The following is a 94,843-nucleotide window of genomic DNA, read 5'->3' as shown; positions in this document are numbered from 1 at the left end:
CAGGTGCGCCCACATTCCTTGCAGCGATAGCGCTGCAGGCCATTGGCCCGTCCGTGCCGGTACAGCTGCTGGGAGCGGCAGGCCGGGCAAGCCAGCCTGGCCGCGCTGGCCTGCTCGACCAGGTCGGCCACTTTGTCCAGCTTGGCTGCTGGCAGCAGCAAGCCGAGCAATTGCTCGCGCTGGCGCCGCGTCAACGAGGCTATACGGGTGAGCAATTGCTTGAATGGACGTGCTCGCATGGCGCCTCCGGCATCGTGGGTCCCGGTTGGACCTCAGCCGTATGCGAAGATTCCACACTTAACGCGAACAGCGCCAAAATAAAAGGCCCCGCAAGCGGGGCCTTGTTCATTCCATGCCGCGCCGGCAATCAGATCGTCTGCGCCTCGATCTTGTCCGCGCTCTCCGGATCGTCCACGCGCAGCGCGTCGATGAAGGTCTTGAGCGACGAGCCACAGGCGAATACCAGCACGTCGCCGGGCCGGCACAGCGACAGGCCGAGGCGGATCGCCTTGTCGACCTCGATCTCGCGGTGCAGCGTGTCGGACGGCCCGACGACGTTCTCGGCCCCCTGCAGGATCAGGTCGACGGCGCCGCCGACGGGCCGCCCGCGGCTTTGCGATTCGTAGATCACGAGCTCGTCGAAGCGCTCGCCGCAGACTTCGCCGATCTGGATCAGGTCGCTGTCGCGGCGGTCGCCCGGCGCCGTGACGATGCCGATCAGCTGCCCCGGCAGCAGCGCGCGCGCCATCTCCGACAGCGCCGCGTAGGCGGCCGCGTTGTGGGCGTAATCGACGATCACGGTCACGCCGCGCACGTCGAACACGTTGGTGCGCAGCGGGTTGGTCTTGCTGTCGGAGACAAAGGTCGACAGGCCGGCCGCGATCTGCAGGTGCGAGAAGCCGGCTGCCATCAGGGCCGCGCTGGCGGCCAGCGCGTTGGCGATGTTGTAGCGCGCCAGGCCGCCGAACGAAGCCGGCATGCTTTCCACCCGCATCAGCTCCTGCTGGCGCATGCCGTCGGCGATCACGATCGCGTTGTCCTGCACGTAGGTGCCGCGCCCGCCCTCTTCGAGGTGCTTGAGCAGGATCGGGTTTTCCGGATCCATCGAGAAGAAGATCACCTCGGCGCCGGGCTTGGCGCGGCGCACCATCTGGACGCACAGCGCATCCTCGGCGTTGAGCACCACCGCCTTCGAAGCGGACGACGCCACCACGGCCTTCACCTGGGCCAGGTCTTCGAGGCTGTCGACCCCGTCCAGCCCGAGGTGGTCGGGCGCCACGTTGAGCACGACGCCGATGTCGCACTGGTCGAACGCCAGGCCGCGCTTGAGGATGCCGCCGCGCGCCGTCTCCAGCACGGCGAAGTCGACGTCCGGCGCCGACAGGATGGTGCGCGCCGACCAGTAGCCGGTGCAGTCGCCCGCGACCAGGCGCTTGCCGTTGACGAACACGCCCTCGGTGGTGGTCACGCCGGTGCCGAGGCCGGCGACGCGCACCGCGTGGCCGATCATCAGCGTGGTCGTGGTCTTGCCGTTGGTGCCGGTCACGGCCACCACCGGGATGCGCCCGTTCGAGGGGCCCATCAGGCCCTCGACGATGGCGTCGCCGGCGTCGCGCGGCTCGCCCGCGCTCGGGTGCTGGTGCATCCGGATGCCGGGCGCGGCGTTGACTTCGATGACGGCGCCGCCCTGCTCGTCGAGCGGCACGGCGATGTCGCGGCAAACGATGTCGATGCCGGCCACGTCCAGGCCGATCTTGCCGGCGGCGCGCACGCACAGGGCGCGCGTGACTTCAGGCAGCAGGTCGGTCACGTCCTCGGCGGTGCCGCCGGTCGACAGGTTGGCGTTGCTGCGCAACTCGACGCAGACGCCCGGGGCCGGCACGGCGTCCGGCGCATAGCCCTGGCGGCGCAGCATGTCCTCGGCGTGCGCGTCGAGCGAGAGGCGGGTCAGCACGTTGCTGTGGCCGGCGCCGCGCGCCGGGTTGCGGTTTTCCAGCTCGACCAGTTCGGTGATGGTGCTGACGCCGTCGCCGATGACGTGGGCCGGGCGCCGCACGGAAGCGGCGGCCACCCGTCCGCCCGCCACCAGCACGCGGTAGTCGCGTCCCTCGACGAAGCGCTCGACGACGATCCTGCGCCCGTATTCGCGCGCAAAAGCGAAGGCGCGCGCCACTTCCTCGGGCGTGCTGCAGCGGGTAGTGACGCCCTTGCCCTGGTTGCCGTCGAGCGGCTTGAGGGTGACCGGCACGCGCAGGCGGCGCGCGATGCGCTGGGCTTCCTCGACGGTGGTGACGGTGCCGCCCTCGGGCACCGGCACGCCCGCTTCCTGCAGCAAGGCCTTGGTGAGCTGCTTGTCGCTGGCGATCTTGACGGCGACATAGCTGGTATCGCCGGTGGTGGTGGCCTGCAGGCGCTTCTGCTTCGAGCCCCAGCCGAGCTGGAACAGGTTGGCTTCGTCGGTGATGCGCTGGCTCGGGATGCCTCGCTCGTGGGCGGCGGCCAGCACGGCCGCGGTGCTGGTGCCGATCGCGTAGCGCGAGCCGAGCGCGCGCAGTTCTTCCAGGCGCGGCGCGAGGTCGAAGGCTTCGCCGCCCGCCAGCGCCGTGACCAGGTCGGCGGCCAGCTGGAAGGCCGGTTCGGCCAGCTTTTCGATGGCGTACTGGACCACGATGCGGAACTGGCCGGCACGGCCGGTCACCGGGCGGGTGCGGCCATAGCCGACGGCCGGGCCGGCCATCGACTGCAGGGTCAGCGTCACCTGTTCGATGACGCGCGCCAGGTAGGTGCCGGCGCGCAGGCGCTGGGCGAAACCACCGGGCTGCCCCAGCGGCACGAGCTGGCCGTTCAGGTCCGGCAACATGGCCAGCAATGCGTCGTTAAAGCCGGGAATGTCTTTCGAGGAAACGCCGTAAAGGTCTTCCAGGTCGAGCACGCTCAGCAGGCAGGGCGTGTCGGCGTGGATGTTCGGGCCGCGCAGGAAACGTTGTTCGAGGATGTACACAGAATTGCCCCTATGAATGTAATTGTTTTTTTAAATTGTTGCTTTAACCGCGTTCGCGCGCCGCACCGGTCCCCGGCCCAGCGCGGGACGCAGGACCGGCTTCGGCAGTCGTGATGCTGCGGTCGTGATGCTGTGGATGCGCCGGCGTCAGATGTCCAGCAGTTGCGTGTACATGCGCGTGGCCATCAGGCCGGCCGCGCTGTGGTGGTGGGCCGGCGACATCAGCTCGGTGAGGAGGGTCATCGCCTCGGCCTTGCCGGCCGCTGCCGCCACCCGCTGCTCGAGCAGGCCGAGCTCGTTGTCCGCCTCGGCATCGCGCGCCGCGCGGCGGCGGATCAGCCCGCGCTCCGGGTGGCTGCTGCCGCGGTCCTGGTGTTCGCCCAGGTTGTCGAGGGTGCGCTGGCGCGCGCGGTGGGTCAGTACCCGCGCTTCCTTCACGTTGGAGGTGCCCGATGCCGGCGTGATGATCCAGTCGCGCAGCACCTGCTGCTCGTAGGCGGAAAAGACGCCGAACATTTCGGCCCGTTCGCCGTGCACCAGGCGCCAGAAGCGGCTGTGCTCGACGTCCTCGCCGCGCTTGATCCAGCCCGCGCTCTCGAGGGCGCCCAGGAAGCCCGGGATCTGGGCCGGGTCGCCCAGCCAGTCGTTGACCGAGCGGCCCGCGACGCGGCAATAGTCCGAGTGCATGTTCTTGCCGACGCTGCTCTTCTGGGCCAGGATGCGCACCAGTTCTTCCTGCAGGTCGAATTCGGCGATGACGCAATTCGTGCCGGCGCCCAGTTCGTTGAGGCGGTAGCCGTCGAGCACGCGGCGGTAGAAGGCGGCGCGGTCACCGACGCGCGGCATCAGTTCGACCAGCGCCTGCACGGCTTTCTGTGCGTGGCCGCTGGCGGCATTGTCGACCGTGACGTGCAGCGTAAAGTAATACGGGTCGATCCCGAACTCGTTGAGCTCGTAGGAAGTGATCAACAGGTGGAGCGGCAGCTGCTCGTAGCCGAGGTTGTAGCCGATGATCTCGGGCAGCATGCGCTCGGCATTGTGGCCGAGCGCGAGCTGGATCGCGCCCTGCACGAAATGCCGTTCGTCGAGCTGTTCCCATCCCTCGCAGCCATGGGTGGCGAGCAGCTTGCGGTAGATGGTGACATGGTTCTTGCTGGGGGCGCCCTCGCCGAGTTCTTCCAGGTAGGTCTTGATCAGCGGGTGGAAGTCCGGATTGTCCCAGTGCCTGAGCATGCCGTAGAGCCAGGCGCCGTCGACCAGCTTGGTCGGTGCGACCGACTTGATGAAGTTCAGGGCATGGCTGCGGTTGCCGAAATAGCGGCGCGGCGCGCCGGCCTTGCGCCCTGCGAGGTAGTCGCGGTATTCCAGCCCGACGGCCTCGGTGCGGGCCGCCATCCAGCCCGGCAGCTGGGCCAGGGTCGGCGGCAGGTCGGCAGGGATGTCCTGCACGGCGGCAATCTGTTGGCGCAGGAAGGCTTCGCCCTCGCGGGCGTGGCCCAGCGGGTCGGCATACAGCTTGAAATACAGGTCTTTCGCGCCCTGGAGTGCAGCGGCCCTGGCGGGCAGGCTGCGGGCAGCTTGGACGATTTCCGGGAGATCGGTAACGAGGGGTGGCGTCATGGACAGGCAATCGAATCTTGTTGAATAATTATTATGATTATCGTTCCCTGGCCATGCATTGCGAATCGGCACGCAGGCCAAGAAGATGTAAGACGGAGCTTACAAAAGTTACAAATTACTAAGAATAAGGCAGGCGCGACTCAGGCGTCCACGGCCCGGTCGCCCAGGCAGATGCCCAGCTCGCGTGCGGTGGCGACGGTATCGCCCTCGACCGGCACCTCCTTGGTGCGCCCCGCTACCTGGTCCAGCGGCACCAGTTCGATCGCCTGCCAGCCCAGCGCGACCATGACGCCCGTGTGGCCGGCCGCCAGCGCGCGCACGGCGGCGGCGCCGAAGCGCGAGGCGCAGACGCGGTCGAAGGCCGAGGGGCTGCCGCCGCGCAGCAGGTGGCCCAGCACGACGGTGCGGCATTCCTTGCCGGTCAGGGCCGCGAGTTCGCCTTCCAGGCGCGCGCCGATGCCGCCCAGGCGCTCGGCGCGGCCGGCCTCGGCGGCAGAGCGCACCTCGCGCGCGCCGCCGCGCGGATGCGCCCCTTCGGCCGCCACCACCACCGAATGGCGGTGGCCGGCGGCGTCGCGCACGGCGATCGCCTGCGCGACCAGCGCCACGTCGTAGGGGATTTCCGGGATCAGGATCGCATGGGCGCCGCCGGCGATCCCCGCATGCAGGGCGATCCAGCCGGCGTAGCGCCCCATCACCTCGACCACCATCACCCGGTGCTGGCTGTGCGCCGTGGTGTGCAGGCGGTCGATGCATTCGCTGGCAAATCCGACCGCGGTATCGAAGCCGAAGGTGGAAAAGGTGTGGGACAGGTCGTTGTCGATGGTTTTCGGGACGCCCACCACGCGCAGCCCGCGCGCGTGCAAGGCCTGGGCGATCGCCATCGAGCCGTCACCGCCGACGATGACGAGCGCGTCGAGCCCGCGCGCGCGGCAGCGTTCGACGACTTCGAGCGTGCGGTCGGTCTCGGCCAGCACGCCGTCCCGCCCCGGGGTCGGGTAGCGCAGCGGATTGCCGCGGTTGGTGCTGCCGAGGATGGTGCCGCCCAGGTGGCCGATCGCGTGCACGTCGGCCGGGCCCAGGCGCCAGACCGGTTCGCCGGCGCAGTCGCCGGGGGCGAGCAGCCCGTTGAAGCCGTCGCGGATGCCGTAGCACTCCCAGCCCAGCCGCTCGCTGGCCAGCACCACCGAGCGGATCACGGCATTCAGTCCGGGCGCGTCGCCGCCGCCGGTCAGCAGGCCAATGCGGCCGATGCGGCCGATGCGGCCGCCTCGGCCGATATCGGCGCCGCGGTGTCCCTGCTTGCCTGGATGGACTGCCATGTCTGCCCTCCGCGTGTGCTAGCCCGGCCGGCCCTGCGTGTGCCCCGGGATTGCGTTCCACATTAGCACGGCCGCGCGCGCCGCCGCGCCCGGATCGGCGGTGCCATCCAATCGTGCGCACTGGCGCGCCGGCGCCAGCGGCGTAGCATGCAAGGTGCATACCGGGAGAGCGCGATGGCGCAGACGCAGACCGAGGTATTGATCGTCGGGGCCGGCCCGAGTGGGCTGGTGCTGGCCCTGTGGCTGAGCGCGCTCGGCGTCGCGGTGCGCATCGTCGATACGGCAAGCAGCCCGGGCACGACCTCGCGCGCACTGGCGGTCCAGGCGCGCACCCTCGAACTCTACCGCCAGCTCGACCTGGCCGGCGCCGTCATCGAGGACGGCTACCCGGTGGCCGCCGCCAACCTCTGGGCCGAGGGCGAGCACCGGGCGCGGATCGAACTGGGCGCGATCGGCGCCGGACTCACGCCCTACCCCTTCCTGCAGATCTACCCGCAAGACCGCCACGAACGCCTGCTGCAGGCACGCCTGGCGCAGGCCGGCGTGCGGGTCGAGCGCAATTGCACGCTCACCGGTTTCGAGGAGACCGGGGGCGCCGTCCTGGCGCGGCTGGAAACGGCCGACGGCAGCGAGCAGCACTGCGAGGCCAGCTATATTGCCGGCTGCGACGGCGCGCACTCGGCAGTACGCAATATCGTCGGTGCGGGCTTTCCCGGCGGCACCTACCGGCAGGTCTTCTATGTCGCCGACATCGAGGGCGAGGGCCCGGCGCTCAACGGCGAACTGCACGTCGATCTCGACGAGTCCGACCTCCTGGCCGTGTTCGCGATGGGGCCGCGCGGGCGGGCGCGGCTGGTCGGCACCGTCCGCGACGAGCGCGCCGGGCATCCCGAACACCTGGATTTTAGCGACGTCAGCGCGCGTGCCATCGAGAACCTGATGATCACGGTGAGCAAGGTCAACTGGTTCTCGACCTACCGCGTGCACCACCGCGTGGCCGAGCGTTTCCGGCGCCGGCGCGCCTTCCTGGTCGGCGACGCCTGCCACATCCATAGCCCGGCCGGCGGCCAGGGCATGAACACGGGCATCGGCGACGCCATCAACCTGGCCTGGAAGCTCGCCGCCGTGCTGCACGAGGGCGCGCCCGACAGCCTGCTCGACAGCTACGAGGCCGAGCGGCGGCCGTTCGCGCAGCGCCTGGTACATACCACCGACCGGGTGTTCAGCTTCGCCACCGCCGACGGCCCGGTCGCGGAGGTGGTGCGCACCGGCGTGGTGCCGCGCGTCATGCCGCTGGTAGCGCGCCTGCCGGCGGCGCGCCAATACCTGTTCCGCACGATTTCCCAGACCCTGGTGCACTACCGGCACGCCCCGCTGAACGAGGGCAGCGCCGGTAAGGTCCATGGCGGCGACCGCCTGCCCTGGGTGAGGATCGACGGCGGCGACAATTTCGCGCCCCTGCCGCGGCCTGGCTGGCAGGCGCATGTGTACGGCGCCGCCCAGCCAGGGGCGGCCCACTGGTGCGCGCAGCACCGGGTCCACCTGCGCCAGTATCCGTGGCGCGAGCAGTTCCGCGCCGCCGGGCTGGCGCGCGACGCCTTCTACCTGCTGCGCCCGGACACCTATGTCGCGCTGGCCGCCGGGACGCCCGACCCGCGCCTGTTCGACGGCTACCTGCGTGCCAACGGCTTGTTGCAGCGGGGTGCCTGATACATCGTCAGCTACAACGCCGGGCCCGGCCGGCTTGCCAGGCGCTGCCTGCGATCAGTGCTTCTTGCCGCCGCCGGACACCTTGTTTTCCGTGGCCCAGGCGCGGCGCTTGGCTTCGGCCGGGGGCGTGCCGCGCTTTTCGTAGCTTTCCTCGATGTGCTTGGCCTGGCGCTTCTGCTTGTCGGTGTACGAGGATTTATCTCCCTGTGGCATGGCGTTTCCTCCTGTGCTGGGGTGGATGGCGGGACCGCCGCGCAAGGGCGGGCACCCGCTGCCGACCTTAGCACTGCCGCGGCGTGCCGTGCGCACGTTTGGCCCTGGCGGGATCGAATTTACGACAGGCAAAGCTGCGCCGCCTCAGCCGGATTGGGGGGATGATCGGGTCACCAGGCCCGCGCCCGCGGCAACCCCCTCTCTCTGGAGCACCATGGAACTCACAGTCAACAACAGCGCACCGCCCGCCACCCGTGTCACCGTCTTCGCCGAACTGCAGGACGGCAGTTTCGCCGGCAAGGTCATGGCCGAAACCGACGTCCCCTACACGCCTTATTTCGAGAACGAAGTCGACCAGGTGATCGTCTACATCGCGCCCGACGAGGAGCAGCTGCGCGCCATCCTGGCGGCGCTCAACGAGCGGCGCCTGCCGTTCGGGGACTTGCAGAACTACGGGTCGGCGGCCGGCGGGAGCTCGACGATTCCGGTGTAGCCGAAAGACGCATGCGGCGGCGCGGCCGGTCGGCCTGCGCCTGGACGCGTGGACGGCGGAGCCGTCCACCCTGCGGCTGCATTTCGCCGCTCAGGCCGAGCGCGCCCGCCTGCCGTTGCCCTTCTGGTCGCCCGTGCTGCGCAGCGGCGGCGCCTGGCGCGTCACCAGCACGGTGGCGATGCGCCGCTCGACCACTTCCACCACCTCGAAGCGCAGCTGCTCCAGTTCGACCGCCTGGCCGGGGGCCGGCAGCGCGCCGAAATGCTCGAGCATGAAGCCGGCCAGCGAGCTGTAGTCGTCGGTCGGGCTGACCAGGGACTCGGTGCCGAGCACCTGCTGCAGGTGGTGCAGGTCGGCCGCGCCGTCGACGCGCCAGCGGTCCGGGGCTTCCTGGACCACGGCCGGCTGTTCGTCCTCGTCCGGAAAATCGCCGGCGATCGCCTCTAACAGGTCGATCGGCGTCACCAGGCCCTGCAGCGTGCCGTATTCGTCGGCGATCAGCACCAGCTGGCCGTGCGAGCGCTTGAGCGTCTCCATCACCTTCAGCACGTCGCCCGATTCGGGCAGGATGATCGGCGCGCGCAGGTGGGCCGGATCGATGCGCCCGCCCAGCGCCAGGTCGGCCATCAGGTCGCGCGCGCGCACCACGCCGAGGATGTCGTCGAGTTGCCCCTTGCACACCGGGAAGAAGCTGTGCGGCGTTTCCATGATCTGGTCGCGGATGGCCTGGGCGCCGGCGTCGATGTCGATCCAGGTGATGTCCGAGCGGTTGGTCATGATCGAGCGGATCGAGCGCTGCGACAGGCTCAGCACGCCGCTGACCATGTTGCGCTCGGCAGGCTCGAAGGCGGCCGGGGGCGCGTCGGCGTCCTGCGCGGCGGCGCCCGCGCCCGGGGCCGCCGTCCCTTTTGCGCCGAGCATGCGCAGGATGGCGTCGGCGGTGCGCTCGCGCAGCGGCATGCGCGCTTCCTCCTTGGCGACGTTGCGCCGCGCCAGCTGGTTCAGCGCCTCGATCAGCACCGAGAAACCGATCGCGGCGTACAGGTAGCCCTTCGGGATGTGGAAGCCGAAGCCCTCGGCGATCAGGGACAGGCCGATCATCAGCAGGAAACTCAGGCACAGCACGACCACGGTCGGATGGGCATTGACGAAACGGGTCAGCGGCTTGGACGCGAACAGCATCACGCCCATCGACACGATCACCGCCGCCATCATGACGCCGAGCTCGTCGACCATGCCGACCGCGGTGATCACGGAATCGAGGGAAAACACGGCGTCGAGCGCGATGATCTGGGCCACGACAACGCCGAAACCCGCGTACTCGGCCGGCCCGGCATGGGTGACGGCCACGCCCTCGACTCGCTCGTGCAGCTCCATCGTCGCCTTGAACAGCAGGAACAGGCCGCCGAGCAGCAGGATCAGGTCGCGCCCCGACATCGACACGCTGCCGATGGTGAACAAGGGCGCGGTCAGTGTGACGATCCAGGAGATCATGGTCAGCAGGCCGATGCGCATCAGCATCGCCAGCGACAGGCCGAGCACGCGCGCCCGGTCGCGCTGTTCGGGCGGCAGCTTGTCGGCCAGGATCGCGATGAAGATCAGGTTATCGATGCCGAGGACGATCTCGAGGACAACCAGGGTGAAGAAACCTATCCAGATGTTCGGATCGGATAACCATTCCATGTCGTGTCCCGCCGCGCGTCGTGATGTTAGCCGTAACATAGCCGGGCCGTGCAATCCGGGGCGCACGGGTGCGGCTGCGCATCGGCCCCGAACGCATTCACGCGCGTTCAGCCGGGTCGATCCTGAAATGGAGCCGGGGCGACGGCCTTCCTGGCACGTTGCAGGAGCGCGCTACGTTTTTCGAGACCGATCAGCCCTCCGGACACCTGTCGGGTGAAGCTCGCCAGATCGTCGTTCTCCGCCGCCAGCGCCAGTTTCTGGCTGCTCCACAGGTTCAGGGCGACGGCAATCCCGGTTTCAGGATCGTTGACAAGGTCGGGAGCCGCGGCCAGGTCGACACCGATCATGCGGCCTATCCTCTCGTACATGCCCCTGCCGGTGATCCCCACATAACCGCGTCCGCGGTAGCGCCAACCGTCCCCGCTACTTTCGTCGCCGTTGCCCATCCGGTTCGCGTACAGGCGATTGGCGATGAGCTCGGGCCGGCCCGCATAGCGCGCGGCGATATCGTCAGTCGGATAACGGGACGGAAACAGGGTGCGCAGCCGCGATGCCGAAAAACGCAGGTTCTCCGTCTCGGCCCGGAAGTTCGACGATTCGAACGAGAGCCACGCGAGGAAATACGCGAGCTGCGCAGGGGTTACGATGCCGGCCTGCGCAAGCAGGTCGCGCCGTGCGAGCAGCGCATCGACGAAGCTCGTGCGGCCGCCGGTAAATGCCATCAGCCGGCCCCGGTCCAGCGCCTGTAGCAAAGCCGGCAACACCGTGTCGGCACGGGGCGGAACGAGCCGGATCGCCGGGACGCCGGTGAAGGCGGCAAGGCCGATGCTCCAGCGCGGCGCCCGCGCCAGGCCATTGATGTATTCCGGTGCCTGGCCGCCGTCCGTATCGACATAGACCTTGCCCTGTACGTCATCGAAAAGCTCGGCGACGGAACGCTGTACGTCCTGCCTCAAGCCTTCGAGCAGTCGCTTGCTGAACGGGCTGCCGTCCTGCCCGGCGTCCTCCGCGGTCATGTTCGGGCTCGTCGCCATGGCCAGCAGCATATTGCCCTGCCGCCCGATGTCGTGCAGGCCGCGCGGAACGTCGACCGACTGGTCTCGGGAGAACCAGTCGCGGCACGCATCCAGGACCACGATGTTGACGGGGTTGTTGGCGCGCACCATATCGGCCAGCACGCGCTGCAGAGGAACGGCCTGGGTGCGCAGTTGCGCCGGAGTCGACGCATTCGCGTCCGTGGGAATCAGGTAGTTGATCTGCGCAACGTCCTGGGCTGCGTGTCCGGAATAGTAGAAGAAGGCCACCGGCCCCTGTGCCTCCCTGCGTATCCGCGCGCCGAACTGCGACAGCGCCGTCTCGAGCGCGTTTCGGTCCAGGTCGACGCGGTAGGAGACCTCGAAGCCAAGTTCTCCCATCCGGGCAGCGATCTTTTGGGCGTCGGGCGCGGCGTTCGCCAGAGGTGTCTTCCATGCGTACTTCGAGTTCCCGATCACCAGCGCGATTCGTTTGACCGGCTCCTGCGGCGGCGCGCCAGTGGCCGGGTTTGCCAGCAGCAGGATCACGATGGCCGGCGCGCAGGACAGCCGTGTAAAGCGGCATCGCATCGGTCACCCAAGACCCATCTCGAACAGTCGCGCCTCGAGCTCGCGGCGAATCACCAGTCCCCTCGAGTCCGGGCTCGTCCACAAGCGCTTCATGCTGCGGATCTGCGCGGGCACCCGGTCGAACTGGCGGTCCTCCATGAGATCATGGATGCGGACCATCTCCGCCCGCGAAGCCTTGTTGCGCGGTATCGCCGAACCGCGGTTGTACACGAGCGATACCAGCGCGCCGAAACTGTCGTCGCTGAGGGCCGAACAATTCGAAAATACGTTTTCGGTCTCGGCGGTCGGATAAGGGAGAAACTCCAGGAACTGGGTCTGCGCCGCGGACCAGGGCACATCTACCCCGTTCAGCCTGGACAGCATCTCGCGCGCAGCCGGACCGCCCAGTCCCAATGCGGGCTCCAGGCGGCTGGCGGCGGTTGCGCCGATCAAGCCATCCCAGTCGCGATGAAGGATCTCGCGGCTGGCAAACCGCAAATCGTAGCCGATGCCGATCGTCACGCCCGATTCCCCCCTGGGCCAGATGGCCCCCCGATACAGGCGCTCGTAGCGTCGGGGACTGCCGACCTCCAGGTCGACGATCATCTGGATGGCACGGCGGGAAATCTTGCGCGGCGACTTCGCTCCCCTGCCGACACCGCGCGGAACCGACAGGTCGCGATACTGCCATGCGTCTTCGACCAGGGTCGGATCGCTGTCGAACAGCGCCAGCAGGGCATCGAATGTCCCGGCATTGGTGTTGGCCTGCGCAGCCACCACCCCTGTCGGCAGAGCCAGGATGCCCAGCACAAAGCCGCGCCTATTCATAGGAAACTCCCCGTGGGGTCGAACTGCAGCCAGCTTACACCGGTGGCACGCCTCTGCGCGGGGCGCCTTCACCTTTGTCGCACAGGTCCAACAGCCTGGCGCCGCGCCTGTCCGCGCATCAGCCAGACGCGGCTACCCTCGTCCGGCCGCAGGCTGCTGTTGACGATGGCAACCCGCCCGCCCGGTCCCGCCGCCAGCTTCTTCCCCAGCAAGCCCTGCTGGCTGCCGTTCGCGGCGCCAGGCGCAGCTTCACTGCCCGGCACCAGGCCGGGCGTGGAAAAGCTGCGGCCGCCGTCGCGCGACAGCGTCATTCCGAGCGCGTGCGGCCGTCCCGCCCCGGGGCCCAGCACTTCCCAGATCAGGTACAGCCCGCCTTCGGCGTCGGTGGCGACGCCGGGATAGGCGGCGCTCTCCCGGCCGGCCGCGTCGGAGACCGTGCGCGGCGGCCCGAAGCGGTCGATGCCACCCGGGGAGCGCGTGTAGCGGATCCGGTAGCGCCCCCCGGGTCCGTCGGCCGCCTCCGCATACGCCAGGTGCAGGGCGCCGTCACGGTCCACCGCCAGGCGCGGCGCGTCGGCATGGCCGGCACCGGGCGCCACGCGCAGCGGCGGGCCGAAGCTGGCGCCGCCATCGGTCGATTGCGCGACGTGGATGTCGGCCGCCGGGTCCTCGCCCACGGTCCAGGCCAGGTAAACCCGGCCGCCGGGCGCCGTGGCCAGCGCAGGCGCCCGGGCCGGACGCGCCGCGCTGCCGGCGACCTGGCGCGGCGCCGTGAAGCTGGCGCCGGCGTCGCGCGAGCGGGCCAGCCACAGCGCGCCGTCGTACTCGGTCCAGGCTGCCACGATGCTGCCGTCCGCGGCCACCGCCAGGTCGTGGCTGCCGTTCGACCAGATCGTCCGGTTCAGGCGGCCCTTGCCGTCGCCGCCGCGCGAGCGCGACAGGTTGAGCGGCGCGGCGAACCGGCGCCCGCCGTCGTCCGAACACGCGAACAGGATCTCGCCGCCATGCGAGCCGCCGGAAAAAACGATTTCCTGCCACAGCAGGCAGACCTTGTCCGGCTGTCCTGGCGCCGCCCCGATGCGCGGCTGCCAGGAAAAGGTGGCCGGACTGCGCGAGACATCGACCGGCTTGCCGTCGGGCCTGCCGTCGGCTGCGGAGAAGCGCTGGAACAGGACCTCCTTGCGTGCCTGGTCGACCCAGGCCAGGGCCAGCCCGCCGTGTGCGTCGAACGCGACGGTCGCGTCGTCGACGTAGTCGTAGCGCGAATCGTTCTGGCGCCACGGGCCCTTTTCGCCGCCGCCCGTGGCCAGCACGGCGGCCGGTGCCCAGGCGAGCTGCGCCGGCGCGCCGGCCAGGGCGCCGGAAAGGACGAAGGCGATGGCGAAACTGGGACGCATGACGGTCTCCCCGGCAGCGGGTGGGCGCACGGCGAGCTTACCGCTTCCGGCGCGTGCGGCGCGGACGCCAGCGGAAGACCCGTCCTTGGCGGCTGCCGATGCACACAAAAAAATTCGAGGGATATTTGATCTGAATCAGCCGTGCGGCTGACGCGGCGCAGCACCCGGCGTAAAGTCGCCCCTGCCCGGACGAGCAAGGAAAGGAGCAGCCATGTTCAAGACGATCATCGTGCAGGTCGACGACAGCCCGGCCATGGAGGCGCGGATCCAGGCCGCGGCTTGGCTCGCCAATGCCCACGGCGCGCACCTGGTGGGCTGCGCCGCCACCGGACTGTCCTGGCCGGCCTATGCGATGCTGACCGGGTCGATGGCCGTCACGCCGATCGACGAATTCGACAGCCTGCGCGGCGCAGCGCGCAGCGCCCTGGACCGGTTCGCCGAACGCGCGAACCAGCTCGGCGTGACATCGACCGAACTGCGCCTGGTCGAGGACGAACAGCGCGATGCGCTGCTGTTGCTGTCGCGCTATGCCGACCTGGTCGTGACCGACCTCGATGGCCGCGGCCCGGCGGCCGTGCGCGGCCTGCCGCACTACCTGGCGCTGCACGGCGCGCGGCCGGTGCTGGCGGTCCCCGCCGCCTACGCCGGCGCACCGTTCGGGGAGCACATCGTCGCCGCCTGGAACGGCAGCGTGCCCGCGCTGCGCGCCATCGCCGCCGCCCTGCCGCTGCTCGAGCGCGCGCGCAAGGTGGCGCTGGCACTGGTCAATCCCGAACGCGAGGGCGACCTGCACGGCGAAGAACCGGGCGCCGACATGGCGCTCTACCTGGCGCGGCACGGGGTGCGGGTCGAGGTCGCGGCCGTGCACACCGCCCTGCCCGTCGGGGCCGCCCTGCTCGAGATCGTCCGCGCCGGCGGCGCCGACCTGCTCGTCGCCGGCGCCTTTGGCCACAGCCGCTACCGCGAGATCGTGCTCGGCGGCGTCACCCGCTACCTGCTCGAGCACGCGGCGGTGCCGGTGCTGTTCGCGCACTGAGGCCGGCGCCGGCCGGCATCACGCAGCCTGCTTTCGGCGGCGCCATCCTGCCAGGCCCGCGGCCCCGAGCGCGAACAAGGCCATGCTGCCGGGCTCGGGCACCTGTGCCGGCTGCTCGGCCAGGAAGCCACGGATCTCGCCGGTGGGGAACGAGGTGCTGTGGATGTTCAGGTAGCTGCGCCCGGCCAGCATGCCGGCCAACAGAGCATCGCGCGCGGCCGTGGTGCTGCCGCCGTTGGCGGCCAGGAAGCCTGGGTTATAGAAGCCGGCGTCGAGCAGGCTGAAGCTCTGGCTGTAGGCGCCGGCCTGGACCCCGGTCGTGAAGCCCGGGAAGCTCGGGACCGCCGTGGCGGGCGGCACGGCGCCGGTCAGCGGGACCGGCGTGCAGCAGTGAATATGGGCCGCGGTGCTGGTCCCGAGCAGGCCGGCGTAGCTGAAATCGACGAGGATCGTGTTGCCGACGTCGTCGACGGTGACCGTGGCCTGCCCCGTCGCCGGCGACGCATTCGGATCGGCTTCGTTCGCGCCGCTCATGGTGGTCGTGAACGTGACCAGGGCCGCGTGCGCCGGCAGGGCGCCGAGTAACAACGCACATGTTGACAAGCTGATAGCAAGACGTTTCATGACGAGTCCTCCGGGAATGGGTGTGCCGAAGTCCAAGCATGGAGCGTGCCGAGGTCTCGCCACGGGGCGTCGCGCTGTCCGATGGTCGACTCCGGTTTATGCACTGTAAATACTTTCGACATCGGTGGCCCGGCTTTCCCGTGCCGCCAGGCAAACCTGCCGCACAGCTTGCAGAGGCCATTCCGGCCGGGCATGCGTTAGACTCGACACTGGGCAGCACCAGTATGAGCGTCTAACAAAAGCTCCATGGCAAAGCGCGGCGTCGACGACAGCACGCCTGTACGGCGAGACGCCGTAACGCAGCCATGGAGGTGTTATCCGGCGCATCAAGCCGCACCGGCATTGGCCACATCGATATGGAGACAGCATGCAACACAGCCTCAGTTACGTCCACGGCGCGAGCGACGTGCCCCTCATCGGCCAGACCATCGGCCCCTTCCTGGCCGATATTGCCGCGCGCCACGGCGCCAACGACGCCCTGGTCGTGCCGCACCAGGGCGTGCGCTGGACGTATGCCGAACTCGACGCGCGGGTGACGCGCCTGGCCGCGGGCCTGCTGCGCCTCGGGCTGCATCCCGGCGACCGGGTCGGCATCTGGTCGCAGAACTGTGCCGAATGGGTGCTGGTGCAGTTCGCCACGGCGCGCGCCGGGCTGGTCATGGTCAACATCAACCCGGCCTACCGGCGCTCGGAACTGGAATACGTGCTGGGCAAGGTGCAATGCGCGGCCCTGATCCTGTCGCCCGCCTTCAAGTCGAGCGACTACCTTGCCATGGTCCGGGACGTGGTGCCCGAGCTGGGCGCCGGCGCCGGCGCGCTCCATTCGAGCAAGCTGCCCCACTTGCGCCACGTGATCCGGCTCGGCAGCGAGGCCACGCCCGGCATGCTGAACTTCGACACGCTGCTGGCCGAACCCGCCGCGGCCGAAGTCGATGCGCTGGCCGCCGTCGAAGCGGCGCTGCAGTTCGACGAGCCGGTCAACATCCAGTTTACCTCCGGCACCACCGGCGCGCCGAAAGGGGCGACGCTGACCCACCACAACATCCTGAACAACGGCTTCTTTGTCGGCGAGGCGATGCGCCTCGGCAGCCGCGACCGGCTCTGCATCCCGGTGCCGCTCTACCACTGCTTCGGCATGGTGCTCGGCAACCTGGCTTGCGTGACCCATGGCGCGACCATGGTCTTCCCGGGCGAAGGCTTCGAACCGCAGGCCGTGCTCGAGACCGTGCAGGCCGAGCGCTGCACCGGCCTGCACGGGGTGCCGACCATGTTCATCGCCCTGCTCGACCATCCGGACTTCGGCCGCTACGACCTGTCGACCCTGCGCACCGGCATCATGGCCGGCTCGCCCTGCCCGGCCGAAGTGATGAGCCGCGTGATCGACAAGATGCACCTGGCGGAAATCACCATCGCCTACGGCATGACGGAAACCTCGCCGGTCAGCTTCCAGAGCGCGACCGACGATCCGGTGCCGCTGCGGGTCTCGACCATTGGCCGCGTCCATCCGCACCTGGAAGTCAAGATCGTCGATGGCGACGGGCGCATCGTCCCGCGCGGCGTCAAGGGCGAACTGCTCACCCGCGGCTATTCCGTCATGCTCGGCTACTGGGGCGACCAGGAGAAGACCCGCGAGACCATCGACGCCGCCGGCTGGATGCATACGGGCGACCTGGCGGTGATCGACGAGCAGGGATTTGCCGCGATCGTCGGGCGCGCCAAGGACATGGTCATCCGCGGCGGCGAAAACATCTATCCGCGCGAAATCGAGGAATTCCTGTACCGCCACCCGAAGGTGCTCGACGTCCAGTGCGTCGGCGTGCCCGACCCGAAATACGGCGAGGAACTGTGTGCCTGCATCGTGCTGCGCCCGGGGATGGCGGCGGACGAGGAGGAGATCCGCGACTTCTGCCGGGGACAGATTGCGCACTACAAGATACCCCGCTATATTCGGTTCGTACCGGGTTTTCCGATGACGGTCACGGGCAAGATCCAGAAATACCTGCTGCGCCAGCAAGTCTCGACCGAGCTCGGCCTGGCCGAGTAAGCGCGCGGGGCGGTTCGCCCGGACCGGTGTGACCACGCCTGCCTTGCCTGGAGGGGATCGTGTTTGCGCATAGAGGATCTTCGCGCCATGCGCGCGCCGGGCTGCCGCCGGCACTGGCAGCTGCCCTGCTGCTCTGCCTGCTGCTCGGGCTGCTGGCCGCCTCCCCGGCGCGCCCGGCCCAGGCTGCGGCCGCCGTCGGCCTGCTGACGGTCGACGGCGCGATCGGGCCGGCCAGCGCCGACTACATCGTGCGCGGCATCGCCCGCTCGGCCCAGCAGGGCCATCAGCTGGTCATCCTCCAGCTCGACACGCCAGGGGGGCTCGACACCTCGATGCGCAGCGTGATCAAGGCGATCCTGCACGCGCCGCTGCCGGTGGTCACCTACGTGGCGCCGGGCGGCGCCCGCGCGGCCAGCGCCGGCACCTATATCCTGTACGCCAGCCATATCGCGGCGATGGCCCCCGGCACCAACCTGGGCGCGGCCACGCCGGTCGAGATCGGCATCGGCGGACAGCAGCCCGAGCCGCGCCCGGAAGGCAAGCCCGGCGAGGCGCCCGGCCCGAAGGACGGTTCGGCGATGGCGCGCAAGCAGGTCAACGACGCCGCCGCCTACCTGCGCAGCCTGGCGCAGCTGCGCGGGCGCAATGCCGACTGGGCCGAGCGCGCGGTGCGCGAGGCCGTCAGCCTGAGCGCCGGCGAAGCCTTGCAGCAGCACGTCATCGACGTGGTCGCCGCCGACGTGCCCGACCTGCTGGCCCGGCTCGACGGCCGCAAGCTCGGCGTGCTGGGGCAGGAACGGCAGCTCGCCACGCGCGGCGCGGCCGCGATCCCCTTCGCGCCCGACTGGCGCACCAACATGCTGGGCGCGATCACCCATCCCGGCGTTGCCCTGCTCCTGATGACCATCGGCTTCTACGGCCTCCTGTTCGAATTCATGAGCCCCGGCTTCGTCGCGCCCGGGGTCATTGGCGCCATCTGCCTGCTGATGGGCCTGTACGCCTTGCAGCTGCTGCCGGTGAACTACGCAGGCCTGGCCCTGGTCGCGCTCGGCCTGATGTTCATGATCGGCGAAGCCTTCCTGCCCAGCTTCGGCGTGCTCGGCCTGGGCGGGATCGTCGCCTTCGTCGCCGGCGCCCTGATGCTGGTCGATACCGACCTGCCGGGCTACGGCATCCCGCCCGGGCTGGTGGCCGGGCTCGGCGTGGCGAGCGCCCTGCTCCTGGTCGGCACGGTGCGGCTGGCCGTGAAAACGCGCAAGCTTCCGGTGACGAGCGGGGCGGCCGCCCTGATCGGGGCCGTGGTCCGGGTCGAGGACGTCGACGCTCGCGGCGCAGCCTGGGTCCGGCTGGAAGGCGAATTATGGCAGGTCAGCGCGCCCGTTTCGCTGCGCCCGGCGCAGGCCGTGCGCGTGGTCAGCCGCCAGGGCCTGCTGCTGCATGTGGTTCCACACGACAACCCATACGACACGCACGGCAAACTACCAGGAGCGACAACATGATCCCCGACATCGGCTTCGGCTTCGGCGCCCTCTTCATCCTCCTCATTCCCCTGCTGGTCGCGGCGATCCGCGTGCTGCGCGAATACGAGCGCGGCGTGGTATTCCAGCTGGGCCGCTTCTGGGGCGTCAAGGGGCCGGGGCTGGTGATCGTGATTCCGGTGCTGCAGCAGCTGGTGCGGGTCGACCTGCGCACCATCGTGCTCGACGTGCCGAAGCAGGACGTGATCTCGCGCGACAACGTCTCGGTCAAGGTCAACGCCGTCCTGTATTTCCGCGTGGTCGACCCCGAGCGGGCGATCATCCAGGTCGCCAACTTCATGGAAGCGACCAGCCAGCTGGCCCAGACCACGCTGCGCGCCGTGCTCGGCAAGCACGAGCTCGACGAGATGCTGGCCGAGCGCGAACGCCTCAACCTCGACATCCAGCAGGTGCTCGACGCCCAGACCGACGCCTGGGGCATCAAGGTTGCCAACGTCGAGATCAAGCACGTCGACCTCGACGAATCGATGGTGCGCGCGATCGCCCGCCAGGCCGAGGCCGAGCGCGAGCGGCGCGCCAAGGTGATCCACGCCGAGGGCGAACTGCAGGCCTCCGAGAAGCTGCAGCAGGCGGCCCAGGTGCTGGCCCAGCAGACCGGCGCCATGCAGCTACGCTACATGCAGACCCTGGGCGCGATTGCCGGCGACAAGTCGAGCACGATCGTGTTCCCGCTGCCGATCGAGCTGATCAGCGCCGCGCTGGAGGGCGGGCGCGGTGGACGCGCCGAGCGCGCCGAGCGTGGCCAGGGGCAGCCATGAGCGGCCCTGCACCGATTCTCGCCGCCACCGACTTCTCGGCCGCGGCACGCCACGCGGCCGAGCGCGCGGCCCTGGTTGCCCAGGCGACGGCGGCGCCGCTCGAACTGCTGCACGTGGTCGACCTGGCGCCCCTGGAGCGCCTGCGCCAGCTCATCGACGGCGCCCCGCCCGACATCGAGGCGGGCCTGCTGCAGGCCGCGCAGCGCCGGCTCGGGGAACAGGCGGCGGCCTTGCGCCAGCGACACCGGGCCGAGGCCGGCACCGGGGTCGCGGCCGGCGCCTTGCCGTCCGAACTGGCCAGGCAGGCCGCCGCGCTGGACGCCGGGCTGCTGGTCTGCGGCGCCCGCGGCGAAAGCGCCGTGCGTTACTTCGTGCTGGGCAGCACCGCGGCGCGCCTGCTCGACGCGGCCAGCTGCCCGGTGCTGGTGGTCAAGCAACTGCCGCACGAGCACTACCGCCGCGTGCTGGTGGCGGTCGACCTGTCGCCGCTCTCGCTCGCCGCCATCGAGGACGCGCGCCGCTTCGCTCCCGGCGCCGAGCTGGTCCTGCTGCATGCCTTCGACGTTCCGTTCGAGGGCTATATGCGCTATGCCGGCGTCGACCAGGCGACCGTCGAGCGCTACCGCCAGGCGGCCAGCCAGGACGCCCTGGCACGGCTGGGCGCCATGCGCGAACGGGCGGGCCTGGCGCCTGGCCAGGCCGAGCTGATCGTGCTGCACGGCAATCCCATCGTGTCCATCATCGAGCAGGAACAGGAATCGGACTGCGACCTCATCGTGATGGGCAAGCATGGCCAGGGCTTGTTCGAAAAGCTGCTGCTGGGCAGCGTCACCAAGCATGTGCTGGCCGGTTCGCAAGGCGACGTGCTGGTATCGGTCCCGGCCAGGGCGGCGCCGGGTTGACCGGGCCGGCGGCCAGGCGCATAGTCGGGCGCACCGGGATCCGGTTCGAGGGGCACAGCCCCGGCCGGCCGCCCGGCACCGGCAACCAATCCAATAAAGCGGAGGAAGGAACATGAAAAAACTGCTTGTGCCTTGCGACGGTTCGGACAGCGCCCTGCGCGCGGTACGCCATGCGGCGAGCGAGGCGGCGGCCGCCGAGATCCACCTGCTGCACGTGGTCGAGCCGATGACCCCGGTCACGCTGGCCGATTCTTTCTCCGCGCGCCAGCTCGACGACCGCTTTCCGCCGCAGGCCGCCCAGGCCCTCGAGCCGGCGATCGCCGCCCTGGAACAGGCCGGCGCCAGGTACATGCTGCACTGCCGTTTCGGCAGCCCGGCGTCCGAGATTGCCGACTATGCGCGCGCGGCCGGCTGCGATGCGATCGTCATGGGGACAAGGGGCCGCGGCGCCCTCGCCAACCTCGTGATCGGCTCGGTCGCCATGCAGGTGGTCAAGCAGGTCGAGGTCCCGGTGACGCTGGTCAAATAGGGGCGGGCCGACCGCAGTGCCGGTCCGGGCGGGCGCTGATCCGCCCGGGGCGGACTATCCTTCGGCTTTTTCGAACCAGGTCTTCGTAAATTTCGTGTTTCCCTGTAGTTGGCTGATCTATACTGTCCGGATACCGACCCGCGCGCGTGGCGCGCCGCACCAGATCCGACTCGTGAACCAGATAACGCCTGTGCCTTATTTCGACCTGCCCCGCAAGCCTTCCACCCTGCCGTCCGCAGCGGGAGGACCCGTCGCCCGCTGCCGCCGCCTGCCCGGGGCCGCGGCCAACGTTTCCAAGGGATGGCAAGCGCAATGAGCGGCACGCGGTATGCGAACCTGGTCATGCCGGCGCTGTTCGCCCTCGTGCTGGCCTTCCTGCTGCGCCACTTCCTCGGCTCGCTGGCCTGGGCCGGGCTGCTGGCGGTCATCACCTGGCCGCTGCATGTGCAGCTGCTGGCACGCGGCTGGCCGCGCGCCGCCTCGGCGACCGTGCTGCTGACGGTGCTGGTCATCAGTTTTGTCGGCCCGGCCCTGCTGCTGGTCGACACCCTGACCGACGAACTGGCGGGCGTGCACCGCCTGCTCGGCCAGCTCAACGCAACCGGCGTCCCGCTGCCCGACTGGGTTGGCGGCCTGCCGGTGATCGGCGAGTCGGCACGGGAGTGGTGGCAGCAGCACCTCGCCGTCCCGGGCGGCCTGAATCACCTGATCCAGACCACGGTCGGCGACTTCATGCCGCACCTGACCGGCGCCGCGCGCATCTGGGGCTCGACCATCCTGGCCAATGCGCTCTACCTGTTCCTGACCCTGCTGACCCTGTTCGTGCTCTACCTGCACGGCCCGGCCGTGGTGCGCTACGTCGACCGCACCGGCATGCGCCTCGCGCCCGCCCAGTACGGCACGCTGCGCCATGTGCTGCCGCTGTCGGTGCGCGGCACCGCGCTCGGCCTGTGCTCGATCGCGATCCTCGAAGGCGTGGTGCTCGGGATCGCCTACGCCATCGCGGGCGCGCCCGCGCCGGTCTTGCTGGGCGTGATCACCGGCTACCTGGCCCTGATCCCCGGCGGCGCGCCGCTCTCGTTCACGATGGTCTCGCTGCTCCTGCTGGGCCAGGGCCACTCGGCGGCGGCCCTGGGCCTGTTCACCTGGGGTACGGTCGAGCTGTTCCTGGTCGACAAGTTCGTGCGCCCGAAGCTGATCGGCCACCGGGTCAACCTGCCCTTCCTGGCGGTGCTGTTCGGCCTGCTGGGCGGGGTCTCGACGCTGGGCGTGATCGGCCTGTTCGTCGGCCCCTTCATCATGGCGGTGCTGTTTTCCTGGCTGCGCGAAGAGCGCAGCGTGGACGCCGGCGCGGAGCCGGCCGCGGTCAAAACCGACTGAGAGCGGCTGACAACACCGCTCGACCTACCCCAACAGATGAGCGCGCAGGCTAGCGAATGGAAGGCCTGGTGAATGTCGGCTCGACGCTCAAAGCGGATACGTAGCCGGGGAAATCGACGAAGCCAGAGAGAAACTCAACCATAGGCTGTAATCTGGTTTTGTCAGCCAATTTTTCGATGGATTTTTGGGTTCAACTGCACACGGCCTTCGCCTTCATTTCCTCTATGTTTAGTCGCTACTGATCGCGCTTAATTGATGTCCGCTCTTGGCCGAAAACGCTCTCTGCTGAACGACGGCAACCGCCCCATATCGGACGCTCAACACTTAAAACAAACTATAACTGTTCTTCGTGAGCAAGTTTGAGTTCACCGTCGGAGCCAGGCATCCATACCGCGCCAGTGTCGGAACTGACATCGAAAAAGCCGACCTTGTGTTTTGCCGACAAATCATGCAGCTTTGCATAAGCTTCATCAGCTTTATCCCACGAGAATGCGATGTAAATGAAATTCTTGCCAATATTGTAGTCGGCTAAGCTTGCGGTATCCTCAGGCAAATCGCCTACTGCGTACGGTCCGTTCATGGGCGGAAACGTCGAAATCAAATCATTGAAGAGATCCCTCAGCGGCTGTGCTGTAACGCCCGGGTCATTGTATGAATGGTCTTCGCCCCCTTCGGTTTGCGCATCAAACCACTCTAAAAATTCACTTCTTCCAGTCGGAACGTTGTCCAGCGAAAACACCATTAAGTCGTAACTCATGTAAATCTCTCCAATAAAATTAATTATTATTAAAACAACATGCGACGGTCCTCAAATGGCTCGCTTTTAACGACCCAACTCTCCGAGACGTCTCCCCAGTAGTTCCGCTCCTGGCCGTTATCGGACCTTCGGAATGGCTCAGTGTACGGTTTTGCTGTCAGGACAAGCAACAGTTTTGTTAAGCGCGCGAAAGCACAGTACGACCGTACGGCGAGACGCTGCAACGCAGCCCTGCACGTTTTGTCAGGTAGCGCGCAGGCTGCCCGCCACCGCCGCCACGTACATGGCGACCGACACCAGGGCGACGCCGAACAGGGTCGCCAGCAACACGGCCGGCGTGCCGCCGCCCTCCAGTACCCAGGCCGCGACCAGCGGTCCGCTGGCCTTGGCCAGCAGCGAAGGTCCGGCCAGGGCGCCGGAAATCGCGCCGTAGTGGGCGCTGCCGAACAGCGCCTGCGGCAGCGTGCCGCGCACGATGGTGACCACGCCATTGCTCAGGCCATACAGGATGGAAAAGCAGGCGATCGCCCAGGCCTGGCCGCCGAACAGCAGGACCGCCGCCAGCGCCGCGGGCAGCGCGGCAAAGCAGTATTTCCCGATGAGCTGGGGCGCCAGGGCGCGCCCCGCGGTCCGCTCCAGCAGGCGGCCGGCCACCTGCATCGGGCCGATCAGCATGGCGGCGGCCACGGCGGCGCGGGCGCCATGCCCCATCTCGCGCAGCAGCGGGATCAGATGCACCGACAGCGCCGCGAAGACGAAGATGTTGGCCGAGAACGCGAGCGCCAGTTTCCAGAAAGCCGGATGCCTGAGCGCCTCGCCCAGCGTATGGCCGGGTTTGGCGGCCTGCACCGGCGCCGGCGTGGCGCGCTCCCCGCCCAGCAACAGGTGCAGCGGCAGGCACAGCAGCAGCTGGGCCGCCCCGTACCAGAGGCAGGTCGCGCGCCAGCCGACGCCTGCCTCCAGCGCCTGGGTCAGGGGCCAGAAGATGGTGCTGGCAAAGCCCGCGAACAGGGTCAGGTTCGAGATCGCCGGCCTGGCACCGGCCCCGAAGCGGCGGTTCAGCGTCGCGAAAGCCGCTTCGTACAGGCTCAGGCCCATGGCCAGCCCGAGCACCGTCCAGGCCGCGATCCAGGCGGCCGGGCTGCGGCTCGCGCCGAGGGCAAACAGGCCGAGGCCGCAGACCAGCGAGCCGGCGCCCATCACCAGCCGGCCGCCGTGCCGGTCGAGCAGGATCCCGACCGGGGTCGCCACCAGGCCGGCCACCAGCAGGCTCCAGGAAAACGCGCCATACACGAATGTGGTGCTCCAGCCGAGTTCGCGCTGCACGGCCGGCGCGAGGATGCTGAAGGCGTAATACAGCGATCCCCAGGAAATCACCTGGGTACAGGCCAGGATGCCGACGGCGCGCCATTGTGCAGGCATGGTGCTCGCTTTCCTCATGGTTCAGGCGCAGCAGGCGCCGGTCCGCGCCGCAGCCGGCGCGGCCGCGTAGACCCGGCGCGTACTGCAGACGCCCGTCTGCGGCAGTTCGAGTTCGACGGCGTCGGCCGCCGCCAGGTCGCCGGCCAGCGCCGCCACCACCGAGCGCACCTGCTCGTAGCCGGTCGCCATCAGGAAGTTCGGTGCGCGGCCGTAGCTTTTGGCCCCCACCGCATAATAGCCCGCTTCCGGATGGGCCAGCTCCCGATGCCCATGCGGACGCACCGTGCCGCAGCTGTGCTCGTTCGGATCGATCAGCGGCGCCAGCAGGTCGGTACTTTCCAGCCAGGGGTCGTGGCGCACCCGCAGTTCGCGCGTGATCGCCTGGTCGGGACGGGCGCCGGTGGCGGCGATGATGGTATCGATGCCCTCGATGGCGCCGCTGTCTGCGCGCACGGTGATGGCGCCGTCGCGCTCCTCAAGGGCCCGGATCCGGAACTGCTCGTGCAGTTCGAGCCGGCCCGCGTCGCGCAGCGCTTTCAGGCGCGTGCCCAGCAGGCCGCGCGCCTGCAGGCCGTCGGCCTCGCCGCCGCCGAACAGTTTGGCGCTCTGGCGTCCGCGGATGGCCCAGACCAGCCGGGTGCCCGGCACCTGTTCGGCCAGCGTCGCCAGCGCCAGCAGCGAGCCGGCCGCGGAGTGCCCGGCGCCGGCCACCAGCACGCGCCGGCCGGCATAGCGCTCGCGCGCCGTGCCCAGGATGTCGGGCATGCCGTAGGCGATCCGTGCGCGCAGCGCCGCTTCGCCCGCGGCCGGCAGGCCGTCCGCGCCCAGGGGATTGGGCTGCGACCAGGTGCCGGTGGCGTCGATCACGGCGCTGGCCAGGTAGTCGCGCTCGCCCTCTCCACTCGCCGTCCGGATCACGAAAGGCGCGTGCTCGCGGCCGCGCGTGGTGACCTTGTCGAAGCCGGCGCGGGTGATCGCGACCACGCGCTGCCCGAATCTGAGCCCGGCCGCGATCGCGGGCAGCGCCGCCAGCGGCTCCAGGTAGTGGTCGACCAGCTCGCCCGCGGTCGGCAGGGCCTGCGGGTCGGGTGCCTGCCAGCCGGCGTGCGCGAGCAGTGCGCGCGCCGCCTTGTCGACGTTGTACTGCCACGGCGAAAACAGGCGCACGTGGCGGTAGGTCTCCAGGTTGGCGCCCACCTTGCTGCCCGCTTCGAGGATCAGCGGGGTGATGCCGCGTGCCAGCAGGTGGGCCGCGGCGGCAAGGCCGACCGGGCCGGCGCCGAGCACGGCGACGGGAAGCGTGTTGTCGAGAATCTTGTTCATGGGATCTCCCAGGTGGTTGGTGAAGTCTAATCGTCATTCGTCGAATAACGAACAACGGATTAAAAAATTTTTACAGGCTGCCGATCATCTGCTTGAGCAGCGCCAGCCGCTCGGTGTTGACGCAATAGCAGACGCGCTGCTCGTCGGCCGAACCGAGGATCAGGCCGGCCTGCTTGAGTACGCTAACGTGCTGCGAAATGGTCGACGGCGCCAGCGGCAGGACATCGGCCAGGCTGCCGAAATAACAGGCGCCATGGGCGGACAGGGTCTGCAGCAGCTGGACGCGCGCCGGGTGGCCGAGCGCCTTGCACATCATGGCCAGCTGGTCGGCATCGATCGCCGGTACGCCAGCGGATGGTGTCGGTTCGCAGCAGTTCGTCATCGCATTCTTTCGTTATTCGTCAATCAACGAACAAAGCTTAAGGCATCGGATTCCCTCCGTCAAGACATTTCGATAATCTTGGAAATGTGGGAGTGACAGTGTACACTGCGGTTTTTGCCGACACCGGAGCCCGCCATGGACACCAAAGCCACGCTCGCCGCACTCGCCGCCCTGGCCCAGGAAAGCCGGCTGGCCGTATTCCGCCTGCTGGTGCAGGCCGGCCCCGGCGGCCTGGCCGCCAGCCGCATCGCCGAGCAGCTCGGCATTCCCTCGTCCTCGCTTTCCTTCCACCTGAAGGAGCTGTCGCACGCGGGACTGCTCGCCTCGCGCCAGGAGGGCCGCTTCGTGATCTATGCCGCCAACATCGAGACCATGAACGGGCTGATCGGCTTCCTGACCGAGAACTGCTGCGGCGGCCTGCCTTGCGACGCCGCCGGGGCGGCCGGCTGCAAGCCGCAATAAGCCTTCCTTGGCCTTCCTCATCCACCGTTACTCTTCAAGGCCCTGCGTGCTCGTCGCTTCCCTGATCTTCCTCGTCACCCTGATCCTCGTCATCTGGCAGCCGCGCGGCCTCGGCATCGGCTGGAGCGCCGCCGCCGGCGCCCTCGCCGCCCTGCTCGCCGGCAGCATCGGCCTGGCCGACATCCCCGTGGTCTGGAACATCGTCTGGAACGCGACCGGCGCCTTCGTTGCCGTGATCGTCATCAGCCTGCTGCTCGACAAGGCCGGCTTCTTCGAATGGGCGGCGCTGCACGTGGCGCGCTGGGGCGGCGGCCGCGGCCGGCGCCTGTTCGTGCTGCTGGTGCTGCTCGGCGCGGCGGTGGCGGCCCTGTTCGCCAACGACGGCGCGGCGCTGATCCTGACCCCGATCGTGATCGCCATGCTGGGCGCCTTGCGCTTCACGCCGCGCGCCACGCTCGCCTTCGTGATGGCAGCCGGCTTCATCGCCGACACCGCCAGCCTGCCGCTGGTGGTCTCGAACCTGGTCAACATCGTCTCGGCCGACTATTTCGGCATCGGCTTCGGGCGCTACGCCGCCGTCATGCTGCCGGTCAACCTGGTCTCGGTGGCGGCCACGCTCGGCGCCCTGCTCTGGTTCTTCGGCAAGGACATCCCGGCCGATTACGACCTGGCCCAGCTCAAGCGCCCCGAGGAGGCGATCCACGACCGCGCCACCTTCGTCACCGGCTGGTGGGTGCTGGCGATGCTGCTTGTGGGCTTCTTCTGGCTCGACGCAGCCGGAGTTCCGATCAGCGCGGTGGCGGCGGCCGGCGCGGCCCTGCTGCTGGCGGTAGCCGCGCGCGGGCAGCGGATCTCGACCCGCGCGGTGCTGCGCGGCGCGCCCTGGCAGGTGGTCGTGTTCTCGCTCGGCATGTACCTGGTCGTGTACGGCCTGCGCAACGCCGGCCTGACCCGATATCTCACCGAACTGCTGGAATGGTGCGCCGGCTACGGCGTCTGGGGCGCCGCGCTCGGCACCGGTTTCGTCACGGCGATCCTGTCCTCGATCATGAACAACATGCCCACCGTGCTGGTCGGGGCGCTTGCCATCGACGCCACGGCGACCTCCGGCGTGGTGCGCGAGGCGATGGTCTACGCCAACGTCATCGGCGCCGATCTCGGTCCGAAGATCACCCCGATCGGCAGCCTCGCCACCCTGCTCTGGCTGCACGTGCTGGCGGCAAAGGATATCCAGGTCTCCTGGGGCTATTATTTCCGGGTCGGTATCGTGCTGACGCTGCCGATCCTGTTCCTCACCCTGTGCGCGCTGGCCTTGCGCCTAGGCTAGCTTTAATCCAGAAAGGTTCAAAAGAAAGGTTAAAGACATGGACGTCACCATCTATCACAACCCCGGCTGCGGCACTTCGCGCAACACCCTGGGCCTGATCCGCAATGCGGGCATCGAACCGACCGTGGTCGAGTACCTGCAACAGCCGCCCGACCGCGACACGCTGCGCGCCATGATCGCGCAAGCCGGCTTGTCGGTGCGCGACGCGCTGCGCGAGAAAGGCACGCCCTTCGCCGAACTCGGCCTGGACGACCCGGCGCTCGGCGACGAGCAGCTGCTCGACGCCATGCTGGCCCATCCGATCCTGATCAACCGTCCCTTCGTGGTGACGCCGCTCGGGGTGCGCCTGTGCCGCCCCTCGGAAGCGGTGCTGGCCATCCTGCCCGCCCAGCGCGGCGCCTTTGCCAAGGAAGACGGCGAGCGCGTGGTGGACGAACAGGGGAAAACCCTCAAATGAACCCGATTCCCGACCTGCCCAACATCCGCCCCGAGCATTTCGAGGTGCCCAGCGAAGCGAAGCTGGCGCAGCAGGGCGACCTGTCGCACCCGCCGCGCATCCTGATGCTCTACGGCTCCTTGCGCGAGCGCTCGTTCTCGCGCCTGCTCACCTTCGAAGCGGCGCGCGTGCTCGGGCAGCTCGGCGCCGAGGTAAGGATCTTCGACCCGATGACCCTGCCGATGGTGGGCAGCGTGCCTGAATCCCATCCAAAGGTGGTCGAGTTGCGCGAACTGTGCTTGTGGTCGGAAGGCCAGGTCTGGTGCAGCCCGGAGCGCCATGGTGCGATCACCGGGGTGATGAAGAACCAGATCGACTGGATTCCCCTGGAACAAGGCGCGGTGCGTCCGAGCCAGGGCCGCACCCTGGCCGTGATGCAGGTCTGCGGCGGCTCGCAGTCCTTCAACGTGGTCAACACCCTGCGCCTGCTGGGACGCTGGATGCGCATGTTCACGATCCCGAACCAGTCTTCGGTGCCGATGGCCTACAAGGAATTCGACGACGCCGGGCGCATGCGGCCCTCGAGCTATTACGACCGCATGGTCGACGTCATGGAAGAACTGGTGAAATTTACCCTGCTCACGCGCGGGCGCAGCGACTACCTGGTCGACCGCTACAGCGAGCGCAACGAGCGGGCCCTGAAGGCCATCGACCGCCAGATCGCGCGCCTGTAAAGGGTTTTTGAGCGGCTCCTGCAACGCGGAGGGCCTTCGTGACATCCAATGTCATGCAGGACCCCATCCACCAAACAAGCAGGAGCAGGCCATGAACAAGATCACGCACACGCTCGCCGGCGCCGCCATCGCCGGCACGTTCGCCCTCGCCGGCGGCGCCGCCCTGGCGCAATCGAACCCGACCGACGCCCAGATCGCCGGCATCGTGGTGACCGCGAATAACGTGGACATCGATGCCGGCAAGCTGGCGCAGCAGAAGGCGGCGAACGCCGAGGTCAAGGCGTTTGCCAAGCAGATGGTGACCGACCACACCGGGGTCAACCAGCAGGCGAACGCGCTCGTGAAAAAGCTGAAGGTGACGCCCCAGGCCAGCGACCTGGGCAAGACCCTGAAACAGGGCGGCGCCGACAACCTCGCCAAACTCAAGGGGCTCAAGGGCAAGCAGTTCGACCAGGCCTATGTCGACCATGAGGTCGTCTACCACCAGGCCGTCATCGACGCCCTCGACAAGACCCTGATCCCGAGCGTCCGGAATGCCGAGCTGAAGGACACCCTGGTCAAGACCCGGCCCGCCTTCGTCGCCCACCTCGAGCACGCGAAGCAGTTGCAGGCCTCGCTGAAGTAGGGGCTGCCGTGAACCGCTTGGTCCGGGCCCTGCGCCCGGCGGCGCTGCCGCGCGCGGCGCTGCTCTGTGCCGCCCTGCTGCCCGCCGCCAGCCTGCACGGCGCACCGGCCGCCCGCGCCGCGGGCAAGGCCGCCACAGTCCACACCGTCACGATTGATGGGATGCGCTTTATCCCGCAGAATCTGGAAGTCAAGGCCGGCGACAGCGTGGTCTGGTACAACAAGGATCCGTTTCCCCATACGGCGACGGCCGTGACGCCCGGGGCGGCCAAGCCGGGCGGCCCGGATTCTCCCGCCATCGCCGCCGGCGCCAGCTGGACCTTCAAGGCCGGGCAGCCGGGCAGCTATCCCTACCTGTGCACGCTGCACCGGACGATGACGGGCACGCTGGTCGTCAAATAGGAAGGAGAAGGCCATGGAAGCACGCAGCAAGCCGGACCCGCGCCAGGCGAGCGATCCGGAACTGGCCGCCCTGGTGGCCGCCGGCGACCAGCGCGCCTTCGAAACGATGATGCGGCGCTACAACCAAGTGCTCTACCGCACCGCGCGCAGCATCGTGCGCGACGACGCGGAGGCCGAGGACATCGTGCAGGAATCCTGGCTGCTGGCCTACCGCCATGCGGCCGCCTTCCGCGGCGAGGCCAGCCTCGCGACCTGGCTGACCCGGATCGTCGTCAACGAAGCGAGCGGCCGCCTGCGCAGCGCCAGGCGCCGTGCCGACATCGTCGAGCTGGTGCCGGGGCTGTCGGCCTGCGGCGATGACGGCGCGGACGAGCCGTGCGAGGCGCGGGAAGAACGGTACGAGGCGCCGTTCGATGCCGCCCTGCGCAGCGAAGCCCGGCGCCTGATCGAGGCCCGGATCGACGCCCTGCCCGACCGCCTGCGCACCGTATTCGTGCTGCGCGCCATCGAGGACCTGTCGGTACAGGAGACGGCGGCCGCGCTCGGCATTCCGGAGGCGACGGTGCGCAGCCAGTACTTCCGCGCGCGCGGCGCGCTGCGCGAAGCGCTGGCGCGCGACTTCGACCGGGCGGTGGCCTCGGCGTTCAGCTTCGACGGCCTGCGCTGCGACCGGATCGTCGCCGGCGTGCTGGCGCGGCTGCGGGCGCCAGCGGACGCGGCGCCGCGCCCCACGGGAGGCGTGTAGACAATCCGACCATGTTGGCATAAGATCATTTTTTTGCCCACGATCAACATGCCGGATCAACTCGACGACCTGCGCCGCCCGCCCTCGCGGCGACGCCTGTGGCTGGCCTTCCTGGTCCTGTTCGCAGCCTTCCAGCTGCCCGAGGGCCTCGGCCAGCGCGTCCTGCACAGCCTGCCGGTGCACGCCGCGCTGTCGCTCGCCTTCCTGCCGCTTGCCTGGCTGGTCGGACGCTGGCTCGGCTTTCGCGGGCTCGATGCCTGGTACCTCGGCCGGCGCGCGGGCTGGCTGGCCCTGCTGGCGGCGGCTTTTGCCCTGGCCGTACTGGCCAAGGCGGCCGCGCTCGCGTTCGGGGCCGGCGCCGGGGTCTACCGGATCGAGGCGCTGCCGGGGCTGACGCTGCAGCAGGCGGCGGGCGCGGCCCTCCTGATGCTGCCCTACACCTTCCTGCCCTCGATCGCCGAGGACGTGCTCACGCGCGGCTTCCTGATGCGCGCCGCTCCGGTGCTGGCGCGGCGCTGGGCCTTCGTGGTCGTCTCCGCCCTGCTGTTCGTGCTGAACCACATCTACCGCCTGGCGAACGGCCCTGCCGAGTGGGCCATGCTGTTCTGCTTCGGGCTGGCCTACGCGGCCGCCCTGTTCTACAGCCGTTCGCTGTGGCCGGCCGTCGGCCTGCACTGGGGCTGGAACTATGCGGGCCAGCTGGCGGACCGGGTGGCCGGCGTCGAGGTGCTCGACCGCGCCGCTGCCGCCTTCGTGTCGCCGGCGGCGCACCTGGTGCTGCTGGCCCTGGTGGTGCTGTGCGCGCGCCGGGCCTGCCGTCAGGGCGCCAGGTGTCCGGCCGCCAGCATCGCCAGCAGCACCAGTCCCAGCACCACGCGGTAGCAGACGAAGGGCCAGAAGCCGCGGCTGCTGACGATCCGCAGGAAGGCGACGATGACGCCGTAGCCGACCACGAAGGCGACCACTGTCGCCAGCGCCGTCGGCCCGGCCGCCACCGGCCCGGCCACGCCCCAGCTCTTGTGGAGCTGGTACAGGCCGGATGCAAGCACGGCGGGAATCGCCAGCAGGAAGGAATAGCGCGCGGCCGCTTCCCGCGTGTAGCCCATCAGCAGGCCGGCGGTGATGGTGCCGCCCGAGCGCGACACGCCCGGCACCAGCGCCATCGCCTGCGCCAGGCCGAACAGGATGCCGTCGCGCCAGCCCATCTCGGCGATGCTGCGCTCGCGCTTGCCGACATGTTCGGCCGCGCCGAGCAGCACGCCGAACACGACCAGCATCGCCGCGGTCAGGTAGAGGTTGCGCAGGTGGGTTTCGATGGCATCCTGGAACAGCAGGCCGAGCAGCGCGATCGGCAGCGAGCCGACGATCACCAGCCAACCCAGGCGCACGTCGGCGCGCCGCGCGTCGCTGGGGCGCAGCGGTCCGCGCAGCCAGGCGCCGGCGATGCGCGCGATGTCGTGCCGGAAGTAGAGCAGCACGGCCAGTTCGGTGCCGATCTGGGTAATCGCGGTAAACGCCGCGCCCGGGTCCATGCCCGAGGGCAGCAAGGGACCGATGATGCGCAGGTGCGCGCTCGAGGAAATGGGGAGGAACTCGGTCAGCCCCTGGATCAATCCCAGCAATGCGGCTTCCAGCCATCCGATGGAGGTAGTCATGCGTGTGCGGCCCTGCGGTGTCGTTCGCGCGCACCGAAACAAGCGCGCGGGTGGTTTATGAAAAGAATTTCGCGCCCATGTAGAAGGCCGCCTTGGCCAGCCCCAGCACCACGCCCGACACCAGCACCGCCGAGGCGGCCGCCGACGCCAGGCCGGCCGCGATCCAGTAGCCGTCGCGCTCGAGCACGCCCAAGGCCAGCAGGCTGATCGACAGCGCAGGCAGCATGTTCCCCAGCGGGATCGGCAACAGGATGACAATGGCCAGCAGGAAGCAGACCAGGCCCACCACATACTCCATCGGCGGCAGCGCCAGGAAGCTGGCGCGCGGGCGCAGCATTCGTTCGGCGCGCTGCAGCCAGGGCCGGATGCGCAGCACCAGCGACTGGAAGTCCTTGCGCGCGATCGAGCGCCGGGAGATGAAGCCGGGCAGCCAGGGCTTCAGGTTCAGGGCCAGCTGGGCCGCCAGGAAGACCAGCGGAGCGCCCAGGATGGCCGAGGTGCCGGGCAAGGCCGGCAGCGCGTTCGGAAAGGCGAAGATGAACAGCAAGGCCCCGAGCGCGCGGTCGCCCAGGGCGGCCACCAGGTCGCCGATCGAGATGCGTTCGCTGTCGCCGCCGTCGGCGAGCCGCTGCAGCATCGCCGACAGCGAAAGGCCGTCGGGTGGCGCCGTCAGTTCGCCGGCCATCGGCCCGCTCCACGCCGCAACTGCGGCAACTGCGGCGGCCGCGATGGCAGGAATGCGCGCGGCGCTTCAATGCGCATCGGCGCTCCCGGCATGCTCGATACGGCGGATCAGCACCTTGGCGATGCGGCGGTCCTCGACCTCGACGATTTCGTAGCGCAGGCCGTCGAGTTCGAGCGCCTGTCCCGGCTCGGGCAAGGTCTCGAAGCGCGCCAGCAGGAAGCCGGCCAGCGAGCTGTAGTCGGCGTCCTCGCCCACCAGGCCGTCGGTGTCGAGCACCTGCTCCAGATGGTGCAGGTCGGCCGTGCCGTCGACCAGCCACAGGCCAGGGCCCTGCGCCTGGACCGCCAGCTGCTCGTCCTCGTCCGGGAATTCGCCGGCGATCGCCTCCAGGATGTCGACCGGGGTCAGCAGGCCGCGCACGCTGCCGAACTCGTCGGCCACCAGGACCAGCTGGCCGCGCGCGCGCTTGAGGGTGTCCATGGCTTTGAGCACGCCGGCGGTCTCGGGGAACACGATCGGCTGGCGCAGGGCGCCGCTCTCGGGCGACTCGTCGATCCGCCCGTGCAGCAGCAGGTCGGCGATCAGGTCCTTGGTGCGGCCGATGCCGACCACGTTGTCGATCTCGCCGCGGCAGACCGGCATCAGGCTGTGCGGCGTGGCCTGCAGCTGCTGCAGGATGTGTTCGGCGGATTCGTCGAGGTTGACCCAGGACATTTCCGAACGCGGCGTCATGATCGAACGGATCGAACGGTCGGCCAGGGTCAGCACGCCGCTGACCATGTTGCGCTCCTCGACGGCAAAGGCTTCCTCCTCTTGCGCCTGCTCGCCCTGCTCCTCGTCGGCCGCCTCGTCGCGCTTGCGGTTGCCCAGCAGGCGCAGCACGGTTTCCGCGGTGCGGTCGCGGAACGGCACGCGCGCCTCGTTCTTGAGGAAATTACGGCGCGCGAACTGGTTCAGGGTCTCGATCAGGATCGAGAAACCGATGGCCGCATACAGGTAGCCCTTCGGAATGTGGAAGCCCAGGCCCTCGGCCACCAGCGACAGGCCGATCATCAGCAGGAAGCTCAGGCACAGCACGACGACGGTCGGGTGCGCATTGACGAAGCGGGTCAGCGGCTTCGAGGCGAGGATCATGACGCCGATCGAAATCACCACGGCCGCCATCATCACCCACAGCTCGTCGACCATGCCGACCGCCGTGATCACGGCGTCCAGCGAGAACACGGCGTCGAGCACCACGATCTGGGCCACCACGGCGCCGAAGCTGGCGTACACCTTCGATTCCGACTGGCTGCTCTCGAGTCCTTCGAGGCGCTCGTGCAATTCGATGGTCGCCTTGAACAGGAGGAACAATCCGCCGATGAGCAGGATCAGGTCGCGCCCGGAAAAATCGTGCGACGCCACCGAAAACAGCGGCGCCGTCAGCGTGACGAGCCAGGAAACGATGGTGAGCAGGCCGAGGCGCATCGCCATCGCGAGCGACAGGCCCAGCAGGCGCGCCTTGTCGCGCTGGTGCGGCGGCAGTTTGTCGGCCAGGATCGCAATAAAGATCAGGTTGTCGATGCCGAGGACGATCTCGAGCACCACCAGTGTCAATAAACCAACCCATATTGTCGGGTCGAACAGAAATTCCATCGAATTACCTCATTTATATTGTTTCAATCTTCGGTCGGCCACACGCAGGCGCAGGGCCGCGGCGGCACGACAGGACGCGCGCAGGGGCGGCAAGCGGCCGGCAGCGCGGCCGGGCTTTGCCGTAACGGGCTCAGCCCCTGGGTGGCGGCTTGATCGGGGCAAACGAGGGATGGTCGTGCAGCGGCGGCGTGTAGGGTGCGAGCGGGCCGCCCGACAGCGCGGCAAGGCGCAGGCGGCCGGGTTCGTCGACCGGCTCATGCAAGTCGCCGCTCGAAGGCGGTTCGTCGGGATCGATGTCGCCGCCGGCCTGGCCATCGGCGGGGCCGCCGGCAGCGGAGACGGCAGGCGCATCGCTCGCCGCCGTTTCGGCGGACGCGGCCGATGCGGCGGACACGGGAGCGCCACCCTGCTGCATCGAGGAAGCAGACAGGGACAAGGCGAGAACATTCAGTGGGAACAGCAGGATCAGGAAAACGACGAATAATCGTCTCATACAAAGGTCGGGGAACGGCGGGAGGCCAGTATAGCATGAGCGTTTCGCCGTCGCGCTTGCTTGGAGGGGGCTGCCGCCGGCTAGGCCGGGCGGACGGGGCTGTCCAGCGCCGCCAGCGCATCGAGCACGGCCTGGTCGGTTGCCCGGTTCAACAGGCGGCGCGCTTCGGCCCGCGTTGCCAGGTGCACCGCCTGCGATTCCCAGCCCATGCCGGCCGGATGGCCGCCGACCCGCTCGGCCAGGTAGAAGCGGGTCCAGGTCAGGGTACGCGCGAAGTCCCCGAGAAAACCCGTCAGGCGCACCCGCAGGCCCGATTCCTCCCATACCTCCTTGATCGCGGTCGCCTGCAGGGAGACGCCGTCCGCGACCCGGCCCTTCGGAAAGGTCGCCTGGTAGCCGCCGAAGGCATTCGAGGGGGCGACCAGCCAGAGCCTGCCGTCCGGCTCGGCCACGACGGCCCCGGCGGCGGCCTGCCTGCCTGGCGCGAGCCGGTACGGCGGCTCCTGGATCGGCTGCGCCTGCGCGCACGCCAGCGCCTGCTCGATCTCGGCCGGCGGGCAATCGGCCAGCGCCACGCCGTTGAGCATGCCGGCACAGCGGCTGCCGGGGACGAAGGTGAGGCTCGCCTGCGGGTCGGCCAGCAGCGCCAGGTTGCACTCCGTGGAGGGCGCGACCAGGCGCAGGCGGCGCCCATGCTCGTCCAGGCAGGGATGGTAGATGGAAGAGTCGAGCATGGTGTTGGTCGATTCGCGTGCCGCCCGGGGTTCGATCCGCAAGCATAACAAAAAAATGCCAGTCAGCTAGGCTGACTGGCATTCACATGAAACTGCTGTCAGAGACGCTCAGGACTTCCGAGCGCGCTTGCGGCTGACCAGGCCGGCGCCCAGCATGGCGATGCCGAACAGGGCCAGCGAGCCTGGCTCCGGAACTTCAGCCAGCTTGAACTGGCCGTTGTTCGAGACGAAGAAGTACTGGCCTGGGGCGTTGGCATAAGCCGAGCCGTCGCAGCCGGCGCCGGTGAAGCCGGCGTATTGGCAGGCCACTTCCGACACCAGGTTCGGCGTGGCAGAGCCGTTCGGATTTTCCATCGGGTTAGCGTTGGTGAAGGCGAAAGCCATCACCGATTCCATCGACAGGTCCTGGCCGTTGCCGCGGAAGAAGTAGCCCGGATCCATGCTGGTGGCGCGGGCGAACACGCTCACCTGGCCGTTGGCGATCGGGCTGCCGCTTGCATCGACTTCACCGCCGCCACCGGCGAGCACGTTGAAGACGGCGATTTCGTTCCCCAGGTTGGCGCCATAGATGCCGCCGGTGCCGCCGTACTCGCCGTTCTCCGGGTTCTGGTACATGCGGATCGTGCCGCCGGTGAAACTGAACGAGCCGTTGCTCGAGCCGGTGCCGAAGGTGCCATTACCGAACCCTTCGAAGGTGGCGGTGATGTTGCCGCCCTGGTAGGTGACTGGGAACAGTTTGCCGTTGCTGTCCGCCTGGGTGATGTTGAACACCGCATGCTCGACGAAGCTGAAGCTGTTCGAGCCGGTCGGGTTCAGCTGGATGAACGAGTTACCGTTCACGTCCAGGTATTCGCCGATGACTTGCGCGTTTTCATATCCGCCCCCGTTCGGGTTGAAGCGCCAGTCGGTCAGGATCTGGGCCGCGTTTGCGGCGCCAGCGAAGGACATTGCGACAGCAGTGGCACAGGCCAGTTTCTTCAGCAGTTTCATGATGATTGATCCCTTTCGGTAAATGGAACAATTGAGAAGTGCACTAGCCAAGATGCAAACACCGTGCCAATGCTTCCCATTCCTTATAAATCAATCAGTTACGAACTCCGGTTTGCGATAAGTCAGCCAGATTGTAAAGTATTTCGACTGGCGGTTTTACGATTGGGAAATTAACTTTCCTGCCGGAATAGCGAGCGCGCGCCGCATGCGGGTGACAAAAAGCGCTGTTCGCGTTAAGTGTGGAATCTTCGGATACGGCTGAGGTCCAACTTGGACCCACGATGCCGGAGGCGCCATGCAAGCACGTCCGTTCAAGCAATTGCTCACCCGTATAGCCTCGTTGACGCGGCGCCAGCGCGAACAATTGCTCGGCTTGCTGCTGCCAGCAGCCAAGCTGGACAAGGTGGCCGACCTGGTCGAGCAGGCCAGCGCCGACAGATTGGCTTGCCCGGCCTGCCGCTCCCAGCAGCTGTACCGACACGGACGGGCCAATGGCCTGCAGCGCTATCGCTGCAAGGACTGCGGACGCACCAGCAATGCCCTGAGCCGCACGGCGCTGGCGCGCCTGCGCCACAAGGAGCGCTGGCTCGATTACTTACAAACCATGCTCGATTCGCGCAGCGTGCGTCGCAGCGCCGTTGATCTCGGCGTGGCCGGCGCCGCCAGCTTTCGCTGGCGTCACCGCTTCTTGAACAGCGCCACAAAAAAAGCCCACCGGCTCGCACCGATGGGCTTGTCATGGGCGTGGCGCTCAGACGCGTTCGATCACCATCGCGATGCCCTGCCCCACGCCGATGCACATCGTGCACAGCGCGTAGCGCCCGCCGGTGCGGTGCAGCTGGTACATGGCCGTCGTCACCAGGCGCGCGCCGCTCATGCCGAGCGGGTGGCCGAGGGCGATGCCGCCGCCGTAGGGGTTCACGCGCGGGTCGTCGTCGGCGATGCCGAGTTCGCGCAGCACGGCCAGGCCCTGCGAGGCAAACGCCTCGTTCAGTTCGATGATGTCCATCTGGTCGAGCGTCATGCCGAGCTGCTTCATCAGCTTCTTGGTGGCCGGCGCCGGGCCGATGCCCATCACGCGCGGCGGCACGCCCGCCGTCGCCATGCCGACGATGCGCGCGCGCGCCGTCAAGCCGTACTGTTCGATCGCTTCGGCATTGGCCAGCAGCAGCGCGCAGGCGCCGTCGTTCACGCCCGAGGCGTTGCCGGCGGTGACGCTGCCTTCGGGATGGACCACGCCCTTGAGCTTCGCCAGCGCCTCGATGCTGGTCGCGCGCGGGTGCTCGTCCTGGGCAAAGACGATGTGGTCGCCTTTCTTTTGCGGAATCTGCACCGGCACGATCTCGTCCGCGAACAGGCCTTCCTGCTGGGCGCGCGCCGTCTTCAGTTGGCTCGCGAGGGCAAACTTGTCCTGGTCTTCGCGCGACACCTGGTAGTCGACGGCCACGTTCTCGGCCGTCTCCGGCATCGAGTCGGTCCCGTGCAGGTGCTTCATCTGCTTGTTCGGGAAACGCCAGCCGATGGTGGTGTCGTAGATCGCCGACTGGCGCGAGAAGGCGGTTTCGGCCTTGCCCATCACGAAGGGCGCGCGCGTCATCGATTCGACGCCGCCGGCGATCATCAGGCGCGCTTCGCCCGACTTGATGGCGCGCGCGGCGATGCCGACGGCGTCCATGCCGGAGCCGCACAGGCGGTTGACGGTGGTGCCGCCGACTTCGACCGGCAGGCCGGCCAGCAGCGACGACATGCGCGCGACGTTGCGGTTGTCTTCGCCGGCCTGGTTGGCGCAGCCGTAGATCACGTCGTCGACTGCGCTCCAGTCGACGCCGGGGTTGCGTTTCATGAGTTCGCGCAGCGGCAGCGCGCCGAGGTCGTCCGCGCGCACGTCCTTCAGGGCGCCGCCGTAGCGGCCGATCGGGGTGCGGATCGCATCGACAATATAAGCGTCGTTCATTTCTTGGTCCTCTCGGTCAGGGGGCAATCAAGGGTGCATCGGTGGCGGCCTGCAGCGCGTCGAAGCTCAAGCCCGGCGCCATCTCGAGCACGCGCAGGCCGTCCTTGGTCACGTCGAGCACGGCCAGGTCAGTATAAATGCGGTTGACGCAGGCCATGCCGGTCAGCGGATAGCTGCACTCGCGCACGATCTTGCTCTCGCCAAGCTTGGTCTGGTGGTCGGTCATCACGAACACCTGCTTGGCGCCGATGGCCAGGTCCATCGCCCCGCCGACGGCGGGGATGGCGTCCGCCGCGCCGGTATGCCAGTTGGCCAGGTCGCCCTTTTCCGACACCTGGAACGCGCCCAGCACGCAGATGTCGAGGTGGCCGCCGCGCATCATGGCGAACGAATCGGCGTGATGGAAGTAGGCGCCGCCGGTGAGCAGGGTCACCGGCTGCTTGCCGGCGTTGATCAGGTCGTCGTCTTCCTCGCCGGGCGCGGGCGCCGGACCCATGCCGAGCAGGCCGTTCTCGCTGTGCAGGAAGACTTCGCGGTCGCTCGGCAGGAAATTGGCGACCTTGGTCGGCAGGCCGATGCCGAGGTTGACGTAGGCGCCCTCGAAGATGTCCCGGGCGACGCGCGCGGCGATCTGGTCGCGGGTGAATTTGCTGACTTGAGTGGTCATTTTGCCTCCTGGACCACGCGCTGCACGAATATGCCGGGCGTGACGATGTGTTCGGGGTCGAGTTCGCCGAGCGCGACGATCTCGGCTACCTGCGCGATGGTGGTCTTGGCTGCCATCGCCATGATCGGGCCGAAGTTGCGCGCCGTCTTGCGGTACACCAGGTTGCCCCAGCGGTCGCCGCGCAGCGCCTTGATCAGCGCGAAGTCGGCGTGGATCGGCGACTCGAGCACGTAGTGGCGGCCGTCGATCAGGCGCGTTTCCTTGCCCTCGGCGAGCAGCGTGCCGTAGCCGGTCGGCGTGAAGAAGCCGCCGATGCCTGCGCCGGCCGCGCGGATGCGCTCGGCCAGGTTGCCCTGCGGGGTCAGCTCGAGCTCGATCTCGCCGGCCCGGTAGAGCGCGTCGAAATGATGCGAGTCGGCCTGGCGCGGGAAGGAGCAGATGATCTTGCGCACCCGTTTCGCCTTGAGCAGTGCCGCCAGGCCGGTGTCGCCGTTGCCGGCATTGTTGTTCACGATCGTCAGATCGCGCGCACCCTGCTCGATCAATGCATCGATCAGGGCGGCGGGCATGCCCGCGTTGCCGAAACCGCCGATCATGACAGTCGCGCCGTCGTGCACGCCGGACACGGCCTGCGCGAGCGATTCGTATGTCTTGTCAATCATGTTATCGCCTCTTCCTTTCGCGGCCAAGGCCGCGCATTGCTAAAAAATCGGTCCGGCGGCGGGCCGCCGGAAACTATGCCGCTCACCCACGGCTGCCCTCCCCGGCGCCGGCCGGGCCGGATTGCGCCGCGCGCTGCACGGCGACGTCGCTTGCCGCCGTCGCCGAGCGGTCGTGGCGGATCATCAGGACGGCGATGGTGGCGATCACTGCGGGAATGGCGATGGCGATGAAGTTCTGCTGCAGCGGCAGCGCCATGCCCACCAGGGTGCCGATCACGATCGGCGCGAGGATCGCGCCGCTGCGGCCGACGCCCGAGGCCCAGCCGATGCCGGTGGAACGGATCGCGCTCGGATAGAACTGGCCGGCATAGGCGTAGGTGACGATCTGGGTGCCGATGGTCGAGGCGCCGGCCAGGCCGACCAGCAGGAACAGCACCGGGGTCGAGACCGGATAGCCGAGCAGCGAGATCGAGACCGCGGCCAGCGCATACATGGCGACCAGCACCCACTTGATGTGGAACTTGTCGGCCAGCCAGCCGCCGCCGACCGCGCCGATGACGGCGCCGAAGTTCAGCACCAGCACGAAGGTGAGCGCGGAACCGAGGCTGTAGCCGGCGCCGGCCATCAGCTTGGCCAGCCAGGAGCTCAGCGCATAGACCATGAACAGGCACATGAAGAAGGCGACCCAGAACATGACGGTCGAGAAGGCACGGCCGTCCTGGAACAGCTTGCCCACCGGAGCGCCGGAGGCGCGGTCCACCACGGGCAGCGCGAAATTGTCGCCCGCCTGCGGACGGTAGGAAGGGTCGAGCCGCGCCAGCGTCGTCTTCAGTTCGTCGAGGCGCCCCTGCTTGATCAGGAAAGGCATCGATTCCGGCATCGACTTCAGGATGAAGGGGATCAGCACGACAGGCAGGGCCGCGGCCAGGAACACCGATTGCCAGCCATGCTGCTCGATCAGGCCCTTGCCCAGCACGGCGGCCAGCATGCCGCCCACGGCATAGCCGCTGAACATCAGCGTCACCATGGTGGCGCGGATCTTGCGCGGCGAATATTCGGTCATCTGGGCGACCACGTTCGGCATCACGCCGCCGATACCCAGGCCCGCCAGGAAGCGCATCACGCTGAACACATACGGGTCGTTGGTCATGCCGGCGGCGGCCGTGAAGACGCTGAACAGGGCCAGGCAGATGACGATGGTCCAGCGGCGGCCGATGCGGTCGGCCAGGGTGCCGAGGAAGATCGCGCCGAACATCATGCCGAACAGGGCCGAGCTGACCATGAAGCCGGCGTTCTGGGCGGTCACGCCCATGTCCTTCATGATCGAGGGCAGCGCGATGCCGGCCACGGCCAGGTCATAGCCGTCGCAGATGATGATGATGGCGCACCACAGCAGCAGCGAGGTGTGGAAGCCGTTGAATTTCGCGTTGTCGGCGAGTTTATGGATGTCGATGTGTCGCATGATACGTGTCTCCGTGATCGTTCAGGTTGTTGTGCGAAACTGGTGGTGCCGAACGCGTTGCCGGCTGGTTTTACGTATGCGCTACTTCTGCCCCGGCGCTTCTTTGGCGGCGCCTGCATGCAGGATGACCCAGGCGAGCATGCCGATCACGATGCCCCAGAAGGCCGAGCCCAGCCCGAGGAAGCTCATGCCGGAGGCGGTGGCCAGGAAAGTGATGACGGAAGCCTCGCGGTGGTCCTCGGCGGCCAGCACGCCGGCCAGGTTGGCAATGATCGGCCCGAGCAGTGCCAGCCCCGCCAGCGTGATGACCAGCTCCTTCGGCAGCGCCGCGAACAGCATCACGATCGAGCCGCCGCACAGGCCCGCCAGCAGGTAGAACACCCCGTTGGCGATGCCGGCGACATAGCGCCGGCGCGGGTCGTGGTGGGCGTCGGGGCCGGTGCACATGGCGGCCGTGATGGCGGCGATCGCGATCGTGATGCCGCCGGTGCAGGCAACCGCCAGCGAGGCCAGGCTGTTGACCGTCATGATCGGGCGCACCCCGCTGTCGTAGCCAGCCGTCTTCAGGACCGCCATGCCGGGCAGGTACTGGCCGGTGAGAGTCACCAGCACCAGCGGCAGCGCCAGGCTGAAGGTGCTCGCCCACGACCAGGCCGGCGCGATGAACTGGGGCGCGACCAGCTGCAGGTCGAGGCCCTCGAAATGGGTTGCGCCGGTCAGGAAGGCCAGCACCACGCCGGCCACCAGCAGCAGCATCACGCTATAGCGCGGCACCCAGCGCCGGAACACGAGATACGAAACGATCATCCCGCAGGCCAGCAGGGGCAGGGTCGCGGTCGAGCGGAAGGCATCCAGGCCGAAGGGCAGCAGGATGCCGGCCATCATGCCGCTGGCGATCCCCTTCGGCACCGCCGCCATCAGGCGCTCGAAACTGCCGGACAGGCCGATCAGCAGCAGGATGGCGGCGGCCGTGATGTAGGCGCCCACCGCTTCGTTCAGCGACAGGGCCGGGAACAGCGTGATCAGCAAGGCGGTGCCGGGCGCCGACCACGCGGTGATGATCGGCGCGCGCAGCAGCCAGCTGAGCGCGATGCCCGACAGCGCGGCGCCGATCGAGATGCCCCAGACCCAGGAGGCGAAGGTGGCGCTGTCGACCTGGGCCGCCTGGGCGGCCTGGTAGAAAATCGCCAGCGGCCCGGTGAAGGACACCAGCACCGCCAGGAAGCCGGCGGTGACGCTGGACGCCGACCAGTCCGACCAGGACCGCCTGCGCGCGGCCGGCGCCTCGGGAGCGGCGCCCTGCCCGTTTGTTTCCACTACCGCTTGCTGCCCTTGCTGATCGGACTCTTGCATGCCTGTCTCCGTGGATGCCGCCTGCGGCGGTCGTTATGCCAGCAGGAAGCTGGTCACTGCCTGGGTAAACCGGTCCGGCGCTTCGATATTCGACAGGTGCGAAGCCGGCAGCGTCGCCAGCCTGGCGCCCTTGATCGCCGCGACGAGTGCCGCGCCGTCGGCCACCGTCGTCACCGGGTCGTCGGCGCCGGCAATCACCAGCGTCGGCGCCGCGATGCGTTCCAGGTCCTGGCCGAGGTCGGCCACGGCCAGCGCTTCGCAGCAGGCCGCGTAGCCTTCCGGGTCGAGCCCGCGCACGGTTTTCTGCATCGTGCCGACCACGACCGCCTGGCGCTCGACGAAAGCGGGCGTGAACCAGCGTCCCGGCGATCCGGCGGCGATGTCCGCCATGCCGCAAGCGCGCACGCTCGCGGCGCGCGCGCGCCAGCCCTCTTCGGTGCCGATCTTCGAGGCGGTATTGGCCAGCACCAGCTTGTGCAGGCGCTCCGGCGCGTGGGCGCCCAGCCACTGGCCGATCACGCCGCCCATCGACAGGCCGACGAAGTGGGCGCGCTCGACGTCGAGGTGGTCGAGCAGCGCCAGCACGTCCCGGCCGAGGAGTTCGATCGTGTACGGGCCGGGCGTGGCGCCGCTTTGACCAACCGAGCCTCCATGCCCGCGCGTGTCGTAGCGCACCACGTTGAAGCGCGTGGCCAGCACCGACGCCTGGGCATCCCACATCGTCAGGTCGGTGCCGAGCGAATTCGAGAGCACCACCGTGGGACGGCCGCGTTCGCCGTCGCAGCGGTAGTGCAGCTTGTTGCCGTCGATATTCATGCTTGCCATGTTCACCCCTGGTCGCCGCCGGCTACCGGCAGCACGCTGCCGGTGATGTAAGAGGCCTCGCTCGACGCGAGGAACAGGATGGCGCCGACCTGCTCGTCGATGGTGCCGTAGCGCCCCATCAGGCTCGAGGCCCGGGTCTGGTCGACGATGCCCTGGTACCAGACCTGCTCGTCGGCGCTCAAGGGGTTCGGATTGCGCGGCACGACGCGCGGCGGCGCTTCGGTGCCGCCGGTGGCGACCGCGTTGACGCGGATGCCGTCCTGCGCGTGCTCGAAGGCCAGGCTCGCGGTCAGCGCGTTGACGCCGCCCTTGGCTGCCGAATACGGAATGCGGTTGATGCCGCGCGTCGCCACCGAGGAGACATTGACGATCGCGCCGCCCTTCTGCGCGATCATGCTCGGCAGGACCGCACGGCAGCACCACAGGGTCGGAAAGAGCGAGCGGCGGATCTCGGCTTCGATCTGCGCTTCCTCGTATTCCTGGTAGGGCTTGGCCCAGATCGTGCCGCCGACGTTATTCACCAGCACGTCGATGCGGCCGAATTCGCGCAGGGCCGTCTCGGCCAGGGTACGGGCCCCGGCAAAGGTTTCGAGGTCGACCTGCGCCAGGGTCACCAGGGCGCCGAGCGCCTGGGCTTCGGCCCCGACTTCTTCCAGGATGGCCGCGCGGTCGGCCAGCACCAGCTGGGCCCCTTCGCGCGCCGCCGCCAGCGCCACGCCGCGGCCGATGCCCTGGGCGGCGCCGGTGACGATCATCACCTTGCCTTCGAAACGCTTGCGCTCGGTCACGTTGGTGCTCATGCTTGTGCTCATGCTTAGGCTCCTGTCGCTGGCGAAAACTTCTCGAAATAGAAATTGGCCGGTGTCACGCCCGTCTCTTCCAGCCAGCCGCGCACGGCGTCGACCATCGGCGGCGGGCCGCACAGGTAGACGTCGACCTCGCCGTCGTTCATCCAGGCCGGTTCGACGTGGGCGGTGGCGTAGCCCTTGCGCGGGTGCGCGCTCTCGGGCGACGCCACGCAGGTGACATAGCTGAAGTTCGGGTTGGCTGCCGCGATGCGGTCGAGTTCGGCCAGGCCGACCAGGTCGTAGTCGTTGGTGACGGCGTAGACCAGCCGCACCGGCTGCGCGAAGCCGCTCTTCTCCAACGCGCGCAGCATCGACAGGAAAGGTGCGATGCCGGTGCCGCCGGCCAGGAACAGGACCGGGCGCGCCACCGGGCGCAGGTAGAAGCTGCCGAACGGGCCGAGGAAGCTGATGGCGTCGCCTTGCTTGGCTGCGTTCGACAAGTAGTCGCTCATGCGCCCGTTCGGGACGTTGCGCACGACAAATTCGACGCGGGCCGCGCCCGGGGCCGAGCTGAAGGAATACGAACGCGTCAGTTCGGTGCCGGGAATGGCGACGTTGACGTACTGGCCCGGCAGGAAGCCCGGCGCCGCGCCTTCTTCGAGGTCGATCCCGAAGCGGATCGTCGAGGGCGAGCACTGGTCGACCTCGGCGATCTTGCCCTGGTAGCTGTGGGCGCCCGACTTGCAGGCCTCCGAGGTGGCCAGGATCTTGACCACGCAGTCGCTGGTGGGGCGCATCTGGCAAGCCAGCACAAAGCCCTTGGCCGCGTCGTCCGGCTCGAGCGCGTCCTCGATGTAGCTGGACTCCGGCATGTCGTAGCTGCCCGATTCGCAATGCGCGCGGCAGGTGCCGCAGGCGCCGTCGCGGCAGTCGAGCGGAATGTTCACGCGCTGGCGGTAGGCGGCATCCGACAGTTTCTCGTTGTCGTTGCACGCGATGAAACGGGTGATTCCGTCTTCGAACTGCAGGGCGATGTGATGGCTCATCGTCTGTCTCCTTGCCCCTCGCGGGGCGTTACTGGGTACGTCTGTTTACAAAGGTTGCTGCTTGACCGCTCAGATGTGGTACACGTCGATGACCTGGTGGATGTAGTCGTTTTTCAGGACGATGTACTTCTTCAGGATCTGCGGCGCGGCGCCGCCGAAGTCGATCGTGTAGCGCGACATGCCGAAATACGAGAAGTCGGTCTTGTAGCGGTGGCTCAGCGTGTGCCAGTTGAAGCGCACCGTGAGCACCGAGCCTTCCTGCTTTTCGATCTCGACGTTGGCGATGTTGTGGCTGGTCCGGGTGTCGGGCACGGTGGCGCTCGAACGCTCGGTCTTGATCCGGAACACGCGGTCTTCCAGGCCCTGGCGGGTCGGGTAGTAGATCAGCGAGATCTCGCGCTGCGGGTTCGTCACCAGCTTGCCGTCGTCGTCCCAGGACGGCATCCAGTACTCGGCGTCCGGGTGGTAGCATTCGAGCCAGCCGTCCCAGTCCTCGTCGTCGAGCAGGCGCGCTTCGCGGTACAGGAAAGCGGCGACGTCGTTGATGGTGATGGCGCTCATGCCTGCTCTCCTTCTTTCGCCTGGGCGATCTGGGACATCTTTGCCTTCTGCATGACGTCGAGCCAGTAGCGGTGCTGCACGGTGTACAGGCCTTCGTCCTCGGTGCGCACGCCGCTCATCACGGGCGCCAGGCCGATTTCGGCGGCCGCCTCGTCCGCACCCTGGATCCAGTGCGTCGAGCCGCGGCACATGTCGTTCCATTCCATGGCGCCGCCGGCATAGCCGGACTGGCAGGCGCGGAACTCTTCCAGGTCGTCGGGCGTGGCCATGCCGCTGACGTTGAAGAAGTCTTCGTACTGGCGGATGCGGCGGGCGCGCGCCTCGTCCGACTCGTTCTTCGGCGCGATGCAGTAGATCGTCACTTCGGTCTTGTCGACCGAGATCGGGCGCAGCACGCGGATCTGCGAGCCGAACTGGTCCATCAGGTAGACGTTCGGGTACAGGCACAGGTTGCGCGAGCGGCCGATCATCCAGTTGGCGGTCGCCTCGCCGAACTTCTCGGCATACTCGGCGTGACGCGGATAGTTCGGGCGGTCTTCGGGATTGGCCCACTGGGTCCAGAGCAGCATGTGACCGTGCTCGAAGGCATAGAAACCGCCGCCCTGTTGTCCCCATTTGCCGGCGTCCATCGCGCGGATCTTGTCCTCGCGCTCGGCCGGTTGCTCCTTGCGACGGGTCGTCGTTGCAGCATAATTCCAGTGAACCGCCGACACGTGGTAGCCGTCGGCGCCGTTCTCGGCCTGCAGTTTCCAGTTGCCCTCGAAGGTATAGGTCGAGGCGCCGCGCAGCACTTCGAGGCCGTCGGGCGACTGGTTGACGATCATGTCGATGATCTTGCCCGCTTCGCCGAGGAATTCCTCGATCGACGCGACGTCCGGGTTCAGGCTGCCGAACAGGAAGCCCTTGTAGTTGGCAAAGCGCGCCACCTTCTTCAGGTCGTGCGAGCCTTCCTTGTTGAAGCTCTCCGGATAGCCCGCGTTCTCCGGGTCCTTCACCTTCAGCAGCTTGCCGCTGTTGTTGAAGGTCCAGCCGTGGAACGGGCAGGTATAGGTCGCCTTGTTGCCGCGCTTGAGGCGGCACAGCTGGGCGCCGCGGTGGCTGCAGGCGTTGATGAAGGCATTCAGCTCGCCCTGGCGGTTGCGCGCGATGAAGATCGGCTGACGGCCCATGTGGGTCGTGTAGTAGTCGTTGTTGTTCGGGATCTGGCTCTCGTGGGCCAGGTAGATCCAGTTACCCTCGAAGATGTGCTTCATCTCGAGTTCGAACAAGTCCGGGTCGGTGAACGCGCTGCGGTGCAGGCGGTAGTCGCCGGTGGCGTGGTCTTCGACCAGCAGCGCTTCCAGGTCGAGGTCGACCTTCGGCTGCGGCGCGCAAGGCGCGGAGACGGGGTGAATCGGAATCATGGTGCTCTCCTTGTGGGGCCCGGTCCGTGGCGCGGAACCGGGCTCGGACTCAGGCTTGAGGTAAGGCTCGAAATCAGGCTCGAGATCAGGCGGCCGCGCGCGGGCGGTCGACCAGGGTGCTCGGCGCGGCTTCGGACTCGCGGTGCAGGCGGAAATCGAAATCGATCGACGCGAACGGCTTGTCGACGCCGCGCTCGGCGATGGCCTTCGGGTCGGTGACGCGGGTCACGGCCGGCACCAGGCCCTCGCGGCTGGCAAAAGCGAAGTCGTCCCACAGGTATTCGTCGCCGTCGATGTTGATCTGGGTGGTCAGCTTGCGCTGGCCCGGAGCGGTGACGAAGAAGTGGATGTGGGCCGGACGCTGGCCGTGGCGGCCGAGGGCGTCGAGCAGCGTGTGGGTGCTGCCGCCCGGAGGGCAGCCGTAGCCCTTCGGCAGGATGCTCTGGAAGCCGTAGCGGCCCTGGGCGTCGGTGACGATGGTGCGGCGCAGGTTGAACGGCGACTGCGACTGGTCGAAGAAGGAGTAGTTCCCCATCAGGTTGGCGTGCCAGACTTCGACCTGGGCGCCGGGAACCGGCTTGCCCTCGCCGTCGTACACGGTGCCCTGCATGAACAGCACTTCGGCCTGGCTTGACTCGGTGCCGTCGTCGAGGCGCGCGAAGCCCTGCTCGACCGGCGCGCCGGCGACGTACAGCGGGCCTTCGATGGTGCGCGGGGTGCCGCCTTCGATACCGGCGCGCGCTTCGGCTTCGTCGGCACGGATGTCCATGAAGCGCTCCAGGCCCAGGCCCGGGGTCAGCAGGCCCAGTTCGTTGTTCTTGCCGGCGTTGGTCAGGAAATCGACGCCCTTCCAGAATTCGCTGGGCTGGATGTCGAGGTCTTCGATGGCCTTGCACAGGTCGGACACCAGGCGCAGGACGATGGCCTGCACGCGCGGGTTGGCCGGGCGGGTGGCCGAGTCGACGATCCATTGCTTGGCCAGCTGTTCGATTTGTTGGTGGTTCATGCTTGTCTCCTTCTGGGACTCAATTAAATACAATCGCGAATTCAAAGATCACCGGCGCGCACCGAGGACGGGTGCCGGCAGAGTGGGGTCACGCTGATGCGCATGTACGGGTACAGCGGCAGCGACATCAACAGCGCGTGCAGCTCTTCGTTGCCGGGCACGTCGAAGATGCTGACGTTGGCGTACTGCCCGGCGACGCGCCACAGGTGGCGCCAGCTGCCTTGTTCCTGCAGGCGCTGCGCGAGCGCCTTTTCTTCCGCCTTGAGGGCGTCGGCCTGCTCTTTCGGCATCGTCGGGGGCAGTTGGACTTCCATGGTTACGTGAAACAGCATCTCGATCTCCTTGCTCGGTGGGCTTATTGGCGGCGCATGCGGCGCAGTTTGTCGGCATCGACCCGCACGCCCAGGCCCGGCTTGGCCGGCACCTCGAGCATGAAGTCGCGGTAGACGAGCGGCTCTTCCAGCACTTCTTCGGTCAGCAGCAGCGGGCCGAACAGCTCGGTGTCCCAGGACAGGTCGGTAAAGGTGGCGCACAGGTGGGCGGTAGCGGCCGTGCCGACGCCGCCTTCGAGCATCGTGCCGCCGTACAGGCCGATGCCGGCCAGCTGGGCGACGGTGGCGACCTGCTGGGCCGGCACCAGGCCGCCCGACTGGGCGATCTTGACGGCGAAGACGTCGGCCGCCTCGAGCTGCGCGATGGCGTAGGCGTCCCCCGGACCGTGCAGCGCCTCGTCGGCCATCACGGCGACGTCGAAGCGCGCGGCCAGGCGGCGCATGGCGGCCCGGTTCTCGGCGCGCACCGGCTGTTCGATCAGGTCGATGCCGCCGGCTTCCAGCGCGGCGATCCCGCGCACCGCCTGCAGTTCGCTCCAGGCCTGGTTGACGTCGACCCGCACGCTGGCGCGGTCGCCGAGCGCCCGCTTGATCGCCAGCACGTGCTCGACGTCTTCCTGCACGCTGCGCGCGCCGATCTTGAGTTTGAAGATGCGGTGGCGGCGCTGCTCGAGCATGCGCTCCGCTTCCGCGATGTCCTTGGCGGTGTCGCCGCTGGCCAGGGTCCAGGCCACCGGCAGCAGGTCGCGCACGCGGCCGCCGAGCAGTTCGCTGACCGGCACGCCGAGGCGCTGGCCCTGGGCGTCGAGCAGCGCCGTCTCGATCGCGCACTTGGCGAAGCGGTTGCCCTGGATGACCTTGCGCACTTTCGCCATGACCGGCGCCACGCTGGTGGCGTCCATGCCGAGGATCAGCGGCGCGATGTGGGCATCGATATTCGCCTTGATGCTCTCCGGGCTTTCTTCACCGTAGTTCAGGCCGCCGATGGTGGTCGCCTCGCCCCAGCCTTCGATTCCGTCTTCGCACCGGACCCGGACCAGAACCAGGGTCTGCGTGTTCATCGTGGCGACGGACAGCTTGTGCGGCCGGATGGTCGGGACGTCGACCAGCGTGGTTTCGATTTCGCGGATCATATTTTATTCATATAATGTTTGTGAATACCCGTACCTTATTCGCGAACATAACGGGCGTCCAACACCGTTTTAGTATCACTTCAATACCTTGGAGGTATGAACATGGAATTGCGCCACCTGCGCTATTTCGTCGCCGTGGCAGACGAAAGGAATTTCACCCGTGCGGCCGAGCGGCTGCACATCGCGCAGCCGCCGCTGAGCCGGCAGGTGCAGCAGCTGGAAGAGGAGTTGGGCGTGGCCCTGATCGAGAAGGGTTCGCGGCCGCTGCGGCTGACCGAGGCCGGGCGGTTTTTTCACGCGCATGCGCAGGAGCTGCTGGACAAGGCGGCCGACCTCAAGGCGATGACCCAGCGCGTCGGCAAGATCGACCGCAAGTTCGCGATCGGCTTCGTCGCCTCGACGCTGTACGGCCTGCTGCCGGAGATCGTGCGGCGCTTTCGCAACCGCTACCAGTCGCTGGAAATCAGCTTCCACGAGCTGACCACGATCGAGCAGCTGCAGGCGCTGAAGGAAGGACGGATCGACGTCGGTTTCGGGCGCCTCAAGAGCGAGGACCCGGCGATCCGCCGCATCGTGCTGCGCGAGGAATCGCTGATCGTCGCCCTCCCCACCGGCCACCGCCTGGGCGCGACCGAGGGGCCGATCACGCTATCGGAGCTGGCCGCCGAGACGCTGCTGGTCTACCCGAAGAACCCGCGCCCGAGCTTCGCCGACCAGGTGCTGGCCATCTTCAAGGAGCGCAACCTGGTGCCGCAGCAGGTGCAGGAGGTGCGCGAACTGCAGATCGCGATCGGACTGGTCGGCGCCGGCCAGGGCGTCGCCATCGTTCCGCAGAGCCTGCAGGGCATGATCCGCACCGACGTCGTCTACCGCCCGCTGGAGGACCGCCAGGCGGTCTCGCCGATCATCTTCAGCGCCCGCCACATGGACCGCTCGCCCGAGCTGGTGAACATGCTCGAGGTGATCTACGAGATCTACGACGAGCTCGGCATCGCGCACGAGAAGCAGGTGCTGTAAGGGCGCGGGGTAATTGGCTGCGCAAGCGGTGGAGTCGGGACTCCACGCGTAAACCGCGAACAATCGGCTGCGCAAAAAAAAAGCCCCGCTCGCAGCGGGGCTCCTCATGCGTGAATGATGACGATTAGCGCGCCGCATTCGCCGCCAGCTTGCGCACCAGCGCCGGGCGCAACGAATCGGAACCGCGCGACATGCGGTACAGCTCCCAGATCTCGCTGGTATCGGCGCCGCGTCCCGAGAACCCGAACACATCCTTCACGCCTGCGACGAGCTTGTCCCATGCGCTCGGAGCGGAAACGGTGGCTGCAGGGGTGGTGCTGTGTTTGGTCGTCATGATGGGCCTCTTTCGTTGTCTGATGGTATCAGTATGCGGCCTTCCAGATAGAAATCAAATTGATCCTCATGATGATGGCTATTCTCTTTTCGAATATCTTGCGAGACGCGCGCGCAGCCATGGAAAAAAGCCCACCGGCCTGCGCCGATGGGCTCGTCACACGACAGCGAAGGACAGCGCTTAACGCACCGCCGCCACCGCCAGTGCCGTCATGTTGACGATCCGGCGCACCGTGGCGCTCGGGCTCAGGATGTGCACGGGTTTCGCGCTGCCGAGCAGGATAGGACCGACCGTGACACCCTTGCCTGCCGCGACCTTCAGCACATTGAAGAGGATGTTGGCGGCGTCGAGCGAGGGCATCACCAGCAGGTTGGCGCTGCCTTTGAACCCGGCCTCGATGCCGTAGATCGCGCGGATCTCTTCCGAGAGCGCGGCGTCGCCATGGACCTCGCCGACGGCCAGCAGTTGCGGCGCGTCGCGGCGCAGCAGTTCGCGCGCTTCGCGCATGCGGCGCGCCGCCGGCCGCTCCGAGGAGCCCTGGGAAGAATGCGACAGCAGCGCCACCTTCGGTTCGATGCCGAACTCGCGCATCGTCGCCGCGGCCAGCTGCGCGATCCCCGCCAGCTCGGCGGCGCTCGGCGCGTCGTTGACATAGGTGTCGGTGATGAACAGCGTGTACTTGTCGAGCACCAGCGCGTTCATCGCGGCCAGCACGGGCGCGCCCGGGGCCAGCCCGATCTCGCTGCGCACGTGCTCCAGGTGGCTGTCGTAGCTGCCCTGCATGCCGCAGATGAGGGCATCGACTTCGCCCGCGGCGAGCAGGCGCGTGCCCTGCCGGGACGTGTCGCCTTGCGCCTCGACCTGGGTGTAGTCGACGCCGGCCTGCAGGCGCAGCCCGGCCTCGCGGATCGCGCGCGCGATGCCGTCCTTGCTGCCGATCAGGACCGGCTGGGCGATCCCCTCGTCGACGACGGTCTGCACCGCGCGCAGCACGCGCCGGTCCTCGCCCTCGGCAAAGGCGACCCGGCGCGCCTGGGCGCGTGCCTTGGCAAATACCGGCTTCATGAAGAAGCCGGTGTGGTAGATCATCTGCGCCAGCTTGTCGCGGTAGGCGTCCATGTCCGCGATCGGGCGCGCCGCCACGCCGGAGTCGGACGCGGCCTGCGCCACGCGCGGCGCGATTGCGGCCAGCAGGCGCGGATCGAAGGGTTTCGGGATGATGTAGTCGGGACCGAACACCAGGTCCTGGCCCTCGTAGGCCGAGGCCACCACGTCGCTCGCTTCGGCTTCGGCCAGTTCGGCGATGGCCGTCACGCAGGCCAGCTTCATCTCGTCGGTGATGCGGGTCGCGCCGCAGTCGAGCGCGCCGCGGAAGATGTAGGGGAAGCACAGGACATTGTTGACCTGGTTCGGGTAGTCCGAGCGGCCGGTGGCGATGATGCAGTCGGGCCGCGCGGCCTTCGCCACTTCGGGCCGGATCTCCGGTTCCGGGTTGGCCAGGGCCAGGATCACCGGCTGCGCGGCCATGGTCTTGACCATCTCGCCGGTGAGCACCCCGGCCGTCGAGCAGCCGAGGAAGACGTCGGCGCCCTGGACGATGTCGCCCAGCGTGCGGGCGCTTGTCTCCTGGGCGTAGCGCGCCTTGTTCGCTTCCATGTTGGCTTCGCGCCCGGTCCAGATCACGCCGCGCGAATCGGTGACGAAGATGTTTTCGCGCTTCACGCCGAGGATCACCATCATGTCGAGGCAGGCGATCGCCGCCGCGCCGGCGCCGGACGCGACCAGCTTCACCTGCCCGATGTCCTTGCCGACCACCTTGAGCGCATTCAGGAGCGCGGCGCTGGAGATGATCGCGGTGCCGTGCTGGTCGTCGTGGAAGACGGGGATGTTCATGCGCTCGCGCAGCTTCTTCTCGATGTAGAAGCATTCCGGCGCCTTGATGTCCTCGAGGTTGATGCCGCCCACGGTCGGCTCGAGCATGGCGATGGCGTCGACCAGCTTGTCCGGATCGAGTTCGTCGAGTTCGAGATCGAACACGTCGACGCCGGCGAATTTCTTGAACAGGCAGCCCTTGCCTTCCATGACGGGTTTGGACGCCAGCGGGCCGATATTGCCCAGGCCGAGCACCGCGGTGCCGTTGCTGATGACGGCCACCAGGTTGCCGCGCGAGGTGTATTCGGCGGCCATGGCCGGGTCGGCGGCGATTTCCTCGCAGGCGTAGGCCACGCCCGGGGAATAGGCCAGAGACAGGTCGCGCTGGTTCGACAGCGGCTTGGTGGCGACCACCTCGATCTTGCCGCGCGTCGGGCTGCGGTGGTATTCGAGCGCGTCGGCGCGCAATTGGGTGTCTTTGGCTTCGCTCTGATTGATTTCGGTACGCATTTCTTGGTTCGCAGTAGGAAAAATGTTGGATGCCGCGCAGGCGCGCGCCGCGGGCGCCGGGCATCCGGTGAATGAACGTGGGCAGCCCGCAAGGCGGGCGCGGCCACAAGGGTGAGCATAACCCAGCGCCGGGATTGGCGTATGCCGGCGCCCGGGGAGCGCTGGCGCGGCGCCGGCTTCGGAGCAAGCCTAGCCGCCCTTGCGCGCCATGAACACGAAGTGCGAGCGCAGCGGCGGCACGAGGGTGGCCAGTGCTTCCGGCAACAGGTGCGGCAGGCCGGCCATCCTGCGCGCCAGCGGCGGCGCCAGCAGCAGGCTGCGGTAGCGGACCCCGGCGGCCGGCCACAGGCGCGCCAGCTCGGCGCGCGTCACCCGGCGCACGTTGCGGTTGGCCGGGTTGTCGTAACGGAAATCGAACACCAGGCACCAGCCGCCAGGCCGTAGCTTGCGCCACATGGCCGCGGCCAGCGCGCGGCGCGCGGCGTCGTCGAGGATGGACGAGAACACGGTCTGCGCGGACACCAGGTCGAAGCCGCCGTCGGCCAGCTTGTCGAGTTCGCCCAGGTGCCAGCGCACCGCGCCCGGCGCCAGCGCGCGCGCCGCGTCCAGGCGTTCGGACTGCAGTTCGGTGCCCGCCAGGTTGGCCGGACGGGCGCCCCAGTCGATCAGCTGGCGCAGGAACTGTCCGCTGCCGCAGCCGACGTCGAGCACGCGCAAGCCCGCGAGGTCCAGGCCCACCGTGCGCCGGAACAGGGCGGCCAGGATACGTGCCCGCGCGGCCGCCTGCTGCATGACCTCGGGCCGGTGCCAGGCATAGCGCGGCAGCGCCGCGCCGCCATGCCACTGCCGGTACACCTGTGCAATCCGCTCCTGTTCGCTGGGCATGTCCATGGCCGCCTCCTTCCCGCCATCTTGCTGCAGCCCGCGCCGCTTCGTTTGCGCGCGAGCAGCCCGCTGCCGCGAAACCGGCTCCCTTTACACGGATTTACGTTCTGCCGCGCCCTCCCCTCCCGGCGCCCGGCCCGCGTCCCGGCCGGCGGCCGAAACCGTCCGCCATGGCCACGTCCAGCGTGTGCCCGGCGGCATATTCGCGATAGGCTCCAGGCCGGCGTGAAGCGCACCGCAAACCAGCCGAACTGCGCCGGCGCGAGGCTCGACGGCGAGCAGGTTCAGCTGTCGGACAGGCGGCTCTCGCTCATGCAAAGGCGTAGGCGTCCATCGCGAGGATGCCATGCTCGAAGCTCGAATGCAGCAGGCGGGCGCGCGAACCGGGGCCGCCGGCGCCCATCGCCACGAACAGCGGCGACAGGTGCTCCTCGGTCGGATGGTTGCGCTCCCCGCCCGGCGCCAGCCGGCGATAGCCGAGCAGGGCCGCGTGGTCGTTGCTTTCAAGGCGCGCGCTCATCCAGGCCTGGAACTGGCCGACCCATTCCGGCACCGCGGCGTCCAGCGCTTGCCCGCGAAACTCGTAGAGGTTGTGGGTCAGCGCGCCGGAGCCGATCACCAGCACGCCTTCGCTGCGCAGGGCCACCAGCGCGCGTCCGATCCGCTCATGTTCCTGCGGCCCGGCGCCGTGGACCACCGACAGCTGGGTGACCGGAATGTCCGCGCCCGGATACATCAGGCGCAGCGGTACCCAGGCGCCGTGGTCGAGGCCGCGCTGCGGGCTGCGTGCAACGGGAATGCCGGCCGCTTCCAGCAGCGCGGCCACCCGTTCGGCCGCCGCCGGGGCGCCCGGCGCCGGATACGTCATCTCGAACAGGGCGCGCGGAAAGCCGCCGAAGTCGTGGATGGTCGCGGGCTCGGTTGCGAGGCTGGCGGCCGGGGCGCCGCGGGTTTCCCAGTGCGCGGAGACGACGACGATGGCTGCCGGACGGGCGAGCGACTGGCCGAGACCTTGGAGGAAACGGCGCGCCGGGCTGTCCTGGAGCGCCAGCATGGGCGAGCCATGGGAGAGGAAAAGTGCGGGAAGTGCAGACATGGGGCTCCTCGTATGAATTGCGCGGCAAGGCCGCAACGTGGGTCCATGATATTTCAAGTGCACGACGTGATAAACCGACCTGACGGAGCAAGACTGTTCCAGCTATCGCAACAATCTTCAGACCTCCCAGGCCGGCTGCGCGAAGGATTCCACCAGGAAGTCGATCGCCAGGCGCACCTTGGGCGAGACGAATTTTCGCGAGGGATACACCGCATACACGCCCAGGTCGAGCGAGCGGTAGGCCGGCATCAGTTCGACCAGGGTGCCGGCGGCGAGGTCGGGGCCGACGATAAAGCTCGGCTGCAGGATGATGCCCTGGTGCTGGAGCGCCGCCGCGCGGCAGGTGTCGCCGCTGTTGGTGCGCACCCGTGGCGACACCTTGACCGTGATCGCACCGTCCGGCCCCGCGAAGGTCCAGTTTTCGCCCGCCGCGTACAGGCTGTATGAAATCACGTCGTGCCCCGCCAGCTGGCCCGGCGTTTCCGGCTTGCCGCGCCGCGCCAGGTAGCCGGGCGAGGCGCACAGCACCATGCGGGTCGAGGCCAGCTTGCGGCTGATCAGCGAGGACGCCGGCAACTGGCCGATGCGCACCGCGAGGTCGTAGCCCTCCTCGACCAGGTCGGCCACCCGGTCCGACAGCGTGATGTCGAGCCCGAGGCGCGGGTGGCGCGCCAGGAAGGCCGGCCACAGCTGCGCCAGGTGCATCAGCCCGAAGCTTACCGGCACGTTCACCTTCAGCAGGCCCGAGGCCTCGCCGTGGCGCGCCGTGATTTCCGCTTCCGCCTCCTCGAGGTTGGCCAGCAGTTCGCGGCAACGCGTGTGGAAGATCTCGCCCTCGGTGGTGAGCGACAGCTTGCGCGTGGTGCGGTGCAGGAGGCGGATGCCGAGCCGTTCCTCGAGCTCGCCGACCTGGCGCGAGACGGCGGCCTTCGACATCCCGAGCAGTTCGGCGGCGGCCGTGAAACTGCCCGCTTCGACCACGGAAGCGAAGACCCGCATTTCCTGAAATTTATCCATTATCTCGTTTTATGAAACAGTGCGTTCGATTTAGAGGGCTTTATCCCGAGAACCAATACTACTATAGTGGACGCCCCGCTCAACCACCAAGGATGACCTCTACATGCAAGCCAAGCACCTCATCGCCCTGCTGTTCGCCGCCGGCAGCGCCGCCGGCGCCGTCGCCGCCGACACCTACAAGATCGACCCGAGCCACACCTACCCGAGTTTCGAAGCCGACCACCTGGGCGGCCTGTCGACCTGGCGCGGCAAGTTCACGAAAACCGAGGGCACGATCACGCTCGACCGCAAGGCGAAGACAGGTTCGGTCGAGATCGTCATCGACGCCGCCAGCATCGACTTCGGCCACGCCAAGATGAACGAACACGCGAAGAGCGCCGACATGTTCGACGTCGCCAAGTATCCGCAGGCCGTCTACAAGTCGCGTTCGGTGAAGTTCAAGGGCGACACCCCGGTCGCAGTCGAAGGCGACCTCACCCTGCACGGCGTCACCAAGCCGGTCACGCTGACGATCGACCGCTTCAAGTGCATGCCGCACCCGATGCTGAAAGTGGACGCCTGCGGCGCCAACGCCGTGGCCAGCTTCAAGCGCACCGATTTCGGCATCGACTACGGTGTCCAGATGGGCTTCAGCCCGGACGTCAAGCTGGCGATCCAGGTCGAGGCGCTCAAGCAGCAGGCAGCTGCCCAGTAAGCACGCTCCAAGGGAGACAGGGCAGCGCGCATCGCTCGCCCTCCCTGGCGCATCCTGCCGGCCCGCCGCACTACCCGGCGGGCTTTTTTGCGTCCTCAAGCGGCCACGCTCGACGCCTGTTCAATCGTGCCGGGGTAACGCGCCCGCCGACGTTACAATCTGCACATATTTACAAATTGTCAACTAAATATGCGAGCGCAGCTTGTTTGCAGGAAAGATTGAGAGGCCGGACGTGGAACAAGACATTACCCGCATGCCTACCGGCATACCCGAGCTTGACGCCGTGCTGCGCGGCGGCCTGCTGCGCGGACGCATTCACCTGGTCGAAGGACGGCCCGGTACCGGCAAGACCACCATCGGCCTGCGCTACCTGATCGAAGGCGCGAAGGCCGGCGAGCGCTGCCTCTACGTTACCTTGTCCGAAACGCGCCAGGAGCTGCAGGCGACGGCGCGCAACCATGGCTGGTCACTGGACGGGATCGAGATCAGCGAACGCATGCCGCTCGAAGGCTTGCCGGCCCGGGAGCAGAGCGTGCTGCTGCCGACCGACAGCGAGCTCTCGAAACTGGTCGACGCGATCGCCGCCACGGTGCGCGAATACAAGGCCGGGCGCGTGGTCATCGATTCGATGGCCGAAATCCGCCTGCTGGCCCAGGACGGCGCGCACTACCGGCGCCAGATCATCCAGCTGCGCCACCAGCTGGCTGCACTCGGGGCGACCATCCTGCTGCTCGACGACCTGACCTCCGAGTCGCGCGAGTACGAGCTGCAGAGCGCCGTCCACGGCGTGCTCGGCCTGGAGATGCGCGAACGCACCTTCGGCTCGGCGCGGCGCACACTGCGCGTGACCAAGCTGCGCGGCGGCGACTTCCAGAGCGGCTGGCACGACTTTGCGATCACTGCGGGCGAAGTACTGGTCTTCCCCAGCCTGATCGCGGACGAGCACAGCCGCCCGCACGAGCCGACCGAGCTGCCGAGCGGCGTGCCGGCGCTGGACGCGCTGTTCGGCGGCGGACTGGGCTCGGGCACCTCGACCATGATCGTCGGCCCCTCGGGTGTCGGCAAGTCGACGCTGGCCCTGCAATACGCGGTGTCGATGATCGAATCGGGCCAGAAGGCTGCCTATTTCACCTTCGACGAAACCGAGATCACCCTGCGCTCGCGCATGATCAACCACATGGGCAGCGACCGCGGCCGGTCCGATCCGGAAGGCTTCCTGATCACCCGCATCAATCCCTCGCGTATCTCGCCGGGCGCCTTCATCTGGCGCGTGCGGCGCCATGTCGAGGACCACGGCGTGCGCCTGGTGATCATCGACAGCATCAATTCCTACCTCGACGTGATCCGCGAGGAACGCGCCATGCTGCTGCAGATGAACGAGCTGTTTTCCTATCTCGCCAACATGGGCGTGATGTCGATCGTGATCGGCGCCCACTCCGCGAACCTGGACACCTCGCGCGAACCCGACGCCCTCAGCCTGATGACCGACAACATGATCTCGCTGCGCTTCTACGAGCGCCACGGCGACGTGCGCAAGGCGATTTCGGTGCTGAAGAAGCGCCATGGCGAGCACAGCCACCACATCTGCGAGTTCCGCCTGACCGAGGCGGGCGTCGACGTCGGCGAGAAAATCACCTCGGTACACAACCTGATGGCCGGCGTGATCGGCGCGGTGTGAGCATGGCGGGCCCATTCCCTCCCGATGCGCGCCGCGGCGTGCCGGTGCTGGCCCCGTTCGGCAGCGACGCGGACGCGGTGCGTTCGGTGCTCGCCGAGGATGGCGTGGATGCCGAAATCTGCGCCGGCGCGGACGAGCTGTACGCGCGCATCGACGAAGGCGCGCTGCTGCTGGTGATTACCGAGGAAGGCCTGGCCGGCTGCTCGCACGCGGCGCTCGGCGCCCGCTTGCGCACCCAGCCGATCTGGTCCGACATCCCGGTCATCGCCCTGACCGGCAGCCGGAATGCGCCCAGCGCCGGCAGCCGCCTGGCCGCGCTGGCCGGGCTGGGCAATGTGACGACGATCCACCGTCCGCTCTCGCGCGAAGCCCTGCGCATGGCCTTCGCCGCGGCGCTGCGCGCCCGCGCCCTGCAGTACCAGGTGCGCGACCAGCTGGCCGCCCTCGCCGGCCACGCCGCCGAGCTCGAACGGCGCGTCGACCAGCGCAGCGCGGCGCTGGCCAGGGAGATCGAAGAGCGCAAGCGCGCCGAGTCGGCCCTGGTCGAGGCGCGCCGCATGGAGTCGCTGGGTCGCCTGACGGGCGGTGTCGCGCACGACTTCAACAACCTGCTGCAGGTCGTGTCCGGCGCGGTCGAGCTGTTGCGCATGCTCACCCGCGCCGACCTGGCCGAGCCCGATGCCCGCATCGAGCGCGCGCTCGCGAGCATCGTGCGCGCCACCGGCAAGGGCGCCAAGCTGACCGGGCAATTGCTGGCCTACGGCCGCCGCCAGCCGCTGGCCAGCACGGCGATCGACCTCCAGTCCCAGCTCGGCGAGATCGGCGACCTGCTGCGCCATTCGCTCGGCGAGGGCATTGCCCTCGACCTGCGCGCCGCCCCCGGCCTGTGGCCGGTGCGGGCCGACCCGACCCAGCTCGAGGTGGCCTTGCTGAACCTGGTCATCAATGCGCGCGACGCCATGCCCGGCGGCGGCACGGTCACGCTCGAGCTGGACAACCGCACCCTGCCCGATCCGCGCCATTCCGACGCCTCGCTCGCCCCGGGCGACTACGTGCGCCTGGCGCTGGCCGACGAGGGCAGCGGCATGAGCGCGGAGACCGCCGCCAGCGCTTTCGAACCCTTCTTCACGACCAAGCCGCCGGGCCAGGGCACGGGCCTGGGCCTGTCCCAGGTGCAGGGTTTCGCGCGCCAGAGCGGCGGCCACGCCTGGCTCGGCCGGCGTCCGGGCGGCCTGACGGTGGGCATCCTGCTGCCCCGCGCCGCCGCGCCGCTTCCCGAGGCGGCGCCGCCGCGTGCGGCACTGCCGCAAGGGTTGCCACCGGGATTGCGGGTACTGTGCGTCGAGGACGACCCGCTGGTGCGCGAGCAGGCCGTGGCCCTGCTCGAAGCAATCGGCTGCGAGGTCGTGCAGGCCGCCAGCGGCGACGCCGCGCTGGCCCTGGACAGCGCCGGGATCGACCTGGTGCTGTCGGACGTGATGATGCCGGGTTCGCTCGACGGCATCGGCCTGGCCGCCGCCCTGCGCGCGCGCCACCCGCGGCTGCCGATCGTGCTGGCCAGCGGGTACGTGCTCGCGCCCGAGCGCCTGCAGGGGCTGGACCTGGAATTCGTACAGAAACCGTATACGCTGCGTGAAATACGCGACGCCCTCGGCCGGGCCTGGGAATGGCATTTCCAGAGCCTTGCTCTCCCGCATGTTAAGCTGCATAACTATATTGAAGAGGCAGGACGATGAACGAGTTGGTGAAGACCGGTATTACCGGGCTCGACGAAGTACTGCACGGGGGCATTCCCCGCAATAACAACCTGCTCGTCGAGGGCCCGCCGGGCTCCGGCAAGACCACCTTCGGGCTGGGTTTCATCTACCACGGCGCGCTCGAGTGCGACGAGCCGGGCGCCATCGTCTCCTTCGAGCTCGACCCCGCCAAGCTGCTGCGCGACGCCGCCGGCTTCGACTGGGACCTGCAGGGCCAGATCGACCAGGGCCGCATCAAGATCATCCAGACCAGCCCGGCCGTGCTGCTGAGCGAATTCCGCAGCGACGACGGCGCCTTTGCCGCCTCGCTGGTGGCGATGGGCGCCAAGCGCCTCCTGATCGACGGCCTGACCCCGCTCCGGCTGTACGCCGAGGTGCACGACCTGCCCTTCCGCGAGGACGTCCACCTGCTGATCGAAGGGCTGACGCGCCTCGGCGTGACGACCATGGTCACGGCCGAGAAGGACGAGTCGCTGACCGCCGTGATGGCCCACGAACGCTTCGTCTTCGACACCATCATCTCGCTCGCGCGCGACGAGTCGCGCCGGCGCGTGAGCCGGCGCCTGACGGTGATGAAGTCGCGCGGCCAGGACTTCATCGGCGGCAGCCACACCATGCGCATCGAACCGGGCGTGGGCGTGCACGTCTACCGCCGCGCCCAGTCGCGCCCGGTTTCCTCGCCCGACCAGCCGACCTCGGAAGAGCGCCTGTCGACCGGTTCCCCATCCATCGACAAGATGATGGACGGCGGCATCTACAAGGGCTCGGTGACCCTGGTGAGCGGCATTTCCGGCACCGGCAAGACGGTGCTGAGCGTGCAGTTCCTGACCAACGCGATCCAGTCCGGCCACAAGGCGCTGCTGGTCAGCCTGGACGAGCACCCGGCCCAGCTGATCCGCAATGCGCGCTCGCTCGGCTTCGACCTGCAGGGCCTGGTCGACGAGGGCAAGCTGTTCATCCATTACGAGTCGCCGCTGGAACTCGAACTCGACGTTCACTTCGACCGCATCGTCAAGCTGGTCGAGGAGGAGCAGGTCGACTGCGTCGTCTTCGACTCGATCGCCGTCTACGAAATGACCAGCCGCGGCGAGGTCGCCGACTACCTGTACGCGCTGGCCAGCTTCTTCAAGAACCGGCTGGCGACGACGCTGTTCAACTACGAGAGCCCGGAGCTGCTGGGCGTGTCGCAGATCAGCGAGGAGCTCAAGGGCTCGCACCTGGTCGACAACATCATCCTGCTCAACTACGTCGAGATCTCGACCGTGCTGCGGCGCGCGCTGGCCGTGCCCAAGGTGCGCGGCAGCCGCAACCAGCAGGTCACGCGCGAATACACGATCGGCAACGGCGGCCTGCTGCTGGTCGACGAAAGCGCGAGCGACATCCAGCCGGTGCCGCAACTGCCCTTCTCTTCCTACTACGGCCTGCTGTCGCGTTCTCCGTCGCGCCAGAGCCCGGCCGTCGAGGAAGCCCTGGCCAACGGCGCGCCGCTGCCCGACTCGGCGCGCCTGCCGACCGAAAAGCAGAAGTGATCACGGCCGAACTGCCCGACAACCCGCCGGTCGACTGGGCCGACTGGCTCACGCCGCTGCGCCAGTTCACCGACGCCACCAGCCTGGTGACCTCGGTCTACGACACGGCCGGCGTGCGCCGCATCGGCCCGCTGACGGGTTCGCGCCTGGCGAACCTGCTGGCCGAGCGCTCGACCCTGTGGGCCGAGGACGGCCCCGGCACCGCGCTCGAGCGCTCGCTGGTCGAGACCGTCAAGGCGCAGGGCAGCTCGGCGTCGGCACTGTTCGGCGAGGGCATGCGGGTGTGCTCCCAGCCGCTGATGCTGCGCGGCGAAGTGTACGGCGTGCTGCTGTTCGGCTGGCGCTTCGCCGATTTCAGTTCGCCCCTCGCCTGCGAGCGCATCGCGCGCCAGATCGGCCTGCCCGGCCACCTGCTGTGGAACGAGGTGCGGCTCGACGCGCCGGTGTCGGACAAGCGGATGGGCACCTACGCCGCCCTGCTCGGCACCCTGTCGAGCTCCCTCGACCGCCAGCGCGAAACCATCGCCGACCTGACCCGCGTGAACCGGACCCGCGAACTGTTCCTGGCCACCGTCTCGCACGAGATGCGCACCCCGCTCTCGGCGCTGTCGATGCGTATCGAGCTGATGCTGCGCACGATTCCCGACCTGCCGCCGGCCGCCGTCGCCGGGCTCGAATCGATGCGCGTCCACGTGCGCCAGGAAGCGGCCATGGTCGACGACCTGATCGACGCGGCGCGCACCCTGACCGGGCAGATGTCGGTCACGCGCACCCCGGTGGTGCTGGGCCAGGTGCTGCGCGAGGCCATCTCGACCGTGGAAACCCATGCCCACGCGAAGAACATCCTGATGCAGGTGACGCCGAGCGACTACGGCGACCATGTCCGCTTCGAGGCCGACGGCCGGCGCCTGCAGCAGGTGTTCTGGAACCTGCTGTTCAATGCCGTGAAATTCACGCCGGCCGGCGGCGTCATCCGCATCACCATCCGCCGCACGGACGGCATGGTCGAGATCGACATTGCCGACTCCGGCCAGGGCATCGAGCCCGAGGACCTGCCGCACGTGTTCGGCGCCTTCAACCTGCAGCAGCAGAACAATGCCACCGGCCTCGGCCTGGGCCTGTACATCGCGCGCCGCATCGTCGAACTGCACGAGGGCACGCTGCGCGTGAGCAGCGCCGGGCGCGGCCAGGGCGCGACCTTCGCGATCCGGCTGCCGGCGCCCGGCCCGGGCAGGTAAGGCAGCCTGCGCTGCCGTTTCAGTCTACCGAAATACAATCTATTGAAATATAGATTGTGTGGGCATATAATATGTCCACGCATACTGAAACACGAAGGAAGCCAGATGAACGACAAGCCAAGGATGGACCTGCCCGCCATGCAGACGGCGGCCGCGCGCGCTTGCGGCATGTTGAAAGTGCTGGGCAACCCGGACCGCCTGCTGCTGCTGTGCCAGCTGACCCAGGGCGAGTTCTGCGTCAGCGAACTCGAGGCGCAGCTGGGCATCCAGCAACCGACCCTGTCCCAGCAACTGGGCGTGCTGCGCGAGGAAGGTCTGGTCAGCACCCGCCGCGAAGGCAAGCAGATCTTCTACAAGATCGAGAGCCGCGAGGCCACCGCGGTCATGCAGACCCTGTATCAACTGTACTGCCAGCCGGGCAAGGGAGACGCGTCATGAGCATCGACTGGCTTCATTTCACGCCCTGGACGGCGCTGGCCGGGGGCGTCCTCATCGGCCTGGCGGCGGCCGCCTTCATCCTGCTGAGCGGCCGCATCGCCGGCATCAGCGGCATCCTCGGCGGCCTGCTGCGCCCGGCGCGCGGCGACGTCGCATGGCGCCTTGCCTTCCTGGCCGGCCTGATCGGCGCGCCCCTCGCGTACGGCCTGGTGGCGGCCCTGCCCGAGGTCACCAGTGCCGCCGGCACCGGCACCCTGGTCGCGGCCGGCCTGCTGGTCGGCGTCGGCACCCGCTATGGCGCCGGCTGCACCAGCGGCCACGGCGTGTGCGGGATCTCGCGCGGCTCGCCGCGCTCGATCGCGGCCACCGTCGCCTTCATGTTCGCCGGATTCGTCACCGTCTACGTCGCGCGCCACCTGCTCGCCTGAAAGGAACATCATGCACATCCTCGTCGCATTCGCGGTCGGCCTGGTCTTCGGGCTGGGCCTGATCCTGTCCGGCATGACCGACCCGGCCAAGGTCACGGGCTTTCTCGACCTGGCCGGCAACTGGGACCCCTCGCTCGCCTTCGTGATGGGCGGCGCGATCCTGGTCGGCAGCATCGCCTTCGCCCTGGCGCGCAATCGCGAGCGCGCCCTGCTGGGCGGCGCCATGCGCCTGCCCAGCGCCACTGCCATCGACCGCCGGCTAGTGCTCGGTTCGCTCGCCTTTGGCGCCGGCTGGGGCCTGGCCGGCTACTGCCCCGGCCCGGCGCTGGCCTCGCTCGCCAGCGGCGGCGCCAAGCCGCTGGTCTTCACGCTCGCCATGCTGGCCGGCATGGGGCTGTTCGAACTGTTCGAGCGGCGCGAACGCCGGCCGTCGGCGTCCATGCGTAGCGGAGCCTGAACATGCTGACCGCGCTCGCCCTGGGCCTGGTGGTCGGCCTGATCCTGGCCCTGACCGGCGCCGGCGGCGGCATCCTGGCCGTCCCGCTGCTGGTGTTCGGCGCCGGCCTCGGGGTGGCCGAAGCGGGGCCGATCGGGCTGATGGCGGTGGGCATGGCGGCGGCGCTCGGCACCGTGCTCGGGCTGCGCGCAGGCACGGTGCGCTACCGCGCCGCCCTGCTGGTGGCCGCGGCGGGCATGCTGCTGTCGCCGGCGGGACTGTGGGCCGCGCGCCAGGTCGACAGCCGCTGGCTGTCGGTGCTGTTTGCCCTGGTGCTGCTGCATGTGGCCGCCAAAACCTTCCGCCAGGCGTCCGGGCAGGTCCCGGCTGGGGTGCCGGCGCAGGTGGTCTGCCGGCGCAGCGACGCCAGCGGGCGCTTCATCTGGACCCGTCCCTGCGCCCGGGTGCTGGCCCTGTCGGGCGGCCTTGCCGGCTTGTTGTCGGGCCTGCTGGGCGTGGGCGGCGGCTTCGTGATGGTGCCGGCCTTGCGGCGCTACACGGATTTGCCGATGGCGTCGGCGGTCGCGACCTCGCTGGCCGTCATCGCGCTGATCTCGCTCACCGGCGTGGCCGCCAGCGCCCTGGGCGGCGCGATCGACTGGGCGCTGGCCTTGCCCTTTTCGGGCGGCGCCCTGGCCGGCATGCTGGGCGGACGCGTGCTGGCGGGACGGCTGGCCGGGCCGCAGCTGCAAAAAAGCTTTGCCGCCATATCCGCGCTGGTTGCGCTGGCGATGATCGCCAAGGTAGTTTTTTGAAGAATTCTCTTTCGGAGCTAGACATGACCCTGAACCCGATCCAGTTGTTCGACACCGAATCGTCCACGTTCACCTACATCCTGGCCGCGCCCGGATCGAACGAGGCGGTGATCATCGACCCGGTGGACCGCCACTGCGAGCGCGACCTGCGCCACCTCGAGCGCCTCGGGCTCAAGCTGGCCTACGTGCTCGAAACCCATGCCCACGCCGACCACGTCACCTCGGCCGGCAGGCTGCGCGAGCTGACCGGCGCCCGCGCCGCCGTGCCGTCCGGCTGCGGCATCGCCCCGGCCGAAGTCCAGCTGCACGACGGCGACGTGATCCGCTTCGGGGACAGCGAGGAAATCCGGGTGCTGCATACGCCGGGCCACACGGCCGGCAGCATGAGCTATCTCTGGCGCGGCAATGTGTTCACGGGAGACACCCTCTTGATCGACGGCTGCGGGCGCACCGACTTCCAGAGCGGCAGCAGCGACGCCCTGTATGACAGCGTCACCGGCAAGCTGTTCGCCCTGCCCGACGCCACCCGCATGTGGCCGGGCCACGACTACAAGGGCCAGGCGGTATCGACGATCGGCTGGGAAAAGCGCCATAACGCGCGCCTGGGCAGCGTCCACGGGCGCAGCCGCGAAGAGTTTGCCAGGCTGATGAGCGAACTGAAGCTGCCCCCGCCGAAGCTGATCGACATCGCGGTGCCGGCCAACCAGAGCCTGGGCCTGCCGCACGGGGGTTGAGGCCGGCTGGCGCCCAGTCGAGTCAGCGGCGCTGCTTGACCTTGCGCTCGCCGCCGGCGAAGGCCTCGATCTTCTTGGTCGGCCCCGAGACGATCAGGAGGTCGGCCGGCAGGATGCGGGTTTCCGGCAGCGCGTGCTGGAAGTCTTCGTTGGCGCGCTTGACGCCGACCACGGTGACGCCGAAGCGCGAGCGCACGTGCGACTCGGCCAGGGCCTGGTTGTGGGTGTCCTGGGGCGCATGGATCTTGGCGATCGCAAAACCGTCCTCGAACTCGATGAAGTCCATCATGCGCCCGGTGATCAGGTGCGCCACCCGCTGGCCCATGTCGGCCTCGGGGAAGATCACGTGATGGGCGCCGATGCGCTGGGCGATCTGGCCGTGCTCGGGCGTCATCGCCTTGACCCAGATGTCCTTGATGCCCAGCTCGGTGAGCACCATCAGCGTCATCAGGCTGGCCGCCAGGTCCGAGCCGATCGCGACGATCGCGTGCGAGAAGTCGGCCACGCCCAGCTGCAGCATGACGTTCTCGTTGGTCGAGTCGGCCTGCACCGCGTGGGTCAGGCGGTCGCCCCAGACCTGGACCAAGTCTTCCTTTTGATCGATGCCCATGACGTCGTGGCCGAGCCGCACCAGCGACTGGGCGACGGCGCCCCCGAAGCGTCCGAGCCCGATCACGACGACGCTGTCGCTGCTCGAGAACGCGAACTGTTCTGTGAAAATTCTACCCAACAATTGGATGCTCCTCCGGATAACGGTAAGGCATGCGACGCTCGCCCAGCACCAGCGAGGTCGCCAGCGTGATCGTCCCTACCCTGCCAAAAAACATTAACAGCGTCAGCACCAGTTGTCCGGACGCCGGCAGCTGCGCCGTAATGCCGGTCGACAGCCCGGTCGTACTGAACGCGGAAATCACTTCGAAGATGATCTGGTCGGTCGGGAAATCGGTCAGGCGCAGCAGAAGCAAGGTGCCGAGGACGACCAGGAAGCTGCCGATCGCCAGCACCGTGATTGCCTGGCGCTGGGCCGAGGCGCCGACCCGGCGTCCGAAGGCTTCGGTATCGGTGTGGCCCCTGGCCTCGGCCAGCACCAGCAGGAACAGCACCGCGACGGTGCCGACCTTGACCCCGCCGGCGGTGCCGGCGCTGCCGCCGCCGATGAACATCAGGAAGTAGTGCAAGGCCCAGGTCTCGTGGGTCAACGCAGCGATGTCGACCGTGTTGAAGCCCGAGGTGCGGGTCGCGGCCGAGATGAACAGGCTGTTGAGCAGCTTGTCGGCGATGGCCATCGGGCCCAGCGTGCGCGCATTGTCCCATTCGAACAGCAGCACCACGCAGAAGCCGCCGGCCAGCAACACCGCCGTGCCGGCCAGCGTCAGCTTGGTATGCAGCGACCAGTGGCGCGGGTCGCGCAGGCGCATGCGCAGGTCGTGCAGCACCGGAAAGCCGATGCCGCCGACGATGAAGCCGAGCATGACCGGCAGCAGGATCAGGGCGTCGCCCGCATAGCGCATCAGGCCGTCCGCGTGGATCGAAAAACCGGCATTGTTAAAGGCCGATACCGCATGGAACAGGCCCGACCACGCGGCCTCCTGCCAGCCCAGGCCGTGCCCGAGGTGCAAGCGCAGCGTCAGCACGGCGGCGATGACCGCCTGCGACAGCAGGGTCACCACCAGCACGATGCGGGCGATGCTGGAGACGTCGCCCAGGCCCAGCGAGCGGGTTTCGGTCTGGGTCATCAGGCGCGCACGCAGGCGCGGCGAGCGGTTGACCATCAAGCCCAGCAAGGTCGCCGCCGTCATCATGCCGAAGCCGCCGAGCTGGAACAGGGCCATCAGCGTCCACTGGCCGAAGCTCGACCAGTAGGTGCCGGTGTCGACGGTGACCAGGCCGGTCACGCAGACCGCCGACACCGCCGTGAAGAAGGCCACCATCGGTGGCGCCGCGATCCCGGCCGCCCGCGCGGCCGGCAGCATCAGGAGCAGGGTCCCGATCAGGATGGCGGCCATGAAGGCCAGGGCAACGGCCCTGGCCGGATGCAGGATCGTCTTCACTGGCCCTTATGCGGCCGGTGGATCTCCAGCGGTTCGTCGTCGAAATCCATCGTATCCGTGTCGGGGTCGGATGCGAGCGGCGCCCCCATCCACTTGAGCCAGGCGAAGCCGGCCAGCCCGGCCGTGAGCGAGGCCGCCAGGATCGCCATTTTCGACGCGGTGATCAGCTCGCCCTGCCCGGTGAAGGCGAGGTTGGTGATGAAGATCGACATGGTGAAGCCGATCCCGCCGAGCAGGCCCGCCCCCAGGACGTGACGCCACGCGAGGTCGAGCGGCAGGCGGCACAGGCCGACGGCGACGGCCGCAAAGCTGAACAGCAGGATGCCGATCGGTTTACCCGCGACCAGGCCGGCCAGGATGCCGAGGCTGTTGGCCGACAACAGGTCTTCGGCCCAGCCGGCGCCGATCACGATGCCGGTGTTGGCCAGCGCGAAGATCGGCAGGATGATGAAGGCGACCGGCGTGTGCAAGGCGTTTTCCAGCTTGTGCGAGGGCGAGGCGGCATCGTCTTCAAGCGCCGAATACGGAATCGCGAAGGCCAGCAGCACGCCGGCGATGGTCGCATGCACGCCCGACTTGAGCATCAGGAACCACATCAGGGCGCCACCCAGCAGGTAGGGCAGCAAGGCCAGCACGCGCAGGATGCGGTTCATCGCCAGCAGCGCGCCGAACACGGCGAGCGCGGCCAGCAGGTACACGAAGGACAGCTCGGCCGTGTAGAACACGGCGATGACGATGATGGCCCCGAGGTCGTCCATGACGGCGAGCGCGGCCAGGAAGACCTTGAGGGAAGCCGGCACCTCCTTGCCGAGCAGGCTCAGCACGCCGAGGGCGAAGGCGATGTCGGTCGCCATCGGGATGCCGATGCCGGCCTGGGTCGGCGTGCCGCCGTTCAACGTGAAGTGGATCAGGGCCGGGACGGCGATGCCGCCGGCAGCCGCGACGATCGGCAGCATGGCATTGCGCAGGTCGGACAGTTCGCCGTTTTTCAGCTCGCGGTGCAGTTCGAGCCCGATCAGCAGGAAAAAGACCGCCATCAGCGCGTCGTTGACCCAGTGCTCGATGGAGAGGCCCGCCACGTACTGGTGCCAGAAGCCGACGTAGCCCTCGCCCCAGGCGGAGTTCGCGATCAGCAGCGACACCAGCGTGCACAGGATCAGGAGGACGGCACCGGCCTTGCCGGAACCGAGGAACTGCTTGAAAGTGTTAGAGAGTTTTTTTTCTATCCGCATTGTCTTCTCCGGCGACCGCTGCCTGGCGTCGCCACGGGCCCGCGCGCCGCACACATGCGTGCATACATGCATGCAAACATGCTGTCGGGCGAAGATGGGCCGGGGATGACAGGACAACGGACGCAAGTAACCCGCGTGGCGGCCCGACCATCGCGCTTCCTGTCATACCTGTACGGCATGATCACCCTTGCCGAATTATACCCCAGGCGCTTGCCTGTACGATACGCCTGCCCGGCGTGAAGGACCGTTCCTCCCCGCTTACATGGCCTTGAACAATTCGATGGCGATCCTCGCCTGGTCCGCCTGCTGCATGTCGGTATTGTTCAGCAGGACGACGGCCCGGCCGTCCCCCGGGTCGTAGGCCAGCAGGGTCTTGTAGCCGCCGGTGGCGCCGGACTCCCACGCCAGGGTGCGGACGCCATCCTTGGTGGCGATGGTCCGCACCCGGCCGCCCAGCGCATAGTCTTCGGAGGCGACCTGCACCGTCATGAGCTCCTTGCGCGCCTTGTCGGACAGGAGCTTGGTGAAATACACGGTGTCCGCAATCGCGACCAGGTCGCTCGCGGTGCTGTACAGGGTGCCGCTGGCCACCACCATCGGCGGCGCAGGCGGCGTCTTGCGCCCGCCCGAGCCAGCGTAGGCCACCGCCATGCCCACCGAGTCCTCGTAGCCGGTCTCGGCGAAACTGGTGTCGCGCACCTTGGCCGGCGCCAGTACCAGTTCCTCGACGGTTTCGGTGAAGGGTTTGCCGTTGGCCCGCTCGACGACGGCGGCCACCAGCACCCAGTTGGTGACCGAGTATTCCCATTTCTCGCCCGGTTGGGCGTTGAGCGCACCGGCGCCGAAGCGCAATGCGGCCTCCACCGGGCCAATCTCCAGTTCGGCCACCGCGGGATCCTTGCGCAGCGCCTCCTGCAATCCGTTCGGAATGCCGCTGCGGTTGGTCAGCAACTGGCGCAGCGTCACCGCGCCGTTCTCGGGCGGCAGTTCCGGCAAGTGGCGCCCGATCGGCGCATCGAGGTCGAGCTTGCCCATGTCGGCCAGGCGCAGCACGGTCACGGCGCTGATCCATTTGGTCGCCGAGCCGATCATGAAACGGGTGTCCTTCGTGTTCGCCTGCGCCTGCTCGCGCAGGGCCAGCCCGCTGGCGCGCACGACCAGCGTCGAACGGGCATCCTCGCGCACGGCGATCACCCCGCTGTACTCCCTGGGCGCATGGCGCTCGATCAGGGGGCCGGCGCTGAGCCGGTCGACCACGGCGCAACCGGACAGCAGCGAGACGATGGAAGCGAAGGCCAGGGAGGCAAGCCAGGAGGAACGAGCGCGCATGGGGACTCCGGGACGGATGGGCAGGCTGGCATTGTAGCCCCTGGGCAGTATGTACGGCGGACGCTGTGCGGGGCTGCAGGGTTTCGCCGGGTTTCGCCGATCCTCGCCCAGCCTGCGCGAGCCGGAAAACCCGGTGGTTTCGGCCCGGACGGCTCACATCTGCTTACAAACTGAACTTACCATTTTTTCAAAACGCGCTAAGCTCTCCCCTTGGAACGTAGAATTGAGTAGCACATGATGAAGACGCAACTGCTTGAAGACATAGGCGAAAACGCTGCATTACCCCCTGCGCCTTTCAAGAAACCCGGGAATTCGAACACAGCCGAAGCGGCAGCCAAGCCGGCGCCGGCGCAAAAGCCTGCCGTGGAGCCGTTCGTGCCCGGCACGCCCCAGCCAGACCAGGAACCGACACCGCTGGAGCTCGACAGCGTCTTCGAGGAAATCGCCGCGCTGGAAGCGCAGTACGTGGCGCCGAAGGCGCAGCCCGAACCTGCCCTTGCGCCGCCCGAGCCTAGGCTCGCCCCGCAACCGGCGCCGCCTGCGGCGCTGGCGCCAGAGCCCGGGTTCGACTTCACCCCACCCTCCCCGCCACGGCAAGCGGCTGATCCGTTTGCGACGGTCCCAGGCGGGCGGGCGCTGCCTGTCCGCCCGGCCGAGCCTTTGCCGCCCCCGCCCGAGCTGACGGCGGCCCCGGACGCGCCGCAAGCTGCGGCCGTGGCGCCCGATACCCTGTTCGACTTCACGCCCCCTGCGCCGGCAGTGCAGGCAGCCGATCCGTTCACGCATGTCCGAACCGAGCCCCGGCATCCACCGGCCAGCCCTGCGGCCGAGGCCGCGCCGATCCTGAGCCAGGCTGCGCCCGGCCCCGTATTCGACTTCACGCCACCTGCGCCGGAACTTCCTGCAGCCGACCCGTTCACTCGCGCCGGGTCCGGACGATCCGGGCAGCGCTATCTGGTCTTGGCCGCGTGCCTGCTGGCGGCGGTGCTGCTGATCCTGGGCGGCCGCTGGTTCTACCAGGCGCGCAACGACGGCGGGTCGCTCGCGCTCGTCGCCAATCAAGCGAAAGCACCTCCCCAGGTCGACAAGACCGCCCAGCAGCCGGCGCCTGCGGTAAGAGACGGCGGCGCGGCGCCCGCTGCACCCGCTACCCGCGCGCCAGCTGCCGTGCCGCCCATGGTCATGCTGGAACCCGATCCGTCCGCTGCCGCCAAGCCTGAACCGGCGCCCGAGCCGGTGGCGGGCCAGGACGAGGCCAGCCCCGCGCCGAAGCCCGAACCTGTGGCGAAACAGGCGCCCCCTGCTCCATCGCCGAAGCCGGCAGGCCGCGTACCCGCGCGCCAGCCGGCAGCCGCCGCCGTCGAAACAGGTCAGCCGGAAGTACAGGACACGTCGATGACGGCCACGCTGAAGGCATGCAGGCAACGTGGCTACGACGCGGCGCAATGCGTCAAGCGCGCATGCAGCATGACCAAGTATGGGTTTGCTTGCCGGGGACAGTGAGCCAAGACGGGCACCTGCTCGTCCACCGCACGCGCACATGTGTCGTTGCAATGGCACACAAGGCCGGCATGTGCCCAAAAACCGTCCAACCCGGCCAGCGTAGTATTTTGCTCACATAAATGCCTCGGATGCTGCAGCTCCCCGGGCATTTGCAACAAAAACTGTGTAACGCCCTTAGGTTTTAGTTAACAATATTCACATCCCATATAACCGGTATCATCACTATCAATTGGCATCTATCGATAGTGTTCATTATATTTCAGTTCATCGCATATATTTACTATCAGGAGCTGAATATGATTAACGCACCAGCCGTCTCGAATTACGCAGCCGCACCATCGCACTCGTTTCTGTCGCTCGTCGTCGCTTTCCTGACGCTCAGCCTGCGCGAGAAGCTCGACCCGACCTACACCGGCGAAGACTCGGACCCGGCCTACTACGGCTGCGGCCTGTAATTTTCCCGTCCTGCCGCGGCAGGACGAAACAGTACGGCGCCATGCCAGAACGGCGCGCACTGCGCTGGCACCCGTCAGCTGAAGCAGTCACGAGCGATCGTGACTGCTTTTTTTTTGCCTTGCCCGAGCTTCTCCCGCCTCACGCGAACAGCCGCGCAAACACCTGGCGCAGCCAGCGGTTCGAGGCATCGGCGTGATAGCGCTCGTGCCAGTGCTGCTTGACCTGGAAGCTGGGCAGCGCAACCGGCACCGGCAGCAGGCGGATGTCCTCGCTGGCCGCCATTTCCTCGCCGTAGCGGTGCGGCACGATGGCGAGCAGCTCGGTCTGGGCGACGATGCGCGCCGCGCCGAGGAAACTCGGCAGCTTGAGCACGACGCGCCGTTCGATGCCCTCGCTCGCCAGCACCTTGTCGACGATCGCGTGGCCGGTGCCGGAAGTGCGCACCAGCAGGTGCTCCTCGCGCTGCAGGGCCTCCAGGCTGAGCGTATCGCGCACGCGCGGGTGGCGGTTGGCCACCAGGCAGACGAATTCCTGGTCGAACAGCTTTTGCTGGTAGAAGCCCGCTTCCAGGTGCGGCATGAAGCCGACCGCCAGGTCGACCCGGCCGTCGGCCAGCTCGAAGGGGCTGTCGGGCGAGATCTTCGAGATCTCGACCTGTATGCCGGGCCCGTACTCGCGCAGGTAGTTCAGCAAGCGCGGGAGCAGCACGATCTCGCTGATGTCGGTCATGCAGATGCGGAACTCGCGGGTGCTGGCGCCCGGCTCGAACACGGGCTCGTCGAGCAGCGCATGCTGCAGCGCCTGCAGCGCGCGGCGCACGTCGCCGATGGCATTGCCCGCGCGCGGCGTCGGCTCCATGCCTTTCGCGGTGCGCGTAAACAGCCGGTCCTTGAAATGCTCGCGCAGCCGCGCCAGGCCCAGGCTCACCGTCGACTGCGGCAGCCCCAGGTTCTCGGCGGCCCGGGTCACGTTGCCGGTCTTGTAGATTTCGTCGAAGACGAGCAGCAGTTCGAGGTCGAAGCGTTTCAAGGCAGGCCACCCACTATTTAAAAACCTGATTATAGCAATCAGCTTCGATCAGTTTTCAGGATAGCGCGCGCCGGGCACACTAAGGGCATCCACCCATGCAGGAGCCCACCATGCTTTCGACCCCTACCCACAAACCCTCGGTGATTGTCGCCGGCGCCGGCATCGGCGGCATCGCCACCGCACTGACCCTGGCGCGCCAGGGCATCGCCGTCACGGTTCTCGAACAATCGGCCGAACTGGGCGAGATCGGCGCCGGCCTGCAGCTGGCGCCGAACGCCTTTGCCGCCCTCGACGCGCTCGGCGTGGGCGAAGCGGTGCGCGCGCGCGCCGTGTTCACCGAACGCCTGGTGATGATGGACGCGGTCGATTGCAGCGAGGTCGGCTCCTTCGAGGTCGGCGAAGCTTTCCGCGCGCGTTTCGGCAATCCCTATGCCGTGATCCACCGCGCCGACATCCACACCGCCATCCTCGACCACGTGCACCGCACGCCGCACATCGAGCTGGTCACCTCCTGCCACATCGACGCGATCGAGCAGGACGCCACCGGCGTCACCGCGATTGCGCGCGACGGCCGGCGCTACCAAGCCGACTACCTGGTCGGCTGCGACGGCATCAAGTCGGTCGCCCGCGACGTGGTGGTCGGCGACCCGGTGCGGGTCTCGGGCCACGTGGTCTACCGCGCCGTGGTGCCGGCGGCCGAGATGCCGGACGACCTGCGCTGGAATGCGCCGGTGCTCTGGGCCGGCCCGAACTGCCACCTGGTGCACTACCCGCTGCGCAGCGGCGACCAGTACAACCTGGTGGTCACCTTCCACAGCCGGGAACCGGAGGTCTGGGACGTGCGCGACGGCAGCAAGGAAGAGGTGCTGTCCTATTTCACGGGCATCGCCGAGCTGCCGCGCCAGCTCCTGCACTGCCCCTCGAGCTGGCGCCGCTGGAGCACGGCCGACCGCAACCCCGTCGAGAACTGGACGAAAGGCCGCATCACCCTGCTCGGCGACGCCGCCCACCCTACCCTGCAATACCTGGCCCAGGGCGCCTGCATGGCGCTCGAAGACGCGGTGACCCTGGGTGAAGCGGTGCGCCATTGCGGCTTCGACATGGAGGCGGCGTTCGCGCTGTACCAGAAGTCGCGCATCGCGCGCACCGCGCGGGTGGTGCTGTCGGCGCGCGAGATGGGCCGCCTGTACCACGCCCACGGGGTCGAGCGCCTGGTGCGCAACGACTTGTGGAAGGGCCGCGACCAGAAGGGTTTCTACGACGCGCTGCAATGGCTGTATGGCTGGAATGCGGCCGACTGCCTCGCCCACGATTGAACCGACGACAGGAGAACACAATGCATCAGGACCTGAAAGACGCGCGCCGCGCCCTCTACGAGGACATGCTGGGCCTGCACCTGACCCCGCTCTGGGAGTCGCTGCACCAGCTGGTGCCGAAACAGCCCTCGCCCGGCTACGACGCCGCCCTGTGGCGCTTCGCCGACATCCTGCCGCTGCTCGAGCGCGCCGGCCAGCTGATCTCGGCCGAGGAAGCCGTGCGCCGCGTGCTGGTGCTGGAAAACCCGGCCCTGCCCGGCAGCTCCTCGATCACCCATTCGCTCTACGCCGGCCTGCAGCTGATCCTGCCCGGCGAGGTAGCGCCGGCCCATCGCCACACCCAGTCGGCGCTGCGCTTCATCGTCCAGGGCAAGGGCGCGTACACCGCCGTCGACGGCGAACGCACCACCATGCACCCGGGCGACTTCATCCTGACCCCGTCCTGGGCCTGGCACGACCACGGCAACCCGGGCATCGACGGCGTCGCCGAACCCGTGATCTGGCTCGACGGCCTCGACATCCCGACCACGCGCTTCTTCTGCGGCGGCTTCGCCGAGAACGGTGAGGCCGCCAGCCAGCCGGTGGCGCGTCCCGAAGGCCGCAGCCTGGCCGCCTACGGCTACAACATGGCGCCGGTGCGCCAGCTGCACACGCGCAGCAGCTCGCCGATCTTCAACTATCCGTATGCCCGCTCGCGCGAGGCGCTCGACACCCTGCGCCGCCAGGAAGAAGTCGACCCGTGGACCGGCGTCAAGCTGCGCTATATTAATCCGCTGACCGGCGGCGCCCCGATGCCGACCATCGGCGCGTGCATGCAGCTGCTGCCGGCCGGCTTCAAGGGCCTGCCGCACCGCAGCACCGACGGCACCATCTACAGCGTCGTCGAAGGCAGCGGCAGCGCTACCATAGGCGGGCGCCGTTTCGAGTTCGCGGCGCGCGACACCTTCGTGGTGCCCTCCTGGGCCACGCTGGTGCTCGAAGCGAGCGACGAGGCGGTGCTGTTCAGCTTCTCGGACCGGCCGGTCCACGAAGCGCTTGGTATGCTGCGCGAAGAGTTCCTTTCCAAATAACCTTTTTGAGAGACCTGAAATGAGCAACAAGTTCCTGTTCCCGCCGCACGCCGTCGTCGGCCTGCCCGTCACCGGCAGCGATGCCGCCTTCCCGGTGCGCCGCGTCTACTGCGTCGGCCGCAACTATGCGGCCCATGCCCGCGAGATGGGCTTCGACCCCGACCGCGAACCGCCCTTCTTCTTCTGCAAGCCGAACGACGCGCAGTCGGTGGTGGCGGTTCCGGCCAACGAAACGGTCGCGCTGCCCTACCCGCCGCTCACCGAGAACTACCATTACGAGATCGAACTCGTGGTCGCGATCGGCAAGGCCGGGCGCGACATCGCGCCTGAAGACGCCGCCGAACACATCTTCGGCTATGCCGTGGGCCTGGACATGACCCGGCGCGACCTGCAGATGCGCATGCGCGAACAGGGCCGCCCATGGGAAATCGGCAAGGCCTTCGATTATTCGGCGCCGGTCGGCCCGATCACGCCGCGCAGCGACAGCGGCGCCATCGACAGCGGCGCGATCGCGCTGACGGTCGACGGCAAGACGGTCCAGAGCAGCGACATCACCCACCTGATCTGGAACGTGGCCGAGACCATCGCCCAGCTCTCGACCCTGTTCGAACTGCAGCCTGGCGACCTGATCATGACCGGCACGCCGGAAGGCGTGGGCGCGGTCAAGCGCGGCCAGCGCATGGTCGGCAGCATCGCCGGCCTCGAATCGATCAGCATCGACGTCGTCTAAGTTCCCACTTGCCGGCGGCGCGCCGCCGTCGCCGGCATCATCTCACCGCTTCCCCACATGAAACTCCATACCTATTACCGCAGCTCGGCCTCCTACCGGGTGCGCATCGCCTTGAAGCTCAAGGGCCTGCAGGCCGAGGAAAGCCATGTCCACCTGTCGAAGAACGGCGGCGAGCAGTTCGGCGCCGCCTACGACGCCCTCAATCCCCAGCACCTGCTGCCGGCGCTCGAGGTCGATGGCCGGGTGCTGACCCAGTCGCTGGCGATCATCGAATACCTCGACGAGACGCGCCCGGCGACGCCGCTGCTGCCGTCCGACGCCCCCGGCCGCGCCCGCGTGCGCGCGCTGAGCCAGGCGATCGCCGCCGACATCCACCCGATCAATAACCTGCGCGTGCTGAAATACCTGGGCACCGAGCTGGGCGCGAGCCAGGACGGCAAGAACGCCTGGTACCGCCACTGGGTCGCCCTGGGCCTGGAGGCGATCGAGCGCCAGCTGGCCGCCAACCCGGCCAGCGGCCTGTTCTGCCACGGCGACACCCCGACCATGGCCGACTGCTGCCTGGTGCCCCAGCTGTACAACGCGCGCCGCTTCGAATGCGACCTGTCCGGCTACCCGACCCTCACCGCGATCGAGGCCCGCTGCCTGGCGCTGCCGGCGTTCCGCGATGCGCAGCCGGAGTTGCAGCCGGACGCGGAATGATGATGTAGATCGTAGGGTGGAGTCCCGACTCCGCCGTTGCGCAGCGTGTGCAGCGGTGGAGTCGGGACTCCACCCTACGTCTTACGGCTCGCGAACAGCGCGCCGCCGGCGAGGATCGCGGCCAGCGCCCAGAACACGACACCCGAGCCGCCCGCCGAGCCGATCGCGCCGAAACTCACCGGCAGCAGCGTCTGGCTGGCATTCACCAGCATGGTGCGCACCCCGATCGCCTCGCCGCTGCGTCCCGGCGGCGAAGCCTCCTGCAGCGCGGTCATGATCATCGGCAGCGCCGAGCCGAGCCCCAGTCCCAGCACGAAGGCCAGCGCCAGCAGCGCCGCCAAGTTGGACAACAGCGGCAGCAGCGCATACACGAGGGCCGTCACGCCGAGCGCGCCGGCCAGCACCCGCCAGGGCGGGAAGGCGCGCGCCAGCGCCGGCATGAACAGGCGCACGACAAAGGTGCCGGCGCCGAACGCGCCCATCACCAGGCCGATGGCGGAAGCCGACAGTCCGGCCTGGGCGCCGTGCATCGGCATCATGAAGGTAAACAGGTCCCAGCCCATCGCCAGCAAGGCGCTGGCGACGAACACGGCGCGCAGGGGCGCGTGGCGCAGCAGGTCGATGGCGCGCGCCTTGTGCGCCTGGCGTGGCCGCGGCGGGACCGTTGACGCCTCGCGGCGCCGGTGCCACAGCAGGGCCAGCGCGCCGAGCGGCAGCAATGCCAGCGCCAGGAAGGCCCGGCTGCCGCCGGCATGGTCGACCAGCAGGCCGGCCAGCACCGGGCCGGCAATGGTGGAAGTCGAGATGCCCAGCGCGAGCAGCGAAAACCCGTGGGTCAGCTTGCCGGGCGCACTGCCCTTGCCGACCGCGTTGTTGATCGCCAGGTGCACCAGCATGAAGCCCGAGCCCAGCAGCACCGCGGCCGCGCCCAGGCCAAGTAGCGAGGGCAGCATGGCCAGCAGCAGCGCCCCTTCCAGCATCAGCAGCGCGAGCAGGATCGGGCGGCCGACGCTGCTGCGGTCGGTCCAGCGCCCGGCGTGCACCGACAACAGCATCGGCAGCACGGCCAGCATCGAGAGCACCAGGCCCACCTCGAAGGGCGTGCCGCCGAGCCGGATCGCCGCCAGCGTCAAGGCCACGCGTCCGCCCGTAAACGCCGTGTGCGCCAGTACCAGCAGCGCGATCAGGACGGGCAGCCGCATGCGCCCGCTCAGGACGCGGCGGCGGCCGGGCGCGGACTTTCGACCGGCTGCGCCTTGAAGCGCATCGAGAAGTCGACCGCGTGCACGTCCTTGATCAGGGTGCCGGCCGAGATGCGGTCGACCCCGCTCTCGGCCAGCGCGCGCAGCCGCTCGAGCGTCACGCCGCCCGAGACCTCGAGGCTGCAGCGGCCCGCCGCCAGCGCGACCGCCTGGCGGATCTGCGCGAGCGGCATGTTATCCAGCAGGACCATGGTCACGCCGGCCGCCAGCGCTTCCTCGAGCTGGCCCAGGGTCTCGACTTCGACCTGGATGAAGCTGGCGCCTGCGCCCTGGCGCAGCGCCGCCGCATAGGCCGCGCCGAGCCCGCCGCAGGCGGCGATATGATTTTCCTTGATCAGGATCGCGTCGTGCAGGCCCATCCGGTGGTTCTGCCCGCCGCCGCAGCGCACCGCGTACTTCTGGGCGGCGCGCAGGCCGGGGATGGTCTTGCGGGTGTCGAGGATGGCGGCGCCGGTGCCGGCCACGGCCTCGACATACAGCGCGGTCTTGGTCGCCACCGCGCTGAGCGTCTGCAGGAAGTTCAGGCAGGTGCGCTCGGCGGTGAGCAGCCCGCGCGCGCTGCCGCTGATCTCGACGATGGCGGCGCCCGGCGCGCAGCGCTCGCCATCTCGCACCAGCCACAGCGCCTGGGCCGAGGGCGCCACCTGGCGCAGCGTCTCCATCACCCACGGCTGGCCGCAGATCACGGCGGCCTCGCGGCAGACGATGCGCGCGCGCGCCGTCTGCCCGGCCGGCACCAGGGCCGAGGTCAGGTCGCCGGCGCCGACGTCTTCCATCAGCGCGCGCCGCACGTCTTCCTCGACCTGCCTCGCGAATTGCGTCTCCATGGCCGCGCTCAGATGACGACGCCGCGCGGGATCGGCACGCCGTACAGCGAGCCGGCGTAGGCCGCGTAGACCGGATCGTCGACGTTGCAGGCGTGGCCCATGGCCACCGACAGGTCGCGCCAGGTGCGCTGGATCGGGTTGGTCACGCGGCTGGCGTTGCCGCCGGCATGCTTGAAGACCTCGGCCGCCGCATTCGCGGCGCGGCGCACGGCGCGCACCTGGTTCACGCGCGCCTTGTACTTCATCTCCTTGGTGACCTTGCCGCCGCCCTGGACGAAGCGGTAGATCTCGCCGATCTCGCCCAGCACGTGCTGGCGCGAGGCGTCGATGTCGGCCAGCGCCGCGCCCAGGGACGCCATGTGGTAGGGGTTCTGGGTCTGGCTGGTGCCCATGCGGGTCACGCGGCTGCCGGTGTACTCGGCGAAATGGTTGACCACGCCGGCGGCGATGGCCATCGTCGCGGCCGAGATCGCGCCCGGGAAGAACAGGTCGAAGGGGATCTGGTACAGGGCGGTGCCGGGACGGTTGCGGCTGGCGTAGACGCAGTCGTTCAGGTCCTGCACGTTATAGGTGCGGTACTCGGGCACGAAGACTTCCTTGACCAGCACGTCCTTGCTGCCCGTGCCCTGCAGGCCCATCACGTTCCACGAGTCCTGCAGGATCTCGTAGTCGGCGCGCGGCAGCACGAAGTGGGTCAGCACGTTGCAGACGCCGTCCGCGCCTTCGGCGAAGCCGCCCAGCACGGCCCACTTGCAGTGGTCGGTGCCAGAGGAGAACGGCCACTGGCCGCTCAGGATGTAGCCGCCGTCGACGCGGCGCGCCTTGCCGATCGGGGCATACGGCGAGGCGGTCCAGGTGTCGTGGTCCTGGCCCCAGACCTCTTCCTGCATGCGCGGGTCGCCCTGGCCGAACTGGAAGGGATGGACGCCGACCACCGAGCCGACCCAGCCCAGCGAGGAGGCTTTCGAGCCCAGGTCCATGACGGTCTGGTAGAACTCGCGCGGGTCGGCCTCGTAGCCGCCGTAGTCTTTCGGCTGCAGCATGCGCACCAGGCCGCTGTCGCGGATCAGGCGCGCGCCCTCGTCGGTGACGCGGCCCAGCGCATTGCTGGGCAGTTCTTCCTGGACGAAGCTGTCGATGTTGCCAATGATGGTTTCTCGTACCGGATGCATGATGCACTCCTCTTTATTCGATTGTTTGGTGGGTTCCGGCGGCGCCGGATGCTGCATGCTCAAGCCTTGGGCGGATCCATCATCAGCGCGGTCAGCTCCTTGTGCTGCCTGCGGTGGCCCCAGCTGCTCGGCTTGTCGTAGGTGCGCGGCACCCACAGGTCGTGGTCGACGTCCAGCCCGCCCCAGCCGTATTCGAGGCGGAAGCCGGAGGGCGTGTACATGTAGAACGAGATCATGTGGTCGTTGCTGTGGCGGCCCAGCGTGGTCGTGATCGGGATGCCGCGCGCCTCGCACAGGTCATGCGCGCTGCCGACGTCGTCGAGCGAATTCACTTCGATCATCAGGTGCAGGAAAGCCACTTCACGGGTCGGCAGGCTGCTGATCGCCAGCGAGTGGTGGCGCCCGTTGATATGGTAGAAGTGGGCTTCGAGTGGGCCGTCGCGCACGATGTCGGATGGGTGGAAGCCCAGCACCTCGCGATAGAAGCGGTCGCCCTCGGCGAGGTCGGCCACGGCCAGCACCACGTGGCCCAGGCCCTGCTCGGCGGTGCGGAAACCTTGAATCGGGCGCGCCGGGTGGAAGGGCGCGACCGTGTGGTGCTGACCCCAGGCCAGCTCGTGGCGAAAGCCCGAAGGGTCCTTGAACCAGTAGAAGCCCTCGACCTTGCGCTCGGCGTTCTCCTCGCTGCGCGAGCGCGCCACGTCGAGGCCATGGGCATGGACGCGCTCGGCGATGGCCTTGGCGTCGGCTTCGTCCTTGACGCTCCAGCCGATGTAGGCGATGGCATTGCGTTCGCCCGGGTGGATGGTGATGCGATGGGCGGCTTCGTCGATCCGGAAGCGGACCGCGCCGTCCGGGCCATGCCCGGCATGCTGCAGGCCGAGCACTTCCGGACCGAAGCTTTCCCACTGCGCGTACTCGGGCGACTGCACCCCGAGGTAAGCAAGCGACTTGATCATTCGCTGTCTCCCTGTTTTTGTCGATTACGGATTCTGGAATATGTATTCATCCACGCCCAAAAAAAAGCGCGGATGGGTCCGATTACGCTGCCTGGCGGGCGCCGTTGTCGGGATTGCCCTCAATGAAGGAATCGATCACGCGGTTGAACTCGTCGGTGTGCTCGAGCTGGACCCAGTGGCCGCAGCGGTTGACGATGTAGACGCGCGAGTTGGCGATCGCGCGGGCCAGCACCAGGGCCGAATTGAAGTGCACGGTGCGGTCGTCGCGGCCATGCATCAACAGGGTCGGCGCCGCGATCGTCGCCACGCGCAGCGGATCGAGCCTGACCATCGGCTTGCCGTGGCCGCTCTTCCAGCCCTCGATGTGGTCGGGGCGGGCCAGGGCCGCCTTGACGCGCTCGGCCAGCAGTTCGTCGGTGACGTGGCGGGTATCGAAGGCCATGCCCTCGACGAACTTGCGCATGGTCTCGATCGACGGATTGAAATACGCCGCTTCCAGCGCCTTGACGCCTTCCGACAGGCCGGCCGGATCGAAGATGCCGGGCACGCCGGCCGAGGACCCCATGGTGATCAGGTGCGACACCAGTTCCGGGCGCTCGTAGGCCAGGCGGATGCAGGACGAGCCGCCCATCGAATTGCCGACAAAGGCGGCGCGCTCGATGCCGAGCGCCTCCAGGAACTCGGCCAGGGCGCCGCTGTTGTCGCGCTGGTCGTAGGTGACGGCCTGGGACTTGCCCCAGCCCGGCAGGTCGATCGCCAGCACGCGGTATTTTTTGGCGAGCGTCGCGATGTTCGGGTTGTAGTTGCTCCAGGCCGAGGCGCCGGGCCCGCCGCCGTGCACCAGCACCAGCGGATGGCCGGCGCCGGCCTCGTGGTAGTGGATGTCCCAGTTCTTGGTCTTGATGCGCTTGCTGGTGTTTTCTTCAGTTACGTTCGCCACGTCTTCCTCCGTTCAACATCGATATGGGTTGGCTGCCGGGTGCATCCGGTCGTCACGCGGCCTGGCGTGGCCGCAGTGCTCCAAAACATATTAGCTGAACCTTCGTTCTAGAATCAAGGTTTTATTTGTGGCGTGTTCCGGGCGGTGGGGTGGTCGGCTGGACCCGGGCGTGTGGGCTGACGTGGCGTGTGCGCCGCCCACGCGTTCAACGGGGTCGTGAACTGCCGCGACGGTGCGGCCGCTGGTTGAACGCGTGGGGTGACGCGGGCTAAATGCCCGCGGAACGCGAAGCAGGCGCACACGCAGGCGACGGCCTTGTGATACGCCGCTGCGGCGCGGCCGCTGGTTGAACGCGTGGGCGGCGCACACGCAGGCGGTGTGCTTACACCCGGGTGGAGCCGACCACCCTACGCTGGTCGGCGAGCTTGAGGTTGGCCGAGGCCTCGGCCACCAGGTGGATCAGGCTCGATGCGAGCATGGGGCGGAAGGCGCGGATCGATTCGCCGGAGGCGCCGGCGATCGCGTTGCCGTCCTGCAGGGCGAGGGTGAAGCCGCTCAGGCGTTCCGGCAGGTCGGGGTCGTGCGCGATCAGTTCGGGCGCGATGGTGTTGCGCCACCATGCGGCCAGCTCGGCGCGCTGGCGCTGGCGGATCTTCAGGAAGCGCTCGCGCGCGACCTGTTCGCGCACCGATTTCTCCACGCTCAGGATCACGCCCAGGCGCCAGAAGTCGGCGGCGTCGTACTGGCGCCCCGCTTCGGGGCTGCCGAAGATGCGCTCGATGTGCTGCTCGAAGGGCTCGCCCGGGCGCGGCTGGAGGGTGGCGGCGACCTGCGTGTGCCAGCGCTCGAAGCTGGTCTCGATCAGGGCGGCCAGCAGCAGGTCCTTGTTCTCGAAATGCCAGTAGACGCTCCCCACCGGCAGCTCGGCCTTCTTCGCGACCTTGGCCATGGTCGCGCCGCTGTAGCCCTCGTCGCAGATGACCTCGAAGGCGGCATCGAGGATGCGCTCGCGCGAGGCGGCGCTGGTGCGGTGTTCTCCGGAACGGCGGGGGCGATTGGTAGTCAGGGACATGGGTTCGGCATTCTCCAGTAGGGGAAAAAATGGTAACACGCGAGATGGCATATAGACCACTGCGCGACCACTGCGCGACCACTGCCCGGCGCCGCCGCCGGCGGCTCGAACCGGCCTGTTCCCTAGCGCGCAGGCCGACCCATGCCGCGGCAGCATAACTGAAATGAAGCTTTGCGCATTGCTTCGCTTGCCACGATCACAAAAAATGGCGCCATCGCCGGGTGCCTTGCGTGCCCGCGGCTTTTGCCCGCTTATGCCCGCTTTTGTCCCCGCTTATGCAATCAAGAAGGAACCCATGAACAAACTCAAGCTCTCCGTGGCCATCGGTAACTACGACCGCTGCCGTCCCCTGATCGACGGCGCCGTCCAGATCGACGGCGTCGATCCGGTCTTCATGACGCTGTCGCCGGAAGAGATCTTCTTTCGTGCCTTCCGCGGCGAGGAATTCGACATCTGCGAACTGTCGCTCTCGAGTTCGACCGTCAAGACCGCGGCCGGCACCCTGCCCTATGTCGGCGTGCCGGTCTTCCTGTCGCGCGCCTTCCGCCACACGGCCATCTACGTGCGCACCGACCGCATCAAGAAGCCCGAGGACCTGCGCGGCTGCCGCATCGGCCTGCCCGAGTACCAGCTCACGGCCAACGTCTGGGTCCGCTCCTTCCTGGAAGACGACCACGGCGTCAAGCCATCGGACGTGACCTGGGTACGCGGCGGCATCTCGCACGCGGGCCGCCCGGAAAAGATCAAGCTCGACCTGCCGCCGAACGTCCGGCTGGAAGACGCGCCGGAAGGCGAAACCATCTCCAGCCTGCTGGCCAAGGGCGAGATCGACGCCTATGTCGCGCCGCGCGCGCCGGATGTCCCACCGGGCACGCCGAACGTCGGCTGGCTGTATCCGGACCCGGTCGCGGCCGCCCAGGACTACTTCCGCCGCACCCGCATCTTCCCGATCATGCACATCCTCGGCGTGCGCCGCGAACTGGCCGAGCAGCACCCCTGGCTGCCGGGCGCCGTCTATAAAGCCTTCAACCAGGCCAAGACGGTGGCGCTGGACCACTTGGGCGAGACCTCGGCCACCAAGATCACCCTGCCCTTCGCCGAAGAGCGCCTCAAGCAGGCGCGCGAACTGATGGGCGAAGACTTCTGGTCCTATGGCATCGACGGCAACCGCCACGTGCTCGACACCTTCTTCGACCACCACCACCGCCAGGGCCTGTCCTCGCGCCGCGTCACGCCCGAGGACCTGTTCCACCCGGGCACCTTCGAATCCTTCAAACTCTGAGGACCACGCATGAGCGAATTCGACTCCGAGTCCTACCAACGCTGGCACGGCGCCCACCTGGCGCCGCTGTGGGCCAGCCCGAACGCGCACAAGCCGCCGCCCGGCCCCGCCGCCGCCCATATCTGGCGCTGGGCCGAGACCCGCCCGCTGGTCGACCTGGCCTTCCGCGAAACCTCGCCGGCGGCGGTCCAGCGCCGCGTGCTGCAGATGCTCAGCCCGCACGCGCGTTCGCTGGCCGACGAATACACCTGCGGCAGCGTGCTCGCCGCCCTGCAATGCCTGCTGCCGGGCGAGACCGCGCGCCCGCACCGCCACACCATGAACGCGCTGCGCTTCCTGCTCGAAGGTGCCGGCGCGGTCACCCTGGTCGACGGCAAGGAATGCCCGATGGCCTTCGGCGACCTGGTGCTCACGCCCGGCATGTGCTGGCACGAGCACCGCCACGACGGCATGGAACCGGTGGTCTGGCTCGACGTGCTCGACGTGCCCTTGCACCAGAACTTCGGCACCGTCGTGTTCCAGCCGGGCCCGATCCCCGATACCCCGGTGACGATGCTTGACGCCGCCTTCGCGGTCCCCAACATCGTGCCGGAAGCCTTGGCCGGCCGGCGCGACCATTCGCCGGTGTTCCGCTACCCGTATGCCGACGCCCTGCGCGCGCTGGCGCACGCTCCGGCATCGAAGGACGGCGCGCGCCGCGTCCGCTACGTCAATCCGCTGACCGGCGCCGGCGCCCTGCCGATGCTCGACACGGCGATGATGCAGTTGGACGCCGGCGTGCGTACGCTGCCGGCCCGCACCAACGCCAACCTGGTCTGCACCGTGGTCGAAGGCCATGGCGAAACCCGCATCGGCGACCAGGTCTTCGCCTGGGGCCCGCGCGACACCTTTACCGTACCCCAGCACAACTGGGTATCCCACCGCGCCGGCGACGCCGACGCGCGCCTGTTCATCGTCTCCGACGCCGACCTGCTGCGCCGCCTCGGCCTGCTGACCGACGAAACCGACACCCGCACTGTTACCTGAAAGACGCCACACCATGAAAATCTGCTGGTACGACCAACAACAACTGGGCGTCGTCGCCGACGGCAAGGTCTATGCCGTGGGCGGCGCCCTGGCGGCCCTGCCGGCCGCGCGCTACCCGCATGCGCCGGGCGACCTGCTGCTGGCCCACCTCGACACGGTACGCGCCGCGATCGAGCGCCTGCTGCCGAACGCGCCCTCGAAACCGGTCGAGGAAGTACGCTTCCTGAGCCCGGTGGCCAATCCCGGCAAGATCATCGGGGTGCCGGTCAACTACGCCGACCACGTGGCCGAGGCCGAAGCCGACCGCGCCACCTTCAGCAACCGCTACCAGGGCGAAGTCCGCGAGCAGGGCCTGTTCCTGAAGGCCGCCAGCAGCCTGGTCGGCCAGGCCGAGGGCGTGACCCTGCGCTTCCCGGAGCGCCTGTCGCACCACGAGATGGAACTCGGGGTCGTGATCGGCAAGACGGCCGCCAACGTCTCGGAAGAAGAGGCCCTGTCGTATGTGGCCGGCTATGCGATCGCGCTCGATATGACCGTGCGCGGGCCGGAGGACCGCTCGCTGCGCAAGTCGGTCGACAGCTATGCCGTGCTCGGCCCCTGGCTGGTGACGGCCGACGAGATCGCCGACCCGCAGGCCATCGACATCGAACTGCGCGTCAACGGCGAGCTGCGCCAGCGCGCCAACACCGCGTCCATGATCATCGGTATCGCCGAGCAGATCGCCTGGGCCTCGCGCTACTACACCCTGCACCCGGGCGACATCATCATGAGCGGCACCTGCGCCGGCGTCGGCCAGGTGCTGCCGGGCGACGTGATGGATTGCGCGATCGACGGCGTCGGTTCCATGCGCGTGGCCGTGCGCGCCGGCTGGGAGTAAAGATCATGACGATCAGCGTCCGCCTCGAATCGATCGCCTACGCGACCGACGACATCCGCGAGTACAGCTTCGTGCGGCCCGACGGCGCGGCGCTGCCGGCCGTGACGGCCGGCTCCCACGTCGACGTCCGCCTCCCGAACGGCATCACCCGCTCCTATTCGCTGCTGCATGCGGAAGATGCGCCCACGCGCTACGTGGTCGGCGTCAAGCGCGATCCGAACAGCCGCGGCGGCTCGCAGTTCATGCACGAGCAGCTGCGGGTCGGCACCCTGCTCGAACTGTCGGCGCCGCGCAACCACTTCCCGCTGGTGGAAAGCGCGCCGCACAGCGTACTGTTCGCCGGCGGCATCGGCATCACGCCTATCCTGTGCATGGCCGAGCGCCTGACCCAGCTGGGCGCGTCCTGGGAGCTGTGGTACGCGGTGCGCTCGCGCGCCGACCTCGCCTTCCTGCCGCAACTGGCCCAGTTGGGCAAATCGGGCGCGCGCGTGCACCTGCACGTGGACGCGGATGCACAGGCCGTGCTCGACATGGCCGCGATCGTGGCGCAGGCGCCGGCCGGCGCCCATTTCTATTGCTGCGGCCCGGGCCCGATGCTGGCCGCCTACGAGGCCGCCTGCGCCGCGCGCGATCCGGCCACGGTCCACCTGGAACGCTTCGGCGCCAGCGCCCCGGTTGCCACCAGCGGCGACGGCTTCATCGTGCAGCTCGCGCGCAGCAACATCGAGCTGCGCGTGCCGGCCGGCGCCACCCTGCTGCAGGTGCTCACCGAGAACGGCGTCGCCGTCGAGTCGTCCTGCGAGGCCGGCATCTGCGGCTGCTGCGAGATCGCCGTGCTCGAAGGCGACATCGACCACCGCGACGAGGTGCTCACGCCGGCCCAGCGCGCCGCCAACAAGTCGATGATGGTGTGCTGCTCGCGCGCGAAAAGCGAGCGCCTGGTGCTCGACCTCTAAGTTCTGCTTCATCCTCCTTTGCCGCGCACCGGTCCCCGCCGGCGCGCGGTTTTTTTTTGCGCCGGCTCCCAGCCGTAGGGTGGTCGGCTCCACCCGGGTGTAAACACACCGCGTGCGTGTGCGCCGCCCACGCGTTCAACCCGTTCAACCGCCTCCTGAAACCTCGCGATGCCGCATCGGCCGCTTGCACGCGTGGAGTCGGGACCCCACCCTACGACGAAACGGATGATCGGACCCGTAGGGTGGGCGGCTCCACCCGGCCGGCGGCAGCCACGCTGCGTCAACGCCGCCCACGCGTTCAACCGCCTCCTGAAACCTCGCGACAGTACCTTGTCCCAAAAAAAACGGACCCTCTCGGGTCCGTTGATGAAGGGGCGCAGCCGGCTCAGCCTGGCTGCACCTTCTCACTCTGGATGCCGCGCAGCGCCTCGGCTTCGGCCTCGATTGCCTCGTCGGTTCCGGCGGTGTGCACCGGCAGTTCCTGGTCGAAGCGCTCGGCGCTGAAGTAATAGGCCACGGCGCTGACCAGGCACAGGCCGCCGAAGAAGACGGCGACCAGCACCGGGTCGGTGCCGCCGCGCATGGCCAGCAGGCCCGAGGCGATCAGGGGCGCGGTGCCCGAGCCGATGGTCGAGGCCAGCTGGAAGGTGACGGCGATGCCGCTGTAGCGCACGTCGGCGGCGAACTTCTCGCCCATCCAGGTATTGACCGGGCCGCCCATCATGGCCTGCACCAGCGGCAGGGCCAGGATCAGCGCCAGGATCAGGCCGCCCAGGCTGCCCTCGTTCACCAGCAGGAAGATCGGCCAGGTGACGGCGGCGCCGAGCAGCGCGCCGGTGATCAGGAGCGGGCGGCGGCCGTAGCGGTCCGACAGCGCGCCGAAACACGGCATGGTGAAGATGTGCAGCAGGTTCGCCACCGTCATCGCCAGCAGCGCGTCGGTGCGGGTATGGCCGACCGTGACCGCATAGTTCAGCAGGAAGGCGGCGGCGAAGGTCGCGAACGCCAGCGGGGCCAGGCCGCCGATCACGCCCGACAGCACCTGGGCGCGGTTGTGGCGGAACACCGTCACCACCGGCAGCACGCTGACCTTCCTGCCCGAGGCCAGGCGCTTCTTGCGCGCTTCCTCGAACTCCGGCGTCTCTTCGAGCTTCATGCGGATCACGATGCCGAGCACCACCAGCAACGCGCTCAGCAGGAAGGGAATGCGCCAGCCCCAGTCGAGGAACTGCTCGTTGGGCAGCTTCGAGAACAGCATCATGATCAGGGTGCCGAGCACGGCGCCGCTGGGGCCGCCCGAGGCGACGATCGAGACCGCCAGGCCGCGTCCGCGCGGCTTGGCGTGCTCCATCGACATCAGGGTCGCCCCGCCCCATTCGCCGCCGATGGCGAAGCCCTGCACCAGGCGCAGCACGACCAGCGCGATCGGGGCCAGGATGCCGATCTGCTGGTAGGTCGGCAGCAGGCCGATCAGGACGCTGGCGCCGCCCATCAGCATCAGCGTGATCATCAGGATCTTCTTGCGCCCGAGGCGGTCGCCGTAGTGGCCGAAGATCACGGCGCCGACCGGACGGGCGAAATAGCCGGCCGCCAGGGTCGCGAAGGCCGACAGCGTGGCCGCCGTCGGGTCCATGTTGACGAAGAAGATGTGCGGGAAGACGATCGCCGCCGCCACGCCGTACAGGAGGAAATCGTAGTATTCGAGCGTCGTGCCGAGGTAGCTGGCGAGGACGGCCCGGCGCCGGTTCGTGATCTGCGCCTGTGTAGTTGGATGGTCAGCCATGATAATTCCGTCGGTTAGTCTATCGGTTCAATGTGGGTCCGGTGCGGCGGGCTCAAACCCGGCCGCGGTCCTGTTCCGGCTGGTCGAAGATCGCCGGCAGCTGCCTGAAGTCCTCGAGCCTGCCCATCGGCGCGCGCATCCTCAGCATCGGCAGGTAGTAGCGGAAGTAGGCCAGGATCAGGATCACGTTCATGTACAGGCACCAGACGGCCATGTAGGTGCTGAAGATCCGGTCGTAGCGCAGGTTCAGGAAGATCGAGTTATGGAAGACCATGTACGAGACCGGCAGCGCCGCGGCCAGCGCCAGCGGCACGAACACGTTGAACACGAGGCAGAGGCCGACGATCAGCTCGACCGTCTTGACGAGGTCGAACAGGCCGACTTCGAGCAGCGACACCAGCATCACGTTCGAGGCGTGCATGTTGCCCAGCGGCTGGGGGAAGATCGGCGGGAAGCCGAACAGCGACAGTAGGTGGCTGCTGCCGCTGACGATCATCCAGGTGCCGAGCATGATGCGAAAGAAGATCAGCACCAGCTTGCCGATGAACCAGATGTCGAGTTTGTTGGTGGTGGACAGCGCCGCCGGGGTGGATATTGCCATGATTCTTGTCTCCATGATGCGATGTTGTTCTGATGGGGCGGGTCGGGCGGCCGCTTACGGGGCCTTGGCCAGGCCCAGGTCGACCTGCTCGCCGAGCGCGCTGCCGGCGCAGCCGCCGGCCAGGGGCTGGGCGATGGTCTTGCGCCAGACGATGCGTCCGTTCCCGGTGCGGAACATGTCGACCAGCTCGTGGGCGCCGTGCCCGGTGCCGGCGCTGGTCCCGGATTCCACGCAGTGGTGCACCGCCACGTTCAGGCCTTCGGCCACCACCTGGCGCACCGTCGAATGCAAGGGCGCCGATGGCTGGCGGTAGACCGCGTCGGGCGTGAGGTCGGCCGTCTTCGGCGTGTAGTAGAGCTTGGCCGCCTGGGCCGGGTCGCCCTGGCCGTAGGCGATGCCCATGAAACCGGCCACGACTTCGCGCGGCATCTGGCCGACGCCGGGGCCGTTGTCGCCGTACCAGCGCGGATTGAAATGCAGGTCCTGCGCCACATAGCCGGTCAATAGCACACCGAGTGCGATCGAGAGGACGTTGAGTTTTTTATCGGTTATCACTGGTGTGTCTCCTGTTTGCCAGCCCTGCTTGTTTGATTGTCGTCAGGTCCCATCGGGACGTCTCCTTTATGCGCTGTGCATGATGTTGGCGGCCGGCGCGCGCCGCGCACCGCATCCACGGTTCAGCGAGCCTGTCCGGCCGCGGCCTGGGTTGCAGCTTGATACAGCGGCCGCAGCTCCTTCCCGTAACGGTCGAAATAGCGTGCCCGCAGCGGCGCGCTCAAGGCCTGCAGCCGCGCCAGTTCCGCCGGCGCGAAGGTGATCACGCGCAGTCCCAGCCCGGCCAGCGCCTCCTGTGCGCTCTTCGCCTCGGCCCGGGCCGCCGCGCGCTGGACCCGGCCCGCTTCCAGGGCGGCCGCGCGCAGCACGCGCTGCTGCTTGCCGGTCAAGCTGTTCCAGGTGCCGGCCTGGGCGACCAGGACCAGGGGACTGTAGGAATGCCTGGTGAGGCTGAGCGAGGACTGCACTTCGTGCAGGCGCCCGGCCAGGATCTGGGAGATGAAATTGTCCTGGGCGTCGACGCGGCCCGCGGCCAGCGCCGAACGCAGCTCGCCGAAAGGCAGCGGCACCGGCGTGGCGCCGAAGGCCTCGAAGGTCTCGGCGAACACCGGCTCGTTGATGACGCGGATCTTCAGGCCGCGCAAGTCCTGCGCGCCGCGCACCGGTCCTTTGGATGTGGTGATGTGGCGGAAGCCGTTTTCCCACCAGGCCAGGCCGACCAGGCCGGACGGCGCCAGGCGTCCCAGCAAGGCAGTGCCGAAAGCGCCATCCAACAAGGCGTCGGCCTGCGCTTCGTCCCTGACCAGGAACGGCAGGTCGAGCAGCGTGAACCCGGGCTCCAGCGGCGCCAGCCCGGTGCCGGCAACCAGCATCAGGGCCGGGGCGCCGGCGCTGCCGGCTTGCAGCGCGGCGAGCTGCTGGGCGGGCGAGCCGGGCAAGGCATCGGTGCGCACCGTCACCCGCAGGCCGGCGCCGCTGGCCGCCGCGACCTCCTCGGCGAACTTGCGCATGCCCTGGCGGACCGGATGCTGCTCGGCCAGGTAGGCGCGGTAGTCGGCGATCTCGAGCTGGCGCGGGGTTGCGTGCTCTGCCTGCCCTGCCGGCGCCGCCAGCGCGGCGTGGGTGGCCGCCAGCCCCAGGAGGGGAAGCAGGCGCCGCGCCAGGCCGGCCGCGCGTTGGGTAAAGGTCTCCAGCATTGTTTCGAACTTTCTATTGCGTCTGAAGATTATCATCCTTGCCCACTCCGCTTTCAATGCCGGCTTGCGAATGTCTGCTATGTGCCAGGCGCATATCTGGTCTCCGGTGCAGGCGGACTTCAGGCAATCGCCATCGCGCGGGTCAGGGCCGCCACGTCGCGCTCCGCCTCCAGGTTCAGGATGCGCGCCATCAGGGCAGTGGCCTGGGCGCGCTTCATCCCGGCAGCGTCGGTACATTCGAGTACCTTGTTGCGGTACTCGCCAGGCGTCATCGGGTTCTTCGGGTCGCCCTTGGCGAACTGCACCTGTTTCGTCAATACCTTGCCGTCGCGGGTCTTGAGTTCCAGGCGCACGAAGCCGGGGCCGCCGTCCGGGCGCACCAGGCTCTTGTCCTCGACCGTGACCATGCGCTGCGCCAGCGCGCGCAGGTCGGCGCGTTTCAAGGCCGCCTCCGTGAAGTGGCGCAGGCCGACCTCGCGGTCCTGGATCGCCACCGCCACCATCCAGGGATTGCTGAACTGGGCCTCGACGATGGTCTTCGGGTTGCGCTTCTTTTCCAGCGGCGCGCCGAGCAGCATCATCTCGGCCGGCGGGCTGTAGATCGTCACCGAATCGACATCGGCCGGCTTGATGTCCTCGGCCTTGACCAGTTCCAGGATGCCGTCGATGGCCACATGGCCGCCGCGGCAGCTCGGATAGGGTTTCGGCGCGATGTCGAGACCGGCGAAACGGGTGCCGAGGCCGCCGAGCAGCGCCTCTTCCGAGTATTGACCGCCGTGGTATTGCTTGAACAGGCCCTTGACGCCCTGTAGCACGCGGTCGGAACCGACCACGCCGTGCTTGGCCAGGCGCGCCGACATGATGCCGCCGTAGGCGGCGAAGCCGGCGCCGAGGCGCTTGGCGTGGGTGCCGTCGACGCTGGCCTGGGCATTGCCCGACAACTGGTGGTAGGCCAGGCCGACGGCCGCCGCCAGCTGCTCGCGGTTCAGGCCCATCAGGCGCCCCGCCACCAGGGTCGCGGCCAGGAAGCCGTACATCGGGGTCGGGTCCCAGCCGACGATGAAGGGCGAAACGCCGGGCGAACCGGCGCGCGACAGGCGGCAGGCGGCGTCGGTACCGGTGGCAACCGCGGCGATCAGCTCCTTGCCGCTGACGCGGCCGCTGAAGTCGGCCACCGCCAGCGCCACCGGGATCGTTACGCAGGAAGCGTGGATCAGCGAGGGCTCGTAGGTATCGTCGTACTCGAGGGCCGCGGCCATGGCGGCATTCAGGCGCGCCGCCTTCTCGGCCGGCAGGCGCAGGCTGGTGCCGAGGACCAGGCTTTCGCCCTTGCCGCCGGTCTCGCGGCTCCAGGCCTCGAGCTGGCGGATGCCGTCGGCGCCGCGCGCCGGCAGCGTGACGGCCACCGTGTCGAGGATCTGGGTCTTGGTGGCGGCCGCCACTTCCGGCGGCAGGTCCTCGTAGCGCGTTTTAAGGCAGTAATCGACCAGCGCGTAGATCGCGTCCGGCACCTGGGCGGGGGCGGTGCCGGCGGCCGGGGCCTGGCCGGCCTCGACGAAGGCCCAGGCCGGGGTCGCGGCCCACGAGGCCAGCAGCGCCGACAATCCTACGAACTTCCTGCGACTCGTTTCCATGCTTGTCTCCTTGTTGTAATGGGTGTCCCGACGGCGCGCGTTTTTGGAACCTTAGCGCTTGCGGTCGCGCACCAGCATGTAGATCAGGCCGACCCAGGAAGTCGCGAAGGCGACCAGGTCGTAGTTACGGATCGGGCGGAAAGTCG

General features: G+C 68.3%; 93 protein-coding genes and 2 pseudogenes (1 of these 95 running past the window's edge). 39 read left to right on the top strand and 56 right to left on the bottom strand.

The window, feature by feature from the left end:
• From ACFPAH_RS13340 to ACFPAH_RS13325, 4 genes are all read right to left on the bottom strand, one after another.
• Positions 1-239 (bottom strand): transposase-like zinc-binding domain-containing protein (locus ACFPAH_RS13340; protein WP_379745979.1); only part of this gene is annotated, 239 nt, incomplete at its 3' end.
• A gap of 128 nt (positions 240-367) precedes the next feature.
• Positions 368-3,001 (bottom strand): cyanophycin synthetase, encoded by a 2,634-nt coding sequence (cphA, locus tag ACFPAH_RS13335; RefSeq protein WP_379745976.1) that lies wholly within the window; start codon positions 2,999-3,001, stop codon positions 368-370.
• 147 nt (positions 3,002-3,148) lie between these two features.
• On the bottom strand, positions 3,149-4,621 hold the full coding sequence (locus ACFPAH_RS13330) for an iron-containing redox enzyme family protein (RefSeq protein WP_379745973.1): 1,473 nt from the start codon (positions 4,619-4,621) through the stop codon (positions 3,149-3,151).
• Positions 4,622-4,761: 140 nt separating this feature from the next.
• Positions 4,762-5,943 carry a 6-phosphofructokinase gene (locus ACFPAH_RS13325; protein WP_379745970.1) on the bottom strand — a complete coding sequence of 394 codons (1,182 nt, stop codon included), beginning with the start codon at positions 5,941-5,943 and terminating at the stop codon, positions 4,762-4,764.
• 174 nt (positions 5,944-6,117) lie between these two features.
• On the opposite strand from ACFPAH_RS13325, the gene ACFPAH_RS13320 reads away from it, so the two are divergent.
• Positions 6,118-7,653: an FAD-dependent monooxygenase gene (locus ACFPAH_RS13320; RefSeq protein WP_379745967.1), complete on the top strand. Its 1,536-nt coding sequence runs from the start codon at positions 6,118-6,120 to the stop codon at positions 7,651-7,653.
• Positions 7,654-7,707: 54 nt separating this feature from the next.
• On the opposite strand, the gene ACFPAH_RS13315 is transcribed toward ACFPAH_RS13320, so the two are convergent.
• A complete protein-coding gene (locus ACFPAH_RS13315) occupies positions 7,708-7,866 on the bottom strand; it encodes a hypothetical protein (RefSeq protein ID WP_312553532.1) in 159 nt (52 codons plus the stop codon).
• Between the two features lie 214 nt (positions 7,867-8,080).
• Here ACFPAH_RS13315 and ACFPAH_RS13310 point away from each other — a divergent pair, with 214 nt between their 5' ends.
• On the top strand, positions 8,081-8,359 hold the full coding sequence (locus ACFPAH_RS13310) for a hypothetical protein (RefSeq protein WP_379745965.1): 279 nt from the start codon (positions 8,081-8,083) through the stop codon (positions 8,357-8,359).
• A 90-nt stretch (positions 8,360-8,449) separates the two neighbouring features.
• Here the strand turns inward: ACFPAH_RS13310 and ACFPAH_RS13305 are convergent, their stop codons facing one another.
• The 4 genes from ACFPAH_RS13305 to ACFPAH_RS13290 all read right to left on the bottom strand — a co-directional run bounded on the left by ACFPAH_RS13305 (position 8,450) and on the right by ACFPAH_RS13290 (position 13,850).
• Entirely contained in the window at positions 8,450-10,042 is a 1,593-nt protein-coding gene (locus tag ACFPAH_RS13305; RefSeq protein WP_379745962.1) for a TerC family protein, read from the bottom strand.
• A gap of 107 nt (positions 10,043-10,149) precedes the next feature.
• Positions 10,150-11,604, bottom strand: coding sequence for a caspase family protein (locus tag ACFPAH_RS13300; protein WP_379745959.1), 1,455 nt, complete (start codon positions 11,602-11,604; stop codon positions 10,150-10,152).
• 45 nt (positions 11,605-11,649) lie between these two features.
• A complete protein-coding gene (locus ACFPAH_RS13295) occupies positions 11,650-12,435 on the bottom strand; it encodes a hypothetical protein (protein ID WP_379745956.1) in 786 nt (261 codons plus the stop codon).
• Between the two features lie 86 nt (positions 12,436-12,521).
• Positions 12,522-13,850 carry a hypothetical protein gene (locus ACFPAH_RS13290; protein ID WP_379745952.1) on the bottom strand — a complete coding sequence of 443 codons (1,329 nt, stop codon included), beginning with the start codon at positions 13,848-13,850 and terminating at the stop codon, positions 12,522-12,524.
• A 211-nt stretch (positions 13,851-14,061) separates the two neighbouring features.
• Here ACFPAH_RS13290 and ACFPAH_RS13285 point away from each other — a divergent pair, with 211 nt between their 5' ends.
• A complete protein-coding gene (locus ACFPAH_RS13285) occupies positions 14,062-14,886 on the top strand; it encodes a universal stress protein (protein ID WP_379745948.1) in 825 nt (274 codons plus the stop codon).
• An 18-nt stretch (positions 14,887-14,904) separates the two neighbouring features.
• On the opposite strand, the gene ACFPAH_RS13280 is transcribed toward ACFPAH_RS13285, so the two are convergent.
• Entirely contained in the window at positions 14,905-15,510 is a 606-nt protein-coding gene (locus tag ACFPAH_RS13280) for a CHRD domain-containing protein (RefSeq protein WP_379745945.1), read from the bottom strand.
• A 367-nt stretch (positions 15,511-15,877) separates the two neighbouring features.
• Here ACFPAH_RS13280 and ACFPAH_RS13275 point away from each other — a divergent pair, with 367 nt between their 5' ends.
• The 6 genes from ACFPAH_RS13275 to ACFPAH_RS13250 all read left to right on the top strand — a co-directional run bounded on the left by ACFPAH_RS13275 (position 15,878) and on the right by ACFPAH_RS13250 (position 22,661).
• A complete protein-coding gene (locus tag ACFPAH_RS13275) occupies positions 15,878-17,554 on the top strand; it encodes an AMP-binding protein (RefSeq protein ID WP_379745942.1) in 1,677 nt (558 codons plus the stop codon).
• Between the two features lie 59 nt (positions 17,555-17,613).
• Positions 17,614-19,053 carry an NfeD family protein gene (locus ACFPAH_RS13270; RefSeq protein ID WP_379745939.1) on the top strand — a complete coding sequence of 480 codons (1,440 nt, stop codon included), beginning with the start codon at positions 17,614-17,616 and terminating at the stop codon, positions 19,051-19,053.
• Positions 19,050-19,850: a slipin family protein gene (locus ACFPAH_RS13265; protein WP_379745937.1), complete on the top strand. Its 801-nt coding sequence runs from the start codon at positions 19,050-19,052 to the stop codon at positions 19,848-19,850. Before ACFPAH_RS13270 ends, ACFPAH_RS13265 begins: the two co-directional genes overlap by 4 nt.
• Positions 19,847-20,752 carry a universal stress protein gene (locus ACFPAH_RS13260; protein WP_379745934.1) on the top strand — a complete coding sequence of 302 codons (906 nt, stop codon included), beginning with the start codon at positions 19,847-19,849 and terminating at the stop codon, positions 20,750-20,752. Before ACFPAH_RS13265 ends, ACFPAH_RS13260 begins: the two co-directional genes overlap by 4 nt.
• 112 nt (positions 20,753-20,864) lie before the next feature.
• A complete protein-coding gene (locus ACFPAH_RS13255; protein WP_379745931.1) occupies positions 20,865-21,281 on the top strand; it encodes a universal stress protein in 417 nt (138 codons plus the stop codon).
• A 312-nt stretch (positions 21,282-21,593) separates the two neighbouring features.
• Positions 21,594-22,661 (top strand): AI-2E family transporter, encoded by a 1,068-nt coding sequence (locus ACFPAH_RS13250; RefSeq protein WP_379745928.1) that lies wholly within the window; start codon positions 21,594-21,596, stop codon positions 22,659-22,661.
• Positions 22,662-22,690: 29 nt separating this feature from the next.
• On the opposite strand, the pseudogene ACFPAH_RS13245 reads toward ACFPAH_RS13250, so the two are convergent.
• The 5 genes and pseudogenes from ACFPAH_RS13245 to ACFPAH_RS13225 form a co-directional block, all read right to left on the bottom strand.
• Positions 22,691-22,786: pseudogene (locus ACFPAH_RS13245) on the bottom strand (IS5/IS1182 family transposase); the annotation flags it as partial.
• A 209-nt stretch (positions 22,787-22,995) separates the two neighbouring features.
• Complete coding sequence (locus ACFPAH_RS13240; RefSeq protein WP_379745925.1) at positions 22,996-23,418, bottom strand: hypothetical protein; 423 nt, start codon at positions 23,416-23,418, stop codon at positions 22,996-22,998.
• Between the two features lie 243 nt (positions 23,419-23,661).
• Positions 23,662-24,840, bottom strand: a complete 1,179-nt coding sequence (locus ACFPAH_RS13235; protein WP_379745922.1) for an MFS transporter — start codon at positions 24,838-24,840, stop codon at positions 23,662-23,664.
• Positions 24,841-24,861: 21 nt separating this feature from the next.
• Positions 24,862-26,163 (bottom strand): NAD(P)-binding protein, encoded by a 1,302-nt coding sequence (locus ACFPAH_RS13230; protein ID WP_379745919.1) that lies wholly within the window; start codon positions 26,161-26,163, stop codon positions 24,862-24,864.
• Between the two features lie 70 nt (positions 26,164-26,233).
• Entirely contained in the window at positions 26,234-26,545 is a 312-nt protein-coding gene (locus tag ACFPAH_RS13225) for an ArsR/SmtB family transcription factor (protein WP_379745916.1), read from the bottom strand.
• Positions 26,546-26,680: 135 nt separating this feature from the next.
• Here ACFPAH_RS13225 and ACFPAH_RS13220 point away from each other — a divergent pair, with 135 nt between their 5' ends.
• The 8 genes from ACFPAH_RS13220 to ACFPAH_RS13185 all read left to right on the top strand — a co-directional run bounded on the left by ACFPAH_RS13220 (position 26,681) and on the right by ACFPAH_RS13185 (position 32,157).
• Entirely contained in the window at positions 26,681-27,007 is a 327-nt protein-coding gene (locus tag ACFPAH_RS13220; protein WP_379745913.1) for an ArsR/SmtB family transcription factor, read from the top strand.
• Positions 27,008-27,053: 46 nt separating this feature from the next.
• Positions 27,054-28,334, top strand: a complete 1,281-nt coding sequence (locus ACFPAH_RS13215) for an arsenic transporter (RefSeq protein WP_379745910.1) — start codon at positions 27,054-27,056, stop codon at positions 28,332-28,334.
• Between the two features lie 37 nt (positions 28,335-28,371).
• Positions 28,372-28,791 (top strand): arsenate reductase (glutaredoxin), encoded by a 420-nt coding sequence (arsC, locus tag ACFPAH_RS13210; RefSeq protein WP_379745907.1) that lies wholly within the window; start codon positions 28,372-28,374, stop codon positions 28,789-28,791.
• A complete protein-coding gene (gene arsH, locus ACFPAH_RS13205) occupies positions 28,788-29,504 on the top strand; it encodes an arsenical resistance protein ArsH (RefSeq protein ID WP_379745904.1) in 717 nt (238 codons plus the stop codon). Before arsC ends, arsH begins: the two co-directional genes overlap by 4 nt.
• A 91-nt stretch (positions 29,505-29,595) precedes the next feature.
• Positions 29,596-30,129, top strand: a complete 534-nt coding sequence (locus ACFPAH_RS13200) for a DUF4142 domain-containing protein (protein WP_379745901.1) — start codon at positions 29,596-29,598, stop codon at positions 30,127-30,129.
• 8 nt (positions 30,130-30,137) lie between these two features.
• On the top strand, positions 30,138-30,530 hold the full coding sequence (locus tag ACFPAH_RS13195) for a cupredoxin domain-containing protein (protein WP_379745898.1): 393 nt from the start codon (positions 30,138-30,140) through the stop codon (positions 30,528-30,530).
• A gap of 13 nt (positions 30,531-30,543) precedes the next feature.
• Positions 30,544-31,275 (top strand): RNA polymerase sigma factor, encoded by a 732-nt coding sequence (locus ACFPAH_RS13190; protein WP_379745895.1) that lies wholly within the window; start codon positions 30,544-30,546, stop codon positions 31,273-31,275.
• 48 nt (positions 31,276-31,323) lie between these two features.
• Positions 31,324-32,157 carry a CPBP family intramembrane glutamic endopeptidase gene (locus tag ACFPAH_RS13185; RefSeq protein ID WP_379745892.1) on the top strand — a complete coding sequence of 278 codons (834 nt, stop codon included), beginning with the start codon at positions 31,324-31,326 and terminating at the stop codon, positions 32,155-32,157.
• Here ACFPAH_RS13185 and ACFPAH_RS13180 read toward each other — a convergent pair.
• The 6 genes from ACFPAH_RS13180 to pepA all read right to left on the bottom strand — a co-directional run bounded on the left by ACFPAH_RS13180 (position 32,094) and on the right by pepA (position 37,467).
• Complete coding sequence (locus ACFPAH_RS13180) at positions 32,094-32,930, bottom strand: undecaprenyl-diphosphate phosphatase (protein ID WP_379745889.1); 837 nt, start codon at positions 32,928-32,930, stop codon at positions 32,094-32,096. The two genes, ACFPAH_RS13185 and ACFPAH_RS13180, sit on opposite strands and share 64 nt — an antisense overlap.
• 55 nt (positions 32,931-32,985) lie before the next feature.
• Complete coding sequence (locus ACFPAH_RS13175; protein ID WP_379745886.1) at positions 32,986-33,615, bottom strand: exopolysaccharide biosynthesis protein; 630 nt, start codon at positions 33,613-33,615, stop codon at positions 32,986-32,988.
• A gap of 66 nt (positions 33,616-33,681) precedes the next feature.
• Positions 33,682-35,250 carry a TerC family protein gene (locus ACFPAH_RS13170; protein ID WP_379745883.1) on the bottom strand — a complete coding sequence of 523 codons (1,569 nt, stop codon included), beginning with the start codon at positions 35,248-35,250 and terminating at the stop codon, positions 33,682-33,684.
• Between the two features lie 130 nt (positions 35,251-35,380).
• On the bottom strand, positions 35,381-35,743 hold the full coding sequence (locus tag ACFPAH_RS13165; protein ID WP_379745881.1) for a hypothetical protein: 363 nt from the start codon (positions 35,741-35,743) through the stop codon (positions 35,381-35,383).
• Between the two features lie 80 nt (positions 35,744-35,823).
• A complete protein-coding gene (locus ACFPAH_RS13160; RefSeq protein ID WP_379745878.1) occupies positions 35,824-36,477 on the bottom strand; it encodes an NUDIX domain-containing protein in 654 nt (217 codons plus the stop codon).
• Between the two features lie 108 nt (positions 36,478-36,585).
• On the bottom strand, positions 36,586-37,467 hold the full coding sequence (pepA, locus tag ACFPAH_RS13155; protein WP_379745875.1) for a flocculation-associated PEP-CTERM protein PepA: 882 nt from the start codon (positions 37,465-37,467) through the stop codon (positions 36,586-36,588).
• A gap of 295 nt (positions 37,468-37,762) precedes the next feature.
• On the opposite strand from pepA, the pseudogene ACFPAH_RS13150 reads away from it, so the two are divergent.
• Positions 37,763-37,987, top strand: a pseudogene (locus tag ACFPAH_RS13150) (transposase-like zinc-binding domain-containing protein); the annotation flags it as partial.
• Between the two features lie 231 nt (positions 37,988-38,218).
• Here the strand turns inward: ACFPAH_RS13150 and pcaF are convergent.
• From pcaF to ACFPAH_RS13085, 13 genes are all read right to left on the bottom strand, one after another.
• Positions 38,219-39,421, bottom strand: a complete 1,203-nt coding sequence (pcaF, locus tag ACFPAH_RS13145) for a 3-oxoadipyl-CoA thiolase (protein ID WP_379745872.1) — start codon at positions 39,419-39,421, stop codon at positions 38,219-38,221.
• Between the two features lie 16 nt (positions 39,422-39,437).
• Entirely contained in the window at positions 39,438-40,088 is a 651-nt protein-coding gene (locus ACFPAH_RS13140; protein ID WP_379745869.1) for a CoA transferase subunit B, read from the bottom strand.
• Positions 40,085-40,750, bottom strand: coding sequence for a 3-oxoacid CoA-transferase subunit A (locus ACFPAH_RS13135; RefSeq protein WP_379745866.1), 666 nt, complete (start codon positions 40,748-40,750; stop codon positions 40,085-40,087). Before ACFPAH_RS13135 ends, ACFPAH_RS13140 begins: the two co-directional genes overlap by 4 nt.
• A gap of 82 nt (positions 40,751-40,832) precedes the next feature.
• Positions 40,833-42,212, bottom strand: a complete 1,380-nt coding sequence (locus tag ACFPAH_RS13130) for an MFS transporter (protein WP_379745863.1) — start codon at positions 42,210-42,212, stop codon at positions 40,833-40,835.
• Positions 42,213-42,293: 81 nt separating this feature from the next.
• Complete coding sequence (locus ACFPAH_RS13125; protein WP_379745860.1) at positions 42,294-43,565, bottom strand: benzoate/H(+) symporter BenE family transporter; 1,272 nt, start codon at positions 43,563-43,565, stop codon at positions 42,294-42,296.
• A 33-nt stretch (positions 43,566-43,598) separates the two neighbouring features.
• Positions 43,599-44,390, bottom strand: a complete 792-nt coding sequence (gene pcaD / locus ACFPAH_RS13120) for a 3-oxoadipate enol-lactonase (protein ID WP_379745857.1) — start codon at positions 44,388-44,390, stop codon at positions 43,599-43,601.
• Between the two features lie 2 nt (positions 44,391-44,392).
• Positions 44,393-45,202, bottom strand: coding sequence for a 1,6-dihydroxycyclohexa-2,4-diene-1-carboxylate dehydrogenase (locus ACFPAH_RS13115; RefSeq protein ID WP_379745854.1), 810 nt, complete (start codon positions 45,200-45,202; stop codon positions 44,393-44,395).
• A gap of 2 nt (positions 45,203-45,204) precedes the next feature.
• Positions 45,205-46,224 carry a benzoate 1,2-dioxygenase electron transfer component BenC gene (benC, locus tag ACFPAH_RS13110; protein ID WP_379745851.1) on the bottom strand — a complete coding sequence of 340 codons (1,020 nt, stop codon included), beginning with the start codon at positions 46,222-46,224 and terminating at the stop codon, positions 45,205-45,207.
• 69 nt (positions 46,225-46,293) lie between these two features.
• Entirely contained in the window at positions 46,294-46,785 is a 492-nt protein-coding gene (benB, locus tag ACFPAH_RS13105; protein ID WP_379745848.1) for a benzoate 1,2-dioxygenase small subunit, read from the bottom strand.
• Positions 46,782-48,188, bottom strand: coding sequence for a benzoate 1,2-dioxygenase large subunit (benA, locus tag ACFPAH_RS13100; RefSeq protein ID WP_379745845.1), 1,407 nt, complete (start codon positions 48,186-48,188; stop codon positions 46,782-46,784). Before benA ends, benB begins: the two co-directional genes overlap by 4 nt.
• Positions 48,189-48,273: 85 nt before the next feature.
• A complete protein-coding gene (gene catA, locus ACFPAH_RS13095) occupies positions 48,274-49,194 on the bottom strand; it encodes a catechol 1,2-dioxygenase (protein WP_379745842.1) in 921 nt (306 codons plus the stop codon).
• Positions 49,195-49,235: 41 nt separating this feature from the next.
• Complete coding sequence (gene catC / locus ACFPAH_RS13090; RefSeq protein WP_379745839.1) at positions 49,236-49,526, bottom strand: muconolactone Delta-isomerase; 291 nt, start codon at positions 49,524-49,526, stop codon at positions 49,236-49,238.
• 23 nt (positions 49,527-49,549) lie between these two features.
• Positions 49,550-50,659 (bottom strand): muconate/chloromuconate family cycloisomerase, encoded by a 1,110-nt coding sequence (locus tag ACFPAH_RS13085; RefSeq protein ID WP_379745836.1) that lies wholly within the window; start codon positions 50,657-50,659, stop codon positions 49,550-49,552.
• Between the two features lie 102 nt (positions 50,660-50,761).
• On the opposite strand from ACFPAH_RS13085, the gene ACFPAH_RS13080 reads away from it, so the two are divergent.
• Positions 50,762-51,676, top strand: coding sequence for a LysR family transcriptional regulator (locus tag ACFPAH_RS13080; protein WP_379745833.1), 915 nt, complete (start codon positions 50,762-50,764; stop codon positions 51,674-51,676).
• 124 nt (positions 51,677-51,800) lie between these two features.
• On the opposite strand, the gene ACFPAH_RS13075 is transcribed toward ACFPAH_RS13080, so the two are convergent.
• The 5 genes from ACFPAH_RS13075 to ACFPAH_RS13055 all read right to left on the bottom strand — a co-directional run bounded on the left by ACFPAH_RS13075 (position 51,801) and on the right by ACFPAH_RS13055 (position 57,390).
• Complete coding sequence (locus ACFPAH_RS13075) at positions 51,801-52,010, bottom strand: hypothetical protein (protein WP_379745830.1); 210 nt, start codon at positions 52,008-52,010, stop codon at positions 51,801-51,803.
• A gap of 180 nt (positions 52,011-52,190) precedes the next feature.
• A complete protein-coding gene (locus tag ACFPAH_RS13070; protein WP_379745827.1) occupies positions 52,191-54,392 on the bottom strand; it encodes an NADP-dependent malic enzyme in 2,202 nt (733 codons plus the stop codon).
• Positions 54,393-54,581: 189 nt separating this feature from the next.
• Positions 54,582-55,283, bottom strand: coding sequence for a class I SAM-dependent methyltransferase (locus tag ACFPAH_RS13065; protein ID WP_379745824.1), 702 nt, complete (start codon positions 55,281-55,283; stop codon positions 54,582-54,584).
• Between the two features lie 304 nt (positions 55,284-55,587).
• On the bottom strand, positions 55,588-56,373 hold the full coding sequence (locus ACFPAH_RS13060; protein WP_379745821.1) for a dioxygenase: 786 nt from the start codon (positions 56,371-56,373) through the stop codon (positions 55,588-55,590).
• A gap of 117 nt (positions 56,374-56,490) precedes the next feature.
• Entirely contained in the window at positions 56,491-57,390 is a 900-nt protein-coding gene (locus tag ACFPAH_RS13055; RefSeq protein ID WP_379745818.1) for a LysR family transcriptional regulator, read from the bottom strand.
• A gap of 103 nt (positions 57,391-57,493) precedes the next feature.
• Here ACFPAH_RS13055 and ACFPAH_RS13050 point away from each other — a divergent pair, with 103 nt between their 5' ends.
• From ACFPAH_RS13050 to ACFPAH_RS13005, 10 genes are all read left to right on the top strand, one after another.
• Positions 57,494-58,084 carry a YceI family protein gene (locus ACFPAH_RS13050; protein WP_379745815.1) on the top strand — a complete coding sequence of 197 codons (591 nt, stop codon included), beginning with the start codon at positions 57,494-57,496 and terminating at the stop codon, positions 58,082-58,084.
• Between the two features lie 253 nt (positions 58,085-58,337).
• Entirely contained in the window at positions 58,338-59,762 is a 1,425-nt protein-coding gene (locus ACFPAH_RS13045; RefSeq protein ID WP_379745812.1) for an ATPase domain-containing protein, read from the top strand.
• A gap of 2 nt (positions 59,763-59,764) precedes the next feature.
• Positions 59,765-61,498, top strand: a complete 1,734-nt coding sequence (locus tag ACFPAH_RS13040) for a response regulator (RefSeq protein WP_379745809.1) — start codon at positions 59,765-59,767, stop codon at positions 61,496-61,498.
• Entirely contained in the window at positions 61,495-63,048 is a 1,554-nt protein-coding gene (locus ACFPAH_RS13035) for an ATPase domain-containing protein (RefSeq protein WP_379745806.1), read from the top strand. Before ACFPAH_RS13040 ends, ACFPAH_RS13035 begins: the two co-directional genes overlap by 4 nt.
• A complete protein-coding gene (locus ACFPAH_RS13030; RefSeq protein WP_379745803.1) occupies positions 63,045-64,286 on the top strand; it encodes a sensor histidine kinase in 1,242 nt (413 codons plus the stop codon). The genes ACFPAH_RS13035 and ACFPAH_RS13030 overlap by 4 nt, the downstream gene beginning before the upstream one ends.
• A 105-nt stretch (positions 64,287-64,391) precedes the next feature.
• Positions 64,392-64,724: a metalloregulator ArsR/SmtB family transcription factor gene (locus ACFPAH_RS13025; RefSeq protein WP_379745801.1), complete on the top strand. Its 333-nt coding sequence runs from the start codon at positions 64,392-64,394 to the stop codon at positions 64,722-64,724.
• The gene (locus ACFPAH_RS13020) at positions 64,721-65,152 is read left to right on the top strand and encodes a YeeE/YedE family protein (protein WP_379745799.1); all 432 of its coding nucleotides are present in this window, start codon (positions 64,721-64,723) and stop codon (positions 65,150-65,152) included. Before ACFPAH_RS13025 ends, ACFPAH_RS13020 begins: the two co-directional genes overlap by 4 nt.
• Positions 65,153-65,162: 10 nt before the next feature.
• Entirely contained in the window at positions 65,163-65,609 is a 447-nt protein-coding gene (locus ACFPAH_RS13015; RefSeq protein WP_379745796.1) for a YeeE/YedE family protein, read from the top strand.
• Positions 65,610-65,611: 2 nt separating this feature from the next.
• Positions 65,612-66,403, top strand: coding sequence for a sulfite exporter TauE/SafE family protein (locus ACFPAH_RS13010; RefSeq protein WP_379745793.1), 792 nt, complete (start codon positions 65,612-65,614; stop codon positions 66,401-66,403).
• A 23-nt stretch (positions 66,404-66,426) separates the two neighbouring features.
• On the top strand, positions 66,427-67,137 hold the full coding sequence (locus tag ACFPAH_RS13005; protein ID WP_379745790.1) for an MBL fold metallo-hydrolase: 711 nt from the start codon (positions 66,427-66,429) through the stop codon (positions 67,135-67,137).
• Positions 67,138-67,159: 22 nt separating this feature from the next.
• Here ACFPAH_RS13005 and ACFPAH_RS13000 read toward each other — a convergent pair whose 3' ends face one another.
• From ACFPAH_RS13000 to ACFPAH_RS12985, 4 genes are all read right to left on the bottom strand, one after another.
• Positions 67,160-67,870 carry a potassium channel family protein gene (locus ACFPAH_RS13000; protein ID WP_379745787.1) on the bottom strand — a complete coding sequence of 237 codons (711 nt, stop codon included), beginning with the start codon at positions 67,868-67,870 and terminating at the stop codon, positions 67,160-67,162.
• Entirely contained in the window at positions 67,860-69,188 is a 1,329-nt protein-coding gene (locus ACFPAH_RS12995; protein WP_379745784.1) for a TrkH family potassium uptake protein, read from the bottom strand. The genes ACFPAH_RS13000 and ACFPAH_RS12995 overlap by 11 nt, the downstream gene beginning before the upstream one ends.
• Positions 69,185-70,420 carry a Na+/H+ antiporter NhaA gene (gene nhaA, locus ACFPAH_RS12990; protein ID WP_379745781.1) on the bottom strand — a complete coding sequence of 412 codons (1,236 nt, stop codon included), beginning with the start codon at positions 70,418-70,420 and terminating at the stop codon, positions 69,185-69,187. Before nhaA ends, ACFPAH_RS12995 begins: the two co-directional genes overlap by 4 nt.
• A gap of 258 nt (positions 70,421-70,678) precedes the next feature.
• A complete protein-coding gene (locus ACFPAH_RS12985; protein WP_379745778.1) occupies positions 70,679-71,749 on the bottom strand; it encodes a serine hydrolase domain-containing protein in 1,071 nt (356 codons plus the stop codon).
• A gap of 234 nt (positions 71,750-71,983) precedes the next feature.
• Here ACFPAH_RS12985 and ACFPAH_RS12980 point away from each other — a divergent pair, with 234 nt between their 5' ends.
• The gene (locus tag ACFPAH_RS12980; RefSeq protein ID WP_379745775.1) at positions 71,984-73,252 is read left to right on the top strand and encodes a hypothetical protein; all 1,269 of its coding nucleotides are present in this window, start codon (positions 71,984-71,986) and stop codon (positions 73,250-73,252) included.
• A gap of 296 nt (positions 73,253-73,548) precedes the next feature.
• On the top strand, positions 73,549-73,707 hold the full coding sequence (locus ACFPAH_RS12975) for a hypothetical protein (RefSeq protein ID WP_379745772.1): 159 nt from the start codon (positions 73,549-73,551) through the stop codon (positions 73,705-73,707).
• 139 nt (positions 73,708-73,846) lie between these two features.
• On the opposite strand, the gene ACFPAH_RS12970 is transcribed toward ACFPAH_RS12975, so the two are convergent.
• Entirely contained in the window at positions 73,847-74,737 is an 891-nt protein-coding gene (locus ACFPAH_RS12970; RefSeq protein WP_379745769.1) for a LysR family transcriptional regulator, read from the bottom strand.
• A gap of 110 nt (positions 74,738-74,847) precedes the next feature.
• On the opposite strand from ACFPAH_RS12970, the gene ACFPAH_RS12965 reads away from it, so the two are divergent.
• The 4 genes from ACFPAH_RS12965 to maiA are packed head-to-tail and all read left to right on the top strand — an operon-like array spanning position 74,848 to position 78,555.
• Positions 74,848-76,053 (top strand): 3-hydroxybenzoate 6-monooxygenase, encoded by a 1,206-nt coding sequence (locus tag ACFPAH_RS12965; RefSeq protein WP_379745766.1) that lies wholly within the window; start codon positions 74,848-74,850, stop codon positions 76,051-76,053.
• A 20-nt stretch (positions 76,054-76,073) separates the two neighbouring features.
• Positions 76,074-77,123 (top strand): gentisate 1,2-dioxygenase, encoded by a 1,050-nt coding sequence (gene gtdA / locus ACFPAH_RS12960; protein WP_379745763.1) that lies wholly within the window; start codon positions 76,074-76,076, stop codon positions 77,121-77,123.
• Between the two features lie 19 nt (positions 77,124-77,142).
• Positions 77,143-77,853: a fumarylacetoacetate hydrolase family protein gene (locus tag ACFPAH_RS12955; protein ID WP_379745759.1), complete on the top strand. Its 711-nt coding sequence runs from the start codon at positions 77,143-77,145 to the stop codon at positions 77,851-77,853.
• Positions 77,854-77,910: 57 nt separating this feature from the next.
• Entirely contained in the window at positions 77,911-78,555 is a 645-nt protein-coding gene (maiA, locus tag ACFPAH_RS12950; RefSeq protein ID WP_379745756.1) for a maleylacetoacetate isomerase, read from the top strand.
• A 74-nt stretch (positions 78,556-78,629) separates the two neighbouring features.
• Here the strand turns inward: maiA and ACFPAH_RS12945 are convergent, their stop codons facing one another.
• From ACFPAH_RS12945 to ACFPAH_RS12920, 6 genes are all read right to left on the bottom strand, one after another.
• Positions 78,630-79,757, bottom strand: a complete 1,128-nt coding sequence (locus ACFPAH_RS12945; RefSeq protein WP_379745753.1) for an MFS transporter — start codon at positions 79,755-79,757, stop codon at positions 78,630-78,632.
• 8 nt (positions 79,758-79,765) lie between these two features.
• Positions 79,766-80,644 carry a carboxylating nicotinate-nucleotide diphosphorylase gene (nadC, locus tag ACFPAH_RS12940; protein ID WP_379745750.1) on the bottom strand — a complete coding sequence of 293 codons (879 nt, stop codon included), beginning with the start codon at positions 80,642-80,644 and terminating at the stop codon, positions 79,766-79,768.
• A gap of 8 nt (positions 80,645-80,652) precedes the next feature.
• Positions 80,653-81,816 (bottom strand): hydroxylase, encoded by a 1,164-nt coding sequence (locus ACFPAH_RS12935; RefSeq protein ID WP_379745747.1) that lies wholly within the window; start codon positions 81,814-81,816, stop codon positions 80,653-80,655.
• A gap of 59 nt (positions 81,817-81,875) precedes the next feature.
• Complete coding sequence (locus ACFPAH_RS12930) at positions 81,876-82,775, bottom strand: VOC family protein (RefSeq protein ID WP_379745744.1); 900 nt, start codon at positions 82,773-82,775, stop codon at positions 81,876-81,878.
• A gap of 82 nt (positions 82,776-82,857) precedes the next feature.
• The gene (locus ACFPAH_RS12925; protein WP_379745741.1) at positions 82,858-83,715 is read right to left on the bottom strand and encodes an alpha/beta fold hydrolase; all 858 of its coding nucleotides are present in this window, start codon (positions 83,713-83,715) and stop codon (positions 82,858-82,860) included.
• A gap of 382 nt (positions 83,716-84,097) precedes the next feature.
• The gene (locus tag ACFPAH_RS12920) at positions 84,098-84,787 is read right to left on the bottom strand and encodes a TetR/AcrR family transcriptional regulator (protein ID WP_379745738.1); all 690 of its coding nucleotides are present in this window, start codon (positions 84,785-84,787) and stop codon (positions 84,098-84,100) included.
• A 295-nt stretch (positions 84,788-85,082) separates the two neighbouring features.
• Here ACFPAH_RS12920 and ACFPAH_RS12915 point away from each other — a divergent pair, with 295 nt between their 5' ends.
• Genes ACFPAH_RS12915 through ACFPAH_RS12900 form a run of 4 tightly spaced genes read left to right on the top strand, consistent with a single transcriptional unit; the run spans position 85,083 to position 88,928 of the window.
• Positions 85,083-86,069 (top strand): ABC transporter substrate-binding protein, encoded by a 987-nt coding sequence (locus tag ACFPAH_RS12915; RefSeq protein WP_379745735.1) that lies wholly within the window; start codon positions 85,083-85,085, stop codon positions 86,067-86,069.
• A 9-nt stretch (positions 86,070-86,078) separates the two neighbouring features.
• A complete protein-coding gene (locus ACFPAH_RS12910) occupies positions 86,079-87,095 on the top strand; it encodes a cupin domain-containing protein (protein WP_379745732.1) in 1,017 nt (338 codons plus the stop codon).
• A gap of 13 nt (positions 87,096-87,108) precedes the next feature.
• On the top strand, positions 87,109-87,972 hold the full coding sequence (locus tag ACFPAH_RS12905; protein WP_379745728.1) for a fumarylacetoacetate hydrolase family protein: 864 nt from the start codon (positions 87,109-87,111) through the stop codon (positions 87,970-87,972).
• A 5-nt stretch (positions 87,973-87,977) separates the two neighbouring features.
• Positions 87,978-88,928: a PDR/VanB family oxidoreductase gene (locus ACFPAH_RS12900; RefSeq protein ID WP_379745725.1), complete on the top strand. Its 951-nt coding sequence runs from the start codon at positions 87,978-87,980 to the stop codon at positions 88,926-88,928.
• A gap of 385 nt (positions 88,929-89,313) precedes the next feature.
• Here ACFPAH_RS12900 and ACFPAH_RS12895 read toward each other — a convergent pair whose 3' ends face one another.
• From ACFPAH_RS12895 to ACFPAH_RS12870, 6 genes are all read right to left on the bottom strand, one after another.
• The gene (locus ACFPAH_RS12895) at positions 89,314-90,711 is read right to left on the bottom strand and encodes an MFS transporter (protein WP_379745722.1); all 1,398 of its coding nucleotides are present in this window, start codon (positions 90,709-90,711) and stop codon (positions 89,314-89,316) included.
• Positions 90,712-90,763: 52 nt separating this feature from the next.
• Positions 90,764-91,312 (bottom strand): DoxX family protein, encoded by a 549-nt coding sequence (locus tag ACFPAH_RS12890; RefSeq protein WP_379745719.1) that lies wholly within the window; start codon positions 91,310-91,312, stop codon positions 90,764-90,766.
• A 54-nt stretch (positions 91,313-91,366) separates the two neighbouring features.
• The gene (locus ACFPAH_RS12885) at positions 91,367-91,867 is read right to left on the bottom strand and encodes a nuclear transport factor 2 family protein (RefSeq protein ID WP_379745715.1); all 501 of its coding nucleotides are present in this window, start codon (positions 91,865-91,867) and stop codon (positions 91,367-91,369) included.
• A 122-nt stretch (positions 91,868-91,989) separates the two neighbouring features.
• Positions 91,990-93,063, bottom strand: coding sequence for a DctP family TRAP transporter solute-binding subunit (locus ACFPAH_RS12880; RefSeq protein WP_379745712.1), 1,074 nt, complete (start codon positions 93,061-93,063; stop codon positions 91,990-91,992).
• Between the two features lie 119 nt (positions 93,064-93,182).
• On the bottom strand, positions 93,183-94,697 hold the full coding sequence (locus tag ACFPAH_RS12875; RefSeq protein WP_379745709.1) for an MmgE/PrpD family protein: 1,515 nt from the start codon (positions 94,695-94,697) through the stop codon (positions 93,183-93,185).
• Between the two features lie 51 nt (positions 94,698-94,748).
• On the bottom strand, positions 94,749-94,843 hold the 3' portion of the coding sequence (locus tag ACFPAH_RS12870; protein WP_379745706.1) for a hypothetical protein. It continues 85 nt past the right edge of the window; the window shows 95 of its 180 coding nt (coding positions 86-180); its start codon lies beyond the right edge, outside the window; the stop codon is at positions 94,749-94,751.

The organism is Massilia sp. GCM10023247 (genome assembly GCF_042653325.1).
Classification (GTDB): Bacteria; Pseudomonadota; Gammaproteobacteria; order Burkholderiales; family Burkholderiaceae_D; genus Telluria.
This window is presented reverse-complemented; position numbering and strand designations above follow the sequence as displayed.

What these genes read in the sequence shown, in the direction of transcription:
- ACFPAH_RS13135 (WP_379745866.1), bottom strand. Translation starts at nt 40,750, where the DNA reads ATGATTGACAAGACATACGAATCGCTCGCGCAGGCCGTGTCCGGCGTG.
- gtdA (WP_379745763.1), top strand. Translation starts at nt 76,074, where the DNA reads ATGCATCAGGACCTGAAAGACGCGCGCCGCGCCCTCTACGAGGACATG.
- ACFPAH_RS13180 (WP_379745889.1), bottom strand. Translation starts at nt 32,930, where the DNA reads ATGACTACCTCCATCGGATGGCTGGAAGCCGCATTGCTGGGATTGATC.
- arsH (WP_379745904.1), top strand. Translation starts at nt 28,788, where the DNA reads ATGAACCCGATTCCCGACCTGCCCAACATCCGCCCCGAGCATTTCGAG.
- ACFPAH_RS13065 (WP_379745824.1), bottom strand. Translation starts at nt 55,283, where the DNA reads ATGGACATGCCCAGCGAACAGGAGCGGATTGCACAGGTGTACCGGCAG.
- ACFPAH_RS13175 (WP_379745886.1), bottom strand. Translation starts at nt 33,615, where the DNA reads ATGGCCGGCGAACTGACGGCGCCACCCGACGGCCTTTCGCTGTCGGCG.
- ACFPAH_RS13165 (WP_379745881.1), bottom strand. Translation starts at nt 35,743, where the DNA reads ATGAGACGATTATTCGTCGTTTTCCTGATCCTGCTGTTCCCACTGAAT.
- ACFPAH_RS13290 (WP_379745952.1), bottom strand. Translation starts at nt 13,850, where the DNA reads ATGCGTCCCAGTTTCGCCATCGCCTTCGTCCTTTCCGGCGCCCTGGCC.
- pcaD (WP_379745857.1), bottom strand. Translation starts at nt 44,390, where the DNA reads ATGGCAAGCATGAATATCGACGGCAACAAGCTGCACTACCGCTGCGAC.
- ACFPAH_RS13140 (WP_379745869.1), bottom strand. Translation starts at nt 40,088, where the DNA reads ATGACCACTCAAGTCAGCAAATTCACCCGCGACCAGATCGCCGCGCGC.
- benB (WP_379745848.1), bottom strand. Translation starts at nt 46,785, where the DNA reads ATGAGCGCCATCACCATCAACGACGTCGCCGCTTTCCTGTACCGCGAA.
- ACFPAH_RS13115 (WP_379745854.1), bottom strand. Translation starts at nt 45,202, where the DNA reads ATGAGCACAAGCATGAGCACCAACGTGACCGAGCGCAAGCGTTTCGAA.
- ACFPAH_RS13305 (WP_379745962.1), bottom strand. Translation starts at nt 10,042, where the DNA reads ATGGAATGGTTATCCGATCCGAACATCTGGATAGGTTTCTTCACCCTG.
- ACFPAH_RS13040 (WP_379745809.1), top strand. Translation starts at nt 59,765, where the DNA reads ATGGCGGGCCCATTCCCTCCCGATGCGCGCCGCGGCGTGCCGGTGCTG.
- ACFPAH_RS13085 (WP_379745836.1), bottom strand. Translation starts at nt 50,659, where the DNA reads ATGATCCGCGAAATCGAAACCACGCTGGTCGACGTCCCGACCATCCGG.
- ACFPAH_RS13260 (WP_379745934.1), top strand. Translation starts at nt 19,847, where the DNA reads ATGAGCGGCCCTGCACCGATTCTCGCCGCCACCGACTTCTCGGCCGCG.
- ACFPAH_RS13235 (WP_379745922.1), bottom strand. Translation starts at nt 24,840, where the DNA reads ATGCCTGCACAATGGCGCGCCGTCGGCATCCTGGCCTGTACCCAGGTG.
- ACFPAH_RS13025 (WP_379745801.1), top strand. Translation starts at nt 64,392, where the DNA reads ATGAACGACAAGCCAAGGATGGACCTGCCCGCCATGCAGACGGCGGCC.
- ACFPAH_RS12965 (WP_379745766.1), top strand. Translation starts at nt 74,848, where the DNA reads ATGCTTTCGACCCCTACCCACAAACCCTCGGTGATTGTCGCCGGCGCC.
- ACFPAH_RS13055 (WP_379745818.1), bottom strand. Translation starts at nt 57,390, where the DNA reads ATGGATAAATTTCAGGAAATGCGGGTCTTCGCTTCCGTGGTCGAAGCG.
- ACFPAH_RS13160 (WP_379745878.1), bottom strand. Translation starts at nt 36,477, where the DNA reads ATGCTCGACTCTTCCATCTACCATCCCTGCCTGGACGAGCATGGGCGC.
- arsC (WP_379745907.1), top strand. Translation starts at nt 28,372, where the DNA reads ATGGACGTCACCATCTATCACAACCCCGGCTGCGGCACTTCGCGCAAC.
- ACFPAH_RS13045 (WP_379745812.1), top strand. Translation starts at nt 58,338, where the DNA reads ATGCCTACCGGCATACCCGAGCTTGACGCCGTGCTGCGCGGCGGCCTG.
- ACFPAH_RS12985 (WP_379745778.1), bottom strand. Translation starts at nt 71,749, where the DNA reads ATGCGCGCTCGTTCCTCCTGGCTTGCCTCCCTGGCCTTCGCTTCCATC.
- ACFPAH_RS13285 (WP_379745948.1), top strand. Translation starts at nt 14,062, where the DNA reads ATGTTCAAGACGATCATCGTGCAGGTCGACGACAGCCCGGCCATGGAG.
- ACFPAH_RS12955 (WP_379745759.1), top strand. Translation starts at nt 77,143, where the DNA reads ATGAGCAACAAGTTCCTGTTCCCGCCGCACGCCGTCGTCGGCCTGCCC.
- ACFPAH_RS13225 (WP_379745916.1), bottom strand. Translation starts at nt 26,545, where the DNA reads ATGACGAACTGCTGCGAACCGACACCATCCGCTGGCGTACCGGCGATC.
- ACFPAH_RS12895 (WP_379745722.1), bottom strand. Translation starts at nt 90,711, where the DNA reads ATGGCTGACCATCCAACTACACAGGCGCAGATCACGAACCGGCGCCGG.
- nadC (WP_379745750.1), bottom strand. Translation starts at nt 80,644, where the DNA reads ATGGAGACGCAATTCGCGAGGCAGGTCGAGGAAGACGTGCGGCGCGCG.
- ACFPAH_RS13170 (WP_379745883.1), bottom strand. Translation starts at nt 35,250, where the DNA reads ATGGAATTTCTGTTCGACCCGACAATATGGGTTGGTTTATTGACACTG.
- ACFPAH_RS13130 (WP_379745863.1), bottom strand. Translation starts at nt 42,212, where the DNA reads ATGCGACACATCGACATCCATAAACTCGCCGACAACGCGAAATTCAAC.
- ACFPAH_RS13265 (WP_379745937.1), top strand. Translation starts at nt 19,050, where the DNA reads ATGATCCCCGACATCGGCTTCGGCTTCGGCGCCCTCTTCATCCTCCTC.
- pepA (WP_379745875.1), bottom strand. Translation starts at nt 37,467, where the DNA reads ATGAAACTGCTGAAGAAACTGGCCTGTGCCACTGCTGTCGCAATGTCC.
- ACFPAH_RS13275 (WP_379745942.1), top strand. Translation starts at nt 15,878, where the DNA reads ATGCAACACAGCCTCAGTTACGTCCACGGCGCGAGCGACGTGCCCCTC.
- ACFPAH_RS12930 (WP_379745744.1), bottom strand. Translation starts at nt 82,775, where the DNA reads ATGATCAAGTCGCTTGCTTACCTCGGGGTGCAGTCGCCCGAGTACGCG.
- ACFPAH_RS13080 (WP_379745833.1), top strand. Translation starts at nt 50,762, where the DNA reads ATGGAATTGCGCCACCTGCGCTATTTCGTCGCCGTGGCAGACGAAAGG.
- ACFPAH_RS13310 (WP_379745965.1), top strand. Translation starts at nt 8,081, where the DNA reads ATGGAACTCACAGTCAACAACAGCGCACCGCCCGCCACCCGTGTCACC.
- ACFPAH_RS12975 (WP_379745772.1), top strand. Translation starts at nt 73,549, where the DNA reads ATGATTAACGCACCAGCCGTCTCGAATTACGCAGCCGCACCATCGCAC.
- ACFPAH_RS12980 (WP_379745775.1), top strand. Translation starts at nt 71,984, where the DNA reads ATGATGAAGACGCAACTGCTTGAAGACATAGGCGAAAACGCTGCATTA.
- ACFPAH_RS13005 (WP_379745790.1), top strand. Translation starts at nt 66,427, where the DNA reads ATGACCCTGAACCCGATCCAGTTGTTCGACACCGAATCGTCCACGTTC.
- ACFPAH_RS13330 (WP_379745973.1), bottom strand. Translation starts at nt 4,621, where the DNA reads ATGACGCCACCCCTCGTTACCGATCTCCCGGAAATCGTCCAAGCTGCC.
- ACFPAH_RS12910 (WP_379745732.1), top strand. Translation starts at nt 86,079, where the DNA reads ATGAGCGAATTCGACTCCGAGTCCTACCAACGCTGGCACGGCGCCCAC.
- ACFPAH_RS12890 (WP_379745719.1), bottom strand. Translation starts at nt 91,312, where the DNA reads ATGGCAATATCCACCCCGGCGGCGCTGTCCACCACCAACAAACTCGAC.
- ACFPAH_RS13020 (WP_379745799.1), top strand. Translation starts at nt 64,721, where the DNA reads ATGAGCATCGACTGGCTTCATTTCACGCCCTGGACGGCGCTGGCCGGG.
- ACFPAH_RS13035 (WP_379745806.1), top strand. Translation starts at nt 61,495, where the DNA reads ATGAACGAGTTGGTGAAGACCGGTATTACCGGGCTCGACGAAGTACTG.
- ACFPAH_RS13190 (WP_379745895.1), top strand. Translation starts at nt 30,544, where the DNA reads ATGGAAGCACGCAGCAAGCCGGACCCGCGCCAGGCGAGCGATCCGGAA.
- ACFPAH_RS13280 (WP_379745945.1), bottom strand. Translation starts at nt 15,510, where the DNA reads ATGAAACGTCTTGCTATCAGCTTGTCAACATGTGCGTTGTTACTCGGC.
- ACFPAH_RS13250 (WP_379745928.1), top strand. Translation starts at nt 21,594, where the DNA reads ATGAGCGGCACGCGGTATGCGAACCTGGTCATGCCGGCGCTGTTCGCC.
- nhaA (WP_379745781.1), bottom strand. Translation starts at nt 70,420, where the DNA reads ATGCGGATAGAAAAAAAACTCTCTAACACTTTCAAGCAGTTCCTCGGT.
- ACFPAH_RS13070 (WP_379745827.1), bottom strand. Translation starts at nt 54,392, where the DNA reads ATGCGTACCGAAATCAATCAGAGCGAAGCCAAAGACACCCAATTGCGC.
- ACFPAH_RS13255 (WP_379745931.1), top strand. Translation starts at nt 20,865, where the DNA reads ATGAAAAAACTGCTTGTGCCTTGCGACGGTTCGGACAGCGCCCTGCGC.
- ACFPAH_RS12915 (WP_379745735.1), top strand. Translation starts at nt 85,083, where the DNA reads ATGAACAAACTCAAGCTCTCCGTGGCCATCGGTAACTACGACCGCTGC.
- ACFPAH_RS13240 (WP_379745925.1), bottom strand. Translation starts at nt 23,418, where the DNA reads ATGAGTTACGACTTAATGGTGTTTTCGCTGGACAACGTTCCGACTGGA.
- ACFPAH_RS12875 (WP_379745709.1), bottom strand. Translation starts at nt 94,697, where the DNA reads ATGGAAACGAGTCGCAGGAAGTTCGTAGGATTGTCGGCGCTGCTGGCC.
- ACFPAH_RS13315 (WP_312553532.1), bottom strand. Translation starts at nt 7,866, where the DNA reads ATGCCACAGGGAGATAAATCCTCGTACACCGACAAGCAGAAGCGCCAG.
- ACFPAH_RS13200 (WP_379745901.1), top strand. Translation starts at nt 29,596, where the DNA reads ATGAACAAGATCACGCACACGCTCGCCGGCGCCGCCATCGCCGGCACG.
- catA (WP_379745842.1), bottom strand. Translation starts at nt 49,194, where the DNA reads ATGAACCACCAACAAATCGAACAGCTGGCCAAGCAATGGATCGTCGAC.
- ACFPAH_RS13060 (WP_379745821.1), bottom strand. Translation starts at nt 56,373, where the DNA reads ATGTCTGCACTTCCCGCACTTTTCCTCTCCCATGGCTCGCCCATGCTG.
- ACFPAH_RS12880 (WP_379745712.1), bottom strand. Translation starts at nt 93,063, where the DNA reads ATGCTGGAGACCTTTACCCAACGCGCGGCCGGCCTGGCGCGGCGCCTG.
- ACFPAH_RS12935 (WP_379745747.1), bottom strand. Translation starts at nt 81,816, where the DNA reads ATGCATCCGGTACGAGAAACCATCATTGGCAACATCGACAGCTTCGTC.
- ACFPAH_RS13010 (WP_379745793.1), top strand. Translation starts at nt 65,612, where the DNA reads ATGCTGACCGCGCTCGCCCTGGGCCTGGTGGTCGGCCTGATCCTGGCC.
- ACFPAH_RS12905 (WP_379745728.1), top strand. Translation starts at nt 87,109, where the DNA reads ATGAAAATCTGCTGGTACGACCAACAACAACTGGGCGTCGTCGCCGAC.
- ACFPAH_RS13220 (WP_379745913.1), top strand. Translation starts at nt 26,681, where the DNA reads ATGGACACCAAAGCCACGCTCGCCGCACTCGCCGCCCTGGCCCAGGAA.
- ACFPAH_RS13015 (WP_379745796.1), top strand. Translation starts at nt 65,163, where the DNA reads ATGCACATCCTCGTCGCATTCGCGGTCGGCCTGGTCTTCGGGCTGGGC.
- benA (WP_379745845.1), bottom strand. Translation starts at nt 48,188, where the DNA reads ATGATTCCGATTCACCCCGTCTCCGCGCCTTGCGCGCCGCAGCCGAAG.
- maiA (WP_379745756.1), top strand. Translation starts at nt 77,911, where the DNA reads ATGAAACTCCATACCTATTACCGCAGCTCGGCCTCCTACCGGGTGCGC.
- ACFPAH_RS13320 (WP_379745967.1), top strand. Translation starts at nt 6,118, where the DNA reads ATGGCGCAGACGCAGACCGAGGTATTGATCGTCGGGGCCGGCCCGAGT.
- ACFPAH_RS12945 (WP_379745753.1), bottom strand. Translation starts at nt 79,757, where the DNA reads ATGCGGCTGCCCGTCCTGATCGCGCTGCTGGTACTGGCGCACACGGCG.
- pcaF (WP_379745872.1), bottom strand. Translation starts at nt 39,421, where the DNA reads ATGAACGACGCTTATATTGTCGATGCGATCCGCACCCCGATCGGCCGC.
- ACFPAH_RS12900 (WP_379745725.1), top strand. Translation starts at nt 87,978, where the DNA reads ATGACGATCAGCGTCCGCCTCGAATCGATCGCCTACGCGACCGACGAC.
- benC (WP_379745851.1), bottom strand. Translation starts at nt 46,224, where the DNA reads ATGAGCCATCACATCGCCCTGCAGTTCGAAGACGGAATCACCCGTTTC.
- ACFPAH_RS13185 (WP_379745892.1), top strand. Translation starts at nt 31,324, where the DNA reads ATGCCGGATCAACTCGACGACCTGCGCCGCCCGCCCTCGCGGCGACGC.
- ACFPAH_RS13325 (WP_379745970.1), bottom strand. Translation starts at nt 5,943, where the DNA reads ATGGCAGTCCATCCAGGCAAGCAGGGACACCGCGGCGCCGATATCGGC.
- ACFPAH_RS12920 (WP_379745738.1), bottom strand. Translation starts at nt 84,787, where the DNA reads ATGTCCCTGACTACCAATCGCCCCCGCCGTTCCGGAGAACACCGCACC.
- ACFPAH_RS13230 (WP_379745919.1), bottom strand. Translation starts at nt 26,163, where the DNA reads ATGAACAAGATTCTCGACAACACGCTTCCCGTCGCCGTGCTCGGCGCC.
- ACFPAH_RS13075 (WP_379745830.1), bottom strand. Translation starts at nt 52,010, where the DNA reads ATGACGACCAAACACAGCACCACCCCTGCAGCCACCGTTTCCGCTCCG.
- catC (WP_379745839.1), bottom strand. Translation starts at nt 49,526, where the DNA reads ATGCTGTTTCACGTAACCATGGAAGTCCAACTGCCCCCGACGATGCCG.
- ACFPAH_RS13050 (WP_379745815.1), top strand. Translation starts at nt 57,494, where the DNA reads ATGCAAGCCAAGCACCTCATCGCCCTGCTGTTCGCCGCCGGCAGCGCC.
- ACFPAH_RS13125 (WP_379745860.1), bottom strand. Translation starts at nt 43,565, where the DNA reads ATGCAAGAGTCCGATCAGCAAGGGCAGCAAGCGGTAGTGGAAACAAAC.